Origin of the sequence: Pseudomonas sp. HOU2, from assembly GCF_040729435.1 — a bacterium.
Lineage (GTDB): Bacteria > Pseudomonadota > Gammaproteobacteria > Pseudomonadales > Pseudomonadaceae > Aquipseudomonas.
Window position 1 is genome coordinate 4,535,448 of record NZ_CP160398.1, and the last position, 114,454, is coordinate 4,649,901.

Annotated in this window: 102 protein-coding genes and 1 pseudogene (1 of these 103 running past the window's edge); 70 read left to right on the forward strand and 33 right to left on the reverse strand. The window is 60.4% G+C overall.

All coding sequences use genetic code 11. From position 1 onward, the window contains the following. Positions 1-28: 28 nt before the first annotated feature. The 7 genes from ABV589_RS20410 to ABV589_RS20440 form a co-directional block, all read right to left on the reverse strand. Complete coding sequence (locus tag ABV589_RS20410) at positions 29-1,453, reverse strand: gamma-aminobutyraldehyde dehydrogenase (RefSeq protein WP_367083280.1); 1,425 nt, start codon at positions 1,451-1,453, stop codon at positions 29-31. A gap of 142 nt (positions 1,454-1,595) precedes the next feature. After that, positions 1,596-2,405 carry an ABC transporter permease gene (locus tag ABV589_RS20415; protein ID WP_007967757.1) on the reverse strand — a complete coding sequence of 270 codons (810 nt, stop codon included), beginning with the start codon at positions 2,403-2,405 and terminating at the stop codon, positions 1,596-1,598. Then, positions 2,395-3,330 carry an ABC transporter permease gene (locus ABV589_RS20420; protein WP_123587132.1) on the reverse strand — a complete coding sequence of 312 codons (936 nt, stop codon included), beginning with the start codon at positions 3,328-3,330 and terminating at the stop codon, positions 2,395-2,397. The genes ABV589_RS20415 and ABV589_RS20420 overlap by 11 nt, the downstream gene beginning before the upstream one ends. Position 3,331: 1 nt before the next feature. Beyond that, positions 3,332-4,369 (reverse strand): ABC transporter ATP-binding protein, encoded by a 1,038-nt coding sequence (locus tag ABV589_RS20425; RefSeq protein WP_367083282.1) that lies wholly within the window; start codon positions 4,367-4,369, stop codon positions 3,332-3,334. 224 nt (positions 4,370-4,593) lie between these two features. Beyond that, positions 4,594-5,745 (reverse strand): putative ABC transporter substrate-binding protein YdcS, encoded by a 1,152-nt coding sequence (gene ydcS / locus ABV589_RS20430; protein WP_367083284.1) that lies wholly within the window; start codon positions 5,743-5,745, stop codon positions 4,594-4,596. Between the two features lie 85 nt (positions 5,746-5,830). Continuing rightward, positions 5,831-7,288 (reverse strand): gamma-aminobutyraldehyde dehydrogenase, encoded by a 1,458-nt coding sequence (locus ABV589_RS20435; protein ID WP_367083286.1) that lies wholly within the window; start codon positions 7,286-7,288, stop codon positions 5,831-5,833. Positions 7,289-7,418: 130 nt separating this feature from the next. Beyond that, positions 7,419-8,333, reverse strand: a complete 915-nt coding sequence (locus ABV589_RS20440) for a LysR family transcriptional regulator (protein WP_007967749.1) — start codon at positions 8,331-8,333, stop codon at positions 7,419-7,421. 197 nt (positions 8,334-8,530) lie between these two features. On the opposite strand from ABV589_RS20440, the gene ABV589_RS20445 reads away from it, so the two are divergent. The 15 genes from ABV589_RS20445 (at position 8,531) to ABV589_RS20515 (ending at position 25,309) form a co-directional block, all read left to right on the forward strand. After that, positions 8,531-9,253, forward strand: coding sequence for a tellurite resistance TerB family protein (locus tag ABV589_RS20445; RefSeq protein WP_367083288.1), 723 nt, complete (start codon positions 8,531-8,533; stop codon positions 9,251-9,253). 352 nt (positions 9,254-9,605) lie between these two features. Then, on the forward strand, positions 9,606-11,228 hold the full coding sequence (locus tag ABV589_RS20450) for a methyl-accepting chemotaxis protein (protein ID WP_367083290.1): 1,623 nt from the start codon (positions 9,606-9,608) through the stop codon (positions 11,226-11,228). Further along, positions 11,228-11,746 (forward strand): chemotaxis protein CheW, encoded by a 519-nt coding sequence (locus tag ABV589_RS20455; protein ID WP_367083292.1) that lies wholly within the window; start codon positions 11,228-11,230, stop codon positions 11,744-11,746. Before ABV589_RS20450 ends, ABV589_RS20455 begins: the two co-directional genes overlap by 1 nt. Further along, positions 11,743-13,020 (forward strand): CheR family methyltransferase, encoded by a 1,278-nt coding sequence (locus tag ABV589_RS20460; protein ID WP_367083294.1) that lies wholly within the window; start codon positions 11,743-11,745, stop codon positions 13,018-13,020. Before ABV589_RS20455 ends, ABV589_RS20460 begins: the two co-directional genes overlap by 4 nt. Beyond that, positions 13,017-13,712: a chemotaxis protein CheW gene (locus ABV589_RS20465; RefSeq protein WP_367083296.1), complete on the forward strand. Its 696-nt coding sequence runs from the start codon at positions 13,017-13,019 to the stop codon at positions 13,710-13,712. The genes ABV589_RS20460 and ABV589_RS20465 overlap by 4 nt, the downstream gene beginning before the upstream one ends. Continuing rightward, positions 13,709-15,994 (forward strand): hybrid sensor histidine kinase/response regulator, encoded by a 2,286-nt coding sequence (locus ABV589_RS20470; protein WP_367083298.1) that lies wholly within the window; start codon positions 13,709-13,711, stop codon positions 15,992-15,994. Before ABV589_RS20465 ends, ABV589_RS20470 begins: the two co-directional genes overlap by 4 nt. After that, positions 15,991-17,001 (forward strand): chemotaxis response regulator protein-glutamate methylesterase, encoded by a 1,011-nt coding sequence (locus tag ABV589_RS20475; RefSeq protein ID WP_367083300.1) that lies wholly within the window; start codon positions 15,991-15,993, stop codon positions 16,999-17,001. The genes ABV589_RS20470 and ABV589_RS20475 overlap by 4 nt, the downstream gene beginning before the upstream one ends. A 48-nt stretch (positions 17,002-17,049) precedes the next feature. Then, positions 17,050-18,051, forward strand: a complete 1,002-nt coding sequence (locus tag ABV589_RS20480; RefSeq protein WP_367083302.1) for a PleD family two-component system response regulator — start codon at positions 17,050-17,052, stop codon at positions 18,049-18,051. Positions 18,052-18,361: 310 nt separating this feature from the next. Further along, positions 18,362-19,457, forward strand: a protein-coding gene (gene prfB, locus ABV589_RS20485) for a peptide chain release factor 2 (protein WP_096795805.1) whose coding sequence is annotated in 2 segments (ribosomal slippage) — positions 18,362-18,433 and positions 18,435-19,457 — 1,095 coding nt in all. Because the reading frame shifts where the segments join, the coding sequence is not laid out codon by codon here. A 112-nt stretch (positions 19,458-19,569) separates the two neighbouring features. Further along, a complete protein-coding gene (gene lysS, locus ABV589_RS20490; protein WP_041063265.1) occupies positions 19,570-21,072 on the forward strand; it encodes a lysine--tRNA ligase in 1,503 nt (500 codons plus the stop codon). Positions 21,073-21,177: 105 nt separating this feature from the next. After that, a complete protein-coding gene (locus tag ABV589_RS20495; RefSeq protein ID WP_007964212.1) occupies positions 21,178-21,891 on the forward strand; it encodes a TetR family transcriptional regulator in 714 nt (237 codons plus the stop codon). A 149-nt stretch (positions 21,892-22,040) separates the two neighbouring features. Beyond that, positions 22,041-22,598 carry a hypothetical protein gene (locus ABV589_RS20500; RefSeq protein WP_367083304.1) on the forward strand — a complete coding sequence of 186 codons (558 nt, stop codon included), beginning with the start codon at positions 22,041-22,043 and terminating at the stop codon, positions 22,596-22,598. A gap of 24 nt (positions 22,599-22,622) precedes the next feature. Further along, positions 22,623-23,900: a flavohemoglobin expression-modulating QEGLA motif protein gene (locus ABV589_RS20505; RefSeq protein WP_095667407.1), complete on the forward strand. Its 1,278-nt coding sequence runs from the start codon at positions 22,623-22,625 to the stop codon at positions 23,898-23,900. A gap of 177 nt (positions 23,901-24,077) precedes the next feature. After that, positions 24,078-24,983: an alpha/beta hydrolase gene (locus ABV589_RS20510; RefSeq protein ID WP_367083306.1), complete on the forward strand. Its 906-nt coding sequence runs from the start codon at positions 24,078-24,080 to the stop codon at positions 24,981-24,983. After that, a complete protein-coding gene (locus tag ABV589_RS20515) occupies positions 24,980-25,309 on the forward strand; it encodes a hypothetical protein (protein ID WP_007964217.1) in 330 nt (109 codons plus the stop codon). Before ABV589_RS20510 ends, ABV589_RS20515 begins: the two co-directional genes overlap by 4 nt. A 144-nt stretch (positions 25,310-25,453) precedes the next feature. On the opposite strand, the gene ABV589_RS20520 is transcribed toward ABV589_RS20515, so the two are convergent. From ABV589_RS20520 to ABV589_RS20530, 3 genes are all read right to left on the reverse strand, one after another. After that, a complete protein-coding gene (locus ABV589_RS20520) occupies positions 25,454-26,242 on the reverse strand; it encodes an OmpA family protein (protein WP_007964218.1) in 789 nt (262 codons plus the stop codon). A gap of 56 nt (positions 26,243-26,298) precedes the next feature. Beyond that, complete coding sequence (locus ABV589_RS20525) at positions 26,299-26,703, reverse strand: DUF4398 domain-containing protein (RefSeq protein WP_007964219.1); 405 nt, start codon at positions 26,701-26,703, stop codon at positions 26,299-26,301. Positions 26,704-27,069: 366 nt separating this feature from the next. Continuing rightward, a complete protein-coding gene (locus tag ABV589_RS20530; RefSeq protein WP_007964220.1) occupies positions 27,070-27,414 on the reverse strand; it encodes a hypothetical protein in 345 nt (114 codons plus the stop codon). A 213-nt stretch (positions 27,415-27,627) separates the two neighbouring features. Between ABV589_RS20530 and ppc the strand changes: the two genes are divergently transcribed. The 7 genes from ppc to ABV589_RS20565 all read left to right on the forward strand — a co-directional run bounded on the left by ppc (position 27,628) and on the right by ABV589_RS20565 (position 34,982). Next, the gene (gene ppc, locus ABV589_RS20535) at positions 27,628-30,258 is read left to right on the forward strand and encodes a phosphoenolpyruvate carboxylase (protein ID WP_367083309.1); all 2,631 of its coding nucleotides are present in this window, start codon (positions 27,628-27,630) and stop codon (positions 30,256-30,258) included. A 289-nt stretch (positions 30,259-30,547) separates the two neighbouring features. Further along, on the forward strand, positions 30,548-31,195 hold the full coding sequence (gene adk, locus ABV589_RS20540; RefSeq protein WP_003222067.1) for an adenylate kinase: 648 nt from the start codon (positions 30,548-30,550) through the stop codon (positions 31,193-31,195). A gap of 93 nt (positions 31,196-31,288) precedes the next feature. Then, positions 31,289-31,963 (forward strand): tRNA (adenosine(37)-N6)-threonylcarbamoyltransferase complex dimerization subunit type 1 TsaB, encoded by a 675-nt coding sequence (tsaB, locus tag ABV589_RS20545; protein ID WP_367083312.1) that lies wholly within the window; start codon positions 31,289-31,291, stop codon positions 31,961-31,963. Between the two features lie 285 nt (positions 31,964-32,248). Then, positions 32,249-32,557: a hypothetical protein gene (locus tag ABV589_RS20550; RefSeq protein WP_367083314.1), complete on the forward strand. Its 309-nt coding sequence runs from the start codon at positions 32,249-32,251 to the stop codon at positions 32,555-32,557. After that, positions 32,557-33,417 (forward strand): DUF72 domain-containing protein, encoded by an 861-nt coding sequence (locus ABV589_RS20555; protein ID WP_367083316.1) that lies wholly within the window; start codon positions 32,557-32,559, stop codon positions 33,415-33,417. The genes ABV589_RS20550 and ABV589_RS20555 overlap by 1 nt, the downstream gene beginning before the upstream one ends. 33 nt (positions 33,418-33,450) lie before the next feature. Continuing rightward, positions 33,451-34,287 (forward strand): isocitrate lyase/phosphoenolpyruvate mutase family protein, encoded by an 837-nt coding sequence (locus ABV589_RS20560; protein ID WP_367083317.1) that lies wholly within the window; start codon positions 33,451-33,453, stop codon positions 34,285-34,287. 2 nt (positions 34,288-34,289) lie between these two features. Continuing rightward, the gene (locus ABV589_RS20565; RefSeq protein WP_367083318.1) at positions 34,290-34,982 is read left to right on the forward strand and encodes an extensin family protein; all 693 of its coding nucleotides are present in this window, start codon (positions 34,290-34,292) and stop codon (positions 34,980-34,982) included. A 4-nt stretch (positions 34,983-34,986) separates the two neighbouring features. On the opposite strand, the gene ABV589_RS20570 is transcribed toward ABV589_RS20565, so the two are convergent. After that, positions 34,987-35,607: a hypothetical protein gene (locus ABV589_RS20570; RefSeq protein WP_041063310.1), complete on the reverse strand. Its 621-nt coding sequence runs from the start codon at positions 35,605-35,607 to the stop codon at positions 34,987-34,989. Between the two features lie 96 nt (positions 35,608-35,703). On the opposite strand from ABV589_RS20570, the gene ABV589_RS20575 reads away from it, so the two are divergent. Then, the gene (locus ABV589_RS20575; RefSeq protein ID WP_367086222.1) at positions 35,704-36,483 is read left to right on the forward strand and encodes a class I SAM-dependent methyltransferase; all 780 of its coding nucleotides are present in this window, start codon (positions 35,704-35,706) and stop codon (positions 36,481-36,483) included. 129 nt (positions 36,484-36,612) lie between these two features. Here ABV589_RS20575 and ABV589_RS20580 read toward each other — a convergent pair whose 3' ends face one another. Next, positions 36,613-37,248: a TetR/AcrR family transcriptional regulator gene (locus tag ABV589_RS20580; protein WP_007964234.1), complete on the reverse strand. Its 636-nt coding sequence runs from the start codon at positions 37,246-37,248 to the stop codon at positions 36,613-36,615. Positions 37,249-37,342: 94 nt separating this feature from the next. Here ABV589_RS20580 and ABV589_RS20585 point away from each other — a divergent pair, with 94 nt between their 5' ends. From ABV589_RS20585 to ABV589_RS20595, 3 genes are all read left to right on the forward strand, one after another. Continuing rightward, the gene (locus ABV589_RS20585) at positions 37,343-38,443 is read left to right on the forward strand and encodes an efflux RND transporter periplasmic adaptor subunit (RefSeq protein ID WP_367083321.1); all 1,101 of its coding nucleotides are present in this window, start codon (positions 37,343-37,345) and stop codon (positions 38,441-38,443) included. 6 nt (positions 38,444-38,449) lie between these two features. Next, complete coding sequence (locus tag ABV589_RS20590) at positions 38,450-41,518, forward strand: efflux RND transporter permease subunit (protein ID WP_367083323.1); 3,069 nt, start codon at positions 38,450-38,452, stop codon at positions 41,516-41,518. A 1,073-nt stretch (positions 41,519-42,591) separates the two neighbouring features. Continuing rightward, a complete protein-coding gene (locus ABV589_RS20595; protein WP_367083325.1) occupies positions 42,592-42,993 on the forward strand; it encodes a DUF6124 family protein in 402 nt (133 codons plus the stop codon). Between the two features lie 63 nt (positions 42,994-43,056). Here ABV589_RS20595 and ABV589_RS20600 read toward each other — a convergent pair whose 3' ends face one another. The 4 genes from ABV589_RS20600 to plsB form a co-directional block, all read right to left on the reverse strand. Beyond that, positions 43,057-43,746 (reverse strand): DUF4197 domain-containing protein, encoded by a 690-nt coding sequence (locus tag ABV589_RS20600; protein ID WP_367083327.1) that lies wholly within the window; start codon positions 43,744-43,746, stop codon positions 43,057-43,059. A 21-nt stretch (positions 43,747-43,767) separates the two neighbouring features. Continuing rightward, complete coding sequence (locus ABV589_RS20605; protein WP_003222082.1) at positions 43,768-44,166, reverse strand: YbaY family lipoprotein; 399 nt, start codon at positions 44,164-44,166, stop codon at positions 43,768-43,770. 50 nt (positions 44,167-44,216) lie between these two features. After that, entirely contained in the window at positions 44,217-44,903 is a 687-nt protein-coding gene (locus ABV589_RS20610; RefSeq protein WP_367083329.1) for a hypothetical protein, read from the reverse strand. 97 nt (positions 44,904-45,000) lie between these two features. After that, positions 45,001-47,499, reverse strand: coding sequence for a glycerol-3-phosphate 1-O-acyltransferase PlsB (plsB, locus tag ABV589_RS20615; protein ID WP_367083331.1), 2,499 nt, complete (start codon positions 47,497-47,499; stop codon positions 45,001-45,003). A 238-nt stretch (positions 47,500-47,737) separates the two neighbouring features. Between plsB and ABV589_RS20620 the strand changes: the two genes are divergently transcribed. Next, entirely contained in the window at positions 47,738-47,947 is a 210-nt protein-coding gene (locus tag ABV589_RS20620; protein WP_003222087.1) for a cold-shock protein, read from the forward strand. A gap of 137 nt (positions 47,948-48,084) precedes the next feature. On the opposite strand, the gene ABV589_RS20625 is transcribed toward ABV589_RS20620, so the two are convergent. From ABV589_RS20625 to ABV589_RS20640, 4 genes are all read right to left on the reverse strand, one after another. After that, entirely contained in the window at positions 48,085-48,462 is a 378-nt protein-coding gene (locus tag ABV589_RS20625; RefSeq protein ID WP_007964251.1) for a hypothetical protein, read from the reverse strand. A 75-nt stretch (positions 48,463-48,537) separates the two neighbouring features. After that, positions 48,538-49,347, reverse strand: a complete 810-nt coding sequence (locus tag ABV589_RS20630; RefSeq protein ID WP_367083333.1) for a putative RNA methyltransferase — start codon at positions 49,345-49,347, stop codon at positions 48,538-48,540. Continuing rightward, positions 49,347-50,498, reverse strand: a complete 1,152-nt coding sequence (gene dapE / locus ABV589_RS20635; RefSeq protein ID WP_367083335.1) for a succinyl-diaminopimelate desuccinylase — start codon at positions 50,496-50,498, stop codon at positions 49,347-49,349. Before dapE ends, ABV589_RS20630 begins: the two co-directional genes overlap by 1 nt. Before the next feature lie 239 nt (positions 50,499-50,737). Further along, positions 50,738-53,329: a glycosyltransferase gene (locus ABV589_RS20640; protein ID WP_367083337.1), complete on the reverse strand. Its 2,592-nt coding sequence runs from the start codon at positions 53,327-53,329 to the stop codon at positions 50,738-50,740. A 384-nt stretch (positions 53,330-53,713) separates the two neighbouring features. Here ABV589_RS20640 and tcdA point away from each other — a divergent pair, with 384 nt between their 5' ends. After that, entirely contained in the window at positions 53,714-54,532 is an 819-nt protein-coding gene (gene tcdA, locus ABV589_RS20645) for a tRNA cyclic N6-threonylcarbamoyladenosine(37) synthase TcdA (protein WP_003222099.1), read from the forward strand. A gap of 132 nt (positions 54,533-54,664) precedes the next feature. On the opposite strand, the gene ABV589_RS20650 is transcribed toward tcdA, so the two are convergent. From ABV589_RS20650 to ABV589_RS20665, 4 genes are all read right to left on the reverse strand, one after another. Continuing rightward, entirely contained in the window at positions 54,665-55,075 is a 411-nt protein-coding gene (locus ABV589_RS20650) for a SufE family protein (protein ID WP_367083339.1), read from the reverse strand. After that, a complete protein-coding gene (locus ABV589_RS20655; RefSeq protein ID WP_367083341.1) occupies positions 55,072-56,277 on the reverse strand; it encodes a cysteine desulfurase in 1,206 nt (401 codons plus the stop codon). Before ABV589_RS20655 ends, ABV589_RS20650 begins: the two co-directional genes overlap by 4 nt. A 130-nt stretch (positions 56,278-56,407) precedes the next feature. After that, complete coding sequence (gene dapD, locus ABV589_RS20660) at positions 56,408-57,442, reverse strand: 2,3,4,5-tetrahydropyridine-2,6-dicarboxylate N-succinyltransferase (RefSeq protein ID WP_007954762.1); 1,035 nt, start codon at positions 57,440-57,442, stop codon at positions 56,408-56,410. 32 nt (positions 57,443-57,474) lie between these two features. Next, positions 57,475-57,783 (reverse strand): arsenate reductase, encoded by a 309-nt coding sequence (locus ABV589_RS20665; protein WP_367086223.1) that lies wholly within the window; start codon positions 57,781-57,783, stop codon positions 57,475-57,477. A gap of 347 nt (positions 57,784-58,130) precedes the next feature. Here ABV589_RS20665 and ABV589_RS20670 point away from each other — a divergent pair, with 347 nt between their 5' ends. Continuing rightward, positions 58,131-59,762: a Na+/H+ antiporter gene (locus ABV589_RS20670; protein ID WP_367083343.1), complete on the forward strand. Its 1,632-nt coding sequence runs from the start codon at positions 58,131-58,133 to the stop codon at positions 59,760-59,762. A 20-nt stretch (positions 59,763-59,782) separates the two neighbouring features. Here the strand turns inward: ABV589_RS20670 and ABV589_RS20675 are convergent, their stop codons facing one another. The 5 genes and pseudogenes from ABV589_RS20675 to map all read right to left on the reverse strand — a co-directional run. After that, a complete protein-coding gene (locus tag ABV589_RS20675; protein WP_367083345.1) occupies positions 59,783-60,433 on the reverse strand; it encodes a hypothetical protein in 651 nt (216 codons plus the stop codon). Positions 60,434-60,692: 259 nt separating this feature from the next. Beyond that, complete coding sequence (locus ABV589_RS20680) at positions 60,693-61,430, reverse strand: M12 family metallopeptidase (RefSeq protein ID WP_367083347.1); 738 nt, start codon at positions 61,428-61,430, stop codon at positions 60,693-60,695. A gap of 117 nt (positions 61,431-61,547) precedes the next feature. Further along, a complete protein-coding gene (gene dapC / locus ABV589_RS20685) occupies positions 61,548-62,747 on the reverse strand; it encodes a succinyldiaminopimelate transaminase (protein ID WP_367083349.1) in 1,200 nt (399 codons plus the stop codon). 210 nt (positions 62,748-62,957) lie between these two features. Beyond that, positions 62,958-65,660, reverse strand: a complete 2,703-nt coding sequence (locus tag ABV589_RS20690) for a [protein-PII] uridylyltransferase (RefSeq protein ID WP_007964269.1) — start codon at positions 65,658-65,660, stop codon at positions 62,958-62,960. A gap of 41 nt (positions 65,661-65,701) precedes the next feature. Beyond that, a pseudogene (map, locus tag ABV589_RS20695) lies at positions 65,702-66,538 on the reverse strand (type I methionyl aminopeptidase); the annotation flags it as partial. 320 nt (positions 66,539-66,858) lie between these two features. Between map and rpsB the strand changes: the two are divergent. The 23 genes from rpsB (at position 66,859) to ispD (ending at position 92,985) form a co-directional block, all read left to right on the forward strand. Next, positions 66,859-67,596, forward strand: coding sequence for a 30S ribosomal protein S2 (gene rpsB, locus ABV589_RS20700; protein WP_003222119.1), 738 nt, complete (start codon positions 66,859-66,861; stop codon positions 67,594-67,596). 203 nt (positions 67,597-67,799) lie between these two features. After that, positions 67,800-68,663: a translation elongation factor Ts gene (gene tsf, locus ABV589_RS20705; protein WP_003222121.1), complete on the forward strand. Its 864-nt coding sequence runs from the start codon at positions 67,800-67,802 to the stop codon at positions 68,661-68,663. 213 nt (positions 68,664-68,876) lie between these two features. Then, positions 68,877-69,620 carry a UMP kinase gene (pyrH, locus tag ABV589_RS20710; RefSeq protein WP_003222124.1) on the forward strand — a complete coding sequence of 248 codons (744 nt, stop codon included), beginning with the start codon at positions 68,877-68,879 and terminating at the stop codon, positions 69,618-69,620. Beyond that, entirely contained in the window at positions 69,617-70,174 is a 558-nt protein-coding gene (frr, locus tag ABV589_RS20715) for a ribosome recycling factor (protein WP_003222127.1), read from the forward strand. The genes pyrH and frr overlap by 4 nt, the downstream gene beginning before the upstream one ends. A 14-nt stretch (positions 70,175-70,188) precedes the next feature. After that, positions 70,189-70,944: a polyprenyl diphosphate synthase gene (gene uppS, locus ABV589_RS20720; protein WP_003222128.1), complete on the forward strand. Its 756-nt coding sequence runs from the start codon at positions 70,189-70,191 to the stop codon at positions 70,942-70,944. Continuing rightward, entirely contained in the window at positions 70,944-71,750 is an 807-nt protein-coding gene (locus ABV589_RS20725) for a phosphatidate cytidylyltransferase (protein WP_007964272.1), read from the forward strand. Before uppS ends, ABV589_RS20725 begins: the two co-directional genes overlap by 1 nt. Continuing rightward, on the forward strand, positions 71,747-72,937 hold the full coding sequence (gene ispC, locus ABV589_RS20730; RefSeq protein WP_367083353.1) for a 1-deoxy-D-xylulose-5-phosphate reductoisomerase: 1,191 nt from the start codon (positions 71,747-71,749) through the stop codon (positions 72,935-72,937). The genes ABV589_RS20725 and ispC overlap by 4 nt, the downstream gene beginning before the upstream one ends. 54 nt (positions 72,938-72,991) lie before the next feature. Further along, positions 72,992-74,344 carry a sigma E protease regulator RseP gene (rseP, locus tag ABV589_RS20735; RefSeq protein WP_047601293.1) on the forward strand — a complete coding sequence of 451 codons (1,353 nt, stop codon included), beginning with the start codon at positions 72,992-72,994 and terminating at the stop codon, positions 74,342-74,344. 74 nt (positions 74,345-74,418) lie between these two features. Continuing rightward, the gene (gene bamA / locus ABV589_RS20740) at positions 74,419-76,794 is read left to right on the forward strand and encodes an outer membrane protein assembly factor BamA (protein ID WP_367083355.1); all 2,376 of its coding nucleotides are present in this window, start codon (positions 74,419-74,421) and stop codon (positions 76,792-76,794) included. Between the two features lie 45 nt (positions 76,795-76,839). Then, the gene (locus tag ABV589_RS20745; protein ID WP_003222140.1) at positions 76,840-77,343 is read left to right on the forward strand and encodes an OmpH family outer membrane protein; all 504 of its coding nucleotides are present in this window, start codon (positions 76,840-76,842) and stop codon (positions 77,341-77,343) included. Positions 77,344-77,346: 3 nt separating this feature from the next. Then, positions 77,347-78,402: a UDP-3-O-(3-hydroxymyristoyl)glucosamine N-acyltransferase gene (gene lpxD, locus ABV589_RS20750; RefSeq protein WP_007964276.1), complete on the forward strand. Its 1,056-nt coding sequence runs from the start codon at positions 77,347-77,349 to the stop codon at positions 78,400-78,402. 106 nt (positions 78,403-78,508) lie between these two features. Beyond that, complete coding sequence (fabZ, locus tag ABV589_RS20755) at positions 78,509-78,949, forward strand: 3-hydroxyacyl-ACP dehydratase FabZ (protein ID WP_003222142.1); 441 nt, start codon at positions 78,509-78,511, stop codon at positions 78,947-78,949. Further along, positions 78,946-79,722, forward strand: a complete 777-nt coding sequence (gene lpxA, locus ABV589_RS20760; protein WP_123587099.1) for an acyl-ACP--UDP-N-acetylglucosamine O-acyltransferase — start codon at positions 78,946-78,948, stop codon at positions 79,720-79,722. The genes fabZ and lpxA overlap by 4 nt, the downstream gene beginning before the upstream one ends. Next, on the forward strand, positions 79,722-80,855 hold the full coding sequence (lpxB, locus tag ABV589_RS20765) for a lipid-A-disaccharide synthase (RefSeq protein ID WP_226500661.1): 1,134 nt from the start codon (positions 79,722-79,724) through the stop codon (positions 80,853-80,855). The genes lpxA and lpxB overlap by 1 nt, the downstream gene beginning before the upstream one ends. An 8-nt stretch (positions 80,856-80,863) precedes the next feature. Further along, positions 80,864-81,490, forward strand: coding sequence for a ribonuclease HII (gene rnhB / locus ABV589_RS20770; protein ID WP_007964282.1), 627 nt, complete (start codon positions 80,864-80,866; stop codon positions 81,488-81,490). A 76-nt stretch (positions 81,491-81,566) separates the two neighbouring features. Further along, positions 81,567-85,088, forward strand: a complete 3,522-nt coding sequence (gene dnaE, locus ABV589_RS20775; RefSeq protein WP_007964283.1) for a DNA polymerase III subunit alpha — start codon at positions 81,567-81,569, stop codon at positions 85,086-85,088. A gap of 139 nt (positions 85,089-85,227) precedes the next feature. Further along, the gene (locus ABV589_RS20780) at positions 85,228-86,175 is read left to right on the forward strand and encodes an acetyl-CoA carboxylase carboxyltransferase subunit alpha (protein ID WP_064586192.1); all 948 of its coding nucleotides are present in this window, start codon (positions 85,228-85,230) and stop codon (positions 86,173-86,175) included. A 125-nt stretch (positions 86,176-86,300) separates the two neighbouring features. After that, positions 86,301-87,629 carry a tRNA lysidine(34) synthetase TilS gene (tilS, locus tag ABV589_RS20785; RefSeq protein WP_367083358.1) on the forward strand — a complete coding sequence of 443 codons (1,329 nt, stop codon included), beginning with the start codon at positions 86,301-86,303 and terminating at the stop codon, positions 87,627-87,629. 274 nt (positions 87,630-87,903) lie between these two features. Beyond that, positions 87,904-89,535, forward strand: a complete 1,632-nt coding sequence (locus ABV589_RS20790; RefSeq protein WP_003222153.1) for a CTP synthase — start codon at positions 87,904-87,906, stop codon at positions 89,533-89,535. A gap of 4 nt (positions 89,536-89,539) precedes the next feature. Then, entirely contained in the window at positions 89,540-90,385 is an 846-nt protein-coding gene (kdsA, locus tag ABV589_RS20795; RefSeq protein ID WP_007964290.1) for a 3-deoxy-8-phosphooctulonate synthase, read from the forward strand. 156 nt (positions 90,386-90,541) lie between these two features. Beyond that, positions 90,542-91,831, forward strand: coding sequence for a phosphopyruvate hydratase (eno, locus tag ABV589_RS20800; protein ID WP_367083359.1), 1,290 nt, complete (start codon positions 90,542-90,544; stop codon positions 91,829-91,831). A gap of 171 nt (positions 91,832-92,002) precedes the next feature. Then, the gene (gene ftsB, locus ABV589_RS20805) at positions 92,003-92,281 is read left to right on the forward strand and encodes a cell division protein FtsB (RefSeq protein ID WP_007964293.1); all 279 of its coding nucleotides are present in this window, start codon (positions 92,003-92,005) and stop codon (positions 92,279-92,281) included. Next, entirely contained in the window at positions 92,278-92,985 is a 708-nt protein-coding gene (gene ispD / locus ABV589_RS20810; RefSeq protein WP_367083361.1) for a 2-C-methyl-D-erythritol 4-phosphate cytidylyltransferase, read from the forward strand. The genes ftsB and ispD overlap by 4 nt, the downstream gene beginning before the upstream one ends. 143 nt (positions 92,986-93,128) lie before the next feature. Here ispD and ABV589_RS20815 read toward each other — a convergent pair whose 3' ends face one another. Continuing rightward, the gene (locus ABV589_RS20815; RefSeq protein ID WP_367083362.1) at positions 93,129-94,025 is read right to left on the reverse strand and encodes a LysR substrate-binding domain-containing protein; all 897 of its coding nucleotides are present in this window, start codon (positions 94,023-94,025) and stop codon (positions 93,129-93,131) included. A gap of 116 nt (positions 94,026-94,141) precedes the next feature. On the opposite strand from ABV589_RS20815, the gene ABV589_RS20820 reads away from it, so the two are divergent. From ABV589_RS20820 to rpoS, 8 genes are all read left to right on the forward strand, one after another. Beyond that, positions 94,142-95,254, forward strand: coding sequence for an S-(hydroxymethyl)glutathione dehydrogenase/class III alcohol dehydrogenase (locus tag ABV589_RS20820; protein WP_047291898.1), 1,113 nt, complete (start codon positions 94,142-94,144; stop codon positions 95,252-95,254). 95 nt (positions 95,255-95,349) lie between these two features. Continuing rightward, positions 95,350-96,195, forward strand: coding sequence for an S-formylglutathione hydrolase (gene fghA, locus ABV589_RS20825; protein WP_367083364.1), 846 nt, complete (start codon positions 95,350-95,352; stop codon positions 96,193-96,195). A gap of 43 nt (positions 96,196-96,238) precedes the next feature. Continuing rightward, entirely contained in the window at positions 96,239-96,712 is a 474-nt protein-coding gene (gene ispF / locus ABV589_RS20830; protein WP_027611044.1) for a 2-C-methyl-D-erythritol 2,4-cyclodiphosphate synthase, read from the forward strand. Continuing rightward, a complete protein-coding gene (gene truD / locus ABV589_RS20835) occupies positions 96,709-97,767 on the forward strand; it encodes a tRNA pseudouridine(13) synthase TruD (RefSeq protein ID WP_367083366.1) in 1,059 nt (352 codons plus the stop codon). Before ispF ends, truD begins: the two co-directional genes overlap by 4 nt. Further along, complete coding sequence (surE, locus tag ABV589_RS20840) at positions 97,755-98,504, forward strand: 5'/3'-nucleotidase SurE (RefSeq protein ID WP_047601272.1); 750 nt, start codon at positions 97,755-97,757, stop codon at positions 98,502-98,504. Before truD ends, surE begins: the two co-directional genes overlap by 13 nt. 41 nt (positions 98,505-98,545) lie before the next feature. Next, complete coding sequence (locus ABV589_RS20845; RefSeq protein WP_169841266.1) at positions 98,546-99,181, forward strand: protein-L-isoaspartate(D-aspartate) O-methyltransferase; 636 nt, start codon at positions 98,546-98,548, stop codon at positions 99,179-99,181. A gap of 212 nt (positions 99,182-99,393) precedes the next feature. Next, positions 99,394-100,275, forward strand: a complete 882-nt coding sequence (locus ABV589_RS20850; RefSeq protein WP_027611047.1) for a peptidoglycan DD-metalloendopeptidase family protein — start codon at positions 99,394-99,396, stop codon at positions 100,273-100,275. 105 nt (positions 100,276-100,380) lie between these two features. Then, complete coding sequence (rpoS, locus tag ABV589_RS20855) at positions 100,381-101,391, forward strand: RNA polymerase sigma factor RpoS (protein ID WP_007964304.1); 1,011 nt, start codon at positions 100,381-100,383, stop codon at positions 101,389-101,391. A 613-nt stretch (positions 101,392-102,004) separates the two neighbouring features. Here rpoS and fdxA read toward each other — a convergent pair. Further along, a complete protein-coding gene (gene fdxA / locus ABV589_RS20860) occupies positions 102,005-102,328 on the reverse strand; it encodes a ferredoxin FdxA (RefSeq protein WP_007908827.1) in 324 nt (107 codons plus the stop codon). A 163-nt stretch (positions 102,329-102,491) separates the two neighbouring features. Next, positions 102,492-105,074, reverse strand: coding sequence for a DNA mismatch repair protein MutS (mutS, locus tag ABV589_RS20865; RefSeq protein ID WP_367083367.1), 2,583 nt, complete (start codon positions 105,072-105,074; stop codon positions 102,492-102,494). 209 nt (positions 105,075-105,283) lie between these two features. Between mutS and ABV589_RS20870 the strand changes: the two genes are divergently transcribed. The 10 genes from ABV589_RS20870 (at position 105,284) to ABV589_RS20915 (ending at position 113,675) form a co-directional block, all read left to right on the forward strand. Next, positions 105,284-106,018 (forward strand): XRE family transcriptional regulator, encoded by a 735-nt coding sequence (locus tag ABV589_RS20870; protein ID WP_103520488.1) that lies wholly within the window; start codon positions 105,284-105,286, stop codon positions 106,016-106,018. Positions 106,019-106,572: 554 nt separating this feature from the next. After that, positions 106,573-106,995: a tail fiber assembly protein gene (locus ABV589_RS20875; RefSeq protein ID WP_367083369.1), complete on the forward strand. Its 423-nt coding sequence runs from the start codon at positions 106,573-106,575 to the stop codon at positions 106,993-106,995. A gap of 144 nt (positions 106,996-107,139) precedes the next feature. Continuing rightward, entirely contained in the window at positions 107,140-107,481 is a 342-nt protein-coding gene (locus ABV589_RS20880) for a phage holin family protein (protein WP_003222183.1), read from the forward strand. A 72-nt stretch (positions 107,482-107,553) separates the two neighbouring features. Continuing rightward, on the forward strand, positions 107,554-108,075 hold the full coding sequence (locus tag ABV589_RS20885; protein WP_367083371.1) for a hypothetical protein: 522 nt from the start codon (positions 107,554-107,556) through the stop codon (positions 108,073-108,075). A 3-nt stretch (positions 108,076-108,078) separates the two neighbouring features. Further along, positions 108,079-108,687, forward strand: coding sequence for a phage baseplate assembly protein V (locus tag ABV589_RS20890; protein ID WP_367083373.1), 609 nt, complete (start codon positions 108,079-108,081; stop codon positions 108,685-108,687). A gap of 14 nt (positions 108,688-108,701) precedes the next feature. Next, positions 108,702-109,034: a phage baseplate protein gene (locus ABV589_RS20895; protein WP_003222189.1), complete on the forward strand. Its 333-nt coding sequence runs from the start codon at positions 108,702-108,704 to the stop codon at positions 109,032-109,034. Beyond that, complete coding sequence (locus ABV589_RS20900) at positions 109,031-110,026, forward strand: baseplate J/gp47 family protein (protein WP_367083375.1); 996 nt, start codon at positions 109,031-109,033, stop codon at positions 110,024-110,026. The genes ABV589_RS20895 and ABV589_RS20900 overlap by 4 nt, the downstream gene beginning before the upstream one ends. Further along, complete coding sequence (locus ABV589_RS20905) at positions 110,023-110,658, forward strand: phage tail protein I (protein ID WP_367083377.1); 636 nt, start codon at positions 110,023-110,025, stop codon at positions 110,656-110,658. Before ABV589_RS20900 ends, ABV589_RS20905 begins: the two co-directional genes overlap by 4 nt. Beyond that, positions 110,659-113,118 carry a phage tail protein gene (locus tag ABV589_RS20910; protein ID WP_367083378.1) on the forward strand — a complete coding sequence of 820 codons (2,460 nt, stop codon included), beginning with the start codon at positions 110,659-110,661 and terminating at the stop codon, positions 113,116-113,118. An 8-nt stretch (positions 113,119-113,126) separates the two neighbouring features. Further along, the gene (locus ABV589_RS20915; protein ID WP_367083380.1) at positions 113,127-113,675 is read left to right on the forward strand and encodes a DUF4376 domain-containing protein; all 549 of its coding nucleotides are present in this window, start codon (positions 113,127-113,129) and stop codon (positions 113,673-113,675) included. A gap of 36 nt (positions 113,676-113,711) precedes the next feature. On the opposite strand, the gene ABV589_RS20920 is transcribed toward ABV589_RS20915, so the two are convergent. Next, positions 113,712-114,454, reverse strand: partial view of a hypothetical protein gene (locus tag ABV589_RS20920; protein WP_367083382.1) — the 3' portion only. 817 nt of this gene lie beyond the right edge of the window; 743 of the gene's 1,560 nt are visible here — the last part of the coding sequence; its start codon lies off the right edge, out of view; it ends in the stop codon at positions 113,712-113,714.

Consider the following 114,454-nt stretch of genomic DNA (forward strand, 5'->3'; position numbering starts at 1 on the left):
TGTGGGAGCTGGCTTGCCAGCGATGCTTTTAGTGCTTGAACATCACATGCCGAACCGTGGTGTAGTCCTCGAGCCCGTACATGGACATGTCCTTGCCGTAGCCGGACAATTTCTGACCGCCATGGGGCATTTCGCTGACGAGCATGAAGTGCGTGTTGACCCAGGTGCAGCCGTACTGCAACCGCGCGGACAAGCGATGGGCGCGTCCGACATCCGCCGTCCACACCGAGGAGGCGAGGCCGTAGTCGGAATCGTTGGCCCACTCCAGCGCCTGCGCTTCATCGGTGAATTTGGTCACCGACACCACCGGCCCGAACACCTCGCGGCGAACGATCTCGTCATCCTGTTGCGCGTCGGCCAGCACCGTCGGTTCGAAGAAGAAACCGTTGCCTTCCACAGCCTTGCCGCCGGTGATCAAGCGAATGTGCGACTGCGCCACGGCGCGTTCGACGAAAGCGGCGACGCGGTCGCGATGTTGCGCGGTGATCAGCGGTCCCAACTCGGTCGACGGATCATCCTGCAAGCCATACTTGATGCTGCTGACCGCCGCGCCAAGCTTCTCGACAAACTTGTCGTAAATGCCCTGCTGCGCGTAGATCCGGCACGCGGCGGTGCAGTCCTGCCCGGCGTTGTAGAAACCGAAGGTGCGAATGCCTTCCACCGCTGCATCGATATCGGCGTCGTCGAAGATGATCACCGGCGCCTTGCCGCCCAGTTCCATGTGCATGCGTTTGACGCTGTCGGCGGTGCTGGCAATGATGTTGGCGCCCGTAGCGATGGAGCCAGTCAGCGAGACCATGCGCACTTTCGAATGCGTGACCAACGGGCTGCCGACGGTAGGACCGCGACCGAACACCAGATTGAGTACGCCTGCCGGGAAGATTTCCGACGCCAGTTCGGCCAGACGCAACGCGGTCAGCGGGGTTTGTTCTGACGGCTTGAGCACCACGGTATTACCGGCGGCCAGCGCCGGGGCAATTTTCCAGGCGACCATCATCAACGGGTAGTTCCACGGCGCGATGGACGCGATCACGCCCACCGGGTCGCGGCGGATCATCGAAGTGTGGCCTGGCAGGTATTCGCCACCGGCCGAACCGCTCATGCAACGGCTGGCGCCGGCGAAGAAACGGAACACATCGGCAATCGCCGGGATCTCGTCGTTGAGTGCGGCGCTGTAGGGTTTGCCGCAGTTGTCGGATTCGAGTTTCGCCAGTTCCTCGCCATGGGCTTCGATGGCGTCGGCAAGTTTGAGCAGCAGCAGCGAGCGGTCCTTCGGCGCGGTTTGCGACCACTCGGCAAAGGCATTGTCGGCGGCGCGCACGGCGGCATCGACCTGGGCCTCGCTGGCTTCGTTGATTTCCACCAGCACACTGCCGAGCGCCGGGTTGAGCACCGGTTGGGCGGGGCCTTCGCCGTTGACCAGATGGCCGTTGATCAAGAGTCTGGTTTGCATGTCTGTTGTCCTCACTAACACTTTTATTGTTCTGTCGAAACCGAACCCCTGTAGGAGCTGCCGAAGGCTGCGATCTTTTGATCTTGATCTTCAAAAACAACATCAAAAGATCGCAGCCTTCGGCAGCTCCTACAGGGAGGATTTATTTACCGCCACTGCCCGCGACGCTCTCACCACCCCGGGTCAGGTAATACGCCCCGAGAATCGGCAACATGGTCACCATCATCACCAGCATGGCGACGACATTGGTCACCGGCACATCCCGTGGGCGGCTCAGTTGATTGAGCAGCCACAACGGCAAGGTGCGTTCGTGGCCAGCGGTGAAGGTGGTGACGATGATTTCGTCGAACGACAGCGCAAACGCCAACATGCCACCGGCCAGCAGCGCCGAGCCGAGGTTCGGCAGGATGATGTAGCGAAAGGTCTGCCAGCCGTCGGCGCCGAGATCCATCGAGGCCTCGATCAGGCTGTGCGAGGTGCGGCGCAGGCGGGCGATGACGTTGTTGTAGACGATCACCACGCAGAACGTCGCGTGACCGACGATGATGGTGAACATCCCCGGCTCGATCCCCAGCGTCTTGAACGTTGCCAGCAGCGCGATCCCGGTGATGATCCCCGGCAGCGCAATCGGCAAAATCAGCATCAGCGAAATGCCCTGCTTGCCGAAGAAATCGCGGCGGTACAACGCGGCGGAAGCCAAGGTGCCGAGCACCATCGCAATCAAGGTGGCGATGGCCGCGATCTGCAGCGAGAGCTTGATCGCCTCCAGCACATCCGGCCGCGAAAACGCCACACTGAACCAGTGCAGTGTGAAGCCCTTCGGCGGAAAGCTGAACGCGGCTTCCTCGGTGTTGAAGGCGTAAAGAAAGATGATCAGGATCGGGAAGTGCAGAAACACCAACCCGCCCCAGGCTGCAATGCGCAAACCCAATGAAGCCTTTTCAGAGTGCATCGAAGGCCCCCAGACGTTTGACGATGGACAGATAAACCGCGATCAACACAATTGGCACCAATGTGAACGCTGCCGCCATCGGCATGTTGCCGATCGCACCTTGCTGCGCGTACACCATGCTGCCGACGAAGTAGCCCGGCGGGCCGACCAGTTGCGGCACGATGAAATCGCCCAGGGTCAGGGAAAAGGTGAAGATCGAACCGGCCGCAATTCCGGGCACCGACAGCGGCAAGATCACCTGCATGAAGGTCTGACGCGGCTTGGCGCCAAGGTCGGCAGAAGCCTGCAACAGCGACGGCGGCAAGCGCTCCAGCGAGGCCTGAATCGGCAGAATCATGAACGGCAGCCAGATGTAGACGAACACCATGAACCGTCCCAGATGCGAGGTCGACAGGGTGCTGCCGCCCACCCCGGGAATCCCCAGAATGAACTGCAACACTGGCTCCAGTCCCAGGTGCTGGACGAACCATTGCGCGACGCCACCCTTGGCCAACAGCAACGTCCAGGCGTAGGCCTTGACGATGTAACTGGCCCACATCGGCATCATCACCGCGATGTAGAAAAACGCCTTGGTCTTGCCGGTAGTGTAGCGCGCCATGTAATAGGCAATCGGGAAGGCGACGATGGCGCTGGCGATCGACACGACGATGGCCATGCTCAGCGTGCGCAGGATGATGTCGAAGTTCGACGGCTGAAACAGCGCGGCAAAATTCGCCAGCGTCAGGTCAGGGGTGACCGCCATGGTGAAGTCGTCAAAGGTGTAGAAACCCTGCCACAGCAGCACCAGCAGCGAGCCGAGATAGATCGCGCCAAACCACAGCAGTGGCGGCACCAGCAGCAGCGACAGGTACAGATTCGGCTTGCGGTAGAGCAGGTTGGAAAACCGCCGCAGCGGCGGTGCTTGAGTCATCGCGAGCGTGCTCATTTCACACCCCGCTCGCCACAGTGTCGTGCAGCGCAATCATCGCTTCCCGCGCCCAGCGTGCGCTCAGGCGCTGGCCGGTCTGGTGCTGCGCGCTGCTGTCGATCCACTGATTGTTGGCGTGGCTGATGCTCAGGGTCTGGCCGTTTTCCAGTTTCAATTCATAGCGTGTGGCGCTGCCCTGATACTGGATGTCGTGGAGCAGACCACTGACTTCGATTTCGTGACTGGCGAGCGGGCCTTCAGCGAAACGCACGTGCTCGGGGCGAATCGAAAACGGCTGCGGATGACCGCTGATTTGTCGGGCGAGATCGCCACGAATCACATTCGAAGTGCCGACGAATTCGGCGACGAACGTGGTGGTCGGTTTCATGTACAGGTTGCGCGGGCTGTCGACCTGTTCGATGCGGCCCTTGTTGAATACAGCGACGCGATCGGACATCGACAGCGCCTCGGTCTGGTCGTGAGTGACGAAGATGAAGGTGATGCCGAGCTGGCGTTGCAGCTTCTTCAGTTCACTCTGCATCTGCTCGCGCAGTTTCAGGTCGAGCGCGCCCAACGGTTCATCGAGCAACAGCACGCGCGGGCGATTGACCAGAGCCCGGGCGAGGGCGACGCGCTGGCGTTGACCGCCGGACAACTGCACCGGTTTGCGTGCGCCATAACCACCGAGGGCGACCATGTCCAACGCCTCTTCGGCGCGCTTGTGGCGTTCGGTTTTGCTCACACCCTTGACCTTCAAACCGTAGGCGACGTTGTCCAGCACGTTCATGTGCGGGAACAGCGCGTAATCCTGGAAGACCGTGTTCACGTCGCGTTGATACGGCGGCAGACCGGCGGCTTCAGCGCCGTGAATGCGGATCGAGCCGGCGCTCGGTTGTTCGAATCCGGCGATCAGGCGCAGGCAGGTGGTCTTGCCCGAGCCGGAAGGACCGAGCATGGAAAAGAACTCGCCGTCCTGGATGTCGATGGAAACCCGGTCAACGGCCTTCACTTCGCCGAACTGCCGGGAAACGTTGGTGAACTGGACTGCAAGCGTCATGGTGCGGTGCTCCCAAAAGGCGTGGGCCGTCGCAGCGGTCCTCGCCTGGACTTCTGAAAAAACTGAATCCTGTTGCTTTTGTGGCGAGGGAGCTTGCTCCCGCTGGAGTGCGCAGCACTCCCAATTGGCCATGTGCGATTTGACTGGCAGACCGCATTGACAGGTCTTGGGGTGGCTTCGCCACCCAGCGGGAGCAAGCTCCCTCGCCACAGGTGAGCGGCTTGTCAGCGGCCGCCCATGATCGCGATGTAGTCCTGAGTCCAGCGGCTATAAGGCACGAACTTGCCGCCCTCGGCCTGCGGGGTTTTCCAGAAGGCGATCTTGTCGAATTGGTCGAAACCGTTGGTCTTGCAGCCTTCGGCGCCGAGCAGTTCGCTCTCCTTGCACGCGGCTGGTACGGCCGGCAACGAGCCGAACCACGCTGCCACGTCACCCTGGACTTTCGGCTGCAGCGACCAGTCCATCCATTTGTACGCGCAGTTCGGGTGCTTGGCCTCGGCGTGCAGCATGGTGGTGTCGGCCCAGCCGGTGGCGCCTTCTTTCGGGATGGTCGAAGCGATCGGCTGCTTCTCGTTGATCAGGCCGTTGACCTGATACGGCCAGGCGCTCGATGCCACCACACCTTCGTTCTTGAAGTCACTCATCTGTACCGTGGTGTCGTGCCAGTAGCGGTGGATCAATGGCTGCTGCGCGCGCAGCAGATCGAGCACAGCCTTGTACTGCGCTTCGGTGAGTTGATACGGATCCTTGATCCCCAGCTCAGGTTTGGCGGTCTTCAGGTACAGCGCCGCGTCGGCGATGTATATCGGGCCGTCATAGGCCTGCACGCGACCCTTGTTCGGTTTGCCATCGGGGAAATTCTGCGCGTCGAACAATACGTTCCAGCTGGTCGGCGGCGTCTTGAACACGTTGGTGTTGTACATCAGCACGTTCGGGCCCCACTGGTACGGGGTGCCGTAGGTCTGCTTGTTGACCACATACCACGGCGCATCTTTGAGGCGTGGGTCGAGGGTGCTCCAGTTCGGGATCAACGCGGTGTTGATCGGTTGCACACGCTTGCCGACGATCAACCGCAGCGAGGCATCACCGGACGCGGTCACCAGGTCGTAACCGCCCTTGGCCATCAGACTGACCATCTCGTCGGAGGTGGCGGCAGTCTTCACGTTGACCTTGCAGCCGGTTTCCTTCTCGAAACCGCTCACCCAGTCGTAGGCCTTGTCACTCTCGCCACGTTCGATGTAACCCGGCCAGGCGACAATATCCAGCTGACCTTCGCCGGCGCCGACGGCTTTCAGCGGCTCGGCAGCTTGCAGGCTGGCGCTGGCCAGAAGGGCTGTGGTGATTGCACTGAACAGTGCGGTCTTGTGCACGAACATGGTTGAACCCTCTTCTTCAAATTATGGTCGGGGCAGTTGTGAACGCGGTGAAGCCATGCCGTTTTGCGGCTTGTTATTAGCGTAGTCAGAGATGCTGGCCGTGGCGGGCCATGATGTGTCGCACCACGCTGTAGTCCTGCAGCGAATCACTGGATAAGTCTTTGCCGTATCCGGAGCGTTTCAGCCCGCCGTGGGGCATTTCGCTGACCAGCATGAAATGGCTGTTGATCCAGGTGCAGCCGTACTGCAAGCGGGCGGCGACCTGCATCGCCTTGTCCAGGTTCTGCGTCCACACCGACGAGGCGAGGCCGTATTCGGAGTCGTTGGCCCAGTCCACCGCTTGCGCGAGTTCGTCGAAGCGGGTCACGGTGACCACCGGGCCGAACACTTCGCGCTGGACGATTTCATCGCTCTGTTTGCAGCCGGCGAGCAATGTCGGTTGGTAGAAGAACCCGGCGCCGGAATGCACCGCCGCGCCGGTTACCCGTTCGATGTGCGGCTGGCCGAGGGCGCGCTCGACGAAACTGGCGACGCGGTCGCGCTGGCGGGTGCTGATCAGCGGGCCGATCTCGTTGTCGGCATCACGCTTGCCAGCGAATCGCAGGCTGCTGACCGCTGCGCCGAGCTCGGCGACCAATTTGTCGTGAATCCCGGCCTGGGCGTAGATCCGGCATGCTGCGGTGCAATCCTGCCCGGCGTTGTAATAACCGTAGGTGCGCACGCCGTCGACCACCGCCTGAATGTCGGCATCGTTGCAGACGATCACCGGGGCCTTGCCGCCGAGTTCCAGATGCGTGCGCTTGAGGGTTTTTGCAGCGGCCTGGAGGATTTTCTGCCCGGTGACGATATCGCCGGTCAGCGAGACCATGCGCACCTTGGCGTGGCCGACCAGATGGCTGCCGACGCCTTCACCGCCACCGCAGATGATGTTGATCACCCCGCGCGGCAGGATCTCGGCCAGCGCTGGCGCCAGTGCGAGGATCGACAGCGGCGTGTGTTCCGACGGCTTGAACACCAGCGTATTGCCGGCGGCGAGGGCCGGGGCGATTTTCCACGCGGCCATCATGATCGGGTAGTTCCACGGCGCAATCGACGCCACCACGCCAATCGGATCGCGGCGCACCATGCTGGTGTAACCCGGCAGGTATTCGCCGCTGAGCTGGCCGGTCTGGCAACGCACGGCGCCGGCGAAGAAACGGAACACGTCGACGGTCGCAGTCAAATCGTCCTGACGCGCCAGGTGCAGCGGCTTGCCGCAGTTCAGCGCTTCGAGGCGGGCGAGGTGATCGGCGTGTTTTTCCACCGCACTGGCGATGTCCAGCAGCAGGTTCGAACGTTGTTGCGGCGTGGTCCGTGACCATTCAGCAAAGGCGCGGTGCGCGGCGAGGATCGCGGTTTCAACCTGCTCGGTGCTGGCCTCGGCGATGTGGGTGAGGATTTCACCGGTGGCCGGGTTGAGGATCGGTTCGACAAAACCTTGCCCGGCGACCAGTTCGCCGTCGATCAGCAACGCGGTACACATCGGGGTCTGCACGCCAGCCATTTTCCGCGATCTCTTTTCTTGTGTGGTCATTGTGGCTCCCATGCCCGGGAGCCGACCGTCTTATAGATGCAGCAAGACTAGTGCGCGGCTCCGAGGTCGACAAATTCTAAATACTGAATGTGGCATTCGATTAAATAGATGGCTTGCGTCCGCCGTGGGGCTGTTCGCGGGCCACGGTCAGAAATGGATCAACCAGGGCAGGACGCGCGGTCCCTCGGCGCCAGGCCAGACCGACGTCGAGGGTCTGGTTGAGGTCGGCAATTGGCCGCGCTTCGATGATGTCGCCCTCCAGTGACCATGGGCGGTAAGTCATGTCCGGTTGAATCGAAACGCCTAGCCCTGCCGCCACCAGACTTCGCACCGCCTCGGTGGATGCGGTTCTTAGGGTGATCTTCGGTTGCAGCCCGGCGCCGCGCCACAGGCGTTGGGCGTTGCGATCCATTTCGTCGACGTTCAGTTGAATCAGCGGTTCGCGAGCGACGTCGGCGAGGTTGATGCTGTCGTGTTCCAGCAATGGATGCTGGGCCGGCAGCCACAGACGGTGCGGCGAGTGGGTCAGCACTTCGGTCTGCAGGGCGTGGCGGTCTTCAAGGTTGGAGAGAATCAGCACGCCGACATCGATTTCGCCGCTGACCAGCAAATGCTCGATGTACGGACGTTCGTCCTCCATCACCCGGATTTCCACGTTGGGATAGGCGCGCTGGAACCGCGTGAGCAGATCGGCGAGGTAATAACCGGCGACCAGACTGGTCACGCCGACGATCAACTGCCCGGCGACCTGATCGGTGCTTTGTTGCAGGCTGCGCTTGGCATTGTCCACGGTCGCCAGAATCAGATGCGCCTGGCGCAGGAACTGATGGCCTTGATGGGTCAGGGTCATGCCCTTGGCATGGCGGCTGAACAGGCTGACGCCGATTTCTTCCTCCAGTTGCTGGATCGCCAGGGTCAGGGTCGATTGGGAAATAAACGCGGTTTGCGCGGCGGCGGAGATAGAGCCGGTCTCGGCCACCGCGATGAAGTGGCGGATCTGACGCAGGGTCATCATGAGGAGGGTACCCGGTGGGCGGTTTTTATAGATTGGCCTGAGTGTATATCGTTTTTTTAGAGGGTAGCGGTGAGCGGCATGCTGCAAGTCGAAGCCCGAGCAACATCTGGAAGCACACTCGCGGGCCGGGCAGGGGCACTTTCGAACTAGGCTGAGGGCCTGATAGATCCGGATAACCCCAGTTTTGGAGGCGGAACATGAACACCCGTGGATTGCTCGATCAACTACTCAAATCCGGCCAGGAGCTGTTGCAGAACAAGGCCGGTGGCGCGCAGAACAAACCGGCGGCTGGTGGCCTGGGCGGTTTGCTCGGTGGCACTTCAGGCGCTGGTGCGCTGGGTGGCCTGCTCTCGGGGGCGGGCGGTGGTGCTCTGGCGGCCGGGGCGATGGGCCTGCTGCTCGGCAGCAAAAAGGCGCGCAAGGTCGGCGGCAAAGTTGCGGTCTACGGTGGCCTCGCGGCTCTCGGTGTGCTGGCCTACAAAGCTTATGGCAACTGGAACGCACAAAAAGGCACAGCACCGCAAACCGAACCGCAAACCCTGGATCGACTGCCACCGGCGCAAGCCGAGCAACACAGCCAGGCCATCCTCAAGGCGCTGGTCGCTGCCGCCAAAGCCGACGGTCATATCGACGACCGTGAGCGCCAGTTGATCGAAGGCGAGTTCACCAAACTCGACAACGATCAGGAGCTACAGCACTGGCTCCACGCCGAACTCAACAAACCCCTCGACCCGGCCGACGTCGCCCGCGCCGCCAGCACCCCCGAAATGGCGGCGGAAATGTACATCGCCAGCGTGATGCTGGTGGATGAGGAGAGCTTTATGGAAAAGGCGTATCTGGAGGAACTGGCGAAGCAACTGAAGCTGGAGCCGGGCTTGAAGGTCGAGCTGGAGAAGCAGGTGCGCCAGGCATCACTATAGAACTGCCTGAACACGGTACTTATGTAAGAGCTGCGGCACGCTGCGATCTTTTGATTTTCAAAGCCAACATCAAAAGATCGCAGCGTACCGCAGCTCCTACAGGGTTTTCGGCCAGACGCCGAAGCCTGCTCGCGATTGCGTTTCCAGCCTCACAACCACAGCAATGGCCGATCCAGCGCCCCCTTTTGCCGTTCCATCACTGGCACGCCAGCCCCTGATTGTCGGACAGTCCCACCCCAGAGCCTTCCCGCGAACCAAGTCGGGCCGGCCCGAGGGTTAAAAAGCGTCTTATAAATGAAACACCGCCCTCGGCTATACTCCCCGCATTTCGACTTAGGCACGAGGAATCACTGTGAAGAACTGGACGTTGCGCCAACGCATTTTGGCGAGCTTTGCGGTGATTATCGCGATCATGTTGCTGATGGTCGTCGTTTCGTATTCTCGCCTGCTGAAAATCGAAGCCAGTGAAAGCAGCGTGCGTGACGACGCGGTTCCCGGCGTCTATTACAGCTCGATGATCCGTGGCGCGTGGGTTGACAGCTATCTGCAGACCCAGGAACTGCTCGGCCTCAAGGAAGGGCAGGGCATCAGCAGCGAAGACGCGGCGGACTACAAGGCGTTCGAGACGCGCCTGCAAGAGCAGATGGCCAACTACCGCAACACCGTCACCACCGACGAAGACCGGGTCGAGTTCGCCGCGTTCGAGAAGGACCACGACACCTACATGCAGATCCAGGATCAGGTACTCGATCTGCACAAGCGCAATCTGGAAGCCGAGGCAGTCAAGCTGTTCACCGAGAAACTGACCCCGGCCTGGTACACCGGCCGCATGAAGCTCAACGACATCATCGGTGAGAACAAGAAGGTTGCCGATCAGGCCATGGCCAACATCGACGAGGCGGTAGCGGCGGCCAAGGTCAGCATGTTCGTCTCGCTGCTGGTGGCCGTGCTCGCAGCCGGTGCCTGCGGCCTGCTGCTGATGCGCGCGATCATGGCGCCGATGAACCGTATCGTGAAGATCCTCGAAATCATGCGTACCGGCGACCTGAGCAGCCGTCTCAATCTGGATCGCAAGGACGAGTTCGGCGCGGTGGAAACCGGCTTCAACGACATGATGACCGAGCTGACCTCGCTGGTGTCCCAGGCCCAGCGCTCCTCGGTGCAGGTGACCACTTCGGTGACCGAGATTGCCGCCACCTCCAAGCAGCAACAGGCCACCGCCACCGAAACCGCGGCCACCACCACCGAAATCGGCGCGACTTCGCGGGAAATCGCCGCCACCTCGCGGGATCTGGTGCGCACCATGACCGAAGTGTCCACCGCCGCCGATCAGGCCTCGGTGCTTGCCGGTTCCGGCCAGCAAGGCCTGGCGCGCATGGAAGACACCATGCACTCGGTGATGGGTGCGGCGGATCTGGTCAACGCCAAACTGGCGATCCTCAACGAGAAGGCCGGCAACATCAATCAGGTGGTGGTGACCATCGTCAAGGTCGCCGACCAGACCAACCTGCTGTCGCTCAACGCCGCCATCGAGGCCGAGAAGGCCGGTGAATATGGGCGCGGTTTTGCCGTGGTCGCCACCGAAGTACGGCGTCTGGCGGATCAGACCGCCGTCGCCACTTACGACATCGAACAAATGGTCCGCGAGATCCAGTCGGCGGTTTCTGCCGGCGTGATGGGCATGGACAAGTTTTCTGAAGAAGTGCGCCGGGGCATGGCCGAAGTGCAGCAGGTCGGCGAGCAACTGTCGCAGATCATCCATCAGGTGCAGGCGCTGGCGCCGCGGGTGTTGATGGTCAACGAAGGCATGCAGGCTCAGGCCACCGGTGCTGAACAGATCAACCATGCGCTGGTGCAGTTGGGCGACGCCAGCAGCCAGACCGTCGAGTCGCTGCGTCAGGCCAGTTTCGCCATTGACGAACTGAGCCAGGTGGCCGTCGGGCTGCGCAGCGGCGTTTCGCGATTCAAAGTCTGATGAGCGAAATCACCGCCAAACGCAGCGCTGCGCCCGTGGCGAAGCAGGCGTTGTTCCTGCTGTTTCGCATCGGCAGCGAGCGTTACGCCTTGCGCGCCACCGAGGTGGCGGAAGTGCTGCCGCGCCTGCCATTGAAGCCGATTGCCCAGGCGCCGAAGTGGGTCGCCGGGGTGTTCGCCTATCGCGGTGCGGTGGTACCGGCCATCGATCTCAGCGCGTTGACCTTTGGTCAAGCGGCCGAGGCCCGCACCAGCACCCGGCTGGTGCTGGTGCATTACCGTCCGGATGAACTGCAGCCGTCGAACTGGCTTGGGCTGATCCTTGAGCAGGCGACCGACACCCTGCGCTGCAATCCCGAAGATTTTCAGCCGTATGGTCTGGACAATCGTCAGGCGCCGTACCTCGGCCCGGTGCGCGAAGATGCCCAGGGACTGGTGCAATGGGTGCGGGTCAACGACCTGCTGGATGACGCCGTGCGCAGCCTGCTGTTCCCGGCGCCGCTTGAGGCGCAGTCATGAGCAGCGACCAGCGTTTTTTCGATTTCCTCAAGGAGCGCATCGGTCTGGATGTCACCTCGGTGGGGCCGGCGATCATCGAGCGCGCGGTGCGCCAACGCACCACGCTCTCGCAAGCGGCGCACAGCGATGAATACTGGCAACTGCTGCAAGGTTCTCGGGACGAACAGCAGGCGTTGATCGAAGCGGTGATCGTCCCCGAAACCTGGTTTTTCCGTTATCCGGAATCCTTCGCCACCCTCGGCAAACTGGCGCGCAAGCGTCTGGACCAATTGAACAACATGCGCGCGCTGCGCATCCTCAGCTTGCCGTGCTCGACCGGCGAAGAACCCTATTCGATTGCCATGGCCTTGCTCGATGCCGGTCTCAAACCGCATCAGTTCAAGATCGACGGCATGGACGTCAGCCCGCTGTCGGTGGACAAGGCGCGACGGGCTCTTTACGGCAAGAACTCGTTTCGGGGGCAGGATCTGGACTTTCGCGAGCGTCACTTCAGTGCCGAGCAGGAGGGGCATCGGGTCAACGAAACGGTGCGCGAACAGGTGCGCTTGCAGGCCGGTAATGTGCTGGATCCGACGCTGCTGGCGGGTGAGCCGCCGTTCGACTTCGTGTTCTGCCGCAACCTGCTGATCTATTTCGACCAGCCGACCCAGAAGCAAGTCTTTGAAGTGCTCAAGCGTCTGACGCACGTCGATGGCGTGTTGTTCATCGGCCCGGCCGAGGGCAGTCTGCTCGGGCGCCTGGGCATGCGTTCGATCGGCATCCCGCAGTCGTTTGCCTTCAGTCGACACGCTGAACCCATGCCCGAACCTGTGGCATTGCCGACCCCGACCCCTTTGCCGGTGCGCCAACCGCTGCGCAGTCCGCCGCCAGTACCGCCGCCGGTGCGTCCGCGGCCGTTTGCCAGCGTTGCACCGTTGCCGGTCAGCAGCAAAAGCGCCAACCCGGACGCGGCGACCTTGCTCGCCAACATCGCTGCGCTGGCCAACGAAGGCAAAAGCGCCGAGGCCCGCGCGGCATGCGAGCAGTATTTGCGCAGTCACGAACCAGTGGCGCAGGTGTTCTACTGGCTCGGTCTGCTCAGCGACGTGGCCGGCGCCGCGCTCGAAGCACAGGGTCATTACCGCAAGGCCTTGTACCTTGAACCGCAACACCCCGAAGCGTTGATGCACCTCGCCGCCTTGCTGCAGGCCCAGGGCGACAGCGCCGGTGCCAGACGATTGCAGGAACGCGCCGCGCGCAGCGGCCGCACCGCCGACAGTGAGCGTAAACGATGATCCCGTCCGACACCTTGAACGTCACCCACGAAGACGCCCGGGCCATCGATGATTGCTGGAACCGTATCGGTATTCATGGCGACAAGTCGTGCCCGTTGCTGGTCAAGCATATTCATTGCCGCAACTGCGCGGTGTATTCCGCCGCCGCCACGCGCCTGCTGGACCGTTATGCATTGCAGCAGGACGAACGCGATCCGGTCGCCGTGGCGGTCGAAACCGATGTGAAAACCCGTTCGCTGCTGATGTTCCGCCTCGGCGAAGAATGGCTGGGACTGGCGACTCGCAGTCTGGTGGAAGTGGCGCCGCTGCAGGCGATCCACTCGTTGCCGCACCAGCGCTCGAGGGCCTTGCTTGGCGTGGCGAACGTGCGCGGGGCGTTGGTCGCGTGTCTGTCGCTGGTCGAGTTGCTCGACCTGGACGGCAACGCCGCACCAGCCACTGGCGCGCGGATCATGCCGCGCATGCTGATCATCGCGGCCCACGGCGGACCGGTGGTGGTGCCGGTGGACGAAGTCGACGGCATCCATGCCATCGATGAAAAAATTCTCGACGCCGCGTCGCGTGCCGGCGGTGAACACAACAGCACGGCCAGCGCCAAATACACCCGTGGTGTCCTGCAATTTCGGGGGCGCAGCCTGCGTTGGCTGGATGAAGAACAGCTGCTGTCCGCCGTGACCCGGAGCCTCACATGACCCCCGAGCAAATGCGCGACGCCTCGCTGCTGGAGCTGTTCAGCCTCGAAGCCGAAGCCCAGACCCAGGTGCTCAGCAGCGGGCTGCTGGCGCTGGAGCGTAACCCGACTCAGGCCGACTATCTGGAATCGTGCATGCGTGCGGCGCACTCGCTCAAGGGCGCGGCGCGGATCGTCGGGATCGACAGCGGTGTCAGCGTCGCCCACGTGATGGAAGATTGCCTGGTCAGTGCCCAGGAAGGGCGGCTATTGTTGCGTCCCGAGCACATCGATGCGTTGCTGCAAGGCACCGATCTGTTGATGCGCATCGCCACGCCGGCCAATGCTCCGCAAGCGCCGGACATCGAAGCGTATGTGGCGTTGATGGGGCGCCTGCTTGACCCTTCGGCAGCGCCCGCAGTCGCGCCGCCGCCGATGGCCGAATTGCAGATGCAGGCGCCGCCTGCGCCGATTGAAAGCCCGGCGCCATCGATCGAAACACCGTTGGAAACCTCCGACCCGGCCCCGCGCAAGAACAAGCGCACCACCGAGGGTGGCGAGCGCGTGTTGCGGGTCACCGCCGAACGCCTGAACAGCCTGCTCGACCTGTCGAGTAAATCGCTGGTCGAAACCCAGCGCCTCAAACCGCATCTGGCAACCATGCAGCGCCTCAAACGCATGCAGAACAATGGTTTGCGGGCGCTGGAAAGCCTCAATGTGCACCTCAAGGAACATGCGCTGAGCCTCGAAGCCCAAGAAGCCCTGGAAGATGCGCGGCGTCTTTTGGCCGAATCCCAGCAGTTGCTCGCAGAAAAGAACGCCGAGCTCGACGAGTTCGCCTGGCAGGCCAGCCAGCGCGCGCAAGTGCTCTACGACACCGCGCTGGCCTGCCGCATGCGTCCGTTCGCCGATGTGCTCACCGGTCAGGTGCGTATGGTTCGCGACCTGGGGCGCAGTCTTGGCAAACAGGTGCGGCTGGAGATCGAAGGCGAGAAGACTCAGGTCGATCGCGACGTGCTGGAAAAGCTCGAAGCGCCGCTGACTCACTTGCTGCGCAACGCCGTTGACCACGGTATCGAAACCCCGGAACAACGCCTGCTCAAAGGCAAGTCCGAAGAAGGCCTGATCCGCCTGCGTGCTTCGCATCAGGCCGGTTTGCTGGTGCTGGAATTGAGCGATGATGGCAATGGCGTCGATCTGGAAAAGGTCCGCCGCAGCATCGTCGAGCGTCAATTGTCGCCGGCAGAAACCGCTGCACAGTTGAGCGAAGAAGAACTGCTGACCTTCCTGTTCTTGCCGGGTTTCAGCCTGCGCGACACGGTGACCGAGGTGTCCGGGCGTGGCGTCGGTCTTGATGCGGTGCAGCACATGGTGCGGCAACTGCGCGGCGCGGTGGTCCTGGAGCAGACGGCGGGCGAGGGCAGCCGCTTTCATCTGGAAGTGCCGCTGACCCTGTCGGTGGTGCGCAGTCTGGTGGTGGAAGTCGGCGAGGAGGCTTATGCGTTTCCGCTGGCGCATATCGAACGCATGTGCGATCTCGAGCCACAGGACATCGTGCAGATCGAAGGTCGCCAGCATTTCTGGCACGAGGGCCGACACGTCGGACTGGTCGCGGCCAGTCAGTTGCTGAATCGTCCGGCCAGTCAGAGCAGCGGCGAAACCCTCAAGGTCGTAGTGATTCGCGAGCGTGATGCGATCTACGGGGTGGCGGTCGAGCGTTTTGTCGGCGAGCGCACGCTGGTGGTGCTGCCGCTGGATGAGCGGCTGGGCAAGGTGCAGGACATTTCCGCCGGAGCCTTGCTCGACGATGGTTCGGTAGTGCTGATCGTCGATGTCGAAGACATGCTGCGCTCGGTGGACAAACTGCTCAACACTGGGCGTCTGGAGCGCATCGCCCGTCACGGCAATCAGGCCGCCGAAGTGGTGCGTAAACGGATTCTGGTGGTCGACGACTCGCTGACCGTGCGCGAGTTGCAACGCAAGCTGCTGCTCAATCGCGGCTACGACGTGGCAGTCGCGGTGGACGGTATGGACGGCTGGAACGCCTTGCGTTCGGAGGACTTCGATTTGCTCATCACCGACATCGACATGCCGCGCATGGACGGCATCGAACTGGTCACCCTGTTGCGCCGCGACAACCGCCTGCAATCGCTGCCGGTGATGGTGGTCTCGTACAAGGATCGTGAAGAGGACCGGCGTCGTGGACTGGACGCTGGCGCCGACTATTATTTAGCCAAGGCCAGTTTTCATGACGACGCCCTGCTTGATGCAGTGGTTGAGCTCATTGGAGGAGCGCGGGCATGAAAATCGCAATCGTCAACGACATGCCCCTGGCGGTGGAGGCTTTGCGCCGTGCGCTGGCCTTCGAGCCGGCGCATCAGGTGGTCTGGGTCGCCAACAACGGCGCCGAGGCGGTGCGTCTGTGCGCCGAAAACACGCCGGATCTGATCCTGATGGACCTGATCATGCCGGTCATGGATGGCGTCGAGGCCACGCGACGGATCATGGCCGAAACCCCGTGCGCGATCGTCATCGTCACGGTCGACCGTCAGCAGAACGTGCACCGGGTCTTCGAAGCCATGGGCCACGGCGCGCTGGATGTGGTCGATACCCCGGCCATTGGTGCGGGGAACGCGCAGGAGGCGGCGGCGCCGTTGCTGCGCAAGATCCTCAACATCGGCTGGCTGATCGGCGAGAAAACCCCGCGCGCGCGTCCGGTGCCGACGCCCCACCGCAGTTCGGCGTCGTGCAAGCGGCTGGTGGCGATCGGCTCGTCCGCCGGCGGACCGGCCGCGCTGGAAGTGCTGCTCAAGGGCCTGCCACGCCATTTCTCGGCGGCCATCGTGCTGGTGCAGCATGTGGATCAGGTGTTCGCCGCGGGCATGGCCGAATGGCTGGCCAGCGCCAGCGGCCTCGATGTACGCCTGGCCCGCGAAGGCGAGCCACCGCAGGCCGGCGCGGTACTGCTGGCCGGCACCAACCACCATATTCGTTTATTGAAAAACGGCACGCTGGCCTACACCGCCGAGCCGGTCAACGAGATCTACCGACCCTCGATCGACGTGTTTTTCGAAAGTGTCGCCAGTTATTGGAATGGCGATGCCATCGGGGTTTTATTGACCGGGATGGGACGCGACGGGGCACAAGGGCTTAAGCTCATGCGCCAGCAGGGTTATCTGACCATCGCGCAGGACCAGCAAAGCAGTGCGGTGTACGGCATGCCCAAGGCAGCAGCGGCGATCGATGCGGCCGTCGAAATCCATCCACTGGAAAAGATAGCGCCACGATTGCTGGAGGTATTCCCCAAATGAACAGGCTATTCCGCAATCCTGGCCCCCGCAGTACTCAGGTGACCGCCCATGAATGATTTACAGATCGACGACATTAAAACCGACGAAAACGCCGCCATGGTGTTGTTGGTGGACGATCAGGCGATGATCGGCGAAGCCGTGCGCCGTGGGCTGTCGAATGAAGAGAACATCGACTTCCACTTCTGCTCCGATCCGCACCAGGCCATCGCCCAGGCGGTACGGATCAAGCCGACGGTGATTCTGCAGGACCTGGTGATGCCCGGCCTCGACGGCCTGAGCCTGGTGCGCGAATACCGCAATCACCCGGCGACCAAGGACATCCCGATCATCGTGCTGTCGACCAAGGAAGACCCGCTGATCAAGAGTGCGGCGTTCTCCGCCGGGGCCAACGATTATCTGGTCAAGCTGCCGGACACCATCGAGCTGGTGGCGCGCATCCGTTACCACTCGCGCTCGTACATGACCCTGTTGCAGCGCGATGCGGCGTACCGTGCGTTGCGCGTCAGCCAGCAGCAGTTGCTCGACACCAACCTGGTGCTGCAACGGCTGATGAACTCCGATGGGCTGACCGGGCTGTCCAACCGCCGGCACTTCGACGAGTACCTGGAGCTGGAATGGCGCCGCTCGCTGCGCGACCAGAGCCAGTTGTCGTTGCTGATGATCGACGTCGATTACTTCAAGTCCTACAACGACAGCTTTGGCCACGTCGAGGGCGACGAAGCGCTGCGCAAGGTCGCCACGGCGATCCGCGACGCCAGCGCCCGACCATCGGACCTGCCGGCACGCTACGGCGGTGAAGAGTTCGCGCTGGTGCTGCCGAACACCTCACCGGGCGGCGCACGCCTGGTGGCGGAGAAGCTGCGCCAGACCGTGGCAGCGCTGAAGATTCCGCACAACACCCCGGGGGAGGGCGCGAGCCTGACCATCAGCATTGGTTTGGCGACGATGGTGCCGCAGGCGGGCAGCGATTGCCGGCTGCTGATTTCGGCGGCGGATCGTGGCCTGTACCTGGCCAAGAACAATGGCCGTAATCAGGTCGGGATCGAATAAACGCTTACCCTCACCCCAGCCCTCTCCCAAAGGGAGAGGGGGCCGACCGAGGTGTCTAGCACTGTACATCGACCTGATCGACCGAATCGATTATGGATCTTCAAGCTTGGCACTTCCGGATTCAGCAAAGCCCATTCACGTCGGCGTACCTCTCAAATATCCCCCGATCGGTCCCCTCTACCTCTGGGAGAGGGCTAGGGTGAGGGCAAAGGGTTTAATGATCCCCACACCCGCCAGACGGGCTGCCGTGACAGCCTGATTACGTTATACTCGCCGGCTTTCAAAAGTTCGCCAACGAGTGCTGCCCGTCATGGAAATCAACCCGATCCTGAACACCATCAAGGACCTGTCCGAGCGCTCCGAAACTATTCGGGGGTATCTTTGACTACGATCAAAAGCATGAGCGTCTGATCGAAGTCAATCGCGAGCTTGAAGATCCTGCAGTCTGGAACAAACCTGAATACGCCCAGGAACTGGGCCGCGAGCGAGCATCGCTGGCGCAGATCGTCGACACCCTGGATGAGCTGTCCAGCGGTCTGGCCGATTCCCGCGAGCTGCTCGACATGGCCGTTGAAGAAAACGACGAAGGCGCGGTAAACGACGTCGTTGAACTGCTTCAAGGGCTTGAAGAGTCACTGGCCAAGCTTGAATTCCGCCGCATGTTCAGCCACGAGATGGACCCGAACAACGCCTACCTGGACATCCAGGCCGGCTCCGGCGGTACCGAGGCCCAGGACTGGGCCAACATCCTGCTGCGCATGTACCTGCGCTGGGCCGACAAACGCGGTTTCGACGCGACCATCATGGAACTGTCGGCCGGTGAAGTCGCCGGTATCAAGGGCGCGACCGTGCACATCAAGGGTGAATACGCCTTTGGCTGGCTGCGCACCGAGATCGGCGTGCACCGTCTGGTACGCAAGAGCCCGTTCGACTCCGGCAACCGTCGTCACACCTCGTTCTCTGCGGTGTTCGTCTCGCCAGAGATCGACGACAAGGTCGAAATCGAAATCAACCCGGCAGACCTGCGGATCGACACCTATCGTTCCTCCGGTGCCGGTGGTCAGCACGTAAACACCACCGACTCGGCCGTACGTATCACCCACGTACCGACCAACACCGTGGTCAGCTGCCAGAACGAACGTTCCCAGCACGCCAACAAGGACACCGCCATGAAAATGCTGCGGGCCAAGTTGTACGAGCAGGAAATGCAGAAGCGCAACGCCGCTTCCCAGGCGCTGGAAGACACTAAGTCGGACATCGGCTGGGGTCACCAGATCCGTTCGTACGTGCTCGACGCGTCGCGGATCAAGGACCTGCGCACCAACATTGAACGCAGCGACTGCGACAAGGTACTCGACGGCGACATCGACGAATACCTGGAAGCCAGCCTGAAATCGGGGCTGTAAAAGACGCACACAGGATCGCTGATGCAATGCGATCCCTGTAGGAGCCAGCTCAGCTGGCGATTCCCGGGCCGCCAGGTCCGGGGGCAACGAACCTGATGGAATATCTGAAGACATGAGCGACCAACAACTCGACCCGCAAGCCCTGCAACAGGAAGAAAACTCCCTGATCGCCCTGCGCAAGGAAAAGCTGGCTGCCGAGCGCGCCAAGGGCAACGCCTTCCCGAACGACTTCCGCCGCGAAAACTACTGCGAAGACCTGCAGAAGAAATACGCGGACAAGACCAAGGAAGAGCTGGCCGAGGCTGCAATCCCGGTCAAGGTTGCCGGTCGCATCATGCTCAACCGTGGCTCGTTCATGGTGATCCAGGACATGACCGGTCGCATCCAGGTCTACGTCAACCGTAAAACCCTGTCCGAAGACACCCTGGCCGCCGTCAAGACCTGGGACATGGGCGACATCATTGCCGCCGAAGGCACCCTGGCGCGTTCCGGCAAGGGTGACCTGTACGTCGAAATGACCAACGTGCGCCTGCTGACCAAGTCGCTGCGCCCGCTGCCGGACAAGCACCACGGCCTGACCGACACCGAACAGCGCTACCGTCAGCGTTACGTTGACCTGATCGTCAACGAAGAAGTACGCCAGACCTTCCGCGTACGCTCGCAAGTGATCGCGCACATCCGCAGCTTCCTGATGAAGCGCGACTTCCTCGAAGTCGAAACGCCGATGCTGCAGACCATTCCTGGCGGCGCCGCAGCCAAGCCGTTCGAAACCCACCACAACGCGCTGGACATGGAAATGTTCCTGCGTATTGCGCCTGAGCTGTACCTCAAGCGTCTGGTGGTTGGCGGTTTCGAGAAAGTGTTCGAGATCAACCGCAACTTCCGTAACGAAGGCGTTTCGACGCGTCACAACCCTGAATTCACCATGTTGGAGTTCTACCAGGCTTACGCCGACTACGAAGACAACATGGACCTGACCGAAGAACTGTTCCGTGAACTGGCACAGCTGGTTCTGGGCAGCACCGACGTGCCGTACGGCGACAAGGTGTTCCACTTCGGCGAGCCGTTTGCCCGTCTCTCGGTGTTCGACTCGATCCTCAAGTACAACCCTGAGTTGACCGCCGATGATCTGAACGACATCGACAAGGCGCGCGCCATCGCCAAGAAGGCCGGCGCCAAGGTGCTGGGCTTCGAAGGTCTGGGCAAGTTGCAGGTGATGATTTTCGAAGAGCTGGTCGAGCACAAGCTGGAGCAGCCGCACTTCATCACCCAGTACCCGTTCGAAGTGTCGCCGCTGGCCCGTCGCAACGACGAGAACCCGAACGTCACCGATCGTTTCGAGCTGTTCATCGGCGGCCGTGAAATCGCCAACGCCTACTCCGAGTTGAACGACGCGGAAGACCAGGCCGAGCGCTTCATGGCGCAGGTGGCCGACAAGGACGCCGGCGACGACGAAGCCATGCACTACGACGCCGACTTCGTGCGGGCGCTGGAGTACGGCATGCCGCCAACGGCCGGTGAAGGTATCGGCATTGACCGTCTGGTGATGTTGCTGACCAACTCGCCGTCGATCCGCGATGTGATCCTGTTCCCGCACATGCGACCGCAAGCGTAAACGTTTCAGTTAAAAAGCCGCCTAAAACAGGCGGCTTTTTATTGCCTGTCTGGTACAAATGTATCAATTGGTTAATTTTGCAATAGCAGAGGAAGTCCAGTCGTGATGGTTGCAATCGCTCAAGAAGGTGCAGCGGGTATCGCCACTGCGGTCGCTGAAAGTGTTCAGTACCAGGGCCGCAAGGCCAGCCGACAGGGCAGTGAGCAGCGTCGACAGGACATTCTCGACGCGGCGATGCGCATTGTCGTGCGTGACGGCGTGCGCGCCGTGCGCCATCGGGCCGTGGCGGCCGAGGCCGGTGTGCCGCTGTCGGCCACCACCTATTACTTCAAGGATATCGATGACTTGCTCACCGATACCTTCGCCCAATACGTCGAACGCAGCGCGGCCTACATGGCCAAGCTGTGGATCAACAACGAAGGCCTGCTGCGCGAGATGGTCGTCAGTGGCGACGGCAGCCCCGAGTCGCGCTCGCAACTGGCGGACGATATCGCGCGGCTGATGGCCGACTATGTGCACCGGCAACTGGTCAACCGGCGCGAGCACCTGATGGCCGAGCAGGCGTTCCGCCAGGAAGCGCTGCTCAACCCGCGGCTGGCGGATCTGGTGCGCTCGCATCAGCAGATTCTGCTGCAGGGCACCTGCCAGTTGTTCCAGGTGCTGGGCTCGCGTGAACCGCAACAGGATGCCAAGGTGTTGACGGCGATTATCGGACGGATGGAATATCAGGGCCTGCTCAACGACGCCGAGCCATTGGCCGAACAGGACATGCTCGGGATTCTGACGCGGTATATGCATCTGGTCCTGGCTTCGGTCTGACTCAATACCTTGTAGGAGTGAGCCTGCTCGCGATAGCTGTCTGACATTCAACATCCCCGTTGGCTGACACTCCGCTATCGCGAGCAGGCTCACTCCTACAAGTGAAAGTGGTGATCGTCAGGGCGGGATATGTTCATAGGGAGTATTGAATGAAAGCCTGGCGTGGCGTGCTGATCGCCTTGTCGTTCCTGCTGCTCAGTGGCTGTCTGGTGACCTTCAAGGATCCGCTGCCTGCCAGTGACCCGGCGCCCAAGGGCCTGCTGGGCACGTGGGCGAGCACCAATGCCTGGGGCGAGCCGATGAACCTTGAGCTGAGCCGCGTCGGCAACGATCGCTATCAGGCCGTCACCTGGTTCAAGGCCCGGCCTCACGAGCGCGAGGCTTACCCGTTCACCGTGTCGCGCCATGGCAGTCGCTGGTACCTGTCGGCGAAAGTGCCGGCGCGTTACGGTGGCCAATACACCATCGCCGGTTTCGAACTCACCGACAAACACGAGTTGGTGGTGTACAACCTCGACCTCGAACAGATCAATCAGGCGATCAAACAGCGAGCCCTCGACGGCAAGGCTTTCCAGACTGAGGACGACGGCGACGGCGTGCAGGTCGACAGCAGCCTCGACAAGGTCTTTGCTTACCTCGACGATCCGGCCAATTCCGATGTATTCGTCGAAGCAGCGCGCTATCAGCGCCAGGCCCGCGCCAAATAATTCAGTTTTCTACAGGAGTTTCGGGTGGACGATTACCAGCAGACGATACGCACGCTGTCCGATCGCATTGTGCTGGCGCAGACGCCGATCCGCGTGCTCGATGCGGTGAAGTGGGACGAGAACATCCGCAAGGGCTTTCTCAAGGCCAAGGGCAAGGAAATGCCGGCGGTGGATCGCGACTACTACCTCAATCGGCCGCTGTCCTTCGATTCGAGCAAGGTCAAACTGGAATTCCAGAACATCGAGCGCGACATCACCCGCCAGCTCGGCCAGTTCAACCCGGTCGGGCAGATCATGCGGCGCATGTGCAAGGAATACCGCATGGTGGTGCGCATGCTCGAAGCGCGCGGCACCGAGGATTTCGGCCTGATCTCGCAAGAGCTGTACGGAGCCGCCTCCGACGCGTTCCACGCCGGCGACCCGACCCTGGCCGACCTCGGCCTGATGATGTCCGACTACCTGAACAACATCGATGGCCGTGGCGACCTGAAGGACGAGCCGAAAGTCCTCACCGCCAAGGACGCCGTGCACCTGCTGCAAACCCGTTTGAACAAGGTGTTTGGCGAGGCCGAGGAAACCATCCGGGTGTTCGAGTCCGACGGCATCGTTGCCGACGCGGCGGCGGGCGCCGACTACATCAAGATCCGCACCGACGCGCTGTTCAACGACCGCGACGTGCGCGCACTGGAAGTCCACGAAGGCCTGGTGCACGTCGGCACCACCCTCAACGGCTTGAATCAGCCGATCTGCACCTTCCTGTCCAAAGGCCCACCCTCGTCGACGGTGACCCAGGAAGGCCTGGCGATCTTGATGGAAATTATCACCTTCGCCTCCTACCCGAGTCGCCTGCGCAAACTGACCAACCGCACCCGTGCCATTCACATGGTCGAGGAGGGCGCGGACTTTCTGCAGGTGTTCGAGTTCTTCCGCGAGCAGGGCTTCGAAATGGCCGAAAGCTACGGCAATGCCAGTCGTGTTTTCCGTGGCTCGACGCCGACCGGTCTGCCATTCACCAAAGACTTGTCCTACCTCAAGGGCTTTATCATGGTTTACAACTACATTCAGTTGGCCGTGCGTAAAGGCAAGCTTGAGCAGGTGCCGCTGCTGTTCTGCGGCAAGACCACCCTGGAAGACATGCGTACCCTGCGGCAGTTGGTCGATGAAGGTCTGGTGGTGCCGCCGAAATACCTGCCGGAACAGTTCCGCGACATGAACGCGCTGTCGGCGTGGATGTGCTTCTCCAACTTCCTCAATCACTTGAGCCTGGACCGGATCGAGGCGGATTACTCCAATATCCTGTAGACCACACTCAAATCCTGTGGGAGCTGGCTTGCCAGCGATTGCATTCTGTCAGTCAATATTGATGTTGGCTGACCCACCGCTATCGCTGGCAAGTCGAATCGTCGCACCGCAGCTCCCACAGGGTTATTTGTTGACACAATTATTGTTTTCAACCCGAATTCTGCGAGGTTTCACCGGATGAGAATCCTCGGCATCCTTTGCCTGCTCCTGACCCTCGGTGGTTGCAGTTCGCTGTTGTTCTACCCCGAACCGGGCCAGATCTTCACCCCGGAAAAAGCCAAACTCGAATACCGCACCGTCACACTGGTCACGGCGGATGGCTTGAAGCTCAATGCCTGGTGGCTACCAGCCAAACCCGGCGTCGCAGTCAAAGGCACAGTCCTGCACCTGCACGGCAACGGCGGCAATCTGCCGATGCACCTCGGCGGCAGTTGGTGGTTGCCGAAAAACGGTTATCAGGTGCTGCTGGTGGATTATCGCGGCTATGGCTTGTCCGAGGGCAAACCGAGTCTGCCGGCGATCTATCAGGACATCGACGCTGCGTTCGCCTGGCTCGACAAGGCGCCAGAAGTCAAAGGCAAACCGCTGATCCTCCTCGGCCAGAGCCTCGGTGGTTCGATGGCCGTGCATTGGCTGGTGCAGCACCCCGAGCGGCAGAAGCAACTCAAGGCCTTCGTACTTGACGGTGTGCCCGCCAGTTACCGCAGCGTCGGCCAGTACGCGCTCAGCACCTCATGGCTGACCTGGCCATTCCAGGTGCCGCTGTCGTGGCTGGTGCCGGATGGTGACAGCGCGATCAACTCGATGCCGCAGCTCACGGGCGTGCCGAAACTGATCTTTCACAGCATCGATGACCCGCTGGTGCCGATGGCCAACGCCATCCGCCTGTATCAGGCTGCGCCGCCACCGCGCGTGCTGCAGCTGACCCGCGGCGGCCACGTGCAGACCTTCGGTGACCCGGTCTGGCGCCAGGTGATGCTGCGCTATCTGGAAGATCCCGAACACTTCAACGGCCTGCGCCGCCTCGGCGAGATCCCGAATTATCCGCAAGCCCCGAATTCTGAAGATGAGAGTCCGCAATGACTGAAGAACGTAACGCCATCCCGCTGATCATCACCGGTATCTGCAGCATCCTCGGCACGGTCGGGGCGCTGTGGTACTACGGCTACCTGCACTTCGCCAAACCCGAGGATGCGCTGCTGCTCAACGAATTCACCATGCTCAAGACCGTGCCGGGCGAAGACTACAAAGTCTCGCTGGACCCGGCGCCGCAAGTGGCGCAGTGCATTGATGGCGTGCTGGTGCTGTTCGACACCGAGCAGAAAGGCCTGACCGGGGTGCTGATCAATGCGCAGAAAAAAGCCGTGCGTTGCATGGGCCAGGAAACGCCGCAGAAACTTGAACCTTAAAAGCAAAAGATCGCAGCCTGCGGCAGCTCCTACAGGGAACGCATTCTCATGTAGGAGCTGCCGCAGGCTGCGATCTTTTGATCTTCAACAAAAAGCCCCGCCTGATGAGTGATCAGGCGGGGCTTTTGCGTTACCGCGTAATGCTTAGTTCGAGCTGACCGCCGAACGTGGCATCACTGGCTGGTTGTCGTTGGAAATGGTCACTTCCACACGACGGTTCATCGCACGACCCGAGACGCTGCTGTTATCAGCAACCGGGTATTCCTTGCCATAACCCTGCACCACGATGCGCGAAGGATCTACGCCCATCTTGATCAGCGCGACTTGTACCGAGGTCGCGCGACGCTCGGACAGCGACTGGTTGTACGAAGCGGCGCCAGTGCTGTCGGTGTAGCCTTCGACGATCACTTTGCGATCAGGGTTTTCCTGAAGGAATTGCGCCAGTTTGTTGATGTTCACCAGACCGCTGGATTTCAGGTCAGCCTTGTTGGTGGCGAACAGCACGTCACCGAAAGTCACCAGCGTACCGCGATCGGTCTGCTTGGCGTTCAGGCTCTGCTGCAGTTGCTTGATCTGCTGATCGCGAGCGTCCAGACGCGCCTGAGCACGTTGCGCGGCAGCGTTCTTCAGATTGTTTTCAGCGGTGCGCAGGGCGATGGTCTGCTTGGCCACTTCCACGCGCTGGTTGGTCAGGTAGGCCAGTTGGTCAACCTTGGCCGCGTCTTGCTTGTCCAGGTAAGCCTTGTCGGCCTTGTCCAGGTAGTCGCTGGCGTCCTTGGTTTCCAGGGCAGCGACTTTGCTCGCCTGTGGGTTGGCCTGCAGGCCGGCGTAGTTGGTGCGCGCCTGTTCCAGGTTCGGGTTAGGCGGAGTGGAGCAGGCAGCCAAGGCAACGCTTGCGGCCAGAAGAGCGGGGATCATCAGTTGCTTACGCATAATTTGTCGTCCTTTCTATCGATAAAAGTTTCAGCTTTGCGATTCGGGATGCGCGCTTACTGCACGGTGCGCTGACTTTCCTGACGCAGTTCCTGAACACCTTTCTGGGAATCCTTCACAGCCTGTTCGGCCTTGGCAGCCTGAGCCTTGCGTTCTGCTACGCGAGCGTCCCATTCGGCTTGCTCGGCGAGGGTGCGAGCCTGTTCATACTTCTTGTCGTGCATGGCGATTTCGGCTTGCTTGAGCTTGTCCTGAGCCTGCTTCATTTCCACTGCAGCGAACTCGGTACCACCGGCGCTGACGGCGCTGTTGACGGCCGATTGAGTCACGGCGTACTGCTCGGTCGGCGGGTTACCGGCGCAACCGGCCAGAACGAAGCTGGTACCGATAGCCAGAGCAGCCAGTTTCAGACCGCGCAGGTGGGAGAACGAGGTTTGGGTCTTCATGGTCTTCAACTCCATTGTTTAACTCCTGATAAAACCGAAAATCCATCCTGGTCGAGGAGCCGCAAGCGTCATGTGAAAGCGCGTTTTTGAAACGCTCGTTCCAGGCGTGGTTACAGCTTCCGACCGGAGGCGTTTTTCAAAAGTTCAGAAAAGATGGCCTATCGCCAAATTTTTTTTTGACCAAACGGACAAGGCTCTAAACCGGGAACTTTGGAGACGGGGAGAGGTACGCGCGGGGTAAAAGTGTACGATTTTTGAAGTTCAATGCAGCCAATGTGGGAGCGAGCTTGCTCGCGAATGCGGTGAATCAGTCGCTATCAATGTCGGCTGAAATAGCGCATTCGCGAGCAAGCTCGCTCCCACAGGTTGATCTTTGTTGTGTCAGTGCTTTTGCTTGCCGGCAGCAGTGGACAAATCCTGCAAATGCCGGCGCGACAGCGCCAGAAAACGCGGCGTCGGGCCGACATCTTCATACAGCGGATCGCCTTCTTCATCAGTCGCCACCACCGTCGAACCTTTCACATACGGCAGGCTCGCCTCGAACTCTTCGAGCGCGGCGCCGATCAGTTCGCCAAGCAGTTCTTCGGGGTGGCGTTTGGGGTACATCTCGGCAATCGCCGCCAGTCGCGCAGCGGCCTCGACGTCCAGATGAATCGTGTAGCCAGTGTCGGTCAGGCGACCCTTGGCGTTTTCTTCCCAATGCTGGGCGAGTTCACGGATTTTCATGATGACCTCATGTCACACCTGCTCATGGCAGGATCTGGTGAATGTCCGGCGGGGCCGGCGGCAAGCCGTTGTACGGCTTACTGTTGAGACTAGCTTCAGGCCGCAAGGTTTAAAGTCCCTTCGTCGTCTGCTTGTAAGAAGCGCCACAGAGCGGCACTCTCTGGGCAAAGCATTCGTTTCTGCGCCGTCCCGATTAACGCTGGAGAACTGCTGATGACCGATATTGATGCACGCTTGCGCGAGGACGTTCACCTGCTCGGTGAGCTGTTGGGCAATACCATCCGTGACCAGTACGGCGAGAAATTTCTCGACAAGATCGAGCAGATTCGCAAGGGCGCCAAGGCCGACCGCCGTGGCTCGATGGACGCCGAACTCAGCGCCAGCCTCAATCAGTTGAGCGAAGACGAACTGCTGCCGGTGGCGCGGGCGTTCAACCAGTTCCTCAACCTGGCGAACATCGCCGAGCAGTATCAATTGATTCATCGCCGCGAAGAGTCGCAACCGGCGCCGTTCGAGTCCCGCGTGCTGCCGGAACTGCTCGCCCGCCTGCGTAACGAAGGCCACAGCGCCGAATCGCTGGCGCGACAACTGGCGCGTCTGGAAATCGAACTGGTACTGACCGCGCACCCCACCGAGGTGGCGCGGCGCACCTTGATCCAGAAATACGACGCGATCGCTGCGCAACTGGCCGCGCAGGATCATCGCGACCTGACCAGCGCCGAGCGCGAACAGATTCAGAACACCCTGCAACGGCTGATCGCCGAAGCCTGGCACACCGAAGAAATCCGCCGCACCCGGCCGACCCCGGTCGACGAAGCGAAATGGGGCTTTGCGGTGATCGAACATTCGCTGTGGCAGGCGATTCCCAACCATATGCGCAAGGCCGATCAGGCGTTGTTTGCCGCCACTGGCCTGCGTTTGCCACTGGAGGCGGCGCCGATCCGCTTTGCTTCGTGGATGGGCGGCGACCGTGACGGCAACCCGAATGTCACGGCGGCGGTAACCCGCGAAGTGTTGTTGCTGGCGCGCTGGATGGCCGCCGACTTGTACCTGCGCGATGTCGATCACCTGGCCGCCGAGCTGTCGATGCAGCAGGCCAGCGACGCGCTCAAGGCCAAGGCCGGCGACAGCGCCGAACCTTACCGGGCGGTGCTCAAGCAATTGCGCGAACGCCTGCGCGCCACGCGCAACTGGGCGCATGCGTCGCTGACTGCGAGCACGCCGGCGCCGGCCGACGTGTTGCACAACAACCGCGATCTGCTCGATCCGCTGGAACTGTGTTTCAACTCGCTGCATGAGTGCGGCATGGGCGTGATTGCCGACGGGCCGTTGCTCGATTGTCTGCGCCGGGCGGTGACCTTCGGCCTGTTCCTGGTGCGCCTCGATGTGCGTCAGGATTCGACGCGACACAGCTCGGCAATGACCGAAATCACCGACTACCTCGGCCTCGGTCGCTACGAAGACTGGGACGAAGAGCAGCGCATCAGCTTCCTCACCCGAGAGTTGAGCAATCGTCGGCCCTTGCTCCCGGCGCATTTCAAACCGTCCGCCGACACTGCGGAAGTGCTCGCCACCTGCAAGGAAATTGCTGCGGCACCGGGCGCCTCGCTGGGTTCCTACGTGATCTCGATGGCGGGCGCAGCCTCCGACGTGCTGGCGGTGCAACTGCTGCTCAAAGAGTGCGGCGTACTGCGGCCGATGCGCGTGGTGCCGCTGTTCGAAACCCTCGCCGACCTCGACAACGCCGGGCCGGTGATGGAGCGGCTGTTGCTGTTGCCGGGCTACCGCGCAAGGCTGCAAGGCCCGCAGGAAGTGATGATCGGTTATTCCGACTCGGCCAAGGACGCCGGCACCACCGCGGCGGCGTGGGCGCAATATCGCGCGCAGGAGCGGCTGGTGGAGATCTGCCGCGAGCAGCAAGTCGAACTGCTGTTGTTCCATGGTCGCGGTGGCACCGTGGGCCGTGGCGGCGGTCCGGCGCACGCGGCGATCCTGTCGCAGCCGCCGGGGTCGGTGGCGGGGCGTTTCCGTACCACCGAACAGGGCGAAATGATTCGATTCAAATTCGGCCTGCCGGACATCGCCGAGCAGAACCTCAATCTGTATCTGGCCGCCGTGCTGGAAGCGACGTTGTTGCCTCCACCGCCGCCGACGCCCGAGTGGCGGCACCTGATGGATGAACTGGCCGCCGATGGCGTTGCCGCGTATCGCGCCGTGGTGCGGGAGAATCCGCAGTTCGTCGAATATTTCCGCCAGTCGACACCTGAGCAGGAGCTGGGACGCTTGCCTCTCGGCAGCCGTCCGGCCAAGCGCCGTGCCGGTGGGATCGAGAGCCTGCGGGCGATCCCGTGGATTTTCGGCTGGACTCAGACTCGTCTGATGCTGCCAGCTTGGCTTGGCTGGGAAACCGCATTGAGCAAGGCGCTGGAGCGCGGCGAGGGCGAGTTGCTCGGGCAGATGCGTGAGCAATGGCCATTTTTCCGCACGCGCATCGACATGCTGGAAATGGTCCTGGCCAAGGCCGACGCCGACATCGCGCTGTCGTACGACCAGCGTCTGGTCGAGCCGGACCTGCTGCCGTTGGGCGCGCAGTTACGCGACCTATTGTCGCAGGCGTGCGCAGTGGTACTCGGCCTGACCGGTCAGTCGCAACTGCTGGCACATAGCCCAGACACCCTGGAATTCATCCGTCTGCGCAACACCTATCTTGATCCGCTACATCTATTGCAGGCCGAGCTGTTGGCCCGATCACGGCAGCAAAATGTCGAGCAGGACAGCCCGGTGGAGCAGGCGCTGCTGGTGTCTGTGGCGGGGATTGCCGCCGGGTTGCGCAATACCGGCTAAGGTTTCTGCGCTGGCATCAGGCACCCGGTGCACAGGCCGGGTGCCGCTTTGTACACAGGCAGAAAGTGCCGTCAGGCGACAGTTAGTGATGGGGTTGCGACTTGGGTTACCGCTTCGTAAGGTCACGGCAGGCGCCGGTTTCTCCGACTTTTGGCGTCTTGTGTGGGCGCAGCCTGCTGTGTATCTTGATCAGCCTTTGGCCGTTTGTGCGGCCACGACCCGTTTTTTAAGATTGGCCCAAAGAGGCGAATCCCGTTGTTTTTTATATAAAAAATTGAGGAGCACATCGATGCGCGTCATTCTGCTGGGAGCTCCCGGGGCCGGTAAAGGTACTCAGGCTAAGTTCATCACCGAGAAATTCGGCATTCCGCAAATCTCCACCGGCGACATGCTGCGTGCTGCGGTCAAGGCCGGCACTCCGCTGGGCGTTCAAGCCAAGAGCATCATGGATGCCGGCGGCCTGGTGTCGGATGACCTGATCATCGCGCTGGTGCAGGATCGCATCGCTCAACCGGACTGCGCCAACGGCTTTCTGTTCGACGGTTTCCCGCGCACCATTCCACAGGCCGAAGCGCTGGTAACTGCCGGTGTCGAGCTGGACGCCGTGGTTGAAATCGCTGTTGAAGACGAAGAAATCGTGCAGCGTATCGCTGGTCGTCGCGTTCACGAGGCCAGTGGCCGCGTTTACCACATCGTCTACAACCCGCCGAAAGTGGCTGGCAAAGACGACGTCACCGGCGACGATCTGGTGCAGCGCAAGGACGACACTGAAGAAACCGTACGTCATCGCCTGTCGGTCTACCATTCGCAGACCAAGCCGCTGGTGGACTTCTACCAGAAGCTTTCCGCTGCCAACGGCAAGCCGAAGTACAGCCACATTCCGGGCGTTGGTTCGGTTGAAGCGATCACCGCCAAGGTGCTCGAAGCGCTGAGCTGAAAAAGCTGATCGGCTGCATCATCCACGGCCCGCTTGCGGGCCGTAGTTGTTTATACTGACGCACTTTTTCCACCACCTGTTTTGGATACATCGATGAGCACCTTGCTGGCCCTGGACACCGCGACCGAAGCTTGCTCCGTTGCCTTGCTGCATGATGGCAAGGTCACGAGCCATTACGAGGTGATCCCGCGTCTGCACGCGCAGAAGCTGCTGCCGATGATCCAGCAACTGCTGGCCGACGCCGGCACCACGCTGCAAGCGGTGGACGCCATCGCGTTCGGTCGTGGGCCGGGTGCGTTTACCGGTGTGCGGATCGCCATCGGTGTGGTGCAAGGTCTGGCGTTCGCGCTGGATCGTCCGGTGCTGCCGGTGTCCAACCTCGCCGTCCTGGCGCAACGTGCTTATCGCGAACACGGCGTGAGCCAGGTCGCGGCGGCTATCGATGCGCGGATGGATGAAGTGTATTGGGGCTGCTACCGCGAAACGGCTGGCGAGATGCGTCTGGTCGGCGTCGAGGCGGTACTGCCGCCGGAAGTGGCAGCGCTGCCCGCCGATGCCAGCGGCGAGTGGTTCGGTGCCGGGACGGGCTGGGGTTATGGCGAGCGGATTGCGGTCAACCTCACTGGCTTCGACGCCGGCATGTTGCCTCACGCCGAAGACCTGCTGGCCCTGGCGCGGTTTGCCTGGGAACGCGGCGAGTCGATCCCGGCCGATGATGCGCAACCGGTTTACCTGCGCGACAAAGTCGCCACCCCGAAGGCTCGCTGAGGCCTTACCTCTAGCGGGGACGCTTCTGTGGTGAGGGGATTTATCCCCGATGGGTCGCGAAGCGGCCCAAAAATCAGCGACTGCTTCGCAGCCGATCGGGGATAAATCCCCTCACCACAAAAGCCCTCCACAAACTCCGTGTCTTATTCCAAATTCTGCCAATCATCAGTTTCCATCCCCTCGCTTTAAACCTTTTGCGCTTTATGTGTTCTAGTTATCACTCGGCGGTTTGCTAAGTCGGTCAAGTGCCGCTAAATTGCCATCATCGATACCGAGCATGAAATTATGCGTATAGAGGGCCTTTCCTCTCAGTCCTACCCCATCAAGCGCAAGCCTCGCAAAGGCAATGTGGCGCTGGATGAATCCGTCGACGATATCGACGGCGAGCTGGAATTTCCGACTGAAGAGCAACTGGCCGCCCGCGCTGCCAAAGCCTCCGCACAACGCCTGGCCAATCTGCCCGCCCGTCAGCAAGACATGATTTATCACCGCGCCATGAGCAAAAGCGTAGCGATGGCCCTCGCCAGCTACCTGAGCACCGCCGGTTTTGTCGATTGGGATGCGGACGTGCTGGGCCTCGATCTGTACATCTGATGGATCTGCCTTACTACCTCGGTTGTCCGTCCTGGAGCGAAAACGCCTGGCGCGATTATCTGTACCCCGAAGATGCCAAGACCTCCGACTTCCTCGCTCTCTACTCCCAAGTGTTCAATGCCGTCGAAGGCAACACGACCTTCTACGCCAGCCCCTCGCCGGCCACCGTGCAGCGTTGGGCCGAGACCATGCCCGAACACTTTCGCTTCACCGCCAAGTTTCCCGGCGACATCAGCCACAGCGGTGACCTGCGCGATCAACTGACCGCCGCCGAAACCTTCGTAAATCTTCTCAGCCCGCTCGGCGAACGTGTCTCGCCGCTGTGGCTGCAACTGTCGAAAAGCTTCACCCCGCATCGACTGCCGGAGCTGACCGCGTTCATCGACGCGCTGGACCGGCCACTGGCGGTGGAAGTGCGTCACGAACAGTTCTTCGCCAAGGGCGAGAGCGAGCGTCTGCTCAATCGCCTGCTGCTGGAGCGTGGTGTGGAGCGCATCTGCCTCGATCCACGGGCGCTGTTCAGTTGCCTGTCGACCGAGTCTTCGGTGATCCACGCGCAGTCGAAAAAGCCCCGGGTGCCGACCCGCCCGGCGGCCTTCACCCAGTGCCCGCAAGTGCGCTTCATCGGCCACCCGCAGCTGGAAGCCAATGATCCGTTCCTGGTGCCTTGGGTGGCGAAAATCGCCGAATGGATCGAAGAGGGCCGCACGCCGTACATCTTCCTGCACACCGCCGACAACATTCTGGCGGCGAAGCTGGCGCAACGTTTTCACGCACAATTGATGCAACGTTTGCCTGGCCTGCCACCCTTGCCTGAGCTATACAGAGAACCCGCCGCCGAGCAACTTGGCCTGCTCTGAGGCGGATTTTTTTTCCTGCCCAGGAGCCTGCCGATGGACGCCCACGCCCTTCAAGAACAAGCCCGCAAAGCCCAGGCCTTCAAGGCCCTGCATGAAGGTGCGGGGATTTTCGTGATTCCCAACCCGTGGGATGCCGGCTCGGCGAAGATGCTCGCCAGTCTGGGCTATCAGGCGTTGGCGACCACCAGTGCCGGTTATGCGTTTTCTCAGGGTAAGGCCGACGGCGCCTTGAGCCTCGATGAGACTCTGGACAACGTCCGGGCGATTGTCGCGGCCACCGATCTGCCGGTGGCGGTGGATCTGGAAAACGGTTTCGCCGATGACCCGACCGAGTGCGCCAAAAGCCTGTTGCGTGTAGCCGAGGCGGGCGCGGTAGGCGGCTCGATCGAAGATGCCACGGGCCGTGCCGACGCACCGATCTACTGCTTCGAACACGCCGTGGCGCGCATCGAAGCCGCTGTCGCTGCGGTGCGCACGCTGCCATTTCCCTTCACCCTGACCGCTCGCGCGGAAAACTACCTGCACGGCAATCCCGATCTCAACGACACCATTCGCCGCCTGCAAGCCTTTGCCGAGGCGGGCGCCGACGTGCTGTATGCGCCGGGTTTGCGTAGCGCCGAAGAGGTGTTGGCGGTGGTGCGCGCGGTGGCGGCAAAACCGGTCAATGTGCTGATGTCCGGCGGTTTGAAACTGACGGTGCAGCAGCTTGAAGAGATGGGGGTGCGGCGCATCAGTACCGGTTCGGCCCTGGCGCTGGCGGCATTTGGCGAGTTCTTCCGCGCGGCTGAAGAGATCCAGCGGCACGGCACCTTCGGCTTTACGTCGCAGTCGATGCCGTACGCCAAGGCTAATCAGTTTTTCAAAGGCTGAGCATGGGTCGCTGGATCGCGCTGTCGCTACTGTTGATGATTGCTGGCGCCGTAGTCAGTGTCTGGCGCGGCTGGCTCGACGTGCCGGCCGAGTGGAACCCGTGGGCGCCGCTGGACGTGAAGGCCGCGCCGAACTGGCTGACCGGTTTCAAGCTGATGCGCCTGCGCGGCAATCCCGAATTATGCGCACAAGTCTTGAGCAACTCCGGTCTGCGCGTCACAGCGCAAGCCGACAGCCCCGACGCCAAGTGCCCGCTGATCGGCGCCGTGCGCGTGCAGGGCGGTGAGGTGGCGCTGAGCAGCAGCTTCCTCGCCAGTTGTCCGCTGGCGGTGGCTTACGCGATGTTTGAACGGCATACCCTGCAACCCGCCGCACAGTCTGCTTACGGGCAGAGGGTCGCGCGGCTTGATCACCTCGGCAGCTTCGCCTGTCGCAATGTCTATAACCGCGAGAGCGGGGCGCTCAGCCGCCACGCCAGTGCCGATGCGCTGGACATCGCCGGCTTCCGGCTGGCGGACGGACGCAGCATCAGCGTGCTCAAGGACTGGCCGAAACAGAATCAGGACGCACAGTTTCTGCGGCAGGTGCGCGATGGCGCCTGCGAGGCGTTCAGTGTGGTGTTGAGTCCGGATTACAACGCCGCTCACCGCAATCACTTTCATGTCGATGTCGGACGCTGGAGCGTGTGTCGCTGAGGTGTCAGGCGGCGAGGCGCAGGTTCTGCAGGACGATCGGGCGCGCCCAGCCGTTGTCGAAGTCCAGCGCCTTCTGCTGCTCGACGATTTCTTCCGGCGGGAACGGCGGATAAGGTTTTTGCAGCAGGTCGAGATCGAATTCGGCAATCGGCAGGTACAACGGTTTTTTCTGCGGTGCCGGGCCGGGCTCTGGCACCGGCTGACCATTGTTGATCACGATCGGCCGGACCCAGCTGCTGTCGAAATCCTGCTGCTCTTGCTGAGCCTTGAGTTCTTCTGGCGGGAACGGCGGGAACGGCTTGTCCAGCAGATCGGTTTCGAACTCGGCGATCGGCAGGAACAGCGGCTCCGGCGGACGCACTTCGGTCTCGACCACGTCGCACTGACGCTGCTCGACGATGTGCGCGTGCAGCTCGCTGCCCAGGGTCGGTTCTTCCGGGCTGTTCAGGTCAACCGGTGGAAAGGTGCCACAGGCCGGCACCACATCACTCGTCTGTTCGGCCATCGCCTGGGCAAAGAAATCTTGCCACAGGTGACTGACGCCGCCCAATGCTTGAGTGTTATGACGGCTGAAGTCGCCCTTGGGCGAAATGTAGCCAATCGATGTGGGAAGAATGCCTGACATTTTTTTCGGTTGACGCTCAGCTCTGGCAAAATGCGCGTTGATTGGTTTATCGGCCACTTTTTGCCGATCCTTAACTTTTTTGAGCGTGTTTTCATGATTGAGCAACCCGCGGCCTGCCGCATCCATGTCCAGGCCCTCGGCCCGACGTTTGAAGCGCAGGCCGAGCAGTGGGCCAAGCGCCTGGACCTGCCGCTGCAGGTGGACGACGGCGAGTTTGCCTTGCAGGTCGGCGAGCAGGGTCTGCAGCTGCAGCAGCTCGGTCCGGATGCACCGGGGCCGGTGCGGGTGGACTTTGTCGAGGGTGGCGCGGCGCACCGGCGTCTGTACGGCGGCGGCAGCGGGCAGATGATTGCCAAGGCGGTCGGCATCGCTCAAGGCGTGCGCCCGCGAGTGCTGGACGCCACGGCGGGGCTGGGCAAGGACGCGTTCGTGCTGGCCAGTCTGGGCTGCGAGATGAGCCTGATCGAGCGCCAGCCGCTGATCGGGGCGCTGCTGGAGGATGGTCTGGCGCGGGCGGCGGAAGATTTCGACGTGGCGCCGATTGTCGCGCGGATGAAGTTGCTCAAGGGCAACTCGATCGAAGTCATGCGCAACTGGGAGGGCGAGCCGCCGCAGGTGATCTACCTCGACCCGATGTTCCCGCATCGCGAGAAAACCGCGCTGGTGAAGAAGGAAATGCGCCTGTTCCGGCCGCTGGTCGGGGATGATCCGGATGCACCGGCATTGCTGGAGGCGGCGCTGGCATTGGCGACGCACCGGGTGGTGGTCAAGCGCCCGCGCAAGGCGCCGTGCATCGAGGGGCCGAAGCCGAGTCATGCGCTGGATGGTAAATCCAGTCGATATGACATCTACCCGAAGAAAGCGCTCAAGGGCTGAGACCGCGTCGCCTCAATCGCTGGCAAGCCAGCTCCCACAAGTTTTTGTGTCGTTCGCACAATTTGTGTTCAGCACGATCCCTGTGGGAGCTGGCTTGCCAGCGATGACGTCAGAACAGGCGCTAAAAAATCAGGGCCGATACGCCCGCATGAACAACCCCACCACCTCCTGCACATGACTCTCGGAAGCCTCTTCGCTCAGCGGCTCACCGCAGCAATATAGCAAACGAAAATTCCCCGCGCCCTTGAGCAGGCAGAAGAAATGCTCGGCCGCATTACGCGGCAGGTCGATGCTCAGCGCGCCGGTCTCGTCGATGCGTTTCAGCAGCCGCTCCATCCCTTGCACCATGCGCTCGGGACCGGCCTCGAAGAAAATCTGTGACAGCTTCGGATCCTGGGTGCCCAGCGCCATCATCAGGCGGTGCAGATTCACCGACTCGTCACTGTTGATCAGTTGATGAAAGCCTCGGGCAATGTTCAGCAACACATTTTCCACGGGGATCCCGGCGGGCAGTTCGAAGAACAGCGGCGGTAACTGCTCCTCGCATTTGGCCATCACCGCGGAGGAGAACAGCGTCTCCTTGTCGTTGAAGTGGCTGTAAACCGTCAGTTTCGACACGCCAGCCTCGGCGGCGACCGCGTCCATGCTGGTGTTGGCGTAGCCGTGACTCAGAAACAGGGTTTTCGCCGCATCGAGGATCGCCCGGCGCTTGGCCGGATCCTTCGGACGGCCCGGGCCGTTTGGAGCTGAAAGATTGTTCGACATTCTTCGCTTTTAATACTGGACTGGTGAGTTTGCTATTAATACCATACCGGCCAGTATAAATATTCCAAGCACCATTAGCGAAAGGTCCGTCACCATGTTCCGCCATGCGTTGTCGTTTGCCGTGCCAGTCAGCCTGGCTGTTTTATTGTCCGCATGCGGTCAGGAAGAGGCGACGCAAGTCAGCGTTCGACCGGCCATGGTGGTGCAGCCAGAGCCTTCGGCGCAGGCGATGGAAAGTTATCCGGGCGAAGTTCGCGCCCGCTACGAACCCGATCTGGCGTTCCGCATTGGCGGCAAAGTCAGCCGACGACTGGTCGAGGAAGGCCAGCGCGTGAAGGCTGATCAACCATTGGCCGAACTCGATCCGCAGGATGTGCGCCTGCAACTGGAAGCCACCCGCGCACAGGTCGCCGCCGCCGAAGCCAATCTGAATCTGGTGCGCGCCGAGCGTGACCGCTACAAGACGCTGATGGATCGGCAGATGGTCAGCCGTTCCGCCTACGACAACGCGGAAAACCTCTACCGCTCCGGCGAAGCCCGCCTCAAGCAGATCAAGGCCGAATTCAACGTCTCGACCAACCAGGCCAGTTACGCCGTGTTGCGTGCGCCGCAGGACGGTGTGGTGGCCAAGCGTTTGGTGGAAGTCGGGCAAGTGGTTGCCGCTGGGCAAACCGTGTTCACGCTTGCCACCGATGGCGAGCGCGAAGTGTCGATCAGCCTGCCGGAGCAGAGCTTCGGGCGATTCAAGGTCGGCCAGCCAGTCACCGTTGAACTGTGGACCCAGCAGAATCAGCGCTTCGCCGGGCAGATTCGTGAACTGTCGCCGGCAGCCGATCCGAAATCCCGCACCTTCGCCGCGCGCATCTCGTTCACCAGCGGCAAAGTCCCGGCTGAGCTAGGCCAGAGCGCCCGGGTGTTCGTGCAATCGACGGATGCCGTGCCGCTGTCGGTACCGCTCTCGGCGCTGACCGCAGAAAACGGCGCGACCTACGTCTGGGTCGTCAACGCCAACAACACCCTGAAAAAGACTCCAGTGCGTATCGGCCCGTTTGGCGAGAAAAGCGTGCCGGTGCTCGAAGGCCTGAATGCCAGCGACTGGGTAGTCGCCGCCGGGGTTCACGTATTGCTCGAAGGTCAGCAGGTGCGGCCTGTGGATCGCTCCAACCGTGTGGTCAATCTGGCGGACAAGGAGTAAGTCCCGATGCGCTTCAACCTTTCTGAATGGGCGCTGCGTAATCGCCAGATCGTACTGTTCCTGATGCTTTTGCTGGCCATCGTCGGCGCCTTGTCCTACACCAAGCTCGGCCAGAGCGAAGACCCGCCGTTCACCTTCAAGGCCATGGTCATTCAGACCCGCTGGCCGGGGGCGACTGCGCAGGAAGTCTCGCGCCAGGTCACCGAACGCATCGAAAAGAAACTGATGGAAACCGGCGAGTACGAACGCATCGTGTCGTTCTCCCGCCCGGGCGAGTCGCAGGTCACCTTCATTGCCCGCGATTCGATGCATTCCAAGGAAATCCCTGACCTCTGGTATCAGGTGCGCAAGAAGGTCAGCGACATTCGCCAGACCTTGCCGCCGGATATTCAGGGACCGTTCTTCAACGATGAATTCGGCACCACGTTCGGCAACATCTATGCGCTGACCGGCGACGGCTTCGACTACGCGGTGCTCAAGGACTACGCCGACCGCATCCAGATCCAGCTGCAACGGGTCAGGGATGTCGGCAAGGTCGATCTGCTCGGTTTGCAGGACGAGAAAATCTGGGTCGAACTGTCCAACGTCAAACTCGCCACTCTCGGTTTGCCGCTGGCGGCCGTGCAGCAAGCGCTGCAAGAGCAGAACGCGGTGTCCACCGCCGGCTTCTTCGAGACCGGCAGCGAGCGGGTGCAACTGCGGGTTTCGGGGAATTTTCAGACGGTCGAGGAGATCAAGAACTTCCCGATCCGGGTCGGTGACCGGACGTTCCGCATCTCCGATGTCGCCGATGTGCATCGCGGTTTCAACGACCCTCCGGCGCCGCGCATGCGCTTCATGGGCGAAGACGCCATTGGCCTCGCCGTAGCGATGAAGGACGGTGGCGACATTCTGGTGCTGGGCAAGGCGCTGGAAGGCGAGTTCTCGCGGCTGCAGAAAAACCTCCCGGCCGGCATGCAACTGCGCAAGGTGTCCGACCAACCGGCGGCGGTGAAAACCGGAGTCGGCGAGTTCGTCCAGGTGTTGGTCGAGGCGCTGGCGATCGTGTTGCTGGTGAGCTTCTTCTCCCTCGGCGTGCGCACCGGCATGGTCGTCGCGCTGACCATTCCGCTGGTGCTGGCGATGACCTTCGCCTGCATGTATTACCTCGGCATCGGTCTGCACAAGATCTCGCTCGGCGCGCTGGTACTGGCGCTGGGCTTGCTGGTGGACGACGCGATCATCGCCGTGGAAATGATGGCGATCAAAATGGAGCAGGGTTTCGACCGGATCAAGGCCGCGAGTTATGCCTGGACCAGCACCGCGTTCCCGATGCTCACCGGCACGCTGATCACCGCCGCGGGTTTTCTGCCGATCGCCACCGCACAGTCCGGCACCGGTGAATACACCCGTTCGATCTTTCAGGTAGTGACCATCGCGTTGCTCGCCTCATGGGTGGCGGCGGTGATGTTCGTGCCGTATCTGGGGGAAAAACTCCTGCCGGATCTGGCGAAAATTCATGCAGCCAAACACGGTACGGCTGACGGCCAGGCGGACCCTTATGGCACGCCGTTCTATCAACGGGTGCGACGTCTGGTGGAGTGGTGCGTGGCGCACCGCAAAACCGTGATTGTGCTGACAGTGGGGCTGTTCATCGCGTCGGTGATGCTTTTCCGGTTCGTCCCGCAGCAGTTTTTCCCGGCCTCCAATCGACTGGAGTTGATGGTCGATCTGAAACTCGCTGAAGGGGCATCGCTGGCCAACACCACGGCCGAGGTCAAACGCCTGGAAGCGCTGCTCAAGGATCACGCCGGCATCGATAACTATGTAGCGTATGTCGGCACCGGTTCGCCGCGCTTCTACCTGCCGCTGGATCAACAACTGCCGGCGGCGAGCTTCGCCCAGTTTGTGGTATTGGCGAAAAACATCGAGGAGCGCGAGACCCTGCGCACCTGGTTGATCGAGACCCTTAACGAGCAATTCCCGACTCTGCGTTCGCGGGTCACGCGTCTGGAAAACGGTCCGCCGGTAGGCTATCCGGTGCAGTTTCGCGTTACCGGTGAACACATCGAGGAAGTCCGCGCGCTGGCGCGCAAAGTGGCGGCCAAGGTGCACGAGAACCCGCACGTGGTCAATGTGCATCTGGATTGGGAAGAGCCGAGCAAGGTGGTGTACCTGAACATCGATCAAGACCGTGCCCGGGCGCTTGGTGTGAGCACGGCCAATCTGGCGAAATTCCTCCAGAGTTCGCTGACCGGCTCGAGTGTCAGCCAGTACCGCGAGGACAACGAGTTGATCGAGATTCTGCTGCGCGGCACGGTGCATGAGCGCACCGAGTTGTCGTTGCTGCCGAGTCTGGCGGTGCCGACCGATAACGGTCGCAGTGTGGCGCTGTCGCAGATTGCCACGCTGGAGTACGGGTTTGAGGAAGGGATCATCTGGCACCGTAATCGTCTGCCGACCGTGACAGTGCGTGCCGATATTTACGGCAAGGAGCAGCCGGCGACGCTGGTGAAGCAGATCGAGCCGACGCTGGATCCGGTGCGTGCCGAATTGCCTGACGGGTATCTGCTGGAGGTTGGCGGCACGGTAGAGGATTCGGAGCGTGGGCAGAAGTCGGTGAATGCCGGGGTGCCGATGTTCATCGTGGTGGTGCTGACGCTGCTGATGGTGCAACTGCGCAGTTTCTCGCGCACGGCGATGGTGTTTCTGACGGCGCCGCTGGGGTTGATCGGGGTGGTGTTGTTTCTGATGGTGTTTCGTCAGCCGTTCGGGTTTGTGGCGATGCTGGGGACGATCGCGCTGTCGGGGATGATCATGCGTAACTCGGTGATTCTGGTGGATCAGATCGAGCAGGATATTGCTTCTGGTCTCAAGCCTTGGCAGGCGATTATCGAGGCGACGGTGCGGCGGTTTCGGCCGATCGTTTTGACGGCTTTGGCGGCGGTGTTGGCGATGATTCCTTTGTCGCGCAGTGTGTTTTTCGGGCCGATGGCGGTGGCGATCATGGGGGGGTTGATTGTGGCTACGGCGTTGACGCTTTTGTTTTTGCCTGCTTTGTATGCGGCCTGGTTCCGGGTGCGTCGGGAGGGGTGAGGCTTTTTTGGACTTGGCGGCCTTTGGGCCGACCAGGTTCCTGGGGTTTTGGGTGTATATCCGTTGCTTCGGGTGGTGCCACTGGCGGTTTCGCCCTTACGGCGACTCCCTTTGGCAAACGCCCCAAAGGAAGCAAAGGTCTTGGCCCCGGCGTACGGCCCTCGCTTAGGCTCGGGTTCCTTCGTTGCGGGGCTCATCCGGGGGCATCGCCTCCGGTTTGCTTCGCTGCACCTCCTCTCGATGTGTTTGGCTGCGCCAAACGGTCGCTGCGCTCCCACCCCCGGATAAACCCCTCCACTCAGCCTGCCGAAGGGGCCGGCACGGCAAGATCAAGAGCTTTCGGCGAGCTGACACTCGGCCATTTGAGTGGTGAAAAGCATGCGGTTTGTCTGGACTGCTTTGCTTTTCTGTGGGAGCTGGCTTGCCAGCGATGGCGGCCTGACAGCCGACCAATCTCCAACTGCCTGCACCCAACCCCCACTGTAGGAGTGAGCCTGCTCGCGATGGCGGCCTAGTAGCCGACCAATCTCCAACTGCCTGCACCCAACCCCACTGTAGGAGTGAGCCTGCTCGCGATGGCGGCCTGACAGCCGACCAATCTCCCACTGACCGCAGCCAATCCCACTGTGGGAGCTGGCTTGCCAGCGATGGCGGCCTGACAGCCGACCAATCTCCAACTGCCTGCACTCAATCCAACTGTGGGAGCGAGCTTGCTCGCGAAGAGGCCCGCCCAGCCATCCAACCTCTTTGGTTTGTTTAAAAATGTTCCAGATAACCAGAACCTTCCCACAAGGTTTTCAGGTTGCCCGTCGGAAGCGCGATCTCTAGCCTGAGTCTGTCGCTGCCAATTCAGCGACCGGGTCTGCAAGCCCGCCGATAGTTTGTTAGGTGCTGATCAGCGCCCCTATAATCGTGGCGCTTTTTAGTGGCCATCGTTTTATGGTGGCTGTGTGCGGGATACCTTTGGGTATGCCGAGGGCCTAACAACTCGGTCTTGCAGACCCGTGCACAGCTGCCACCCGTCATCTGCAAGTGATGGTGGTAGCTCCACTTGAATAGTTAGGAGTTCCACCATGTTCAAACACACCCCAAATCCCCCCGAATCCGAATCCGAACCCGAAACCACCCCCGAACGGCCAACCGATCCCGTCTCGCCCTACGCCTTCCTCGACTCGCGCAAGCTCCACGACGCAGCCCTGCGTGCGCTCGATCACTACCTCCTGCCCCAGCCTGAAAAACAGCCCAAACCCGTCACTCAGCCCAGCACAATTTTCACTGTCCTTCCCGAAGTCGATTCCGAAACCCTGCTGGCCCATGCCTGTGAAACGCTGGCCTCGGCCAATGTCATGGCCAGTGAGTTGGCGTTTACCCTGAGCGGCCCGGCGTGCAGTCAGCTTCTCGGTATTCAGCAGATGATTTCGCTCGCTGAGCTGTCGGTTAACCGCGTCCTCGATCAAGTCGATCCGCAAAGCTGACCCACAATAAAAAACCCGCTGACCTTCACAGGTTCAGCGGGCTTTTTCGTGCAGCGGCAAGAATTACAAAGTGCCGAACACCTTCTTCGCCAGACCCGTCGCTGCAGCAGCGGGATTCTTGCGGATGGTTTCTTCCTGTTTGCCGATCATTTCGAACAGGCCATTGAGCGCTTGTTCGGTGACGTAGTTTTCGACGTTGGCGCTTTTCGCATCCACCACGCCGAGGGTCGCGGCCTGGCCGGCGAAGGCGTTGTACTTTTGCGCTACGCCGACCTTGTCGGTGGCTTGTTTGACGATGGGCAGGAACTTGGCGCGGATCTGTTCGCGGCTGGTCTTGTCCAGGTATTGGGTGGCCGAGTCGGTGCCGCCGCTGAGGATGCCTTTGGCGTCGGCCACGGTCATTTTTTTCACGGCGTCGACGAGGATCGGTTGGGCCTGGGTCACGGCGCTTTCTGCGGCCTTGTTCATGGCGGTTTCGAGTTCGTCGACTTGGGCACCCATGCCGAAGGCTTTCATCTTGCCGGCGACTTTGCCGAGTTTGCCCGGCAGTTCGATTTTCACCTCCGGGTTGTTGCTGAAACCGCCCGGGGTGCCGAGTTGTTTGACGGCGATTTGCGCGCCTTGGGTCAGGGCGTCCTTGAGGCCGCCGGTGGCGTCTTGTTGCGAGAGGTCGCTGAGCGACAGTGCCAGAGCGCTGGCAGAGATCATCAGGCCCGCGCACAGGCCGGCGAGGCGAAGGGTAGGGCGGAACATGGCGGCTTCCTTGAAAGACAATTAGCGAATCGCGTCGACGCGGATTTTCAGCGGCTGCGGATCGTTGCCGTCCAGTTGCACGGCGTGATTCTCGGTGGTGATGAACATCAGCTCGCCGTTGACTTCAATGCGCGCGCTGACCGAGTAGCGGTGACCGGGTTTGACCTGGGCCGGATCGTAACTCAAGTGGAACGGCAGCGGCACCTGACCTTTGACCGGGCCTTTCTGTTCGTCGAGGACCACCGCCGGGGCGTCGGCCAGCGACACGTCCTGCAGGCTCACGCTCAGCGTCGCGCTCGGTGGCAGGGCGATGCGTTGCAGGTAGAACACTTCGCCGTCGAGGCCGACTTTGCCGGCGGGGGTGGTCGACTGGCAGGCGCTCAACAGGGTGGCTGCGGCGAGAAGGGTGAGTTTTTTCATCGGGACCTCTGAGACTTTTGCGCCGGAAGAATCCCGGCGCCGAAGCAAATCTAGCGGATTTTGGCGCCAGCGTCAGTGAACAAACGTAAGGGCTTTTCCAGCCACTGCATTAATTTCTGAAACGACAGCGCGCTTGTATTGGGCACCGCGGGAACCAGCTCTACTTGTTCAGGCGAAATCTTGAGACGTTGATGGTAGCGGTTTTCAATACCTGTCAGTGCATAGCGCTTACCGGGTACAACGCGGTCAGGATCATATTTCAGATAAAACCCGGAGACTGACTGTTCGTCCTGTTTGACACTGACCAGCTCAACGTCGGGAGACTCTGCTTCATGCAGACTGATGGTGACCGCTTCTTCTGGCGCAACAACCTCTGCCTCTTGAGCTTCGACATACAGAAGCCCGATCGGGCTCAGGTGCAAGGTCTGACGGTGGGGAGTGTTGTTGACAGTAACAAAATAGTCCTGCTCGATCAGCAGGGGTATTTGGTCATGAAGGATCTGCACATTGACTTGGTACCTGACGCCTACATCGCCGTAGTGATGAGGGAAGTCAAATTTCCAGCCGGCGTCGTAGATCGAAGCACGGTGCCAGTCCTTGATGTTAATAGGCGATTGGGAATTGAATACTTTGACGCTGACAATGGTTTCATTGACACCATCGGCAGGTGCGCGGAATTCGGGTGGTAGACGGAAGTCCAGGATTACTGCAGAAGTTTCTTCGATTAACAGGCTCATCTCGATATCCGTATCTTGATTGGTGGATTGAGCCTATTAATCCATGAATCAACTAACGAGGCCATTGAAGTGTGCGCCCGTTAGTTGTCAGCAAGTTTCAGACTTGTGGTGTATCCGCTGTTTCGGCGGCATCTTCACTGCGGTGCAAAGCCACCTGACGAATCGACAGACGAATTTCCGCCGGCAACACGCGTTTGGCCGCGCCTTCGGCCAGTTCGCCGAGCAGTTCGTGGTAGCTCAACTTGCCGGCTTCGTCGCGGCGCAGGACGTCGAGGTCAAGCAGGGTCTGGATGAAGTGACGGAACAGGCTCTTGTCGAAGAACTCCGGGGCGTTCAAACCGTGCAGGATCGACAGGCGCTGGGCCATGACCGTGCACAGGTCTTCCAGCTCTTCGGCGCTGATGCTGTGCTGGCCGCTGTTGAGCAGCAGGGACACCGTCATGTAGAAGCGCTGCAGGGTCTGGGCGATGCTTTTCGACAACAGGGTCAGCAGCACGAAATGCCGCGAGCTTGGCGCCGGACGCATATACACGTCCTTCTCGAAACGCAGCAGGCCTTGCTCGACAAACGCTTCCAGCCATTGGTCGACCACGCCGTCCAGTTCGTCCAGGCTCCAGCGAATGAATAGCTCCGCCTGCAGGTACGGATACAGCGCACGGGTGTAGCGCAGGATCTGTTCGCGACTCATGCGCGAGGTGCTCTGGAAGAAGCTCGCCAAGAGCGCCGGCAGGGCGAATATGTGCAGCACGTTGTTGCGGTAGTAGGTCATCAGGACGGCGTTCTGCTCGTCCAGATACAGAATCTTGCCCAGCGCATCGTTCTGCTCGGACAGCAGATCCATGTCCTTCACATGCTCGATCAGCGCGCGACCATCGCCTTCCGGCAACGTGGTGTGTGGCGAATACGGGACTTTGCGCAGCAGCGCCAGATACAGGTCCAGCACCCGCGCCATGGCCCGATCGTCCAGTGCCAGGCGGGTGGTCGAGAGCAGCGCCAGCGCCACCAGATTGACCGGGTTGATCGCCGCGGCTTCGTTCAAGTGCTGCGCGACTTTTTCGCCGAGTCGGTTGGTGGTCTCGTTGAGCCATGCCGGTTTGTATTGCGGGCCGAGCTCCTGCTGGCGCCAGTCTGGCTGTTCGCTGTCGAGAAATTCCGCCAGTTTGATCGGCTCGCCGAAGTTCACCGCGACCTGACCGAAGCGTTGCTTGAGCGCACCGATGACTTTGAAAATGTCGAAGATCGACTCTTTCTTCTTGCTCGCGCCACGCAGTTCGCCGAGGTAGGTCCGGCCTTCCAGCACGCGCTCGTAACCGATGTACACCGGCACGAACACGATCGGCATCCGCGACGAACGCAGGAAGCTGCGCATCGTGATCGCGAGCATCCCGGTTTTCGGTTGCAGCATGCGCCCGGTGCGCGAGCGGCCGCCCTCGACGAAGTATTCGACCGGGAAACCTTTGGTAAACAGGGTGTGCAGGTATTCGTTGAACACCGAGGTGTACAGCGGATTGCCCTTGAACGTGCGGCGCATGAAGAACGCGCCACCACGGCGCAGCAGGCTGCCGATCACCGGCATGTTGAGGTTGATTCCGGCGGCGATGTGCGGCGGGGTCAGGCCGTTGCGAAACAGCAAGTACGACAGCAGCAGGTAGTCGATGTGGCTGCGGTGGCACGGCACGTAGATCACTTCGTGACCCTGGGCGACCTTCTGCACGCCTTCGATGTGGTTGACCTTGATCCCGTCGTAAATCTTGTTCCAGAACCAGCTCAGCACCACTTCGAGGAAACGGATCGCGGTGTAGGTGTAGTCCGAGGCGATCTCGTTACCGTAGCGCAGGGCCTGGGCCTTGGCTTTTTCCGGGGAGATGTTTTCGCGTTCGGCTTCGTCGAGGATCGCCTGCTTGACCAGTGGCTGGTTGAGCAGCCCCTTGACCAGATTGCGCCGGTGCGAGATGTCCGGGCCGATCACGGCGGCTTTGAGGTTGCGAAAGTGCACGCGCAGGATGCGCTGGGCCATGCGCACGGTGCGTTCGTGGCCCTTGTTGTGCTCGATCAGTTCGCGCAGGTGAATCGGCGCGGAGAACTGCACGCGAGTCTTGCGCCCCAGAACGATGATGCTCAGCAGCCGGCGCAGGCGCCCGGTGACCGCCCAGCTGTCGGCAAACAGCAACTTCCACGGACTGTTTTCGCTGTCCGGCGACTGGCCCCAGAACACGCTGACCGGAATGATCTGCGCGTCTTCGGCAGCGTTCTGGGTCAGGGCGCTGACCAGACGGGTCAGGGTCGGCGGTGCGCCGCGCTTGTCCTGCCGGCCAAGCCAGTCCGGGTCCGGCGTCAGATAGAAAAACGCCGCCGGTTCGATCAACGGTCCCACCGACACCGGCAGCACCGGACGCGGCAGACCGGCCTTGGTGCACTCGGTGTCGACCACCGCCAGATCGGTGAGCGAAGGGTTTTGCAGGACGTAGAACACCGGACGACTGCGGTCGAGGTTGAGGGTGAACGACGACTGGTTGATCGTCTCCGAGCGAACCCAGAGGTACAACAGTCGGCGCAAGGTGCCAAACACAAGACGGCGGAACGGGGAACGGGTCATACGGCTTCTGCGTGAGTGAATAAAACCGAGCGTTTGCTCGGGCGGTCGACAGTTTGCCGTATTCACCGAAAATCGGCAAAAAAGCGGCGAAGTAATCTCCTGTTGAGACTTTTTGCGCCTGTCATATACTCGGCAATCTGTCGCCGGGGCCCTTTTATGGACGTCGGACGCAGGCTGACGTTCCGCAAAGGCTTTCCTGCGAAAAGCCTGTTCAATAATAAAAAAGGAGTATGAACAGATGGCAACACGTGAAACCGGCAATGTGAAGTGGTTCAACGACGCCAAGGGCTATGGCTTCATCCAGCGCGACGACGGGGTGGACGTGTTCGTGCACTACCGCGCGATCCGCGGTGAAGGGCATCGCTCGCTGACTGAAGGTCAGCAGGTTGAGTATGCGGTGGTGACGGGGGAGAAGGGATTGCAGGCTGAAGACGTGGTCGGATTGTAAACCGCACTCTTCGGATCCTCAGAAAACACTGTGGGAGCGGGCTTGCCCGCGAAAGCGGTTTGTCAGCCACCTCTATTTTGGATGTGCCGCCGCCTTCGCGGGCAAGCCCGCTCCCACAGGTTTTGTGTACGGCTTTGTTATGCAGTTTTCCAGGTGATCTCTTCTTCACCGTCGGCGCTGATGCGAATCCAGCGATCAGCCGTTTCCTCACCTTCTTCCTCGACCCACGTGCCCGGTGCGCAACGCACCTCGACGTTCAGCGCGGCAAAGGCTGCACGGGCGCAGGCGATGTCGTCGTCCCATGGAGTCGCATCGCTTTCCAGGTACAGGCTGTTCCACTTGCCCACGGCTTTCGGCAACCAGGTCACCGGGATGTTGCCGGCCTTGCACTTGTAGGTCTGACCTTTCTGTACCCAGTCGCTGCACGGGCCCAGAGCCTCACCGAGCCAGGCGGAAATCGCCTTGTGGTCGACGTCGGCGTCTTTCAGGTAAATCTCGATATCCGGTTGGCGCATGGATGTCCTCACTGCGGGTCTGAAAAATCCATTCGCGGATTTAGCCGGCCCCGGGCACTTGCCCGAGACCAAAAGTTATTGAAGAACGAAATAATCGTAGCGCATCGATACGGTGGTCACGAACGGCTCGGCCTGTTCGATCACGGCGGCGCGGCGTTCGGCACTGGCGCGCCAGCCGTGGGGCGTCATCGCCAGCAGGTTGGCGCGATCCTCGGGCTTGTACAGCGTCAGTTTGAATTCCAGAGTTTCGCTGTGCGCCAGCGCCATGCCTTCCGGCACCAGGGCCAGATGCTTGTCGTCGGTGTATTCGCGCACTTCGTCGTACAGGCGTTCGCGCAGTTCCATCAGGTGGCCGCTGGTCGGGCCGACCTTCATCAGGCCGCCGCCGGCGCTGAGCAGACGCTTGGCCTCTTCCCAGTCCAGCGGACTGAAAACGCTGGCGAGAAACTGGCAACTGCCCGACGCCAACGGCACGCGGGCCATGCTGGCGATCAACCAGGTGATTGCCGGGTTGCGTTTGCAGGCGCGTTTCACCGCCTCGCGGGAGATGTCCAGCGCGTAGCCATCGGCGTCCGGCAGGGCCTCGGCGATCTGTGCGGTGTAGTAACCCTCACCGCAACCGATATCAACCCAGCGTGCCGGCGCATAACTCGCCGCCAGCTCGGCCAGACGCTTGGCCACCGGCGCGTAATGCCCGGCATTCAGGAAGTCGCGGCGCGCCTCGACCATCGCCTGGTTGTCGCCAGGGTCACGGCTGTTCTTGTGCTGCACCGGCAACAGGTTCAGGTAACCCTGACGTGCGCGGTCGAAGCGGTGGCCGGCGGGGCAGACCACGCCGTTGTCGACGCTGTTCAGCGGTTCACAGCAGATCGGGCACGCGAGCATCAGGCGAGCAACTTGATCAGGGTCTGGTAGTAGATCTCGGTCAGTACGTCGAGATCGGCCGCCAGCACACGCTCGTTGACCTGGTGAATGGTCGCGTTGACCGGGCCCAGTTCAACCACTTGCGTGCCCATGGTGGCGATGAAACGACCATCGGAGGTACCGCCACTGGTGGACGCCTTGGTCTCGCGACCGGTGATGTCCTTGATGCTCGACGACACCGCGTCGAGCAGCGCGCCCGGTTCGGTGAGGAACGGCAGGCCGGACAGCGCCCAGTCGATGTGCCAGTCCAGATCGTGTTTGTCGAGGATGTCGGCCACGCGTTTCTGCAGGCCTTCGACGGTGGATTCGGTAGAGAAACGGAAGTTGAACACCGCCACCAGATCACCCGGGATCACGTTGGTCGCGCCTGTGCCGGAGTTGAGGTTGGAAATCTGGAAACTGGTCGGCGGGAAGAAATCGTTGCCATGATCCCAGTGCTCGGCGGCCAGTTCGGCCAAGGCCGGGGCGGCGAGGTGGATCGGGTTCTTCGCCAGGTGCGGGTAGGCCACGTGACCCTGCACACCGCGCACGGTGAGCTTGGCGCCCAACGAGCCGCGACGACCGTTTTTCACCACATCACCGACCAGCGTGGTGCTCGACGGTTCGCCGACGATGCACCAGTCCAGACGTTCCTTGCGCGCGACCAGACGTTCTACCACAGCCTTGGTGCCGTGGTGCGCCGGGCCTTCTTCGTCGCTGGTGATCAGGAACGCGACCTTGCCCTTGTGATTCGGGTAGTCGGCGACAAAACGCTCGGCGGCCACGGTCATCGACGCCAGGCTGCCTTTCATGTCCGCTGCGCCACGGCCGCAGAGCATGCCGTGTTCGTCGATGACGGCGTTGAACGGGTCAATCTGCCAGGCGGTCACCGGACCAGTCGGCACCACGTCGGTATGGCCGGCGAAGCACAGCACCGGGCCGTCGTTGTTGCCATGGGTCGCCCAGAAGTTATCCACATCTTCGATGCGCATCGGCTCGAGGGTGAAACCGGCATCGCCCAGGCGCTGCATCATCTGCTTCTGGCAATCGGCGTCGACCGGCGTCACGGACGGACGGCGGATCAGGTCGATGGCGAGTTGGAGGGTCGGCGAAAGGTCGGCGTGGGCCGTCATGGGAAACTCCGGGAGCTTGAAATTGGGCTGGGGCCACTGTGGGAGCGAGCTTGCTCGCGAAAGCGGTTGTATCAGGCAACTTAAGGGTTGAATGTTACAAAGCCTTCGCGAGCAAGCTCGCTCCCACAGGGATTGGGTTCGGTCGGTTACACCGCGTATCACGCCAAGCCCCGCAAAATGGCGGTTATCTTAAAGCAAAACGGCGACCATTGGCCGCCGTTTAGTGCATCGTCGAGGAATTAGACGACAGGCGCCGGCTCAGGCGCAGCGGCCGGTTTTGGCAACGACGACAAGAACGCCATGATCAGCGCCGCGACGTACGGCAGCGACTGCACCAGCAGCATGACCACCCAGAAACGCATGTCATTGCTCGGAATGCCCTGCACCAGGTAGATCCCCAGCGCCGCGCCCCACAACAGCAGCATGATGAACAGCTCTTCGCGTGCTTCGGAAATCGCTACCCAGAAGCCGTGGTTGTCAGCGTTTTTCGGTGTGCGGAAGAACGGAATGCTGCTGGTGAAGAAACCGTACAGCACCGCTTTGGCGATGGTGTGCGACAACGCCAGTCCGGCCAGTGCCGCGCAGAACGCATCCTTGAGGTTCACGCCGACGGCGCGACGGTAGAGGAAGATGATCTTGCCGACCTTGAACACGAACAGCGCCAATGGCGGGATGGCGAAAATCAGCAGCGGCGGATCGACCCGTTGCGGCACGATGATCATCGCCGCCGACCACAGCAGGGCGCCGACGGTGAAGAAGATGTTCATGCCGTCCGCGACCCACGGCAGCCAGCCGGCGAGGAAGTGGTAACGCTGGCCACGGGTCAGCTCGGTGTCCTTGCCGCGCAGCAGGCTGCGGGTGTGGCGCTTGATGATCTGGATTGCGCCGTAGGCCCAGCGGAAACGCTGCTTCTTGAAGTCGATGAAGGTGTCCGGCATCAGGCCCTTGCCGTAGCTGTCGTGGTAATACGCCGCCGACAGGCCTTTTTCGAACACGCGCAGGCCGAGCTCGGCGTCTTCACAGATGCACCAGTCGGCCCAGCCCAGTTCTTCCAGAACCGAACGGCGGGTCATGGTCATGGTGCCGTGCTGGATGATCGCGTCACGGTCGTTGCGGGTGACCATGCCGATGTGGAAGAAGCCTTTGTACTCGGCGTAGCAGAGCTTCTTGAAGGTGCTTTCGTTCTGGTCGCGATAATCCTGCGGCGACTGCACCACGGCGATTTTCGGATCGGCGAAGTGCGGCACCATGTGCTTGAGCCAGTTCGGGTGCACGCAGTAGTCGGAGTCGATCACCGCGATGACTTCGGCGTCCTTGGCGGTGTGCGGAATCAGGTAGTTCAGCGCGCCGCCCTTGAACCCGGCCAGGGGCGATACGTGGAAGAACTTGAAACGCGGGCCGAGGGTTGCGCAGTAGTCACGCACCGGCTCCCACACGGCCGGGTCCTTGGTGTTGTTGTCGATGATCAGGACTTCATAGTCCGGGTAATCGAGAGCGGCCAGGGCGTCGAGGGTCTGTTTGACCATGTCCGGCGGTTCGTTGTAGCAGGGCACGTGAATCGACACTTTCGGGCGATAGCTGGAGTCGCCCACCACCGGCAGGAATTCACGCCGACGCTTGTGAATCCACACCGCTTCGGCCAGTTCGTGGGCCTCGGTCAGCAGCACGATGAACACCCCGAGCGCACCGAGCGCCAGCAGGAAACCCACCGTCAGGCTGAACCACGTGCTGTATTGCTGGCTGTAGTCATAGCCGATCCACACCAGCACCGAGCCGCAAAGGAACGCGATAAAGGTCAGGAAGGTACGGCCACGCTGGCGCAGGGCCGAGCCGTCGATCATCAGCAGGGTCAGCGACAGCAGCGCCAGCACCACCGAACCGATGGCCAGCACGCGCCATTGCGGGATGGCGACGACCGGACCTTCGAAGTTGAATTTCTGCTGGCGTGCGGCATTGAACACGCCCCAGTAGGCGCCCACTGAACCTTCGTCACTGGCCTTCCACGGCTGGTCGAAGGCTTCGATCACGAAATAGTTGAAGCCCTGACGGTTAAGCTTGTTGACCAGCGTGCGCAGGTAGATCGCCTGATCCGCCGGCGACGCATCGGCGCCACCACGCATGCGACCGTTGCTCGGCCAGCCGACTTCGGACAGCAGCAACGGTTTTTTCGGGAACAGCTTTTTCAGGTCGCGGGCGCGGTCGAAAACAAACTGCCCGGCCTTGTCCACCGGAATGAATTCCCAGTACGGCAGCACGTGCGCGGCGATCAGGTCGACGTGCTTGGCCAGTTGCGGGTATTTTTCCCAGATATGCCACTGTTCCGAGGTCGTGACCGGTACTTTCACCGCTGCGCGAACACGATCCAGCAGGACGATCAGTGCCTCGGGAGTGATCTCCTCTCGAAACAATGCTTCGTTACCAACCACCACGCGAACAACACTGCGCGAAGAGTTCGCCAGTTCGATGGCTTTCGCGATCTCGCGCTCGTTGCGTTCCTGATCGGGGCTGATCCAGATCCCGAGGGTCACGCGCAGACCGAACTCTTCCGCCAGCTTCGGGATGTCCTGCAGCGAACCGTCGACCGAGTAGATGCGGATGTTGTCCGTCAGCTTGCTCATGATCTCCAGGTCGCGACGCATTTCATCGTCAGTCGGATACTGATCCCTCTGTGGGAATTGTCCCTGCTGAAATGGCGAATAGGAGAAACCGGAGATCTGCTCCGGCCAGTTGGGCGCGGAGACCGGGCGGTTGATCAGCGCCCAGAAACCGGTGAACAGGGCGGCGATTGCCAGAACCACCACCAGGTTGAGACCAAATTTACGCGATGACATAGCTATTTCGGGTTCCAAAGGCTGTGGAACGAAGGAACGGTTCGGCTTACGCCAAAAGGGCGCGAATCCTACACCGGCAGTTCACTGGTCGTACACCGGACAAGGAAATGCCCGACGTTGGGCAGTCCAACCTGATTTAAGTTCTTTAGTAACAGCTTGTAAGAGAAAACTTTGTTGTTCAGTTATAGCAATTCCCGGTGGCGAGGGAGCTTGCTCCCGCTGGGACTGCGAAGCAGGCCGCTTTTTGAGGGCCGCTTCGCGACCCGGCGGGAGCAAGCTCCCTCGCCACAAAGGTTGTGTGAAAACGGCTGTGGTTGCCGTTCATAGCGTCAAAGATGCTCTTGGCCGCCGACGGCCCTATAATGCGCGCCGGTTTTTGGGGTAATGGTCATGAGTACAGAAGATCCGCGGTTTGCAGGCATCGCCCGTTTGTATGGCATCGAGGGCCTCGAGCGCCTGCGTGCGGCCCATGTGGCGATTGTCGGCGTCGGTGGCGTCGGTTCCTGGGCGGCGGAAGCCATGGCCCGCTGTGGCGTGGGCGAAATTTCGCTGTTCGATCTGGACGACGTCTGCGTCAGCAACGCCAACCGTCAGTTGCATGCGCTGGACAGTACCGTCGGCAAACCCAAGGTCGAGGTGATGGCCGAGCGTCTGCGCGGGATCAACCCGGATTGCACGGTGCATGCGGTGGCGGATTTCGTCACCCGCGACACCATGGCCGAGTACATCACGCCGAACATCGACTGCGTGATCGACTGCATCGACGCGGTCAACGCCAAGGCTGCACTGATCGCCTGGTGCAAACGCCGCAAGATCCAGATCATCACCACCGGCGGTGCTGGCGGGCAGATCGATCCGACGCTGATTCAGGTCTGCGACCTCAACCGTACCTTCAACGATCCACTGGCCTCGAAAGTGCGTTCGACGTTGCGTCGCGACTATGGCTTCTCGCGCACCGTGACCCGTCATTACAGCGTGCCGTGCGTGTTTTCCACCGAACAGCTGCGCTATCCGAAACCGGACGGCAGCATCTGTTTGCAGAAGAGTTTTGTCGGCGATGGCGTGAAGCTCGACTGCGCCGGCGGGTTTGGCGCGGTGATGATGGTGACGGCGACGTTCGGCATGGTCGCGGCGACCAAGGCAGTGGACAAGATTGTGGCGGGTGTGCGGCGGCCGGCGGATCGGGTCAAGCCTCAGGTCTGATCTGTGAGGCTGATGACCTCATCGCTGGCAAGCCAGCTCCCACAATTCCCTTGTAGGAGCTGCCGCAGGCTGCGATCTTTTGATCCTGATTTTTAAAAAGCAAGATCAAAAGATCGCAGCCTGCGGCAGCTCCTACAGGGTGGTGGCCAGTTCATTCATGCGCTTGAGCACGGCATTCAAGCCATTGCTGCGCGAAGGCGACAACTGCCGCGAAAGTCCCAACTGATTGAACCACTCGGGCAAATCCACCTGCCGCAACTCGGCAGCGCTCAACCCGTTGACCCGCAACAGCAGCAACGCCACCAACCCACGAATCATCCGCGCATCGCTGGCAGCGCTGAACTGCCAGTGGCCGTCCTGCAATTCCCCCACCAGCCACATCTGACTCTCACAGCCATGCACCCGGTTGGCCTCGCATTTGTCCGCGTCATCCAGCGGCGGCAGACGATCGCCAAACTGCATCAGCAACCGCGCCCGTTGTTCCCAACCGGCGGCATTCTGAAAAGTCAGCAACGCTTCGGCGGCGGCCAGCGGCAGGCTCATCGCAACAACTCCAGGGCCTGATCCAGCGCTTCGAAGAAACGCTCCAGATCCTCGGAATCGTTGTACAGCGCCAGCGACACACGGATCGCGCCCGCCAGTTCGAAACTTTTCAGCAACGGCATTGCGCAATGATGCCCGGCGCGCACGGCGATGCCTTGCTCGGTCAGCAGGTGCGCCAGATCGGCGTTGTGCACACCTTCGACAACAAAACTCGCCAGCGCCAGTTGCGGCTTGCCCAGCAGGCGAATGCCGTTGCGCGCGGCCAGGCCTTGCAGCAGGTAGGCGTGCAGCGACGCTTCGTGGGCCGACACCGCGTCCTGATCCAGCCCGGCCAGATAGTCGAGGGTCGCGCCGAGGCCGATCACGCTGGCAATCGGCGGCGTACCCGCCTCGAAACCCAGCGGGGCAGGGCGGAAGCGTGAATCGTGATAATTGGCTTCCAGCACCATTTCGCCGCCGAACTGCCACGGCTGCAGTTGCTCAAGCGCCTTGTTGCGTCCGAACAGCACGCCGAGGCCATCGGGGCCGTACAGCTTGTGGCTGGAAAACACATAGAAGTCGCAACCCAGCGCCTGCACGTCGTGGCGACCGTGCACCACACCTTGGGCGCCATCGACCACGCTCAGCGCGTTGTGCGCCTTGGCCATCGCCAACAGCGCCGGCAACGGTTGCCAGGCACCGAGCACGTTGGACAGCTGACTGACCGCCAGCAAGCGAGTGCGCGGGGTGATCAGACGCACAGCCGCACCGAGGTCGATCACGCCGTCGGCGTCCAGCGGCAGGATCACCAGTTTCAGCTCGCGACGCTGTGCCAGTTGCTGCCACGGCAGCAAGTTGGCGTGATGCTCCAGGGCGCTGATGACAATTTCATCGCCCGGGTGGAAAAGATGTTCCAGGCCATAGGCCAGGAGATTCAGCGCACTGGTGGCGCCATGGGTGAAGATGATCTGCCCGCTGTCACCGGCATTCAGCCACTGGGCAACCTTGAGCCGACTGTCTTCGAACGCCTGCGTCGCGTGGGCGCCGGGCAGATGCTGCGCACGATGCACATTGGCCGCGCCGTTGGCGTAGTAATGCGTCAGTGCGTCGAGCAGGGCCTGGGGTTTTTGCGTGGTGGCGGCGTTGTCCAGATAGGTCTGGTCTTGCCGTTGCAGGGCGGCGATGGCCGGAAAGTCGGCGCGCCACGGGGAGGGAATCATCATCTGTTCAGCCCTGTGAACTTGGGCGGGGTGTACGCCAGACTTGTAGGAGTGAGCCTGCTCGCGATAGCGTCCGCAAGGACGCCAAAAGCATCGCGAGCAGGCTCACTCCTACAATGGGTCGTCTAAACGCTTAGTTGTGAGCGTGCAGCGCTTCGTTCAGCTCGATCGCCGATTTGTGGGTCTTGCACTCCACGGCACCGGTTTCCGAGTTGCGACGGAACAGCAGGTCGGTCTGACCGGCCAGCTCACGCGCCTTCACAACCTTGACCAGGTTGTTGTGCTCGTCGAGCAGCGCGACTTTGGTGCCGGCGGTCACGTACAGGCCCGACTCGACGGTGTTGCGGTCGCCCAACGGGATACCGATGCCGGCGTTGGCGCCGATCAGGCAGCCTTCGCCGACCTTGATCACGATGTTGCCGCCACCCGACAGGGTGCCCATGGTCGAGCAACCGCCGCCCAGGTCCGAACCCTTGCCGACGAATACGCCAGCGGAAACGCGGCCTTCGATCATCCCCGGGCCTTCGGTGCCGGCGTTGAAGTTGATGAAACCTTCGTGCATCACGGTGGTGCCTTCGCCCACGTACGCACCCAGACGCAGACGTGCCGCGTCAGCGATACGCACACCGGCCGGTACCACGTAGTCGGTCATTTTCGGGAACTTGTCCACCGAGAACACTTCCAGCAGCTCGCCACGCAGACGCGCTTCCAGTTGCAGTTCGGCCAGTTCGCTCAGGTCGATCGCGCCCTGGCTGGTCCAGGCCACGTTCGGCAGCAGCGGGAAGATCCCGGCCAGGCTAACGCCGTGCGGCTTGACCAGACGATGGGACAGCAGGTGCAGCTTGAGGTACGCCTCTGGCGTCGAGGTCAGCTGTGCGTCTTCGGCCAGCAGGGTGGCGACCAGCGGCTTGTGGCTCTCGGCCAGACGGGTCAGCAGTTTGCCTTGAACGGCGTCGATGCCTTTGACCGCTTCAGCCAGTTGCGCAGCCTGCGCGGTGGTGAAGGTGATGGCCTGGTTGCCTTCGGTGTAGCCGAGGATCGGCGCAACGGCGGCGACCAGTTCGGCCGACGGGTTGAGCAGTGGCTGGGCGTAGAACACTTCCAGCCACGCGCCTTGACGGTTCTGAGTGCCGACACCAAAGGCGATGCTGAACAGAGAGTTGGACATGTGAATACCTCTAGCAATAAGTGACGGGCTGCTTACTTGAGTGCGGCCGCGTAGATGTCTGGCTTGAAGCCAATCAGGGTTCGGTCACCGAGATCGAGCACTGGGCGCTTGATCATCGAGGGTTGAGTGAGCATCAGTTCGATGGCTTTCGACTGGTCGAGATCGGCTTTACGTTCGTCGTCGAGTTTGCGAAAGGTCGTGCCTGCACGGTTCAACACCGTTTGCCAGCCGTGCTCGTCACACCATTGGGTCAGGTGCTCACGGTCGATACCGGCGGTTTTGTAGTCGTGGAAGTCGTAGCTGACAGCGTGTTCATCGAGCCAGGTGCGCGCCTTCTTCATGGTGTCGCAGGCTTTGATGCCGAAAAGGTGCAACGTTTTACTTGAAACGGTCAAGGAATCGCCCCCTTTACAGGTGCTGGAAAAAAATGGTGTCGGATTATGCCATGACCAAAGCGTTTCGCGGCGCCCGGCTTCATTTGGCAATGCAAAACCCTGTGGGAGCGAGCTTGCTCGCGAAGGGGCCGTGTCAGTCAAAATCTCTGTTAATGACAAACCGTATTCGCGAGCAAGCTCGCTCCCACATTGGAATGGCGTTGCGGGCGTGCGACATAGGTGCAAACGCCAGACGCATGCTAAGCGGCTAATATGGCAGTTCAACGCTGTCGATTGTCTGAGATTTCCGCTTTATGCAAACCGCTTACACCGTCCTGATCCTGCTGATGCTGGTCAGCGTCTCGCGTCTGGTAGGACGGGTCATCCCGCTGCCGCTGCCTCTCGTGCAAATCGCCGCCGGCGCCTTGCTGGCCTGGCCGACATTGGGCCTGCACGTAGCGCTGGACCCCGAACTGTTCCTGTTTCTGTTCCTGCCGCCACTGCTGTTTTCCGACGGCTGGCGCATGCCCAAGCGCGAGTTCTGGCACCTGCGCGGGCCGATCCTGACGCTGGCGGTCGGCCTGGTGCTGTTCACCGTGGTCGGCGCCGGGTACTTCATTCACTGGCTGCTGCCGAGCATTCCGCTGCCGGTGGCCTTCGCGCTGGCCGCCGTGCTGTCGCCGACCGACGCCGTGGCGGTCTCGGCGATCTCGCAGAACCGCTTGCCGACGCCGCTGATGCACATCCTGCAAGGCGAGGCGCTGATGAACGATGCGTCGGGTCTGGTGACGTTCAAGTTTGCCTTGGTGGCGGCGGTGACCGGGGTGTTCTCGCTGGCCAATGCCAGCCTGACGTTCGTGCTGGTGGCGGTCGGGGGCTTGGCCGTCGGCGTCGCGCTGAGCTGGCTGGTCGGGCGCTTGCGCGCGTGGATGATCGCCCGGGGCTGGGACGATCCGGCCACCCACGTGGTGTTCATGTTGCTGCTGCCGTTCGCCGCCTATGTATTGGCCGAGCGACTGGGTGCCTCGGGCATTCTTTCGGCTGTCGCGGCGGGGATGATGCAGAGCTGGCTCGATCTGCTGCCGCGGCAGACCAGCACCCGGCTGCTCAATCGCAGCGTCTGGTCATTGCTCGAATTTGCCTTCAACGGTTTGATTTTTCTGCTGCTGGGCCTGCAACTGCCGGACATCATCAAAGCCGTGGTCAGTCACGAACCCACGCTGTGGCCGACGCTGCTCTATCGCGGCCTCGACGTGGTGGCGATTTTCCTCGCATTGGTGCTGTTGCGCTTTGTCTGGGTGCAAAGCATCTGGCGCTTGTCAGTGCTGTTGCGCCGTTTGCGCGGCAAGGGCGACCTGACGCAAGTGCCAACCGCGCGATCCTGCTGGCTGTTGACCGTTGGCGGGGTGCGCGGGGCGGTGACGCTGGCCGGTGTGATGTCGGTGCCGATGTTGATGGGCAGCGAGGCGTTCCCCGAGCGTGATCTGCTGATCTTCATCGCCGCCGGGGTGATTCTGTTGTCGCTGATTTGTGCCTGCATCGCCTTGCCGTTGCTGCTGCGCGGCATCGAGAAAAGCCCGGACGACAAGCGTCGTCAGGAAGTGCGCGATGCCTGGCGCAAGACCGCCGAGGCGGCGATCCATGCGCTGGAAACCGAAGAGGTCGCGCCGCAGGATGCCGCCCAAGCCGCGCTCTCGGCGGAACTCAAGGCACGGATCATGTCCGAGTATCGCCATCAACTCGAGGTGTTCAACGATTCTGCAGAGGCGCAGGCGCTGGCGTTCCAGATGGACCTGCTCGAACGCCGTCTGCGGCTCAAGGCGCTGCGTGCGCAGCGCCTTGAGCTCTATAGTCTCAGCCGTCAGCACCAGATCGGGGATGACGTGTTGCGCGAAGTATTGGCAGACCTGGATTTAAGCGAAGCGAATCTGGGACAGGTCAAATAGCTGTTCGCTGTCGGATGATCTTACTGACTTGTTGCTGCCGGATAGGGATAAGCGTTCGCCATGAAGGCTTTATCCTTGTCGCTCAAACTGAAATTTAAAAGGTTCTGGAAGTCGCCTTGTGTCCAGGACTGATAAATGACGTAGTGCATGATCGATTTTCGGTCGTACTCCGAATAAATGCTCGCGCTGGGATCTGCACGATCCAGATACCATTGGTGCAGTCTTTTACGCGTCTCTCTGCCTTGAGCGTCATCATCTTCCGGATTTTCGGTGATGCCATGCAGCGCGTAGATGGCTGGTTTGTCCCAGGGAATATCTGCCACGGGATTGGTCTGCTCATGCTCCGCGCCCAGCATATGACCGAACTCATGCATGACATTGGCGGCAAAGTAACGTGGCAGGCTCGGATGCGGCCAGAGTTTCATGGTCGGCTCATCGGGATATAACAGGGCATCCGTACCTATCCGAGAGGAAAACGTTCCTTCTTCACTGAGTATGCGGATGTCGCCTGCTTCACCCTCGACGAAATCGAACCTCAGGTTGATGTGCGGCAACCAGTTGCTGGCAGCGGCGATGGCCGCATCCTTGAATGCCTGCGTGCCGTTGAGGAAGGCGATGCGCAGTGTGCTGCCAGGCGTCCAGAATTTTGCCGGATTGTTCTTGGCCCACATTTTATTGAATCTCCCGCGTGCACTTGATGTTGCGGCAGTCAAGTGTGTGTTCGGGTTTTTTGCTTGGCTGAAGCCGTGTCAGGTACATAATTGAACATCCATGTTTTCAATTTTGAAATTTGACTTTTCGAGTTGTTTGTTATTTTCGACAAGTCATTTGAGTGGGGAGTTAGTAGCAGAGCTTGAGTAGGTAAATTGATTGTGTAAGGTTTTTATGGCGGATTACCGTGCCAGCAGCACTGGCACGGAAAGTCCTGATTCAACGTGGGTAAATCAAGCGCATGAGCTCTTTGTCTTTCTCACTGATTTCACGGTTTATCGGGTTTGCCCAATTGCCAAGTGTCAAGTTGTTGGAAATCGGATGGTGCATGATGGATTTTCGATCGTACGGTAAATAAAGTGCGTCGGCATCGTTAAAAGGGGTGAATATGTTGTCGTCAACTTGGCCTGGCGACAAAGGATGTAACGGTCTGTTCTGGTAGTAGTTGTAAACATTTTCTTTGTTCCAGGGGATTTGCGCCTTGGGGTGCTGGTGTTCGTGCATTGCGCCCAGTGCGTGGCCAAACTCATGCGTGACGACGGTCTCGAAGTCTTCGTGTTCGGGGTCGATGCCAAGCCACATGGTTGGCGTGTCAGGAAACATCTCCAGTGCGTCGGTGCCCAGAAATGAACTGTTCCCAACGCCCTCTGTGGAAATTCGGATGTGACCCTCTGCGCCCTCGACGAACTCAAATTTCAAACTGATATAAGGAAGCCAGCGTTCGGCGGCGGCAATGATTTTCTTTTTGTGTTCCGGAGTTGGATTGTCCATGAACGCTATTTTCAGGGTGGATCGGCTTGGCCAGGTTTTGGAGTAGTGCACTAAAGCACGTTTTTTTCGGCTGTTTCCGAGACTCTTGGCTTTTGCCTCTTTAGGCGGCTCCTGAAGTGTGCAGTATTGAAAACTATCCATATTTTTGTTTTCTTCCTTGATTTGTTTTAGTTGTTTTTTGCGCATGCAAAAGAACACTGCGCAAGATTAAGCTTTGGGCAGTGTCTGGAATAGTCGTAAAGTGGTTTTAAATGTAACTTGGGGATGTGTCCGTGCCAGATCACTGGCACGGATATTAGAAAGTTAGTGTTGGCGGGTAATGAAGTCGCGAATCCGTTCTGCTGCTTCAACACATTCAGCCAACGGTGCAACCAGCGCCATCCGCACTCGGCCTGCGCCTGGATTGACACCGTCTGCTTCGCGCGACAGATACGAGCCTGGCACCACGGTCACGTGTTCCTGTTCGAACAAGTCGCGACAGAATGCGGCATCGTCACCGGCCACGTTCGGCCACAGGTAGAAGCTGCCGTCCGGACGCTGCACGTCCATCACCGGGCTGAGGATCGCCAGAACGGCGTCGAACTTCTCGCGATACAGCGCGCGGTTGGCGCGAACGTGCACTTCGTCATTCCAGGCGGCGACGCTGGCCAGTTGGGTTTGCACTGGCATCGCGCAGCCATGGTAAGTGCGGTACAGCAGGAAGCCCTTGAGAACGTCGGCGTCGCCCGCGACGAAACCGGAGCGCAGACCCGGCAGGTTCGAACGTTTGGACAGGCTGTGGAACACCACGCAACGCTTGAAGTCCTTGCGGCCCAGCTCGACGCAGGCGCTGAGCAGGCCCGGCGGCGGGGTCTGTTCGTCGAAGTACAGTTCGCTGTAGCACTCGTCGGCGGCGATCACGAAGTCGTATTCGTCGGCCAGAGCGATGAGTTTTTTCAGTACATCGACCGGGATCAGTGCGCCCGTCGGGTTGCCTGGCGAGCACAGAAACAGGATCTGGCAGCGTTTCCAGATCTCTGGAGTCACGGCGTCGAAATCCGGGTTGAAGCCGTTTTCGTCCAGGCACGGCAGGTAGTGCGGCTTGGCCCCGGCGAGGAACGCTGCACCTTCGTAGATCTGATAGAACGGGTTCGGGCTGACTACCAGCGCATCGTCACCCCGATTGACCACGGTCTGGGTGAAGGCGAACAGCGCTTCGCGGGTACCGTTGACCGGCAGCACATTGCGCGCCGGATCAATCCAGCCGCTCGGCACGCCGAAGCGACGTTCACACCAGCCGGCGATGGCTTCGCGCAGGGCCGGGATGCCGAGGGTGGTCGGATACACCGCCATTTGATCCAGATTGTTCGCCAGCGCTTCGGCGACAAAGCTTGGCGAGCGGTGTTTCGGCTCGCCGATCGACAGGGCGATCGGGCGTTTGTCCGGGTTCGGGGTCACAGTGCCAAGCAAGGCACGGAGCTTTTCGAACGGGTAGGGCTGGAGCTGGTTCAGAGCGTTGTTCATGGGGGCCTCGTTCAATGTGGAGAGAACTCCGTGGCGAGGGGATTTATCCCCGATCGGCTGCGCAGCAGTCGCAAAACCATCGCGTGCGGTGTAGCGGATACACCGCGATTGCAGGTTTTTGGGACCGCTTCGCAACCCATCGGGGATAAATCCCCTCACCACAAAAGCCCCGGGCAGCTATATCTGCCTCCACAGGGATAGTTTGTTAATTCAAATACTGATGCGCGAAAGCTTGATATCCGGTTCCTGATTGACGCTCAGTTGCTCGACGATTGCATCCTGCAGGCGGCTGCACAGCAGCGGGTCGGAGAGCGGCTGGTTGTGGGCGTCGGTGATGAAGAACACGTCTTCCACCCGTTCGCCCAAGGTCGCAATCTTGGCGTTCTGCAGCGACAGGTCGAATTCGAGGAAGATCCCGCCGATGCGTGCCAGCAAACCCGGGCGATCCGGTGCCGTCAGTTCCAGCACCGTCACCGGACGCTGGGCGTCGTTGTGGATCGTCACCTGCGGCGCAAAGGCGAAGTGCTTGAGCTGGCGCGGCACCCGGCGCTGGATGATCGTCGGGTAGTCGTCAGGGTTGCGCAGGGCTTCGGTCAGGCCGTCGCGGATCTGTTTGATCCGGGTCGGGTTGTCACCGATGGATTCACCGTCGTTGTCGAGCACGATGTAGGTATCGAGGGTGAACTGGCTGCTCGAGGTGATGACCCGGGCGTCGTGAATGTTCAGGTTGAGCTGGTCCATCGCGGCCACAGTCACCGCGAAAAAGTCGTGCTGGTCGGGGGCATAAATGAAGATCTGCGTGCCACCCTCGAACTCGCGCTGGGTGGTTTCCTTGATCAGCACCAGCGGGCCGCCATCGGCCGGCTGCTGCAGGATCGCGTCACTGTGCCAAGCCACATCGCCGGCGGTGTGACGCAGGAAATAGTCATCACCCAACTGTGCCCACAACTGCTCGACGTCATCCGGGTCGGTACCGCCGCGCACCAGGATGTCCAGTGCCGCGCTCTGGGTCTGGCGAATCTGCTCTTCGCGATCGACCGGGTTTTCCAGGCCTCGGCGCAGGGCACGCTTGGTCTCGGTGTAGAGCTGGCGCAACAGGCTGGCGCGCCATGAGTTCCACAGGGTCGGGTTGGTCGCGTTGATGTCGGCCACGGTCAGCACGTACAGGTAGTCCAGACGGGTTTCGTCGCTGACGATTTGCGCGAAGTCGTGGATCACCTGGGGATCGGAGAGATCCTTGCGCTGCGCGGTGGTCGACATCACCAGATGGTTCTGCACCAGCCAGACGATCAGGCGGCTGTCCCACAGCGGCAACTGATGGCGTTGGCAGAACGCTTCGGCATCGACCGCGCCGATGTCCGAGTGATCGCCATGCCGGCCTTTGCCGATGTCGTGGTACAGACCGGCCATGTAGATCAGTTCGGGCTTGGGCAGTTTGGCCATGAGCTTGGCGGCCAACGGGAATTTTTCCGACACCTGGGTGTACTGCAACTTACGCAGGTGTTTGATCAGGTTCAGCGTGTGCGCATCGACCGTATAGATGTGGAACAGGTCATGCTGCATCTGCCCGACGATGAAACCGAACTCCGGCAGGTAGCGCCCGAGGATGCCGTAGCGGTTCATCCGCCGCAGGTTGCGGTGGATGCCGATCTTGCATTTGAACAGCTCGATGAACAGGCTGGTGTTGCGGATATCGTTGCGGAAATTGTCGTCGATCAGGTGCCGGTTTTCGCGCAGCAGACGAATGGTGTCGGCGCGCACGCCTTTGATTTCCGGCTGCTGGGCCATCAGCACGAAGATCTCGAGCATGGCGAACGGCGTGCGGCGGAACACGTTGTCGTTGCGCGCTTCGATGTAGCCGTCGTGCAACTGGAAGCGCGAATTGATTGGCTGCGGCGGCGCTTCGTCTTCCGGGGCGAGGATGACTTCCTCGAAATGCTGGATGATCAGGTCGCTGAGCTGGGCGATGCTCATCACCACGCGGAAGTACTGCTGCATGAAGTTTTCGACCGCCTGTTTGGCGTCGTCGCCTTCAAAACCGAGCAGGCCGGCGATGGTCCGTTGATGATCGAACAACAGGCGGTCTTCGGAGCGCCCGGCGAGCATGTGCAGGGCGTAACGCACTTTCCAGAGGAATTCCTGGGAGGACGCCAACAGGGCGTTTTCGCTCTCGACCAGGAAACCTTCGCCGGCCAGAGCGCGCAGGTTCAGGGTGCCGTACTGACGCCGGGCCACCCACAGAATCGTCTGAATATCCCGCAGGCCGCCGGGCGAGCCTTTGACGTTGGGTTCCAGGTTGTATTCGGTGTCGTTGTACTTGTGGTGACGGGCCTTTTGCTCGGCGCGCTTGGCCAGGAAAAACTCCTTGGCCGGCCACATGTGGGCCGTGCTGGTGACATCGAGCATGCGCTGGCGCAGACGCTCGGGGCCGCAGATGGTGCGGCTTTCCATCAGGTTGGTGACCACGGTCAGGTCGGCGCGGGCCTCTTCGGCGCATTCGTCGACCGAGCGCACGCTCTGACCGACTTCCAGGCCGATATCCCACAGCAGCGTCAGAAAACGCTCGATGGAATCGCGGAAGACTTCGTGATCGGCGCTGTCGAGCAGGATCAGCAGGTCGATGTCGGAATAGGGGTGCAACTCACCCCGGCCGTAGCCGCCGACCGCGACCAGCGCGATATCGGCGTCTTCGCTCCAGTTGAACTGCTCCCAGGCCTTTTGCAGGATGTTGTCGACGAACCACGCCCGGTCTTCGATCAGCCGGCGGATGTCGCGGCCACTGCGAAAGCGCGTGTCGAGGACCTCGCGAGCCTGGCGGATCGCCTTCTTGAACGCCGCGATGGGACTCGCTTTCAGGGCCAGTTCAGCCTGGAACTGGCCGCGGTCGAAGAGTTCGGGATCCACCTGCGGCATCGATTGGCTTTCCTTCTATAAGGCTGGGAGCGTTCTTGGGATCAGGCCGAGACGCGCGGGATGGTGTCGTCGGCGCGCAGGGTGAAGATCTCGTAGCCGGTGTCGGTCACCAGCAGGGTGTGTTCCCACTGCGCCGAGAGCTTGCGGTCCTTGGTGATCGCGGTCCAGCCGTCGCCCAGTACCTTGGTGTCGGCCTTGCCCTGGTTGATCATCGGCTCGATGGTGAAGGTCATGCCGGCCTTCAGTTCCATGCCGGTGCCGGCACGGCCGTAATGCAGGATCTGTGGCTCTTCGTGGAACACCTTGCCGATGCCGTGGCCGCAGAATTCGCGAACCACCGAGAAGCCGTTCTTTTCCGCGTGCTTCTGGATGATTTCACCGATGTCGCCGAGGCGGCAGCCAGGCTTGACGATTTCGATCGCCTTGTACATGCATTCCTGGGTGACCTGCGACAGGCGCTCGGCCCAGACCGGCACTTCGCCGACGTGGAACATGCGGCTGGTGTCGCCGTGGTAGCCGTCCTTGATCACGGTGACGTCGATGTTCAGGGTGTCGCCATTCTTCAGTGGCTTGTCATTCGGAATGCCGTGGCAGACCACGTGGTTGATCGAGGTGCAGATCGACTTCGGGTAGCCCTTGTAGTTGAGCGGGGCAGGGATGGCCTGCTGCACGTTGACGATGTAGTCGTGGCAGATCTGGTTCAGTTGATCGGTGGTCACGCCCGGTTTGACGTGTTCGGCAATCATTTCCAGCACATCGGCGGCCAGTTTGCCGGCGACACGCATGCCAGCGATGTCCTCGGGGGTTTTGAGGTTGACGGTCATACAGGCTCTCTCTGCGCTCGGCGGCGCTTGCTGATACGGACGAGGGTGGCAGGTGTGCGATTTGCGACCCTGAAAAACCCGATTCTAACAGACGAAAGGCGCAAATCCGCGCCTGCATGCATCGTCTCTCTCTATACAATGGTGGGCCTTGAGGCGATTCCAAGGGGGCTGCGCCCATGTCCCTGGTGCGATTACAGATTCCGGGTTCCGTTTCTGCGCACCCTGTGGTATAAAATGCGCCGCTTTCCGGGGATACCCCGAAAAGCTTAAATCCACACACGTGTCGACACGATGACCTGGGTGCCTTTGGCTTTATGCCACTGGTTGGTCATTGGGATACGTGGAGGCCAAACCCGACTTATTAAGGAACTATCATGTCCCAAGTCAACATGCGCGATATGCTGAAGGCCGGTGTGCACTTCGGTCACCAAACCCGTTACTGGAATCCGAAAATGGGCAAGTACATTTTCGGCGCGCGTAACAAGATTCACATCATCAACCTTGAAAAAACCCTGCCAATGTTCAACGAAGCTCTGACTTTCGTAGAGCGTCTGGCCCAGGGCAAAAACAAGATTCTGTTCGTCGGCACCAAGCGTTCCGCTGGCAAGATCGTTGCTGAAGAAGCAGCACGTTGCGGTTCGCCGTACGTCGATCACCGCTGGTTGGGCGGCATGCTGACCAACTTCAAAACCATTCGTGCTTCCATCAAGCGTCTGCGTGACCTTGAAGTTCAAGCCGAAGACGGTACTTTCGCCAAGCTGACCAAGAAAGAAGCGCTGATGCGCTCCCGTGACCTGGAAAAGCTGGATCGTTCGCTGGGCGGCATCAAGGACATGGGCGGTCTGCCAGACGCACTGTTCGTGATCGACGTTGACCACGAGCGCATCGCGATCACCGAAGCCAACAAGCTGGGCATCCCGGTCATCGGCGTTGTCGATACCAACAGCAGCCCGGAAGGCGTTGACTACATCATCCCAGGCAACGATGACGCAATCCGCGCTATCCAGCTGTACATGGGTTCGATGGCTGACGCAGTGATCCGTGGTCGCAACAATGTTGCTGGCGGCACTGTTGAATTCGCAGCTGAAGAAACTCAGGCTGCAGCTGAGTAATCGACGCCCTGGCGTTGACTCAGTAAGCAAAAAGGGGGCTTGGCCCCCTTTTTGCCACCTCGAAAACCGTTTGTTGGCGCCCACTTGTGGCAGCGCACCTCCTGCATTTGTAACGTGCAGCAGCTACAAGGTGTTTCGGGAAGAATTGAACGCCCGTTCGATCGGGTGGAATGGTTGAAAACCTATCCAAGAGGAATTTGAAAATGGCAGCAATTACTGCAGCGTTGGTTAAAGAACTGCGCGAGCGTACCGGCGAAGGCATGATGGACTGCAAGAAAGCCCTGGAAAAGGCTGACGGCGACATCGAAAAAGCCATTGATGACATGCGTGCTTCGGGCGCGATCAAGGCTGCGAAAAAGGCTGGCAACGTTGCCGCTGAAGGCGCAATCGCAATCAAGGACGACGGTAAGGCTGCCGTTATCCTGGAAGTGAACTCGCAGACCGACTTCCTCGCTCTGCAAGACGACTTCAAGAACTTCGTTGCTGCCAGCGTTGAAAAAGCTTTCGCTGACAAGCTGACCGACGCTGCTCCGCTGATCGCTTCGCAAGAAGCTGCTCGCGAAGCACTGGTTGCCAAAGTAGGCGAGAACGTCAACATCCGTCGTCTGACCCGTATCGAAGGTGACGTTGTAGGTTCTTACCTGCACGGCAACAAGATCGGTGTTGTTGTGGCTCTGAAAGGCGGTGACGTCGAGCTGGCCAAAGACATCGCGATGCACGTAGCTGCGAGCAACCCTGAGTTCCTGCTGCCTTCGCAAGTTTCGGCTGAAGCGATCGAGCGTGAAAAAGCTGTGTTCCTGCAGCTGAACGAAGAGAAGATCAAAGGCAAGCCAGAAAACATTGTTGAGAACATGGTCAAAGGCCGTATCAGCAAGTTCCTGGCAGAAGCAAGCCTGGTTGAGCAGGCGTTCGTCAAGAACCCTGAAATCAAGGTTGGCGAGCTGGCCAAGAAAGGCGGCGCAGAAATCGTTTCCTTCACCTACTTCAAAGTAGGCGAAGGCATCGAGAAGCCGGTCGACAACTTCGCTGAAGAAGTTGCTGCCCAGCTGGCTGCCGCCAAGCAATAAGACAGTTTTTTCAACTGTCGCCCGAAAGAGGCTGCCCGCTCACGCGCGCAGCCTCTTTTCAGATGGGGTTACCAATTTTTAATTGGTTTCCACTGGGAACTGGCTTACAAAGCCAGGTTCCGATGGCGCTGAAGCAGCGCCAAGCTAGAGTGAACGGCAGCTGTAAAACAGCTTGCACAGAATTTTTTAAATACGCCGCAGGAGAGATTCGCAATGGCTCAGCAGGGCAGTGGTTATCAGGCTCGCTATAAACGCATTCTACTCAAGCTTAGCGGCGAGGCCCTGATGGGCTCGGAAGAGTTCGGGATCGATCCAAAAGTGCTGGATCGGATGGCGCTGGAAGTCGGCCAGCTGGTCGGCATCGGCGTACAGGTCGGTCTGGTGATCGGCGGTGGCAACCTGTTCCGTGGCGAGGCCTTGAGCAAGGCTGGCATGGATCGGGTGACAGGCGACCACATGGGCATGCTGGCCACTGTGATGAACGCCCTGGCCATGCGCGATGCGCTGGAACGTGCCAATATCTCGGCCATCGTGATGTCGGCCATTTCCATGGTTGGCGTGACCGATCACTATGATCGCCGCAAAGCCATGCGCCACCTGAACTCCAAGGACGTGGTGATTTTCGCCGCCGGTACCGGCAATCCGTTCTTTACCACGGATTCGGCAGCCTGCCTGCGTGCCATCGAGATCGACGCTGACGTCGTTCTGAAGGCGACCAAGGTCGATGGCGTCTATACCGCTGACCCGTTCAAAGACCCGCATGCCGAGAAGTTCGATCATCTGACTTATGATGAAGTGCTGGATCGCAAGCTGGGTGTAATGGATCTGACAGCTATTTGCCTGTGCCGCGACCACAAAATGCCGCTGCGCGTATTCAACATGAACAAGCCCGGCGCCCTGCTTAACATCGTGCATGGCGGCGCTGAAGGCACCCTGATCGAGGAAGGTCAACAATGATCAACGAAATCAAGAAAGACGCTCAAGAGCGCATGCAAAAATCCCTGGACTCTCTGGCCCATGCATTCGGCCAGATTCGTACCGGCAAGGCTCACCCAAGCATCCTGGGCAGCGTGATGGTGCCGTACTACGGCGCAGACACTTCCATTACTCAGGTGGCCAACATCACTGTAAAAGACTCCCGCACCCTGCAAGTTGTCGCTTTCGAGCGCAACATGCTGGCGGCCGTCGACAAAGCGATCCAGAGCGCCGGTCTGAACCTGAACCCGACCAACCTGGGTGAACTGCTGCTGATCTCCATGCCGGCCCTGACCGAAGAAACCCGTAAAGGCTTCACCAAGCAGGCGCGTGCTGCAGCCGAAGATGCGCGTGTTGCTGTGCGCAATATCCGTCGTGATGCGCTGGGCGATCTGAAAAAACTGGTCAAGGATAAAGAAATCAGCGAAGACGAAGAGCGTCGTGCCACCGCTGATATCGACAAGCTGACCAAAGACTTCGAGGCCCAGATCACCAAGGCCACGGACGAGAAAGAAAAAGACCTGATGGCCGTATAAGGGTCGAGTTTTAAATGGACAAGACCAAGCAGTCTGCGCCGTCCGCGGTGCCGCGCCATGTCGCGATCATCATGGATGGCAATAATCGCTGGGCGAAAAAACGCTTTATGCCGGGTGTTGCCGGGCATAAGGCCGGCGTGGATGCTGTGCGGGCAGTGATCGAGGTGTGCGCCGAGGCCAAGGTCGAAGTGCTCACCCTGTTCGCCTTCTCCAGTGAGAACTGGCAGCGTCCGGCCGATGAGGTCAGTGCCTTGATGGATCTGTTTTTCAAGGCACTGCGTCGTGAGGCCAAGCGCCTCAACGACAACAACATCAGCTTGCGCATCATCGGCGATCGCTCGCGCTTCCATCCTGAACTTCAGGCGGCGATGCGCGAAGCAGAAGCCATGACGGCCGGCGCCAACCGCTTCATCCTGCAGATCGCCGCCAACTACGGCGGTCAGTGGGATATTGCCCAGGCGGCGCAGCGTCTGGCGCGTGAAGTCCAGGCCGGGCATTTGCGCCCGGAAGACATCACTCCGGATCTGCTGCAGACCTGTCTGGCCACCGGCGACCTGCCGTTGCCGGACCTGTGCATCCGCACCGGTGGCGAGCACCGCATCAGTAACTTCCTGCTGTGGCAACTGGCATACGCCGAGTTGTACTTCTCCGACCTGTTCTGGCCGGACTTCAAACACGAAGCCATGCGCACCGCGCTGGCCGATTTCGCTTCGCGCCAGCGTCGCTTCGGTAAAACGAGCGAACAGGTCGAAGCTGGAGCCCGGGTTTAATGCTTAAACAACGAATCATCACTGCGCTGATCCTGCTGCCGATCGCTTTGTGCGGGTTTTTCCTGCTCGAAGGATCCGGTTTTGCGCTGTTCATCGGTCTGGTCGTGAGCCTGGGCGCCTGGGAATGGGCGCGTCTGGCAGGCTTTACCGCGCAGTCGTTCCGTGTCGGCTTTGCCGCTGTCGTCGCGCTGATGCTGTTCGTCATGTACGTCCTGCCGGGCCTCGCCCCTTGGGTGTTGGGCGCTTCGGTGTTGTGGTGGGCGGTGGCGACGTACCTGGTGCTGACCTATCCGCGCTCGAGCGAGCACTGGTCCACGGCGGCCACCAAACTGGTGATCGGCTTGCTGATCCTGCTGCCGGCCTGGCAAGGGCTGGTGCAGATCAAGCAGTACCCATTGGGTAACTGGCTGATCATGGCCGTGATGGTGCTGGTCTGGGGTGCCGACATCGGTGCCTATTTCTCCGGCCGAGCCTTCGGCAAGCGCAAGCTGGCGCCGCAAGTCAGCCCGGGTAAAAGCTGGGAAGGCGTTTACGGTGGCCTGGCGCTGAGTCTGGTGATCACTGCGATCGTCGGCCTGGTTCGCGACTGGACGGTGGCTGAACTGCTCAAGGGGCTGATCGGCGCTGCGTTGATCGTATTCATTTCGGTGGTGGGCGATCTCACCGAAAGCATGTTCAAGCGTCAGTCCGGCATCAAGGACAGCAGCAACCTGCTGCCCGGTCATGGCGGTGTGCTTGATCGCATCGACAGCCTGACCGCTGCGATCCCGATTTTCGCTGTATTGCTGTGGATGGCTGCACCGTGAGCCGCCCGCAACAGATTACCGTTCTGGGAGCCACCGGCTCGATCGGTCTGAGCACCCTCGACGTCATCGCTCGGCATCCCGAGCGTTATCAGGTTTTCGCCCTGAGCGGCTTCACGCGCCTGAGCGAGTTGCTGGCCTTGTGCATCCGCCATGTGCCGCAGTTTGCCGTGGTGCCGGAAGTGGCGGCGGCGCGCGGTTTGCAGGACGACCTGCGGGCTGCCGGTTTGCCCACTCGCGTATTGGTCGGGGAGGAGGGTTTGTGCCAGGTCGCCTCCGCGCCCGAAGTCGATGCCGTGATGGCCGCCATCGTCGGTGCCGCGGGCCTGCGCCCGACGCTGGCGGCGGTGCAGGCCGGGAAGAAAATCCTTCTGGCCAACAAAGAAGCGTTGGTGATGTCCGGCGCGCTGTTCATGCAGGCCGTGCACAAGAGCGGCTCGGTGTTGCTGCCGATCGACAGCGAACACAACGCGATCTTCCAGTGCATGCCGCAGGATTTTGCCCGCGGGCTGGGTGTGGTCGGCGTGCGGCGGATTTTGCTAACGGCATCGGGCGGTCCGTTCCGCCAGACACCGATGAGCGAGCTGGCGCATGTCTCGCCTGATCAGGCGTGTGCGCACCCGAACTGGTCCATGGGGCGCAAGATATCGGTGGACTCGGCCAGCATGATGAACAAGGGCCTGGAGTTGATCGAGGCCTGCTGGCTGTTCGACGCCAAGCCGTCGCAGGTCGAGGTGGTGATCCATCCGCAGAGTGTGATTCACTCGCTGGTCGACTATGTGGATGGCTCGGTATTGGCGCAGTTGGGCAACCCTGACATGCGCACGCCGATTGCCAACGCATTGGCCTGGCCTGAGCGGATCGACTCGGGTGTGGCACCGCTGGATCTGTTTGCCGTTGCGCGCCTGGATTTCGAGGCACCGGACGAACAGCGCTTCCCTTGTCTGCGCTTGGCGCGACAGGCGGCGGAGGCCGGCAACAGTGCGCCGGCCATGCTCAATGCGGCCAACGAAGTGGCGGTCGCGGCGTTTCTCGACGGGCGCGTGGGTTATCTGGAAATCGCGAGTATCATCGAGGACGTGTTGAATCTTGAGCCTGTGATTGCGCTTGAGGATCTGGATGCGGTGTTTACCGCAGACGCGAAAGCGCGGATTCTGGCCGAACAGTGGCTGAATCGTCACGGCCGATAGCCGTTGCAGAACCATGGCTCCACGCGGCACTGAACAGGATTGCGGAGAAAGTAGATGAGCGCGCTCTATATGATTGCCGGCACCCTGATCGCTTTGGGTGTACTGGTCACCTTTCACGAATTCGGCCATTTCTGGGTCGCGCGTCGCTGTGGCGTCAAGGTTCTGCGTTTTTCCGTGGGCTTCGGCATGCCCCTGCTGCGCTGGCACGACAAGCAGGGCACCGAGTTTGTCGTCGCCGCGATTCCGCTGGGCGGCTACGTCAAAATGCTCGATGAGCGTGAGGGCGAAGTCCCGGCCGATCAGCTTCATCAATCCTTCAATCGCAAATCGGTTCGCCAGCGCATCGCTATTGTCGCAGCGGGACCGATCGCCAACTTCCTGCTGGCTCTGGTGTTTTTCTGGGTGCTGGCCATGCTCGGCAGCGAGCAGATCCGTCCGGTCATCGGTGCCGTCGAGTCCGGCAGCATCGCGGCCAAGGCCGGTTTGAATGCCGGTCAGGAAATCGTCGCCATCGATGGCGAGCCGACTTCCGGCTGGGCGGCGGTCAATTTGCAGTTGGTTCGTCGTCTTGGGGAAAGTGGTTCCCTGCAGTTGCTCGTGCGTGAGCAGGGGTCTACCGCGGATACGCCGCGCGAATTGGCGCTGGATCACTGGCTCAAAGGGGCTGATGAGCCTGATCCGATTCGCTCGCTGGGTATTCGCCCATGGCGGCCGGCGTTGCCGCCGGTGCTGGCCGAGCTTGATCCAAAAGGTCCGGCGCAGGCCGCTGGTCTGAAAACCGGAGACCGCCTGTTGTCGCTCGATGGCCAGGCGCTGGGTGACTGGCAGCAGGTGGTCGATACCGTTCGTACGCGTCCTGATACCAAAATCTTGCTGCGCGTCGAGCGCGACGGTGCTCAAATCGACGTCCCGGTGACCCTGGCAGCACGCGGTGAAAGCAAGGCGCCAAGCGGTTATCTGGGGGCTGGCGTGAAAGCTGTGGACTGGCCGCCGGAAATGATCCGCGAGGTCAGTTATGGCCCGTTGGCCGCGATTGGCGAGGGTGCCCGGCGTACCTGGACCATGAGCATCCTGACGCTGGACTCACTGAAGAAAATGCTGTTTGGCGAGCTCTCGGTAAAAAACTTGAGTGGGCCGATAACCATTGCTAAAGTGGCGGGCGCTTCTGCCCAGTCGGGCGTTGCTGATTTCCTGAATTTCCTTGCTTATCTGAGTATTAGCCTGGGGGTTCTGAATTTGCTGCCCATTCCTGTACTGGATGGGGGGCATTTGTTGTTTTATCTGATTGAGTGGGTGCGTGGTCGCCCCTTGTCGGATCGGGTGCAAGGTTGGGGGGTGCAGATCGGTATCAGTTTGGTGGTCGGAGTGATGTTGCTTGCTCTGGTCAATGATCTGGGTCGACTGTAAAGCTTCGCTGAATTGCGAATCTGCCGCATTTTGCGGCAGTTTGTTTATTGCCAGTTGGAATAAGAAAGGACTTCATGAAACGTCTGCTGCTAACTGCGGTTCTCACCGTATTGATGATCGCCGAAGTTCACGCCGAGTCCTTCACTATCTCTGATATTCGCGTCAATGGCCTCCAGCGGGTCTCCGCGGGTAGCGTCTTTGGTGCCTTGCCGTTGAACGTCGGCGAGCAGGCGGATGATCGTCGCCTGGTGGAATCCACTCGTGCGTTGTTCAAAACCGGTTTCTTTCAAGATATCCAGCTGGGCCGCGAAGGCAACGTTCTGGTGATCACGGTCGTCGAACGTCCGTCGGTCGCGAGTATCGAGATCGAAGGCAACAAGGCGATCTCTACCGAAGACCTGATGAAAGGCCTGAAGCAGTCCGGTCTGTCCGAAGGCGAGATTTTCCAGCGCGCCACCCTCGAGGGTGTCCGTAACGAACTGCAACGTCAGTACGTTGCCCAGGGCCGTTACTCGGCGACCGTCGATACCGAAGTGGTTTCGCAGCCGCGTAACCGTGTGGCGCTGAAAGTGAAGATCAACGAAGGCACCGTGGCTGCCATCCAGCACATCAACGTGGTGGGTAACACGGTCTTCCCTGATGACGATCTGATCGACCTGTTCGAGCTGAAAACCACCAACTGGCTGTCGTTCTTCAAGAACGACGACAAGTACGCCCGTGAAAAACTCTCCGGTGACCTGGAGCGCCTGCGTTCCTACTACCTGGACCGTGGCTACATCAACATGGATATCGCTTCGACCCAGGTGTCCATCACTCCGGACAAGAAGCACGTCTATATCACCGTCAACATCACCGAAGGCGAGAAGTACACCGTTCGTGACGTCAAACTCAGCGGTGACCTGAAAGTGCCTGAAGACCAGGTCAAGTCGCTGTTGCTGGTGCAGAAAGGCCAGGTGTTCTCGCGCAAGCTGATGACCACCACTTCCGAACTGATCACTCGCCGTCTGGGTAACGAGGGTTACACCTTCGCCAACGTCAACGGCATACCTCAGCCGCATGACGATGATCACACCGTGGACATCCTGTTCGCCGTCGATCCGGGCAAGCGCGCCTACGTCAACCGCATCAACTTCCGTGGCAACACCAAGTCCGAGGACGAAGTGCTGCGTCGTGAAATGCGTCAGATGGAAGGTGGCTGGGCTTCGACCTACCTGATCGACCAGTCCAAGACCCGTCTTGAACGTCTGGGCTTCTTTAAAGAAGTGAACGTCGAGACGCCGGCTGTTCCGGGTGTCGACGACCAGGTTGACGTGAACTACGCCGTTGAAGAACAAGCCTCCGGTTCGATCACCGCCAGTGTCGGTTTCGCCCAGAGCGCCGGTCTGATCCTCGGTGGTTCGATCACTCAGAACAACTTCCTGGGTACTGGTAACCGTGTGAGCGTGGGCCTGACCCGCAGCGAATACCAGAGCCGCTACAACTTCGGCTATGTTGACCCCTACTGGACCGCCGATGGCGTGAGCCTGGGCTACAACGCGTTCTATCGCACCACCGACTACAAAGACCTCGACGTCGACGTAGCGAGCTATGCGGTAGACAGCCTGGGTGCCGGCGTCAACGTTGGCTACCCGATAAGCGAGACTTCGCGTCTGACCTTCGGTCTGTCCGCTCAACAGGACAAGATCAAGACCGGTACGTACACCGTTGACGAGATTTTCGACTTCGTTAAGAAGGAAGGCGACCAATACCTGAACTTCAAGGCATCGGCCGGCTGGTCCGAGTCCACCTTGAACAAGGGCGTACTTCCGACCCGTGGCCGTTCCCAGAGCCTGACACTGGAATCCACCATTCCTGGCAGCGATCTGTCGTTCTACAAGCTTGATTACCGTGGTCAGCTGTTCCAGCCGATCACCGAGAACTACACCCTGCGTCTGCATACCGAGCTGGGTTATGGCGACGGCTATGGTTCGACCGACGGCTTGCCGTTCTATGAAAACTACTATGCTGGTGGTTTCAACTCGGTTCGCGGCTTCAAGGACAGCACCCTCGGCCCACGCAGTACGCCAAGTAAGGGTACCAACCCTGGCACCTTGGCAGACCCGGACCAGGATCCGCTTCCATTCGGTGGTAACGTCCTGATTCAGGGCGGTGTCGAGGTTCTGTTCCCGCTGCCATTCGTCAAGGATCAGCGCTCCCTGCGTACCTCGGTATTCTGGGACGTGGGTAACGTGTTTGACTCGCAGTGCAAGGATACTGTGAACGCCGACGGTTCGAAGTCCAGCACCAGGTGCAACGACATCAGCCTGAGCAACATGGCCAGTTCTGTCGGTGTTGGCGTGACCTGGGTAACCGCACTGGGGCCTTTGAGCTTCGCGTTGGCCATGCCGATCAAGAAACCGGATGACGCTGAAACTCAAGTGTTCCAATTCTCCCTCGGCCAGACGTTCTAAGCGTCTGACCCAAGATAACGACAATGGATTTTGTAGGAGTGCATCGTGCGTAAGTTGACTCAATTGGTTCTCCTGGCCTCCGTACTGGTGGCAGGCCCGGCGTTCGCCGACATGAAAATCGCCGTTCTGAACTATCAGATGGCATTGCTGGAATCCGATGCGGCCAAGAAATACGCCGTGGATGCCGAAAAGAAGTTCGGTCCGCAGCTGACCAAACTCAAGACGCTGGAAAGCAGCGCCAAGGGCATTCAGGACCGTCTGATGGCCGGTGGCGACAAAATGCAGCAGGGCGAGCGTGAGCGTCTGGAGCTTGAATTCAAGCAAAAGGCCCGTGACTTCCAGTTCCAGTCCAAGGAGCTGAACGAAGCCAAGGCAGTTGCCGATCGCGAAATGCTCAAGCAACTGAAGCCGAAACTGGATAGCGCAGTGGAAGAAGTCATCAAAAAAGGTGGTTTTGACCTGGTGTTCGAGCGTGGCGCAGTGATCGATGTCAAACCTCAGTACGACATCACGCGCCAGGTTATCGAGCGCATGAATCAGCTGAAGTAACCCATGACCGTGACTATCAAGCTCGGCCAGTTGGCCGAGTTCCTCGGCGCCACCCTGCGTGGCGACCCCGAGACGCAAATTACTGGGCTAGCCACCTTGCAGGAGGCTGGCCCAGCTCAGTTGAGCTTTCTGGCAAATCCTCAATATCGCAAATACCTGGCAAGTTCCCAGGCGGCTGCGCTATTGCTCAAGGAAGCCGATGCCGAAGGTTTTGCCGGTAACGCGCTGGTGGTGCCGGATCCTTATCTGGCTTACGCCCGTATCTCTCACCTGTTCGATCCCAAACCGAAAGCCGCTGCGGGTGTTCATCCCACGGCGGTGATTGCGCCGGATGCGCTGGTTGATCCAAGCGCCAGCATTGGCCCGTTCGTGGTGATCGAGGCCGGTGCGCGCATCGGTGCGCAGGTCACCCTGGGCGCCCATTGCGTTATCGGTGCCCGCAGTGAAATCGGCGAGGGCGGCTGGCTCGCCCCGCGGGTCACGCTGTACCACGACGTGCGCATCGGCAAGCGTGTGGTGATCCAGTCCGGTGCCGTGCTTGGCGGTGAAGGCTTCGGCTTTGCCAACGAGAAAGGTATCTGGCAGAAGATCGCCCAGATCGGCGGCGTGACCATCGGCGACGATGTCGAGATCGGCGTGAACACCGCCATCGACCGTGGCGCGTTGGCAGACACCGTGATCGGCAACGGCGTGAAACTCGACAACCAGATCCAGATCGCACACAACGTTCAGGTCGGTGATCATACCGCCATGGCGGCGTGTGTCGGTATCTCCGGCAGCACCAAAATCGGCAAGCATTGCATGCTCGCCGGTGGTGTCGGCCTGGTTGGGCACATCGATATTTGCGACAACGTTTTCCTGACCGGGATGACCATGGTGACCCACTCGATTACCGAGCCAGGCGCCTATTCTTCCGGCACAGCCATGCAACCGGCGGCCGAATGGCGCAAAAGCGCGGCCCGCATCCGTCAGCTCGATGACCTCGCGCGACGTTTGAAGCAGCTGGAAAAGCGCGTCGGGGAAGTGACCCCCGGCAGCAATGCTTCATCTGATGGCTGATACCATTTCCATATCAAGTGTGCACAGCCTCTAGACTGCCTCCTTGATTTGCTAGAGGAGTGCGCGTCAGTCGCGCTCCCAATCTTTACATAGGCTTCCCCCCGAAATGATGGACATCAACGAGATTCGCGAATACCTGCCTCACCGTTACCCGTTCCTGCTGGTGGATCGGGTGGTGGAACTGGACACTGAAGGCAAGCGCATTCGCGCCTACAAGAATGTCAGCATCAATGAGCCATTCTTCAACGGCCACTTTCCGGCGCACCCGATCATGCCGGGCGTCCTGATCATCGAAGCGATGGCCCAGGCTGCCGGGATCCTCGGTTTCAAAATGCTCGACGTGAAACCGGCCGATGGCACCCTTTACTACTTCGTCGGTTCCGACAAACTGCGTTTCCGCCAGCCAGTGCTGCCGGGCGACCAGTTGATCCTGGAAGCCAAGTTCATCAGCTGCAAGCGTCAGATCTGGAAATTCGAATGCCAGGCTTCGGTCGATGGCAAGCCGGTCTGCTCGGCTGAAATCATCTGTGCGGAACGCAAGCTATGAGTTTGATTGACCCTCGCGCAATCATCGATCCGTCGGCCGTTGTGGCTGACGGCGTCGAGGTCGGCCCGTGGTCGATCATCGGCGCAGGTGTGGAAATCGGCGAGGGTACTGTGATCGGACCGCATGTGGTCCTCAAAGGCCCGACCCGCATCGGCAAGCACAATCGCATCTACCAGTTTTCCTCGGTCGGTGAAGACACCCCTGACCTGAAGTACAAGGGTGAGGAAACCCGTCTGGTGATCGGTGACCACAACGTCATTCGCGAAGGCGTGACGATTCACCGTGGCACCGTTCAGGATCGGTCGGAAACCACCCTTGGCGATCACAACCTGATCATGGCCTATGCCCACATCGGGCATGACAGCGTGATCGGCAACCACTGCATTCTGGTCAACAACACCGCGTTGGCCGGGCATGTGCACGTTGACGACTGGGCGATTCTTTCCGGTTTCACCCTGGTGCATCAGTACTGCCACATCGGCGCCCACAGCTTTTCCGGCATGGGCACTGCCATCGGCAAGGATGTTCCGGCATTCGTCACCGTGTTCGGCAACCCGGCCGAAGCACGCAGCATGAACTTCGAAGGCATGCGCCGTCGCGGTTTCAGCGAAGACGCGATTCATGCGCTGCGTCGCGCTTACAAAACCGTGTATCGCCAGGGCCTGACCGTGGAGCAAGCGTTGGCCGAATTGGCCGAGCCTGCTGCGCAGTTCCCGGAAGTTGCGCTGTTTCGTGACTCGATCCAGTCGTCGACTCGCGGCATCACCCGCTGATCATGGCCAGTCTGCGTATTGCGCTGGTGGCGGGAGAGGCTTCCGGTGACATTCTGGGCGCCGGCCTCATGCGCGCCCTCAAGGCTCAACACCCGGCGGTCGAGTTCATCGGTGTCGGCGGTCCGTTGATGCAGGCCGAGGGCCTGACGTCTTACTTCCCCATGGAACGTCTGTCGGTGATGGGCCTGGTGGAAGTGCTCGGGCGGCTGCGCGAGTTGCTCAAGCGCCGCAAGGACTTGATCGCCACGTTGATTGCCGAGAAACCGGATGTGTTCATCGGCATCGACGCTCCCGATTTCAACCTCAACATCGAACTCAAGCTGCGTCAGGCCGGGATCAAGACCGTGCATTACGTCAGCCCTTCGGTGTGGGCGTGGCGCCAGAAGCGTGTGCTGAAGATTCGCGAAGGCTGCGATCTGATGCTCACCCTGTTGCCGTTCGAAGCAAAATTCTACGAAGAGAAGGGCGTGCCGGTGCGGTTCGTCGGTCACACGCTGGCCGATACCATTCCGCTGCAGGCAGATCGCGCCGCAGCGCGTGCCGAACTCGGCCTGCCTGACGGGCCGCTGGTGGCGTTGATGCCAGGCAGTCGCGGTGGCGAAGTTGGCCGTCTCGGTGCGCTGTTCCTGGATACGGCCGAGCGTTTGCGAGCCATGCGGCCGGGGCTGCGCTTCGTCATCCCGTGCGCCAATGCCGAGCGTCGCGCTCAGCTCGAAGAGTTGCTGGTTGGCCGCGACTTGCCGGTCACCCTGCTCGACGGCAAATCGCATCTGGCCCTGGCAGCGTGCAACGCAGTGCTGATCGCCTCCGGCACGGCGACGCTTGAAGCCTTGTTGTACAAGCGGCCAATGGTCGTCGCCTATCGTCTGGCGCCGCTGACCTTCTGGATTCTCAAACGCATGGTCAAGAGCCCATACGTGTCACTGCCGAATCTGTTGGCCCAGCGGCTGTTGGTGCCGGAACTGTTGCAGGATGATGCGACGGTGGAGGCATTGGCCCAGACCTTGGCGCCGCTGATCGAAGGCGGCGAAGAGCAGACCCGAGGCTTCGACGAGATCCACCGCACACTGCGGCTGGATGCTTCCAATCAGGCGGCGGATGCCGTCCTCAACCTGATCGGGCAGAAACCATGAGCAAAACGATGCAGATGGGCCTGGATTTCACCCTGGTCGCCGAAGTCGAAGAACTGGTGGCCGGTGTCGACGAAGTCGGTCGCGGCCCGTTGTGCGGCGCGGTGGTGACGGCGGCGGTGATCCTCGATCCGAACCGGCCGATCCTCGGCCTCAACGACTCGAAGAAACTCACCGAAGCCAGGCGCGAGAAGCTCTACGACGAGATCATCGAGAAATCCCTGAGTTGGTGCATCGCCCGCGCCGAAGTCGAGGAAATCGACGAGCTGAACATCCTCCATGCGACCATGCTCGCCATGCAGCGCGCGGTGGCCGGTCTGCATATTCAGCCGAAACTGGCGATGATCGACGGTAACCGCTGCCCGAAACTGCCGATGCGCGCCGAAGCGGTGGTGCAGGGTGACGGCAAGGTACCGGCCATCGCTGCCGCGTCGATTCTGGCCAAAGTCAGCCGCGACCGTGAAATGGCTGCATTCGAATTGATCTACCCGGGGTACGGCATCGGCGGTCACAAAGGCTATCCGACGCCCGTTCATCTGGAAGCGCTGGCGCGGTTGGGGCCGACGCCGATTCACCGGCGCTCGTTCGCCCCGGTGCGTCAGGCCTACGAGGCGCTGGAAGGTCTGATGCAGGTTTAGGCGCAAGGCTGATGTTTTGTTCGAGGCCCGGTACAATCCGGGCCTTGTTGTCTCTATGTAACTGGACAGGATCACTATGCCGGCTTCATTCGTTCATCTACGCCTGCACACTGAATACTCCCTGGTCGACGGGCTGGTGCGGATCAAGCCACTGGTCAAGGCGCTGACCGGCATGAACATGCCGGCGGTGGCGGTCACCGATCAGAACAACATGTGTTCCCTGGTCAAATTCTATAAAAACACCATGGGCGCCGGCATCAAGCCGATCTGCGGCGCCGACCTGTGGCTGTCGAACAAGGATCCGGACGGGCCATTGAGCCGGATCAGCCTGTTGGTGATGAACGCCAAGGGTTATCGCAATCTCACCGAGTTGATCTCGCGCGGCTTCATCGATGGTCAGCGCAACGGCATGATCATCATCGAGCGCGAATGGGTCGCCGAGGCCAATGAAGGCCTGATCATGCTGTCCGCCGCCAAAGAAGGCGAGATCGGCATGGCCATGATCAGTGGCAACCCGGACGAAGCCGAGACCCTGGCGCGCGAATGGATGGCGGTGTTTCCGGATCGTTTCTATCTGGAAATCCAGCGCACCAATCGCCCCAACGATGAAGAGCAGTTGCACGGTGCCGTGGCCCTGGCCGACAAGCTCGGCGCGCCGCTGGTGGCGACCAACGATGTGCGCTTCATCAAACAGGAAGACTTCGCTGCCCACGAAACCCGCGTGTGCATCGGCGAAGGCCGCGCGCTCGACGATCCGCGGCGTTCGAAGAATTACAGCGATCAGCAATACCTCAAAAGCGCCGAGGAAATGGCCGAGCTGTTCAGCGACATTCCCGACGCCATCGAAAACACCGTCGAGATCGCCAAGCGCTGCAACATCGAAGTGAAGCTGGGCACGCACTTCCTGCCCAACTTCCCGATCCCCGATGGCATGACCATCGACGAATACTTCCGCAAAGTGTCCTTCGAAGGTCTTGAAGAACGCCTCGCGGTGCTGCTGCCCAAGGACACCACGGAAGACTACGAAGCCAAGCGTCAGGTCTACGTCGATCGCTTGAATTTCGAGCTGGATATCATCATCCAGATGGGCTTCCCCGGTTACTTCCTGATCGTGATGGACTTTATCCAGTGGGCCAAGAACAACGGCGTGCCGGTAGGTCCTGGCCGGGGCTCGGGTGCCGGTTCGCTGGTGGCTTACGTGCAGAAGATCACTGACCTTGATCCGCTGGAATACGACCTGCTGTTCGAACGTTTCCTTAACCCGGAACGGGTATCGATGCCCGACTTCGACGTCGACTTCTGCATGGACGGTCGTGACCGGGTGATCGATTACGTGGCCGAGAAGTACGGTCGCAACGCGGTAAGCCAGATCATCACCTTCGGTTCCATGGCCGCCAAAGCTGTGGTGCGCGACGTGGCGCGGGTGCAGGGCAAGTCCTACGGCCTCGCGGATCGCCTGTCGAAGATGATCCCGTTCGAAGTCGGCATGACCCTGGAAAAAGCCTACGAACAGGAAGAGATCCTGCGTGACTTCATCAAGGTCGATGAAGAAGCGGCGGAAATCTGGGAGATGGCGCGCAAGCTCGAGGGCGTGGTGCGGAACGTCGGCAAGCACGCCGGTGGTGTGGTGATCGCGCCGACCAAGCTGACCGACTTCTCGCCGATCTATTGCGATGAGGCCGGTGACGGTCTGGTAACCCAGTTCGACAAGGACGACGTGGAGGCCGCCGGTCTGGTGAAGTTTGACTTCCTCGGCCTGCGGACCCTGACGATCATCGACTGGGCGCTGAAAACCATCAACCGCGACCGCGCCAAGGTCGGCGAAGAGCCGCTGGATATCGCGTTCATTCCGCTCGACGACAAACCGACGTACAACCTGCTGCAGAAAGCTGAAACCACCGCGGTGTTCCAGCTTGAATCGCGCGGCATGAAAGAGCTGATCAAAAAGCTCAAGCCCGACTGCCTGGAAGACCTGATCGCACTGGTGGCACTGTTCCGTCCGGGCCCGCTGCAGTCCGGCATGGTGGACGACTTCATCAACCGTAAGCACGGTCGCGCCGAACTGGCGTACCCGCACTCGGACTACCAGTACGAAGGCCTCAAGCCGGTATTGGCGCCGACGTACGGCATCATCCTGTATCAGGAACAGGTGATGCAGATCGCCCAGGTCATGGCCGGTTACACCCTCGGTGGTGCGGACATGCTGCGGCGAGCCATGGGTAAGAAAAAACCCGAGGAAATGGCCAAGCAGCGTGGCGGCTTCATTGAAGGTTGCGCGACCAACAATATCGACGCCGACCTTGCCGGTAACATTTTCGACCTGGTGGAGAAATTCGCCGGTTACGGCTTCAACAAATCCCACTCCGCCGCCTACGGCCTGGTGTCGTACCAGACCGCTTGGCTGAAAGCGCATTACCCGGCGCCATTCATGGCCGCGGTACTCTCGGCGGATATGCACAACACCGACAAGGTCGTGACCTTGATCGAGGAAGTGCGCACCATGAAGCTGCGCCTCGACGCGCCGGACGTGAACACTTCCGAGTTCAAGTTCACGGTGAACGACGACGGCCGCATCGTCTATGGCCTCGGCGCAATCAAAGGTGTCGGCGAAGGTCCGGTGGAAGCGATCACCGAGGCGCGTCAGGACGGTCCGTTCAAGGATCTGTTCGACTTCTGCGCCCGGGTCGACCTCAAACGCATCAACAAGCGCACGCTGGACGGTCTGATCCGCAGCGGCGCGCTGGATCGCCTCGGTCCGTACTTCCACGATGAGCAAAAGGCTTATCAGGCCAACATCGACCGCAACCGCGCGGTGCTGCTGGCGGCGATGGAAGAGGCGATCAAGGCTGCTGAACAGACCGCCCGTACCCACGACAGTGGCCACGCCGACCTGTTTGGCGGGCTGTTTGTCGAAGAAGATGCCGACGTTTACGCGACGCACCGCAAGGCCAAGGAACTGACCCTCAAGGAACGCCTCAAGGGTGAGAAAGACACCTTGGGCCTGTACCTGACCGGTCACCCGATCGACGAGTACGAGGGCGAGATTCGCCGTTTCGCCCGGCAGCGCATCATCGACCTGAAACCGGCTCGCGACACGCAAACCGTGGCCGGGATGATCATTGCCCTGCGGGTGATGAAGAACAAGAAGGGCGACAAGATGGGCTTCATCACCCTCGATGACCGCTCGGGGCGGATCGAAGCGTCGCTGTTCGCCGATGCGTTCCACTCCGCGCAGTCGCTGTTGCAGACCGACGCGATGGTGGTGGTCGAGGGCGAAGTCAGCAACGACGACTTCTCCGGCGGCCTGCGCCTGCGGGTCAAGCGGGTGATGAGCATGGAAGATGCGCGCACCAACCTGGCCGAAAGCCTGCGCCTGAAGCTGCACACTCAGGACTTGAAAGGCGATCAGCTACGCTGGTTGGGTGAGCTGCTCAAGCGTCACCGCGGGGCGTGCCCGATCACCATGGAGTACACCAGTCCCGATGCGAAGACCTTGCTGCAGTTTGGCGAGACCTGGCGAATCGACCCGGCGGATGCGTTGATTCAAGCCCTGCGTGACCAGTTCGGGCGAGACAACGTCTTCCTCCAATACCGTTGACCGGCAAGTGCCATGATTGCGCTTGCTCACAACCTGAATTTTTAATCTCGACCTCAGCGCGCCTCTCCCTTAAGGTAGGGCGCGAATAGACAACCGGCCGGCCCAAGCTCATTTGGGACACGACCCAAGACGGACGCCTATGAACCCGAATTTTCTAGATTTCGAACAGCCGATCGCCGACCTGCAAGCCAAGATCGAAGAGTTGCGCTTGGTCGGTAATGACAATTCGCTGAATATCGGCGATGAGATCTCCCGCCTGCAGGACAAGAGCCGCACGCTGACCGAAGACATTTTCGGCAAGCTGACCAGCTGGCAGATCGCACGCCTGGCGCGTCACCCGAAACGCCCGTACACCCTGGACTACATCGAGCACATTTTCACCGAGTTCGACGAACTGCACGGTGACCGTCACTTCTCCGACGACGCGGCCATTGTGGGCGGCGTGGCACGTCTGGAAGACCAGCCGGTGATGATCATCGGCCACCAGAAGGGCCGCGAAGTGCGCGAGAAAGTTCGCCGCAACTTCGGCATGCCGCGTCCGGAAGGCTACCGCAAGGCCTGCCGTCTGATGGAAATGGCCGAGCGTTTCAAGATGCCGATCCTGACCTTCATCGACACCCCGGGTGCCTATCCTGGTATTGACGCTGAAGAGCGTAACCAGAGCGAAGCGATTGCCTGGAACCTGCGCGTGATGTCGCGCCTGAAGACCCCGATCATCGCCACCGTTATCGGTGAAGGTGGTTCCGGCGGTGCACTGGCGATCGGTGTCTGCGATCAGCTGAACATGCTGCAATATTCGACCTACGCGGTGATCTCGCCGGAAGGTTGCGCTTCGATTCTGTGGAAAACCGCCGAAAAAGCACCGGATGCCGCTGAAGCCATGGGCATCACCGCCGAGCGCCTGAAAGGCCTGGGCATTGTCGACAAGGTGATCGGCGAACCACTGGGCGGCGCTCACCGTGATCCGGCCGCTGCCGCTGCCTCGATCCGTGCCGAACTGAGCTCGCAACTGGCGATGCTGAAGAAGTTCGACAACGAAGCGCTGCTCAAGCGTCGTTACGATCGTCTGATGAGCTACGGTCTCTAAGTCGACTGCGCAGTACCCCTGTAGGAGCTGCCGCAGGCTGCGATCTTTTGATTTTGCTGTATCAAGATCAAAAGATCGCAGCCTGCGGCAGCTCCTACAGGGTTCTTTATGAAGCGACCCTCTCTATGAATCCTTCGAAGAGTGATTTGCCATCTCGGCTTATGTCGAGCCTTGAGCCCTGGCGCAACGCCGCTCAGTGGCGCATCGCCTTCTCCGGTGGTCTGGATTCCACCGTCCTCCTGCATCTGCTGGCCCATCTCGCTAAACACCATTCCCTGCCAGCGCTCAGCGCCATCCATATCCATCACGGTCTTCAGGCTGCGGCCGATGCGTGGCCGGCGCATTGTCAGTCGGTCTGCGATGCGCTGGGCGTTTCTTTGCAAGTGATTCGGGTGACGGTGCAACCCGGCGCCAGTCTGGAGCAGGCAGCGCGGGAGGCGCGTTATGCGGCGTTCACCTCGCTGACCGAGGCGGATGAGGTGCTGCTGACCGGGCAGCATCGCGATGATCAGGCCGAAACCCTGTTGTTTCGCCTGATGCGCGGCGCCGGTGTTCGCGGACTTTCGGCGATGCCGGCGCAGCGACCGTTGGGGCAGGGCACGCTGCTGCGGCCAATGCTCGATATCACGCGCTCCGAGCTTGAGGCTTACGCACGCGCGCATCAGTTGCACTGGATCGAAGACCCGTCGAACCAGGATCGGCAGTTCTCCCGCAACTATCTGCGCCATCAGGTGCTACCGTTGCTCACCGCGCGCTGGCCGCAGGCGCAGGCGAGTATGGCGCGCAGCGCGGCGCACCTGCGTGAGGCGCAAGGCTTGCTCGACGAGCTGGCGCAGCTCGATCTGGCGCAAGCCGCCACGCCGAGCGAGTTTTCATGGCTGGGCCTGCCGTCGCTGGAGCTGGCACCGCTGGCGAATTTGTCCGCCGCTCGTCAGCGCAACGCAGTCAGCCACTGGCTGGAACCGCTGACACGCCTCCCCGACACTGACCATTGGTCGGGTTGGGAGGACCTGTGCGGTGCTGCCAACGATGCATCCCCGGTCTGGCGTCTGGCCGATGGCGAACTGCATCGCAGCGCAGGGCGGATATGGTGGTTGAGTGGTAACTGGCTGCGCGTGCCGACGGGCAGTGGTGAGTGGCCTGACCCGTCGACAGCGCTGCGCTTGGCGAATAACGGGCGTGTCATGTTCGGCGGGCAGACTCCCGTCGGGCCATTGCGGATTGGCTATCGGCAGGGCGGTGAAGTGATGCACCTGGCGGAGCGCGGGCACCGCGATCTCAAGCGCCTGCTCAATGAGCGCGCGGTGCCGGCCTTTGTCCGTGGCAGATTGCCGCTGCTGTTTCGTGGCGCAGAATTGCTCGCCGTGGCGAACCTGCCGGGGCTTGACGGGCAGGAGTCGGACGGCTGGAAATTGCATTGGCAGCCAACAGACGAAGATCAAGGTTTGAGATGAAAGGGGCATTCCGGTAGACTACGCTCCCTTCTTGATACAACTTCTGTGGATTCGCCTGAATTGCAGGAGTTGCCGATTACCAAGCAGTCTTTGCTGGGCGATTCCAAAAAATGTGTAGCGAGCAACGTACCGGTGTTTCATCTGCCGGTCTGTCCCAACGCGGCGGTTTTTTTGAAAGGTGCACTGTGATTAATGCAGGTGATCGGGGGCTTCGGCCTTCCTTCGCTTTCCCCGGCGGCTCGTACCGCTTTAACGCAGACTTCTAGGGTTTTTCATGACGCGCTACATATTCGTCACGGGCGGTGTTGTTTCTTCATTGGGGAAAGGCATTGCCTCGGCTTCATTGGCAGCCATCCTGGAGGCGCGGGGACTTAAGGTCACCATGCTCAAGCTGGATCCGTACATCAACGTCGATCCGGGCACCATGAGCCCGTTCCAGCACGGTGAAGTGTTCGTCACCCACGACGGCGCCGAGACCGACCTGGACCTGGGCCACTACGAGCGGTTCATCCGCACGACCATGACCCAGAACAACAACTTCACCACTGGCCGTGTCTACGAGCACGTGCTGCGCAAAGAGCGCCGTGGTGACTATCTGGGTGCAACCATCCAGGTGATTCCGCACATCACCGACGAAATCAAGCGCCGCATCATCAAGGGTGCCGGCGATGCCGACGTGGCCCTGGTGGAAATCGGCGGTACCGTTGGCGACATCGAATCGCAACCGTTCCTCGAAGCCATCCGTCAACTGCGTGTGGAAGTCGGTTCCAAGCGCGCGATGCTGATGCACCTGACGCTGGTTCCGTACATCGCCACCGCTGGCGAGACCAAGACCAAGCCAACCCAGCACTCGGTCAAAGAGCTGCGTTCGATCGGCCTGCAGCCAGACGTGCTGATCTGCCGCTCCGATCATCCGGTGGATGTGTCGTCGCGTCGCAAGATCGCGCTGTTCACCAACGTTGAAGAGCGTGCGGTGATCTCGCTGGAAGACGTCGACACCATCTACAAGATCCCGGCCGTGCTGCACGCTCAGGGTCTGGACGATTTCGTCGTCGAGCGTTTTGGCCTGCAATGCAATGGCGCCGACCTGTCCGAGTGGGAAAAGGTCGTCGATGCCAAGCTCAATCCAGAGCACGAAGTCACCATCGCGATGGTCGGCAAGTACATGGAACTGCTGGACGCCTACAAGTCGCTGATCGAAGCGATGAGTCACGCCGGCATCACCAACCGTACCAAGGTCAACCTGCGTTACATCGATTCCGAAGACATCGAGAACCAGGGCACTGCGCTGCTCGAAGGTGTCGACGCGATCCTCGTTCCGGGCGGCTTCGGTCTGCGCGGCGTCGAAGGCAAGATCACGGCCGTTCAGTACGCTCGTGAAAACAAGGTTCCGTACCTGGGTATCTGCCTGGGCATGCAAGTGGCGGTCATCGAGTTCGCCCGTAACGTGCTGGGCTGGAAAGATGCCAACTCCACCGAGTTCGATCGCGCCAGCGGCCATCCGGTCGTGGGTCTGATCACCGAGTGGGAAGACGCCACCGGCGCCGTTGAAGTGCGTACCGAAGCGTCCGATCTGGGCGGCACCATGCGCCTCGGCGCTCAGGAATGCCTGCTCGAAGCCGGCTCCAAGGTGCACGATTGCTACGGCAAGGACGTGATCGTTGAACGTCACCGCCACCGCTACGAAGTGAACAACAACCTGCTGCCACAAATCATCGAAGCCGGCCTGAAAATCTCCGGTCGCTCCGCTGATGCCGCGCTGGTTGAAGTGGTCGAAGCGCCGGATCATCCATGGTTCGTCGCTTGCCAGTTCCACCCGGAGTTCACCTCGACTCCACGTGACGGTCACCCGCTGTTCAGCGGTTTCGTAAAAGCTGCGTTGGCTCAACACCAGAAGAAGGCGTAACCCGATGGCACAGAAGATCATCCGCGTCGGCGACATCGAGATTGCCAACGACAAACCCATGGTGCTGTTCGGCGGCATGAACGTGCTGGAAAGCCGTGACATGGCCATGCAGGTTTGCGAAGAGTATGTGAAGGTCACCGAGAAACTCGGCATTCCTTACGTGTTCAAGGCCAGTTTCGACAAGGCCAACCGGTCTTCTGTGACCTCGTATCGCGGCCCTGGCCTGGAAGAAGGCATGCGCATCTTCCAGGACATCAAACAAGCCTTCGGCGTGCCGATCATCACCGACGTCCACGAGCCTGATCAGGCCGCGGTCGTCGCTGAGGTCTGCGACATCATCCAGCTGCCGGCCTTTCTGTCGCGCCAGACCGATCTGGTCGTCGCGATGGCCAAGACCAACGCAGTGATCAACATCAAGAAAGCCCAGTTCCTCGCGCCTCAGGAAATGAAACACATCCTGAACAAGTGCGTGGAAGCGGGTAACGATCAACTGATTCTCTGCGAGCGTGGTTCGAGCTTCGGCTACAACAACCTCGTGGTCGACATGCTCGGCTTCGGCATCATGAAGCAGTTCGAGTACCCGGTATTCTTCGACGTGACCCACGCGCTGCAAATGCCTGGCGGTCGTGCCGACTCCGCCGGCGGTCGCCGTGCGCAGGTTCTGGATCTGGCCAAGGCGGGCATGAGCCAGGCGCTGGCCGGTCTGTTCCTCGAAGCGCACCCGGACCCGGACAACGCCAAATGCGACGGCCCTTGCGCCCTGCGTCTGGACAAACTGGAGCCATTCCTGGCCCAGCTCAAAGCCTTGGACGAACTGGTGAAGAGTTTTCCGACGGTAGAAACCGCGTAAACCTCAATTCTCCGGTAAAGTACCGCACGATTTGTCGCACATGCCCTCGGGCATGTGCGTTGTCGTCTGCAAGCTGCCCGCTGCACCCCACTTGCCGACGGTAAAAAGATTTCCTCTAGCTGCGTCGTTTTCGTCAACTTTGGAGTGTTTACAACAATGGCAAAAATCGTCGACATCAAAGGTCGTGAAGTTCTCGACTCCCGTGGCAATCCCACCGTGGAAGCGGACGTGCTTCTCGACAACGGCATCATCGGCAGCGCCTGCGCGCCGTCCGGTGCATCCACTGGCTCGCGTGAAGCGCTCGAGCTGCGTGATGGCGACAAGAGCCGTTACCTGGGCAAAGGTGTGCTCAAGGCGGTAGCCAACATCAACGGTCCGATCCGCGATCTGCTGCTGGGCACTGACCCAAGCGACCAGAAAGCCCTCGACCACGCGATGATCAAGCTCGACGGTACCGAAAACAAGGCAACCCTGGGCGCCAACGCCATCCTCGCCGTATCCCTGGCTGCGGCCAAGGCGGCTGCGCAGGACCAGGACCTGCCACTGTACGCACACATCGCCAACCTGAACGGCACTCCGGGTGTGTACTCGATGCCGGTGCCGATGATGAACATCATCAACGGTGGCGAGCACGCCGATAACAACGTCGACATCCAGGAATTCATGGTGCAGCCGGTTGGCGCCAAGACCTTCTCGGAAGGTCTGCGCATGGGCACCGAGATTTTCCACCACCTCAAAGCCGTGCTGAAGGCCCGTGGCCTGAGCACCGCCGTTGGCGACGAAGGCGGTTTCGCACCGAACCTGGCGTCCAACGAAGACGCGCTGAAAGTGATCTCCGAAGCCGTGGCCAACGCCGGTTACAAGCTGGGCACCGACGTGACCCTGGCGCTGGACTGCGCAGCCAGCGAGTTCTTCGAGGACGGCAAGTACAACCTGTCCGGCGAAGGCCAGGTGTTCACCGCTGAAGGTTTCGCCGATTATCTGAAAGGCCTGACCGAACGTTATCCGATCATCTCGATCGAAGACGGTCTGGACGAGTCCGACTGGGCCGGCTGGAAGATCCTCACCGACAAGATTGGCGAGAAGACCCAACTGGTTGGCGACGACCTGTTCGTGACCAACACCAAGATCCTGAAAGAAGGCATCGTTAAAAAGATCGCCAACTCGATCCTGATCAAGTTCAACCAGATCGGCACCCTGACCGAAACCCTGGAAGCCATCCAGATGGCCAAGGCTGCCGGTTACACCGCGGTGATCTCGCACCGTTCGGGCGAAACCGAAGATTCGACCATTGCCGACTTGGCCGTGGGTACCTCGGCTGGCCAGATCAAGACCGGTTCGCTGTGCCGTTCCGACCGCGTTTCCAAGTACAACCAACTGCTGCGTATCGAAGAGCAGTTGAATGGCAAGGCCAAGTACAACGGTCGCAGCGAGTTTCGCGGCTGAGCAGTAAATGATAGAAAGACACCGGATTGTGTCGGAAAAGTCGTGACAGCGATGGATTTGCCACTAATCTGATGCCTTATATGCACAAGCCTGGATCTTCCAGGCTTCGTGCTATCAGACGTTTCAAAGTTTTCGCGTGGCTGTCTTTTTTCACTGGATACCTGATATTCGATGCGCAGTCCTTACTGGTTGTTTCTCGTTCTGCTCTTGCTGCTGGCCGGTCTGCAGTACCGCCTGTGGGTGGGCAATGGCAGTCTGGCGCAGGTCGCCGAGCTGAAGCAGCAGATTGCTGATCAGCACGCCGAGAACGAAGGCCTGCTGGAGCGCAATCGGGTGATGGACGCTGAAGTCAGCGAATTGAAGAAAGGCATGGAGACCGTGGAAGAGCGGGCTCGCCATGAGCTGGGCATGGTCAAGGACGGTGAAACCCTTTACCAGCTCGCGCAATGATCGATTCCCTGCCGGCCTTCTGGGCCGTGATTCCTGCCGCGGGCGTCGGTGCCCGAATGGCCGCGGACCGTCCCAAGCAATACCTGCAACTGGGCGGGCGCACAATTCTCGAACACAGCCTCGGCTGTTTCCTTGATCACCCACGCCTCAAAGGGCTGGTGGTCAGTCTTGCTGTTGATGATCCTTATTGGCCGAACCTGGCCTGCGCCAGCGACTCGCGGATTCAGCGGGTCGAGGGCGGCGCGGAGCGTTCCGGGTCGGTGCTCAACGCCTTGCTGCATCTGCACGCGCAAGGTGCCGACGATGAGGACTGGGTGCTGGTACACGATGCGGCGCGGCCTAACCTGAGTCGCGATGATCTCGACAAGTTGCTGGCGGAACTGGCGGATGACCCGGTAGGCGGCTTGCTGGCAGTGCCGGCCCGCGACACCCTGAAGCGGGTCGACAAGCAGGGTCGGGTGGTCGAAACCGTCGACCGCAGCGTGATCTGGCAAGCGTATACGCCGCAGATGTTCCGCCTCGGAGCGCTGCACCGAGCCTTGGCGGACAGTCTGGTGGCCGATGCGCTGATTACCGATGAAGCCTCGGCGATGGAGTGGGCCGGTCTGGCGCCGCGCCTGATCGAAGGACGGGCGGACAACCTCAAGGTCACCCGGCCGGAGGATCTGGAGTGGTTGCGTCAGCGTTGGGCTAACCGTCGCTGAGTGCTGTATTGCCTGTTCTGCCGCCTTCGCGAGCAAGCTCGCTCCCACATTTGATTCGCGCCTGACACCCAATCTGCATCCACTGCAGATCCCCTGTGGGAGCGAGCTTGCTCGCGAAGACGGCTGCTCAGGCACCGCATAACTCAGCCCCGATACTCCGGCCGCTCGGCCAACCCTTCCTTCAAAAAATCCACCAGCTTGCGCACCTTCGGCGACAGATGTCGCTGCTGCGGATACAACGCCCACACCGCCGTATTCGGCGGCTGATGCGCCTCCAGCAGCGAAATCAGCGCGCCGCTGTGCAAATGCTCCAGCACGTAATAGTCCGGCAACTGGCACAGCCCGACCCCTTGCAGCGCTGCATCCAGCACCGCCTGCCCACTGTTGCAGCGCCAGTTTCCCTGCACGCGCTGGGAAAATTCCCGCCCGTTCTGCTCCAGTTGCCACAGATCCGAACTGCCGATCAGGCAATTGTGCCGGCTCAGTTCCGACAAGCTGTGTGGGCGTCCGTACCGTTCCAGGTAGGACGGAGACGCGCACAGGTACATCCGACGCGGCGCCAGGCGGGTGGCGACCAACCGAGAATCCTGCAGGCGACCCAGACGGATCGCCAGATCCAACCCTTCATGCACCAGATCGAGTTGGCGGTTACTCAGCTCGATGTCGACGCGCAGTTGCGGGTATTGCCCCATGAAGCGCGTCACCAGCGGCACGATAAACCGCTCGCCATAGGCTACGGCGCAGGTCATGCGCAGCATGCCTTTCGGTTCACTGGTCAGGTCGCCGACCGCGCGCAGGGCTTCTTCGCGACCGTCTTGCAAGCGCTGGCAATGCTGCAGAAAGGTCTGTCCGGCTTCGGTCAGGGTCACACGACGGGTGCTGCGGTAGAGCAGGCGTGTCTGCAATCGATCCTCCAGCCGTACGATTTGTCGACTGATGTGTGAGGAAGAAACCCCAAGGCGTTCGGCCGCAGCGGTGAATTGACTGCATTCGGCGACGGCGACGAACTCGTCGATACCTTCCCAGCGGTTATCGGACATTTGATTATCCCTGTACAGCAATAATATTTTGCATTTGTCCGGATTATTAATCAAATGGTGCTGAACTACACTGCCGGTCTGGTTTTTTTATTCAATGGATTCACTGGAGAGTCAGCATGATCAAGTCGCGCGCCGCCGTTGCCTTCGAGGCCAAGAAGCCGCTGGAAATCGTAGAAGTCGATGTGGCCATGCCCAAGGCCGGTGAAGTGTTGCTGCGCGTGGTGGCTTCCGGGGTTTGCCACACTGACGCCTACACCCTGTCCGGCGCGGACCCGGAAGGCATCTTCCCGTCGATCCTTGGCCACGAAGGTGGCGCGATCGTTGAAGCGATCGGCGAGGGCGTAACCTCGGTCGCCGTCGGTGACCACGTGATTCCGCTGTACACCCCGGAATGCGGCCAGTGCAAATTCTGCAAGTCGGGCAAGACCAACCTGTGCCAGGCGATTCGTGCCACTCAGGGCAAAGGCCTGATGCCGGACGGCACTTCGCGCTTTTCCTACAAGGGCGAGACGATTTTCCACTACATGGGTACTTCGACGTTCTCGGAATACACCGTACTGCCGGAAATCTCCGTGGCGAAAATCGCCAAGGATGCGCCGCTGGAAAAGGTCTGCCTGCTCGGTTGCGGCGTGACCACCGGTATCGGTGCGGTGATCAACACCGCCAAGGTCAAGCCGGGTGACACCGTGGCGATCTTCGGTCTGGGTGGCATCGGTCTGTCGGCCGTCATTGGTGCGGTGAAGGCCAAGGCCGCACGCATCATCGCCATCGATATCAACCCGGCCAAGTTCGAAATCGCCAAGCAGTTGGGCGCCACCGATTGCGTCAACCCGAAAGATTTCGATCGTCCGATCCAGGAAGTGATCGTCGACATGACTGACGGCGGCGTCGACTTCTCCTTCGAATGCATCGGCAATGTGCAACTGATGCGCGCGGCGTTGGAATGCTGCCACAAGGGCTGGGGCGAATCGGTCATCATCGGTGTCGCCGGTGCCGGTCAGGAAATTTCGACCCGTCCATTCCAGTTGGTGACCGGTCGCGTCTGGCGTGGTTCGGCATTCGGCGGCGTGCGTGGCCGTACCGAGCTGCCAAGCTACGTCGACATGGCGCAAAGCGGCGAGATCCCGCTGGATACGTTCATCACCCACACCATGGGGCTGGAAGATATCAACAAGGCCTTCGACCTGATGCACGAAGGCAAGAGCATCCGTACCGTCATTCATTTCTAAAAGCAGCGCCAAGCTAAAAGCTTCAAGCTGCAAGTCAGGGCGCTTTGGCCTTTTCTTGAAGCTCGAAGCTTGCCGCTTGCAGCTGGGAGAATCCCATGAGTCTGGAAAACATCTCCTGTCAGAAAAGTTTCGGCGGCTGGCACAAGCGTTATCGCCACCGTTCCGACGCGCTCGGCTGCGACATGGTGTTTGCCGTGTACCTGCCGCCGCAAGCGGAGCAGGGTGGCAAGCTGCCGGTGCTGTACTGGCTGTCCGGTCTGACCTGCACCGACGAGAACTTCATGCAGAAGGCCGGGGCGATGCGCATGGCCGCCGAACTCGGTCTGATCATCGTCGCGCCGGACACCAGTCCGCGCGGCCCGGATGTGCCGGGTGATCCAGATGGCGCCTGGGATTTCGGTCTCGGTGCCGGGTTCTACCTCAATGCCACTCAGGAACCTTGGTCGCGCCACTATCGGATGCATGACTATGTCGTGCAGGAATTGCCTGCACTGGTTGAAGCGCATTTCCCGGCGTCGGACAAACGCAGCATCAGCGGCCACTCCATGGGCGGTCACGGCGCACTGGTCTGCGCGCTGCGCAATCCGGGGCGTTATCAGTCGGTGTCGGCGTTTTCGCCGATCAACAACCCGATGGATTGTCCATGGGGGCAGAAAGCATTCTCCCGCTATCTGGGCGAAGACCGTTCCAAGTGGAAAGAATGGGATGCCTGCGCGCTGATTGCTGAAGCCGACGAGAAACTGCCGTTGCTGGTCGATCAGGGGGATCGCGATGACTTCCTCGCCACGCAGCTCAAACCCGAAGCCCTGCAACAAGCGGCAAAACAAGCGGGGCATCCGCTGACGCTGCGCCTGCAACCGGGCTACGACCACAGCTATTTCTTCATCTCAAGCTTCATTGACGACCACTTGCAGCATCACGCACGCGCCCTGCGCGGTTAATGCAGGTAGAATCACGCCCTGACAAAAATCGGGGCGTTTTTTTATGCGTATTGGCCACGGCTACGATGTTCACCGTTTCGCTGAAGGCGATTTCATTACTCTGGGCGGCGTGCGTATTGCACACGGCTTCGGGCTGCTCGCTCATTCCGACGGTGACGTCCTGCTGCATGCCTTGAGCGATGCCTTGCTCGGCGCGGCCGCGCTGGGCGATATCGGCAAGCACTTTCCGGACACCGACCCGCAATTCAAGGGCGCCGACAGCCGTGTCCTGCTGCGGCATGTGGTCGCGCTGATCCACGCCAAGGGTTGGAAAGTCGGCAACGTCGACAACACCATCGTCGCTCAGGCACCGAAAATGGCCCCGCATATCGAAGCGATGCGCGCGTTGATCGCCGCCGATCTGCAAGTTGAACTGGATCAAGTGAACGTGAAAGCTACTACCACCGAAAAGCTCGGCTTTGTCGGTCGCGAAGAAGGCATCGCCGTGCATTCCGTTGCCTTGTTGCTGCGCGCATGAACGAACTGCAATTGCTTGGCCCGCGGGCCTATGGTGAACCCCTCGGCACTGCGGTTCTGAAAGCCATCGCCGAAGATTTCCAGGTCGATGAAGTGCTCGACATCCCGTTCAGCGGCGATGGCGAACACCTGTGGATCTGGGTGGAAAAACGTGGCCTGAACACCGAAGAAGCAGCGCGGCGCATCGCCAAGGCAGCCGGCGTGCCGTTGCGCACCGTCAGTTATGCCGGGCTCAAGGATCGTCAGGCGTTGACCCGTCAGTGGTTCAGCGTGCAACTGCCGGGCAAGGCCGACCCGGATCTCTCGGCGGCGGAAAACGACACGCTGAAGATCCTCAAGACCACGCGGCACAAGCGCAAGCTGCAACGCGGCGCGCATTCGGCCAACGGCTTCACCTTGCGCCTGACCCAGTTTGCCGGCGACAAGGAGGCGATCGAACAGCGTCTGCAGATGATCGCCAGGCAAGGCATTCCCAATTATTTTGGCGCCCAGCGTTTCGGCCATGACGGCGGCAACGTCGTTGATGCGCGTGCGTGGGCGGCGCGCAAGGCTCTACCGGAGCAGCGCAATGTGCGTTCGCGGCTGCTGTCGACGGCGCGCAGTTTTCTCTTCAATCAAGTGCTGGCGGCGCGGGTTGCCGATGGCACTTGGCAACAGGCGCAGGTCGGCGACCTGCTGGCGTTCACCGACAGTCGCAGTTTCTTCCCGGCGGGTGTTGCCGAATGCAGCGATCCGCGCCTGGCGATTCTCGACCTGCACCCGACCGGTCCGCAGTGGGGCGAAGGTGACTCACCGGCTGCCGGCGCTGTCCATGATCTGGAGCAGGGGATTGCCGAGCGTGAGGCGGATCTGCGCGATTGGTTGATCAATGCCGGAATGAGCCACGAACGTCGCATCCTGCGGCTGCCCATTGGCGGGTTGTCGTGGCATTATCCCCAGCCTGACATTCTGCAACTGGAATTCGTCCTCCCGGCCGGATGCTTCGCCACCGTATTGGTGCGCGAACTCGTTGATCTGGTGCCGGTGGGGCAGACGGACAGCCCATGCGTATTCTGATTTCTAACGACGATGGGGTAACCGCACCCGGTCTCGCCGCGCTTTATGCTGCGCTGGCGGATTACACCGAGTGCGTGGTTATCGCCCCGGAGCAGGACAAAAGCGGCGCCAGCAGTTCGCTGACGCTCGACCGTCCGTTGCACCCGCAATACCTGGCCAACGGTTTCATCAGCCTCAACGGTACGCCGACCGACTGTGTGCACCTGGGCCTCAACGGCCTGCTGGAGCGCGAGCCGGACATGGTGGTTTCCGGGATCAACCTCGGTGCCAATCTGGGCGATGACGTGCTGTATTCCGGCACCGTGGCGGCTGCCCTCGAAGGGCGCTTTCTCGAGCGCCCTTCGTTTGCGTTCTCGCTGTGCTCACGACAGGTGGACAACCTGGCGACAGCCGCACATTTCGCGCGCAAACTGGTCGAAGCCCACGCCGGGCTGGACCTGCCGCCGCGCACGGTGCTGAACGTGAACATTCCCAATCTGCCGATCGATCATATTCGTGGCATTCAACTGACCCGTCTGGGCCATCGCGCCCGGGCTGCGGCGCCGATGAAAGTAGTCGACCCGCGTGGCAAGGCCGGCTACTGGATTGCCGCTGCCGGCGACGCCGAAGATGGCGGACCGGGCACTGACTTTCATGCGGTGATGCAGGGGTATGTGTCGATCACGCCGTTGCAGCTCGATCGCACTTTCAATGATGCCTTCAGAAGTCTCGACGGCTGGCTGGAGGAACTGCGCTGATGGCTCGTGAACACGAAGACAGACTGCGCAGCGGTATCGGCATGACGTCGCAGCGCACCCGTGAACGTTTGATCCAGCGCCTGTATGAAGAAGGCCTGTCCAACGCCAAGGTGCTGGAAGTGATCCGCCGTACGCCGCGTCATCTGTTTGTCGATGAAGCGCTGGCGCATCGTGCCTACGAAGACACCGCACTGCCGATCGGCCACAACCAGACCATCTCTCAGCCTTATATGGTGGCGCGCATGAGCGAGCTGCTGCTGGAGGCGGGACCGCTGGACAAGGTGCTGGAGATCGGTACCGGTTCGGGTTATCAGACGGCCGTGCTGTCGCAACTGGTCGAGCGGGTATTTTCGGTCGAACGCATCAAGGTCCTGCAGGATCGGGCCAAGGAACGCCTGGTCGAACTCAACCTGCGCAATGTGGTGTTCCGCTGGGGCGATGGCTGGGAAGGCTGGCCGGCGCTGGCGCCGTACAACGGCATCATCGTCACCGCGGTCGCGACCGACGTGCCGCAGGCCTTGCTCGATCAACTGGCACCGGGTGGACGGATGGTGATTCCGGTCGGTTCGGGGGAAGTGCAGCAACTGATGTTGATCGTGCGTGAAGAACACGGCTTTTCCCGTCACGTATTGGGAGCTGTGCGCTTCGTGCCATTGCTCAATGGCCCGCTGGCCTGAGCATTTATTTGCGGGCGCTGAATTCCTTGCGCTGGCCTGTGTCTTACACCGGCAGCGATGGTTTAAACGCTACGAACTGTCCACGGGCAAACGTGTGCGTAAAGCGTTTTCGCATCTTTAACGGTAAAGCCTGTTCGGCCCGTTATACTTGCGACACTACTTGCCGCGATTCGGCATTCCACATATTTCAGCCACCACAAAGGGAGCGGCGGGTGAGTCTCACAGTCATTGCGCAGCGTATGGGTAACACGAGCTTTCAGCGCCTGGTGACTGGCCTTGTATTGAGCACCTTGCTGGTCGGTTGCTCCAGCACCAAATCGAGCAACGTGCGGGTGGTCGATCGCAACAGTGCGGCGGCCCAGCGTCCTGCCGTCACGACCGGGCAGTATGTAGTCCGTCCGGGCGATACGCTGTTTTCCATCGCTTTTCGCTATGGCTGGGACTACAAAGCCCTCGCGGCCCGGAACAATATTCCTACGCCGTATACGATCCACCCGGGTCAGACAATTCGCTTTGACGGCCGCACCGGTTCAACACCGACAGCGGTGGTGAGCAACGGCAGTTCCGCGCCATCATCGTCGAGCAAAACCACGGTAATCCGGCGCCAGGCGAATGGCACGACGACCACCACCGTGACCGGCTCCGGAGCCGCTGCTGCGGGGGCTGCACCGTCCGTCGCGAACAAATCGGCTCCGGCTCCGATGCCTCCACCGGGCCCGGCCCCGACCGGCTGGGGATGGCCATCTAATGGCATTCTGATTGGAAAATTCTCTTCAAACGGTAGTTTGAATAAAGGAATTGATATCGCCGGAGATTTGGGACAGCCTGTTTTAGCTGCGTCTGATGGGACGGTGGTTTACGCCGGGAGTGGCTTAAGGGGCTACGGCGAATTAGTCATCATCAAACACAGCGAAACCTACGTCAGTGCCTACGGACATAACCGCAGGCTGTTGGTACGGGAGGGGCAGCAGGTCAAGGTCGGACAGACAATTGCCGAAATGGGGTCAACGGGTACAGACCGGGTGAAACTGCATTTTGAGATTCGCCGCCAAGGTAAACCTGTAGATCCGCTGCAGTTCCTGCCCAAACGTTGATTTGAGGCCAGCCTGTTCCGTCGCGTAGAGGGGACAGGCTCCAGCGCTGCCAAGGATAAAGGCGTCGCTTGAGCTTGGGGTCGAACTCACCAAAGGACTATAACAATGGCTCTCAGTAAAGAAGTGCCGGAGTTTGACATCGACGATGAGGTTCTCCTTATGGAGGCCGGCATCGATTCGGAATCTTCGATGTCGAATGATGAAGGGGCTGCTCCACCTTCCGTTCGTTCCAAATCCAGACAATCCGCTTCACTTAAACAACACAAGTACATCGACTACACTCGGGCACTCGATGCCACGCAGTTGTATCTCAACGAAATCGGCTTTTCCCCATTGCTCTCCCCGGAGGAAGAAGTTCATTTTGCGCGTCTGTCGCAAAGTGGCGACCCTGCCGGGCGCAAGCGCATGATTGAAAGTAACCTGCGGCTGGTCGTGAAGATCGCCCGGCGTTACGTCAATCGGGGGCTGTCGCTGCTGGATCTGATCGAAGAGGGCAACCTCGGATTGATCCGCGCGGTGGAAAAGTTCGATCCCGAGCGCGGCTTCCGCTTCTCGACCTACGCGACCTGGTGGATTCGTCAGACCATCGAGCGCGCGATCATGAATCAGACCCGGACCATCCGGCTGCCGATCCATGTGGTCAAGGAGCTCAACGTGTACCTGCGGGCGGCACGGGAGCTGACGCAAAAGCTCGATCACGAACCTTCACCCGAAGAAATCGCCAACCTGCTGGAAAAACCGGTGGGCGAGGTCAAGCGTATGCTCGGCCTGAACGAGCGAGTATCTTCGGTCGACGTCTCGCTGGGTCCGGATTCGGATAAAACCCTGCTGGACACTTTGACGGATGACCGTCCGACCGATCCATGCGAACTGCTGCAGGACGACGATCTGTCGCAGAGCATCGATCAATGGCTCTCGGAACTGACCGACAAGCAGCGCGAGGTGGTCGTACGCCGCTTCGGCCTGCGCGGCCATGAGAGCAGCACGCTGGAAGATGTAGGCCTGGAGATCGGCCTGACCCGGGAACGGGTGCGGCAGATCCAGGTGGAGGGCCTCAAGCGCCTTCGCGAAATCCTCGAGAAGAATGGCCTGTCGAGCGAGTCGCTGTTTCAGTAAGCGCCTTTGACGAACGCCAACAAAAAGCCCCGACTGGTTCGGGGCTTTTTTATTGCTCTGATATCGGCTGAAGACTGTCTGTGGCGAGGGAGCTTGCTCCCGCCGGGTTGCGCAGCAACCCCAAAGATTCATGAGCGCTGCGCCCTCAAGCGGGAGCAAGCTCCCTCGCCACAACGTTCATTGCCGGACATACGGTCAGCGTTTCCATCGTTTGTAGTCTCGCGGTGTAAGCCTTGGCTTACTCTTTCGTAAGTGTTCCCTATTTTTACAGGACGGCAGACGTCGATTGCTCACAACTTAAGTATTTAAATCATTGATTAATAAGCTTATTTTCTAATGTGAAGTGCTTATTACAGCGATTTCCAGCCCGCGGGGCCGATTGCTCTCCGCGGGGAACTCTCTAGTATCAGCACTGTGTCGACGGACAGACACGCCCTTCAAGGATGAGGGGAAAGGACGTCGCAGGATGCGATTCATCAGGACGATGAAAAGGAATACAGGGAATAGGGAAAAAATGTGGGCGGGTCAAACCGCCCCTTTTTTTGCCTGTAGGAAAGTCAAACCCGAAAAAGCAAAAAGGCCCGCAAGGGGCCTTTTGGTAACGCGCGAAAGATCAGCGTTCGAGGTCTTTGATCTTGCCTTTGACGCCATCCCACTCTTCGGCATCCGGCAGCGATTCTTTCTTCTCGGTGATGTTTGGCCAGATTTCAGCCAACTCAACGTTCAGTTGAATGAACTCCTGCATCTCTTCCGGAACTTCGTCCTCGGAGAAAATCGCGACGGCCGGGCATTCCGGTTCGCACAGGGCGCAGTCGATGCACTCATCCGGGTGAATCACCAGGAAGTTTGGGCCTTCGTAAAAGCAGTCCACCGGACAGACTTCTACGCAGTCGGTGTACTTGCACTTGATGCAGTTGTCGGTGACGACGAAGGTCATTTCTAATTTTCTCCTCAGGCGGCGGCAGCGTAGCCCCTTCACGGTTGGGGTCGCCAGGTTCGGGAGCGATGTCTGCCAGCCAGGCTATTAGCCAGCAGCATCCCAAACCGCGCGAGATTCTAACAGCTTGAAGCCGTTTGCGTTATATCCGGTTCTTTGCTGCTTAGATCCGGTTCTTAAGTGCATATAACAATTCGAGCGCTCGACGCGGGGTCAGGTCATCGAGATCCACTTTCGCCAACTCATCCAGCACCGGATGCGGCAGGCTGGCAAACATGTCGCTTTGCTGCGGGACGACAGGCTTGCCTTTGACGGCAGGCTTTGGCGCCTCATGCGGCAAAGCGGTGTCTTCCAGTCGGCTCAAATGCTCGCGGGCACGCATGATCACTTCACTCGGCACGCCGGCCAATTGCGCCACCGCCAGGCCGTAGCTCTGGCTGGCAGGCCCTGGCAACACGTGATGCAGGAATACGATGCGCTCGTTGTGCTCGGTGGCGTTCAGATGCACGTTAGCCACCAAAGGCTCGGCTTCCGGCAACACGGTCAGTTCGAAATAGTGCGTGGCAAATAGAGTATAGGCACGCAGATGCGCCAGACGCTCGGCGGCGGCCCATGCCAGGGACAGACCGTCGAAGGTGCTGGTGCCGCGACCGACTTCGTCCATCAGCACAAGACTGCGTTCAGTGGCATTGTGCAGGATGTTGGCGGTTTCGCTCATCTCGACCATGAAGGTCGAACGGCCACCGGCCAGGTCATCGCTGGAGCCGATCCGGGTGAAGATCCGGTCCACCAGCGACAGTTCGCAACTGGCCGCCGGCACGAAGCTGCCAATGTGCGCCAACAGCACGATCAATGCGGTCTGGCGCATGTAGGTGGATTTACCGCCCATGTTCGGGCCGGTGATCACCAGCATCCGGGTGTTGTCATCCAGGCTCAGGTCGTTGGCCACGAACGGCGTGGTCAGCACTTGTTCGACCACCGGGTGACGACCCTGGGTGATGCGCATGCACGGCTCGCTGACGAAGCGCGGGCAGTTCAGGTCGAGATTCAACGCACGTTCGGCGAGGTTGCTCAGCACGTCCAGTTCGGCCAGCGCGCCGGCCGTGTCCTGCAGCGGTGGCAGTTGGCTGATCAGGTCTTCCAGCAATGCCTCGTAAAGCATTTTTTCACGAGCCAGAGCGCGGCTCTTGGCCGACAGTGCCTTGTCTTCGAATTCTTTCAGCTCTGGGGTGATGAAGCGTTCGGCACCCTTGAGGGTCTGACGGCGGATGTAATCGGCCGGGGCGGATTCCGCCTGTTTGCTCGGCAGTTCGATGAAGTAGCCGTGAATGCGGTTGTAGCCGACTTTCAGGTTGGCCAGGCCGGTGCGGGCCTTTTCCCGGGCTTCCAGATCAATCAGGAACTGGCCGGCGTTTTCGCTCAGCGATTGCAGCTCGTCGAGTTCGCTGTCGTAACCGGTTTTCAGCACGCCGCCGTCGCGGATCACCGCTGGCGGGTTGTCGATGATGGCTTTTTCCAGCAGCGCCGCCAGTTCAGGGTAGGTGCTGGTGGTGGTTGCCAGACGTTGCAGGTGCGGCGCTTCGAGATCGGTCATCGCCACTTGCAGTTGCGGCAGGGCACCGAGAGCATCGCGCAGGCGGGCGAGGTCACGGGGGCGCGCATTGCGCAAACCGATCCGCGCCAGAATCCGCTCGATGTCGCCGATTTCCTTGAGCTGTGGCTGCAGCTTTTCAAAACGGTAGCCGTCGAGCAGGCAAGTGATCGACGTCTGCCGTGCCAACAATACGGTCAGATCGCGCAGCGGACGGTTCAGCCAACGGGTCAGCAAGCGGCTGCCCATCGCGGTCTGGCAACGATCGACCACCGATTGCAGGGTGTTGTCGCGACCGCCGGCCAGGTTGGTATCGAGTTCCAGGTTGCGACGGCTCGCACCGTCGAGCACCACGGTGTCGTCCAGGCGCTCATGACGCAGGCTGCGCAGATGGGGCAGGGCGGTGCGCTGGGTTTCCTTGGCATAGGCCAGCAGGCAACCGGCGGCACCGATGGCCAAGGTCAGGGTTTCACAGCCGAAGCCTTTCAGGTCTTGCGTGGAGAACTGCTGGCAAAGGCTCTTCAGCGCCGAGTCACGCTCGAAATCCCACGGCGCGCGACGACGCACACCACGGCGTTTTTCCGCCGGCAGGTCTTTCGGCCAATCGTCCGGGATCAGCAGTTCCACCGGGTTGACCCGCTCCAGTTCCGCTAGCAGGTTCTCCCAGCCCTTGATCTCCAGCACAGTGAAGTTGCCGCTGGTGATGTCCAGCACCGCCAGACCGAACAGACGCTCGTCGCCCAGCACGGCGGCAATCAGGTTGTCGCGGCGTTCATCGAGCAGCGCTTCGTCGCTGACCGTACCCGGAGTGATGATGCGCACCACCTGACGTTCCACCGGCCCCTTGCTGGTAGCCGGATCGCCGACCTGCTCGCAGATCACCACTGACTCGCCGAGCTTGACCAGTTTCGCCAGGTAACCTTCCGCCGCGTGGTAAGGAATCCCGCACATCGGAATCGCTTGCCCCGCCGACTGGCCGCGCGCGGTCAGGGTGATGTCGAGCAACTTGGCAGCCTTCTTCGCGTCTTCATAGAAGATCTCGTAGAAGTCGCCCATGCGATAGAACATCAGCTGATCCGGGTGCTGATTCTTCAGGCGCCAGTATTGCTGCATCATCGGGGTGTGGGAGGACAGGTCGGAGACGGCTTTATTCATCGGATTGTCAGGTAACTCGTTAAATGATGTAGGGCAAAAGCGAGGGCAACCGCCGGGCTTTTCCGCGATGGGCGCAAGGTTACCATGGGCGGTCGGCTCGACGCAGGCATGACGGCCGGCTGACACTTTCTGCATTTAATTGTGATTTATGCATGATTTATGCAAATCAGCATTTGTCTTCGGAAAAAACTTCAAGCACTATGCGCGTTATGCAAAAACGCAACGTATCCTCCGTCTTAAGAGCACTGCTCGACCAGCACGGGATCTCCCCCACGGAGCTCCACCGTCGCACCGGCGTGCCTCAATCAACGCTCTCGCGGATTCTCAGCGGGAAGATCGTCGATCCTTCGGATAAACACATTTCGAAGATTGCCGAATACTTCAATGTGAGCACTGATCAATTGCGTGGTCGCGCCGATGTCGCCCCGGCGACTGGCGGCGCGCGCGATGACGTGCATGCGGAACTCAAGGACATAAGCCTGTGGGACGACGATACCCCTGTCGATGACGACGAGGTGTCGGTGCCCTTCCTTCGTGAGGTTGAATTGGCTGCTGGATCAGGAAGATTCGTCATCGAAGAGAGCGAACGCTCTAGCCTGCGCTTCGGCAAGCGCAGCCTGCGCCATAACGGTGTGCAGTTCGACCAGGCCAAATGCGTGACGGTGCGCGGTAACAGCATGATGCCGGTGTTGCGGGATGGCGCCACGGTCGGAGTCAACGCCGGCAAGTGCGGCATCGGCGATATCATCGATGGTGACCTTTACGCGATCAATCACAATGGTCAGTTGCGCGTGAAGCAGCTCTACCGCCTGCCGACCGGCATCCGTCTGCGCAGTTTCAACCGCGATGAGCATCCGGACGAAGACTACAGCTTTCAGGACATGCAGGACGAGCAGATCGTCATCCTCGGTCACGTCTTCTGGTGGGGCATGTACGCCCGATAGATTTTCACCCGTCACAGAAACCCGCCTCATGGCGGGTTTTTTTTCGCCTGAATAAAACCCTCGAGCCCTTGATTTATGCGGCTGCATGCGTTCGTGCATTTCCCATGCATAAATAAATGCATTTATGCATTGACTGTATATGCATCCATGCATATTCTTGCCACCAAGCCGCTCGACAAAGCGGCTGGCAACAACAGCTCTTTAGTTCCACAAGAACAGGCAGCGATGAACCGGCCTCAACGGTTCAGAGGGTTGGCAACTGACCCGGGTGTGCAGCGTAAAGCACCAAGAGCAGTTATCCGGCGGGCAGGGACCGCGGTCGGAAAAACAATTTGAATGGACTCGTACCGCGCCAGTAGCGCCGAACAGTCAGCTTCCTTTTTTGAGTAAAGGACTTAAAGGAAGGCGAAGGAGCGCATTACTGAAAAGCCCGGCGTTCAAACACCGGGCTTTTTGGAATGCCTGCCTGATATTTGCTTCATTCACAACGATTGCGCGGACATCCAGGTACGCAAACCCCAAGGGCTGACGCTCGCCTCAACAAGGAGAAGTAGATGAATCGTTATGCTTACGTTCGATACGACTATGCGAAACCGTTCAAAAAAATCATGCAGATTGTGGAAGCTGAGGAAATACCCGAGTACCTGTCAGGTGGTGGTTGGGTTGATATCACAGCAAACCCGGCTGTTCAGGTCGGATGGAAGGCGGAAACCATCAATTATGTTGACTGGGTTTTCAGTGAACCAACCTATCAAGAACGCGAAAAAGACGTGGCCCAAGACGCTCTGGAGTTACTGACGGCTGCCAGCAAGTGGCTGTTGGTGCATCCACTGCAATACAAAGCCGACCTTGGCGTTGCCACACCTGACGACCAGGCCTTGTTGTTGGCTTACAAGCAGTACTGCGTTGAGCTGGGCGATATGTCGAAACAGTCCGGCTATCCGTACACAGTCAACTGGCCATTGGCGCCGTTCTGATCCAGTCGCAACCGTCATCCGCTGCATCAGGAGTGCATTACTGAAAAGCCCGGCCTCAGCGCCGGGCTTTTTGGAATGCCTGCCTCAAGAGAAATCGTTTGAACCCAACACACAACACTCATCAATCACCTACGGAGGCGTGACATGACAAACGAGCAACAAGCGTTGGCGGACATGCCGATCTGGCTGGTCATCCTCCTTGCCGTGGTGGGCGGGGTGTCCGGCGAAATGTGGCGCGCCGACAAGGAGGGCGCTCGTGGCTGGTCATTGCTGCGGCGTCTGGCCCTGCGCTCCGGCGCCTGCATGATCTGCGGCGTTTCGGCGATCATGCTGCTGTATGCCGCCGGATTATCCATCTGGGCCGCTGGTGCCTTCGGTTGCCTGACCGCCATGGCCGGTGCCGACGTCGCCATCGGTCTCTACGAACGCTGGGCCGCCAAGCGCATCGGCGTCTGCGAAGTTCCCCCGCCGCGCGATCCACAGTAACTCAACATTTTCCTGCCTCGCTGCAAACGATGCGGCGGGGCTGCGCGTGGACAATTGAAAAGGAGGTCATGCATGCCCGCACCGATCCAGCAGCCTTCGCAGCTGTTCACGGCGATGGCGACAACCTTGCGTAACAGCGCCGGCCTGAATCTGCAGGTCGGCAATCACGACGACTTCACCACCCCCGGCGCTCAGGCCTGGGCATTGATCGACTTCGACCGTAATGCGCCCGGAGTGCGCGGCGCGGACGGACGTATCGCCCACGTCATGACCGTATCGCTGCAAGTCATTCCGGCAGTGTCCGCCAGTGCCTTTGCCGCCTGCGATCTGATCGCCGTGCTGAAAAACCTGATCACTGACAACCGCTGGGGGCTGCCCGGCGATCAATGCGATTTGCCGATGAACATTGACGGTTTGCCGTCAGTGCTGGTCCGCGCCGACCAGCCATACAAGGCATGGACGCTGACCTTCACCCAGACCCTCTATCTCGGCCTGACCTTGCTCGACGATCCGCTCGGCACACCGAAATTCGCCCGTACCTGGGAAGTCAGCAACATCGACGACCCCGACCAATACACCGCGCTGGAGGCCTGACCGATGTTCGACGCATTACTGCGCATGCAACTGGGGCCGATCATCGAGCGGCTGGCCGAGATGGAAGCCGAGATCGACGACCTGCACCGCCGCGCCGAGAGTTTCTGTCGCATCGGCGTCTGTCAGACAGTCGATGCCGCGAGCAACACCTGCCAGGTCAGTCACGGTGGACTGCTGACGCCAGCCATCAAGTTCTTCAACCCCAGCGCCGGGGCGCAGAGCGAATCGCGGATTCCGAGCGTGGGCGAGCAATGCCTGCTGCTCAACTACGGCAGCGGCGAAGGTGGCGCGCAAAGCGTGGCGTTGTTCGGTTTGAACAGTGACCGCTTTCCGCCGACAGCGACGGTACCGACGCTGACGCGCCGCGTTTATGTCGACGGCACTGAAAGCGGCTACGACGACGCCACGCATACCCTGCATTGGCAAAACGGCCCTGCCGCATTCAGTGGCTCTCGCGAGTCGCTTGCACTGAGCATCGGCCCCGCGCAACTGACGATGACGCCGCAGCTGATCAGCCTGCAACTGGGCGGCGTCGGCCTGAGCATCGACGCCTCGGGCGTGCACTTCAGCGGCCCGTTGGTGGATCACCAGGGCCGCGTCATCAGCCCCTGAATCAAGAGCTTCCCATGATCGGAATCGATAGAGACTCCGGGGCCACGGTCGACGACTGGCTGCAGTTCGTGCAGCGCGCGACACGAGCCCTGACCACGCCGCTGGGCACCCGGCAAAAAAGGCCCCTCTATGGCTCGCTGATTCCCACGCTGCTGGGGCAGAACCTCGGTGACGACGTTCTGCTCCTGGCCCAGAGCCACGCGGCTCAGGCGTTCTACAACGCGCAGAACGGGATCAGCGATTTTCAGCCGAGCGTGATCGTCGCCAGCCGTCAGGGCGCCGGTCTGCTGCTGCGTTTCGCCGGCACCTGGAAAAACCGTCAACAGACCTTCGAGGTAGTGACATGAGCATGTTGATCCCCGGCCAGAATCAGTTGGCCGAACCGGCGCTGATCACTGTCGACGCCTTTGAAGACTTGCTCGCCGAGTTCAAGACCTTCGTTGTCGAGTATGTCGGCGCCCGAGCGCCGGACAGCGCAGCGAAACTCAAGACCAGCCTCGATAACGAAAGCGAATTGCTGACCCTGGCGCTCGAGGCTTTCTGCGTGCGCCTGCAAACCCACGAACGCAAATACAACGCCCGCATCAAGCAGATGCTGGCGTGGTGGGCTACCGGCAGCAACCTCGATGCACGGCTGGCGGACATGGGCCTGGAGCGGCAGTTGCTCGATCCGGGCGACCCGGCGGCATTCCCGCCGGTACCCGCGATTTACGAAAGCGACGACGACGCCCGGCTGCGCTATTACCTGGCGCCACATGCCCCGGCAGCGGGCTCGCGAATGCAGTATCGCCGCGAGGTATTCACCCTCGGCGAGCGGCCGACAGTGAAGGTCGAATCCACCGACGCCGGTGTGGTGAATGTCACCTACACCTTCAATCCGGACGGCCTCGCTGCACAGGTCAAGGACGGCAACGGCCGCCGCACGGCGCCGGGTGAGGTGCAGGTCACGGTGTTGTCGCGAGACGGCGATGGTACCCCGTCTGCAGCGTTGCTTGACGGTGTACGCCAGCACTTCGCCCGCCCTGATGTGCGACCGGAAACCGATCTGGTCACGGTCAAGGCTGCCGACATTCAGCGCTACAAAATCCGCGTGGTGGCGAAGATCAATTCCGGCCCCGACTCGGGCCTGACCAAAGTCGCCGCGCAGCAACAATTGCAGGCCTACGCCGACAGTTGCCATCGCCTCGAAGGGCGTGTCGACCCGAGCTGGATCGACTACACGTTGCACAGCGCTGGCGCCGTGCAACTGCAGATTCTCGAGCCGCTGGAGCCGATCGTGAGCACTGCGTTTCAGGCGCCTTACTGCACCGCGGTCGAGGTCGAGGTGTTGACGCTATGAGTGAGCCAACGCATAGCCCGACCTTGTTGCCGGCCAACAGCTCTCCACTCGAACGCGGACTGGATCTGGGCTTCGGCGCGCTGCTTAATCGCATCGCGCCGCCGTTCCCCGAACTGATGAATCCGAGCCAAACACCGGTGGATTTTCTGCCGTATCTGGCGGCAGATCGCGGTGTCGCCGAATGGAGCACCGCCGCGCCAGAAGCGGAAAAACGCCTGACCGTCGAACTGGCCTGGCCCACCGCGCGGCAGGCCGGCACTCGCAAGGCGCTGGAGAACGCGGCCAAGGGTTTGCAACTGCGCCCCGAAGTCCGCGCCTGGTACGAACAGACGCCGCCCGGCGTGCCCTACAGCTTCAGCGTGCGCGCCTTCAGCGACCAACCTTACAGCGCAGAAATCGACGCCCGTCTCGACCGGCGTCTGGCTGATGCCAAGAGCGAGCGGGACATTCTTTCGGTGACGGTTGGCTTGAGCGCGTTCGGCAGCCACTCCATCGCCGCCGCGACTTTCTGCGGTGAGTTGACGACGGTTTATCCGGTGTTCATCGAGGGTCTCGAAACCTCTGGCGAGGCGTTCATGGCCGCCGCGGTGTACACCGTCGAAACATCCACTATTTATCCTCAGGGGGCCTGAATGGCTGACTATTACACCCTGCTCACCAACGCAGGGATTGCCTACGAAACGGCGTGCAAGGCCGCAGGGCTGCCGATCAAGCTGACGCAGATTTCTGTCGGTGATGGCGGCGGCTCGGTCTATAACCCGGCCGCGACCGCCACGGCGCTTAAACGCGAAGTCTGGCGCGGTCCGCTCAATGCCCTGTTCCAGGACGAGAAAAACCCGAGCTGGCTGCTCGCCGAAGTGACCATTCCGCCGGATGTCGGCGGCTGGTATGTGCGTGAGGCGGGGCTGTGGACCGACACCGGGATTCTCTACGCCATCGTCAAATACCCGGAGTCGTTCAAACCGGTACTGGCGACGTCGGGCTCGGGCAAAGAGTTCTACATTCGCTCGATTTTCGAGACCAGCAATGCGTCGCTGGTAACGCTGCTGATCGATGACACCGTGGTCAAGGCCACACGTGCGTGGGTCATGAGTTACCTCGCCGAAGAACTCGGCAAACTCGATGGCAAGCAATCGGTGCGCGTCGCGGCCTCTACCAACATCGTGTTGAACGGTGCGCAGCAGATTGACGGCGTCGCCGTGATCGCCGGCGACCGCGTGCTGCTGGCGAACCAGACCCTGGCCAAGGACAACGGCCTGTGGATTGTCGCCAATGGCGACTGGGTGCGGGCGACTGATGCCAATACCAGCGCCAAGGTCACGCCGGGCCTGACGGTCATGGTCGAGGAGGGCACGGCCAACGGCGATTCGCTGTGGCACCTGACCACCAATGCGCCGATCACTCTTGGCACCACCGCACTGACGTTCAAGATGCTCGCCGGGCGTACCGGTATTGCTGCCGGCACTTACAAGAGCCTGACGGTTGATGAATATGGTCGGGCGACGGCAGGTGCGAATCCTGAAACGCTGGCCGGGTTTGGCATCAAGGACTCCTACACCAAGGCTGAAGTCGAGGCGTTGATTGCCAAGGCGTCGGCGTTGCCGGTAGGTTCGATTGTCGCGTTCCCGGTTGATGCCCCGCCGCCGGGTTTTCTGGAGCTGGATAACAGCGTCAAGAGCAGTGCGACTTACCCGGACTTGAGCGCTTATCTGGGCGGCAAGTTCAACAAGGGCGATGAGGGGGTTGGGAATTTCCGTTTGCCGGAAGCGCGTGGTGAGTTCTTGCGCGGATGGGATCATGGGCGGGGAATCGATACAGGCCGCGCGCTAGGCAGTACGCAGCTTGATGCAATGCAGGGCCACTACCATTCGCCGGTTCGTGTTGCTGGAACCGGTGGCGCCACTTTGGTCAATTCGATCAGCTCCACAGCTGTTGCGAACATGAATCCTAGTACCGTTGGTTCGCCGCTGATAGGAACCCATGTCGGGGCGCCGACTCCGGATCTGTTCACACCCGAATTTGGGACGCCGAGAACGGCTGCTGAAACCCGCCCCCACAACATTGCCTTCATGTGGTGTATCAAAACCTGGAATGCCCCGGTCAATCAGGGAAACATCGATGTTGCCGCTCTTGCCAAGGAAGTCGAGCGGCTCAAATCCGCTGTTCCGGTGGGCGCCATTCTGGCATTCCCAACCGGCATCGTTGCGCCGGGTTATCTGGAGCTGGATGGCAGTGTGCAGAGCATTGCGACTTATCCGGATCTGGCGGCTTTTCTAGGTACCACTTACAACAAGGGTAACGAGGGGGCGGGTAACTTCCGCTTGCCTGAGTCGCGCGGTGAGTTCCTGCGTGGTTGGGATCACGGGCGAGGTGTGGATGGAGGACGAACTGTTGGCAGTGCCCAAACCGATTTGTTCAAGACCCACAACCACCGTTATTTTGATGAGACCGGTGCAACTCTTGATCCTGCTGGTGTGTGGGAGGGAGGTAAAGTCAATGGCGCGGCTGCAGCCATATCTTCAGGAGCCTTTCTTTCTGCTGTAGACACCGGTGTCACGATGCAAACAGTGACTGCTGTCACGACTGTGGATACCGGTGGGACGGAAACCCGTCCCCGCAACATCGCCGTCATGTGGTGCATCAAAGCCTGGAATGCCCCGGTCAATCAGGGAAGCATCGACATCGCCGCCTTGACCGTTCTGGCTCAACAAGCGACCGAACTCAATCAAGGCACAGCGAAAGTTGCCTCTCAAGCGCAGACAGACTCGGGTACTGACGATCAAACCTTCGTCACACCAAAAAAGTTGCGCCGGGGTTTTCAGATTCTCAAACAGGCCAATGGTTATATCGTTTTCCCCTCATGGCTTGGCGGCATTGTCATTCAATGGGGATATCAGAACATTCCTGGCAGCACGACGATGACGTACCCGTTTCCGCTAGCCTTTCCAGCCGCGTGTGCAAGCATCACGGCAAGTTTCGGGACTCCCGCTCAGGGAACCGTTAATGCCGATATGATCAGTAACAATCAGTTCAAGCTTCAGAACACATACACCGGTCAGCAGATCGCTCGATGGCTTGCCATTGGTTACTAGGAGCCAGAATGAAATACGCAATATTCAATGAGAACTTTGAGTTGTGTGGCCGCTATGACTCCGCAACTCACGAGCAAATTCCCGAGGGTGCTCTCGAGATACCGGACGATCTGTATTTCAAGACGATCCGGGAAATTGATGGCATCTGGATGTTGGTAGAGGGTTCAGTTGTCAAACAACCATTTCCAGCTGCTGCACCGAACCTGCCAATGCTGGTGGCGAATGAACGATTTCGACGAGAGGCTAGCGGAGTAAACGTGGAAGGCCTGTTGATCGAAACCACTCGCGACAGCCAAGCACTGATCGCCAGCACCGGTCTGTCCGCCATTCTCGACCCCGAGTACCGCTGCAACTTTAAAACCCTGAATGGTTTCGTCGAAATCGGTGCCGAACAGATTCTCGCTATTGCCAAGGCTGTACGTGCTCACGTCCAGTCGTGTTTTGACCGGGAACTGGCGTTGCTTCGTGCCATTGAGACGGATACCTATACCCACGCCATGCTTGGGGAAGGGTGGCCGTTGTCGCTGCCGGCCGAGTTGCTGCCAAAACCTTGGTGAGCGCCCCATAGTGCAGGGCGCGTGCACATGACCCTATCAATCGATAAGTTTATCGGCCTTTGTCTCTCGGCCAGTTCTTGCGTCCAGTGTCGGAGGCTCGATTCTTACGTGAAAACATGACTTGTTGGCTTCAAAATCAAGCCGAATGAGTTTGACGTTTGACGCGGAAGACCACTTTGGCAACGTTCTGAGATCCAGCAGATGGCGCCCGGTGGGTGCAGTGAATTTAACACTGTGCTCCTCATCAAATGCAGGACGGGTTTCATCCAGCCAGAAGAATTGCATGGGGATGGCTTGTGTGCCGTCAGCGCACGAAAGGTTCAGGCTCAGATAGTCGACGTCCGTCGGTGTGACCGTTTTCGAAAGCGAAAAGTTGATAAGCGCGTCATTGCCAGTGATTTCATAATCATTGCCAGACTCGCCGTGAATCAGTTGATTGTCGCTGATTGGTATCGCGCTGCTGACAGTCTTGAATTCGCCGGTGTCAGGAAGAAATGCCGCAGGAGGGAAATAAGTAAAAAACTCTGATCGTGCGGCGCGCTCGACGACGGTGACAAAGACATAATCGGGCTTCCACTCGTCTACAAGTTGTTGAAAACGGCCACCGGGTTTGAGTGCTTCACTCCAATGCAATTGAATGACATTCTTGAATGTCGCCGCCATCAAAGGCGACAGCGAGTTACCAAAGGAGTCGCGTAACCACAGCACTTTTTTGTCATTCAAGGCACCTTTTGACTCAACGAGAATCGGCGTGTTCGGCGCCTTGATCGGTAGGTTTG

Excerpts from the sequence above, each read along its gene's own strand:
- ABV589_RS20410 (WP_367083280.1), bottom strand. The coding sequence starts at position 1,453 with ATGCAAACCAGACTCTTGATCAACGGCCATCTGGTCAACGGCGAAGGC.
- ABV589_RS20415 (WP_007967757.1), bottom strand. The coding sequence starts at position 2,405 with ATGCACTCTGAAAAGGCTTCATTGGGTTTGCGCATTGCAGCCTGGGGC.
- ABV589_RS20420 (WP_123587132.1), bottom strand. The coding sequence starts at position 3,330 with ATGAGCACGCTCGCGATGACTCAAGCACCGCCGCTGCGGCGGTTTTCC.
- ABV589_RS20425 (WP_367083282.1), bottom strand. The coding sequence starts at position 4,369 with ATGACGCTTGCAGTCCAGTTCACCAACGTTTCCCGGCAGTTCGGCGAA.
- ydcS (WP_367083284.1), bottom strand. The coding sequence starts at position 5,745 with ATGTTCGTGCACAAGACCGCACTGTTCAGTGCAATCACCACAGCCCTT.
- ABV589_RS20435 (WP_367083286.1), bottom strand. The coding sequence starts at position 7,288 with ATGGCTGGCGTGCAGACCCCGATGTGTACCGCGTTGCTGATCGACGGC.
- ABV589_RS20440 (WP_007967749.1), bottom strand. The coding sequence starts at position 8,333 with ATGATGACCCTGCGTCAGATCCGCCACTTCATCGCGGTGGCCGAGACC.
- ABV589_RS20445 (WP_367083288.1), top strand. The coding sequence starts at position 8,531 with ATGAACACCCGTGGATTGCTCGATCAACTACTCAAATCCGGCCAGGAG.
- ABV589_RS20455 (WP_367083292.1), top strand. The coding sequence starts at position 11,228 with ATGAGCGAAATCACCGCCAAACGCAGCGCTGCGCCCGTGGCGAAGCAG.
- ABV589_RS20460 (WP_367083294.1), top strand. The coding sequence starts at position 11,743 with ATGAGCAGCGACCAGCGTTTTTTCGATTTCCTCAAGGAGCGCATCGGT.
- ABV589_RS20465 (WP_367083296.1), top strand. The coding sequence starts at position 13,017 with ATGATCCCGTCCGACACCTTGAACGTCACCCACGAAGACGCCCGGGCC.
- ABV589_RS20470 (WP_367083298.1), top strand. The coding sequence starts at position 13,709 with ATGACCCCCGAGCAAATGCGCGACGCCTCGCTGCTGGAGCTGTTCAGC.
- ABV589_RS20475 (WP_367083300.1), top strand. The coding sequence starts at position 15,991 with ATGAAAATCGCAATCGTCAACGACATGCCCCTGGCGGTGGAGGCTTTG.
- ABV589_RS20480 (WP_367083302.1), top strand. The coding sequence starts at position 17,050 with ATGAATGATTTACAGATCGACGACATTAAAACCGACGAAAACGCCGCC.
- lysS (WP_041063265.1), top strand. The coding sequence starts at position 19,570 with ATGAGCGACCAACAACTCGACCCGCAAGCCCTGCAACAGGAAGAAAAC.
- ABV589_RS20495 (WP_007964212.1), top strand. The coding sequence starts at position 21,178 with ATGGTTGCAATCGCTCAAGAAGGTGCAGCGGGTATCGCCACTGCGGTC.
- ABV589_RS20500 (WP_367083304.1), top strand. The coding sequence starts at position 22,041 with ATGAAAGCCTGGCGTGGCGTGCTGATCGCCTTGTCGTTCCTGCTGCTC.
- ABV589_RS20510 (WP_367083306.1), top strand. The coding sequence starts at position 24,078 with ATGAGAATCCTCGGCATCCTTTGCCTGCTCCTGACCCTCGGTGGTTGC.
- ABV589_RS20515 (WP_007964217.1), top strand. The coding sequence starts at position 24,980 with ATGACTGAAGAACGTAACGCCATCCCGCTGATCATCACCGGTATCTGC.
- ABV589_RS20520 (WP_007964218.1), bottom strand. The coding sequence starts at position 26,242 with ATGCGTAAGCAACTGATGATCCCCGCTCTTCTGGCCGCAAGCGTTGCC.
- ABV589_RS20525 (WP_007964219.1), bottom strand. The coding sequence starts at position 26,703 with ATGGAGTTGAAGACCATGAAGACCCAAACCTCGTTCTCCCACCTGCGC.
- ABV589_RS20530 (WP_007964220.1), bottom strand. The coding sequence starts at position 27,414 with ATGAAAATCCGTGAACTCGCCCAGCATTGGGAAGAAAACGCCAAGGGT.
- ppc (WP_367083309.1), top strand. The coding sequence starts at position 27,628 with ATGACCGATATTGATGCACGCTTGCGCGAGGACGTTCACCTGCTCGGT.
- adk (WP_003222067.1), top strand. The coding sequence starts at position 30,548 with ATGCGCGTCATTCTGCTGGGAGCTCCCGGGGCCGGTAAAGGTACTCAG.
- tsaB (WP_367083312.1), top strand. The coding sequence starts at position 31,289 with ATGAGCACCTTGCTGGCCCTGGACACCGCGACCGAAGCTTGCTCCGTT.
- ABV589_RS20550 (WP_367083314.1), top strand. The coding sequence starts at position 32,249 with ATGCGTATAGAGGGCCTTTCCTCTCAGTCCTACCCCATCAAGCGCAAG.
- ABV589_RS20555 (WP_367083316.1), top strand. The coding sequence starts at position 32,557 with ATGGATCTGCCTTACTACCTCGGTTGTCCGTCCTGGAGCGAAAACGCC.
- ABV589_RS20560 (WP_367083317.1), top strand. The coding sequence starts at position 33,451 with ATGGACGCCCACGCCCTTCAAGAACAAGCCCGCAAAGCCCAGGCCTTC.
- ABV589_RS20565 (WP_367083318.1), top strand. The coding sequence starts at position 34,290 with ATGGGTCGCTGGATCGCGCTGTCGCTACTGTTGATGATTGCTGGCGCC.
- ABV589_RS20570 (WP_041063310.1), bottom strand. The coding sequence starts at position 35,607 with ATGTCAGGCATTCTTCCCACATCGATTGGCTACATTTCGCCCAAGGGC.
- ABV589_RS20580 (WP_007964234.1), bottom strand. The coding sequence starts at position 37,248 with ATGTCGAACAATCTTTCAGCTCCAAACGGCCCGGGCCGTCCGAAGGAT.
- ABV589_RS20585 (WP_367083321.1), top strand. The coding sequence starts at position 37,343 with ATGTTCCGCCATGCGTTGTCGTTTGCCGTGCCAGTCAGCCTGGCTGTT.
- ABV589_RS20590 (WP_367083323.1), top strand. The coding sequence starts at position 38,450 with ATGCGCTTCAACCTTTCTGAATGGGCGCTGCGTAATCGCCAGATCGTA.
- ABV589_RS20595 (WP_367083325.1), top strand. The coding sequence starts at position 42,592 with ATGTTCAAACACACCCCAAATCCCCCCGAATCCGAATCCGAACCCGAA.
- ABV589_RS20600 (WP_367083327.1), bottom strand. The coding sequence starts at position 43,746 with ATGTTCCGCCCTACCCTTCGCCTCGCCGGCCTGTGCGCGGGCCTGATG.
- ABV589_RS20605 (WP_003222082.1), bottom strand. The coding sequence starts at position 44,166 with ATGAAAAAACTCACCCTTCTCGCCGCAGCCACCCTGTTGAGCGCCTGC.
- ABV589_RS20610 (WP_367083329.1), bottom strand. The coding sequence starts at position 44,903 with ATGAGCCTGTTAATCGAAGAAACTTCTGCAGTAATCCTGGACTTCCGT.
- plsB (WP_367083331.1), bottom strand. The coding sequence starts at position 47,499 with ATGACCCGTTCCCCGTTCCGCCGTCTTGTGTTTGGCACCTTGCGCCGA.
- ABV589_RS20620 (WP_003222087.1), top strand. The coding sequence starts at position 47,738 with ATGGCAACACGTGAAACCGGCAATGTGAAGTGGTTCAACGACGCCAAG.
- ABV589_RS20625 (WP_007964251.1), bottom strand. The coding sequence starts at position 48,462 with ATGCGCCAACCGGATATCGAGATTTACCTGAAAGACGCCGACGTCGAC.
- ABV589_RS20630 (WP_367083333.1), bottom strand. The coding sequence starts at position 49,347 with ATGCTCGCGTGCCCGATCTGCTGTGAACCGCTGAACAGCGTCGACAAC.
- dapE (WP_367083335.1), bottom strand. The coding sequence starts at position 50,498 with ATGACGGCCCACGCCGACCTTTCGCCGACCCTCCAACTCGCCATCGAC.
- ABV589_RS20640 (WP_367083337.1), bottom strand. The coding sequence starts at position 53,329 with ATGTCATCGCGTAAATTTGGTCTCAACCTGGTGGTGGTTCTGGCAATC.
- tcdA (WP_003222099.1), top strand. The coding sequence starts at position 53,714 with ATGGTCATGAGTACAGAAGATCCGCGGTTTGCAGGCATCGCCCGTTTG.
- ABV589_RS20650 (WP_367083339.1), bottom strand. The coding sequence starts at position 55,075 with ATGAGCCTGCCGCTGGCCGCCGCCGAAGCGTTGCTGACTTTTCAGAAT.
- ABV589_RS20655 (WP_367083341.1), bottom strand. The coding sequence starts at position 56,277 with ATGATGATTCCCTCCCCGTGGCGCGCCGACTTTCCGGCCATCGCCGCC.
- dapD (WP_007954762.1), bottom strand. The coding sequence starts at position 57,442 with ATGTCCAACTCTCTGTTCAGCATCGCCTTTGGTGTCGGCACTCAGAAC.
- ABV589_RS20665 (WP_367086223.1), bottom strand. The coding sequence starts at position 57,783 with ATGAAGAAGGCGCGCACCTGGCTCGATGAACACGCTGTCAGCTACGAC.
- ABV589_RS20670 (WP_367083343.1), top strand. The coding sequence starts at position 58,131 with ATGCAAACCGCTTACACCGTCCTGATCCTGCTGATGCTGGTCAGCGTC.
- ABV589_RS20675 (WP_367083345.1), bottom strand. The coding sequence starts at position 60,433 with ATGTGGGCCAAGAACAATCCGGCAAAATTCTGGACGCCTGGCAGCACA.
- ABV589_RS20680 (WP_367083347.1), bottom strand. The coding sequence starts at position 61,430 with ATGCGCAAAAAACAACTAAAACAAATCAAGGAAGAAAACAAAAATATG.
- dapC (WP_367083349.1), bottom strand. The coding sequence starts at position 62,747 with ATGAACAACGCTCTGAACCAGCTCCAGCCCTACCCGTTCGAAAAGCTC.
- ABV589_RS20690 (WP_007964269.1), bottom strand. The coding sequence starts at position 65,660 with ATGCCGCAGGTGGATCCCGAACTCTTCGACCGCGGCCAGTTCCAGGCT.
- rpsB (WP_003222119.1), top strand. The coding sequence starts at position 66,859 with ATGTCCCAAGTCAACATGCGCGATATGCTGAAGGCCGGTGTGCACTTC.
- tsf (WP_003222121.1), top strand. The coding sequence starts at position 67,800 with ATGGCAGCAATTACTGCAGCGTTGGTTAAAGAACTGCGCGAGCGTACC.
- pyrH (WP_003222124.1), top strand. The coding sequence starts at position 68,877 with ATGGCTCAGCAGGGCAGTGGTTATCAGGCTCGCTATAAACGCATTCTA.
- frr (WP_003222127.1), top strand. The coding sequence starts at position 69,617 with ATGATCAACGAAATCAAGAAAGACGCTCAAGAGCGCATGCAAAAATCC.
- uppS (WP_003222128.1), top strand. The coding sequence starts at position 70,189 with ATGGACAAGACCAAGCAGTCTGCGCCGTCCGCGGTGCCGCGCCATGTC.
- ABV589_RS20725 (WP_007964272.1), top strand. The coding sequence starts at position 70,944 with ATGCTTAAACAACGAATCATCACTGCGCTGATCCTGCTGCCGATCGCT.
- rseP (WP_047601293.1), top strand. The coding sequence starts at position 72,992 with ATGAGCGCGCTCTATATGATTGCCGGCACCCTGATCGCTTTGGGTGTA.
- bamA (WP_367083355.1), top strand. The coding sequence starts at position 74,419 with ATGAAACGTCTGCTGCTAACTGCGGTTCTCACCGTATTGATGATCGCC.
- lpxD (WP_007964276.1), top strand. The coding sequence starts at position 77,347 with ATGACCGTGACTATCAAGCTCGGCCAGTTGGCCGAGTTCCTCGGCGCC.
- fabZ (WP_003222142.1), top strand. The coding sequence starts at position 78,509 with ATGATGGACATCAACGAGATTCGCGAATACCTGCCTCACCGTTACCCG.
- lpxA (WP_123587099.1), top strand. The coding sequence starts at position 78,946 with ATGAGTTTGATTGACCCTCGCGCAATCATCGATCCGTCGGCCGTTGTG.
- rnhB (WP_007964282.1), top strand. The coding sequence starts at position 80,864 with ATGCAGATGGGCCTGGATTTCACCCTGGTCGCCGAAGTCGAAGAACTG.
- dnaE (WP_007964283.1), top strand. The coding sequence starts at position 81,567 with ATGCCGGCTTCATTCGTTCATCTACGCCTGCACACTGAATACTCCCTG.
- ABV589_RS20780 (WP_064586192.1), top strand. The coding sequence starts at position 85,228 with ATGAACCCGAATTTTCTAGATTTCGAACAGCCGATCGCCGACCTGCAA.
- tilS (WP_367083358.1), top strand. The coding sequence starts at position 86,301 with ATGAATCCTTCGAAGAGTGATTTGCCATCTCGGCTTATGTCGAGCCTT.
- ABV589_RS20790 (WP_003222153.1), top strand. The coding sequence starts at position 87,904 with ATGACGCGCTACATATTCGTCACGGGCGGTGTTGTTTCTTCATTGGGG.
- kdsA (WP_007964290.1), top strand. The coding sequence starts at position 89,540 with ATGGCACAGAAGATCATCCGCGTCGGCGACATCGAGATTGCCAACGAC.
- eno (WP_367083359.1), top strand. The coding sequence starts at position 90,542 with ATGGCAAAAATCGTCGACATCAAAGGTCGTGAAGTTCTCGACTCCCGT.
- ftsB (WP_007964293.1), top strand. The coding sequence starts at position 92,003 with ATGCGCAGTCCTTACTGGTTGTTTCTCGTTCTGCTCTTGCTGCTGGCC.
- ispD (WP_367083361.1), top strand. The coding sequence starts at position 92,278 with ATGATCGATTCCCTGCCGGCCTTCTGGGCCGTGATTCCTGCCGCGGGC.
- ABV589_RS20815 (WP_367083362.1), bottom strand. The coding sequence starts at position 94,025 with ATGTCCGATAACCGCTGGGAAGGTATCGACGAGTTCGTCGCCGTCGCC.
- ABV589_RS20820 (WP_047291898.1), top strand. The coding sequence starts at position 94,142 with ATGATCAAGTCGCGCGCCGCCGTTGCCTTCGAGGCCAAGAAGCCGCTG.
- fghA (WP_367083364.1), top strand. The coding sequence starts at position 95,350 with ATGAGTCTGGAAAACATCTCCTGTCAGAAAAGTTTCGGCGGCTGGCAC.
- ispF (WP_027611044.1), top strand. The coding sequence starts at position 96,239 with ATGCGTATTGGCCACGGCTACGATGTTCACCGTTTCGCTGAAGGCGAT.
- truD (WP_367083366.1), top strand. The coding sequence starts at position 96,709 with ATGAACGAACTGCAATTGCTTGGCCCGCGGGCCTATGGTGAACCCCTC.
- surE (WP_047601272.1), top strand. The coding sequence starts at position 97,755 with ATGCGTATTCTGATTTCTAACGACGATGGGGTAACCGCACCCGGTCTC.
- ABV589_RS20845 (WP_169841266.1), top strand. The coding sequence starts at position 98,546 with ATGACGTCGCAGCGCACCCGTGAACGTTTGATCCAGCGCCTGTATGAA.
- rpoS (WP_007964304.1), top strand. The coding sequence starts at position 100,381 with ATGGCTCTCAGTAAAGAAGTGCCGGAGTTTGACATCGACGATGAGGTT.
- fdxA (WP_007908827.1), bottom strand. The coding sequence starts at position 102,328 with ATGACCTTCGTCGTCACCGACAACTGCATCAAGTGCAAGTACACCGAC.
- mutS (WP_367083367.1), bottom strand. The coding sequence starts at position 105,074 with ATGAATAAAGCCGTCTCCGACCTGTCCTCCCACACCCCGATGATGCAG.
- ABV589_RS20870 (WP_103520488.1), top strand. The coding sequence starts at position 105,284 with ATGCAAAAACGCAACGTATCCTCCGTCTTAAGAGCACTGCTCGACCAG.
- ABV589_RS20875 (WP_367083369.1), top strand. The coding sequence starts at position 106,573 with ATGAATCGTTATGCTTACGTTCGATACGACTATGCGAAACCGTTCAAA.
- ABV589_RS20880 (WP_003222183.1), top strand. The coding sequence starts at position 107,140 with ATGACAAACGAGCAACAAGCGTTGGCGGACATGCCGATCTGGCTGGTC.
- ABV589_RS20885 (WP_367083371.1), top strand. The coding sequence starts at position 107,554 with ATGCCCGCACCGATCCAGCAGCCTTCGCAGCTGTTCACGGCGATGGCG.
- ABV589_RS20890 (WP_367083373.1), top strand. The coding sequence starts at position 108,079 with ATGTTCGACGCATTACTGCGCATGCAACTGGGGCCGATCATCGAGCGG.
- ABV589_RS20895 (WP_003222189.1), top strand. The coding sequence starts at position 108,702 with ATGATCGGAATCGATAGAGACTCCGGGGCCACGGTCGACGACTGGCTG.
- ABV589_RS20900 (WP_367083375.1), top strand. The coding sequence starts at position 109,031 with ATGAGCATGTTGATCCCCGGCCAGAATCAGTTGGCCGAACCGGCGCTG.
- ABV589_RS20905 (WP_367083377.1), top strand. The coding sequence starts at position 110,023 with ATGAGTGAGCCAACGCATAGCCCGACCTTGTTGCCGGCCAACAGCTCT.
- ABV589_RS20910 (WP_367083378.1), top strand. The coding sequence starts at position 110,659 with ATGGCTGACTATTACACCCTGCTCACCAACGCAGGGATTGCCTACGAA.
- ABV589_RS20915 (WP_367083380.1), top strand. The coding sequence starts at position 113,127 with ATGAAATACGCAATATTCAATGAGAACTTTGAGTTGTGTGGCCGCTAT.